This is a genomic window from Ruegeria arenilitoris (genome assembly GCF_013035425.1).
Lineage (GTDB): Bacteria > Pseudomonadota > Alphaproteobacteria > Rhodobacterales > Rhodobacteraceae > Ruegeria > Ruegeria arenilitoris_A.
In genome coordinates, this window is sequence record NZ_WQHX01000006.1 from 57,672 (window position 1) to 173,014 (window position 115,343).

Genomic DNA, 115,343 nt, shown 5'->3' on the forward strand with positions numbered 1-115,343 from the left:
GAAATAGGCGCCCCAGACGCTAAAAGGGCCGAGTTCAACAACTGTTCATCTTGCAGCTCGAGTCCGTCTGGTGGACAGGGTAGCAGAGAAGAGCCTCCTCCACAGATCAATGCGACTACCAGATCGTCTGGAGTCAGGTCAGTGAGATTTTGCATAAGGATTTGGCTGGCCTTTAAACCTGCTTGGTCTGGTACTGGGTGCGATGCCTCCAGAACTTCGATCTGCTGGCACTCCGCGCCATAACCGTAACGGGTAACGACAGCACCCGACAGAGGACCTTGCCACAATGTTTCAAATGCCTGGGCGAGCTGAGCTGCTCCTTTGCCAGCACCAATTACAATTGTGCGCCCTTTGGGCGGCGCCGGCATGTGCGCCCCGAGCGAGGTAAGTGGATCGGCGGCCTGTACTGCTGTCTGGAATAGGGAAATCAGAAAATCAGAGTCTTGCATCGTATCTCTTTATCACACGTGTTTTAGCCATCAGACCCGCTAAGGAATTTGCGGTCTGCGTTCAACATCGGAAACCATTACGACGGTGTCCAAGCGAAAGGAAAAGGCGGTGAATCGACATTCATCCCCGTGTTAGGGTCCATAGCAAGTAATCATACTTTTGCTAACCAAAAATTGTTTTGTCCGACCTCGGAACCCAGCCTGCAAGTCCTTACTGCTGCATCGGGCGCTTTAACCCGGGCTAAGAACACGTCCATGTTGCGACACAACAACGAAAACCTCTGAATGCTCAAAAAGCTTCGCTATGTCGGCCTGCAACTGCCGGGTAAGATCGTCAATTTGTGCCGCCGAGATTTGCCGCTGCGGATCGTAGTACACCATAACCGTAAAGTATCGGCCGAGTTTGGAGATAGATAAATCCACCAACAACCCCCCATCGGTTCTAAGGGATTCTCGTATCGCCCGACGAGCAGAGGCGATATGCTGCGGGCTGGCTGTTACACCAGCCAACTCTCCCAACCCGGCTATGAAGTCGCGGTAATACTGAAGTGTCACAGACAAACACAGTAACAGAACAATAATTGAATCTCCTATGGGGGCAATCGGAGCCAAAACCCAATCTCTAAACGCGTGAATGCCCAAAAGGCCGACTGCCGCTGAACCGGTAATCAACGCATCAAAGGCGGCGGCCTTTTGTTCAAGTTGAAGCACGTCGCTTTGCTTGCCGGACTTGATCCATGCCCTGCGGTGAAACGACCAAAGAATCAAACAGGTCATTCCAACAAGCGCAAAGTAGACTAACATCGGCGCAAAAATTAACTGCCGTTGAGGCTCACCATTCAGGTATCCGACAATGTTTAGAATTGCGCTGGTCATCGCAAAAATAACAAGACCTAAAAGGGACAGGGAACGGAACGTTTTGAAAATCGCCTCGTCACTTGCGTAACCAAACGGTCTGTACTTGTCTGCTTTGCGCTGAGCATTCCGGGTCACACGTTTACCAAGAAAAGCCGCAGTAAACCCAATAAACGAAAAAAGCCCGTCCATGAGCACAGCTTGTGAATTGGAAAGATAGGCTGCGACTATCCCAGCCATCGCCATGAACAGATTTCCCACCATTCCGATTGTAAGCGCACGGCTTTCCAAGAGCTGCGTTTCAGTTCGCGTGGGTCGGCTCATATAAGGAGATCCGTTTCTGAAAAGGGTTCCGGATCGAAAGATATAGAAATCGGGCTAACTTGTCTGGCCCCGACCTGCATAATCTGTTTTTTTGAGGTCCGGGCCAAATAACGTCTTCTTGATGAACGCAAACTTGGAATCGCTATCTTTTCACCTCGCACTGAACCTGTGTAATGGCAATCCCCGAGGATTTTGATTGTTAATCCCTTTTACCGATCGAACGCCCGACACCTTCAGGTTCAGGCAAATCGGCATGCTGTTTTGCATAGGAGGTCAACTTTTGCGCGACCTGTTCCAGCGGAAGCGAAGTCTTGCGGGAATTCAAGTCGATATGCAGCAACAAAGTCTCGACTGTTGCCGCGACTTCGCCGCGTGGCCCATGCAACTTATGAAACAGATGCATTTTCTTGCCGTCGCCATTTAGCACCTGCGTCGTCACCGTCAGTCGGTCGCCAGCGAGCAATTCAGACAGGTAACAGACATGATTTTCAACCGTAAAATAGCTGTTGCCGCCAGCCACGTAATCAGCATCTGCACCTATCATTTCCATGAACCTATCTGTGGCCAACCCTGATGCTTCGACGTAATAAGCCTCATTCATGTGGCCGTTGTAATCAGTCCAACTCTGCGGGATTACACGATCAACGGTAACTGGTAGATCGGTGGCGTCTGGGTCAGGTAAAGTTGCCTCATGTGCGTTCAGCACACCACCTGCTCCGCTGCCAGATTTTTTCAACGCGCGCATCATTCCGATAAGGTTGTCATCGCGCAGCCGCTCCAGTTCGCGGATAGACATGTGGCCGGATTGCGCGTCCGATTGTTCGGCAATCAGATCTACAAGGTCATCCGACAATTCTGGCACATCCATCAGCTTGGTCCATGGCCATTCAAGCGCCGGGCCGAATTGAGCCAGGAAGTGTTTCATACCCGCTTCGCCACCGGCAACGCGATATGTTTCGAATAAGCCCATTTGTGCCCATCGTAGGCCAAAACCCATACGGATTGCTTCGTCCAATTCTTCGGTGGTACAAATCCCGTCTTTGATCAACCAAAGCCCTTCCCGCCAAACTGCTTCGAGCAGTCGATCAGCAATATGGGCGTCGATTTCCTTGCGAACAATCAATGGATACATGCCCAATGACCGCAAAACACCCGCTGCTCGTGCGCAGATGTCGCCGTCCCCTACCAATTCAACCAGTGGCAACAGATAGACCGGGTTAAATGGGTGCGCGACTACTACACGCGATCCGTGTTCGTTCAGTTCGGACGGTTTGAAACCCGAAGTTGATGATCCAATCACTGCTTCAGCAGGCGCAAGCTCATGAATTTGGGCGTGAATTTTATGCTTAAGGTTTAGCCTTTCGGGTACGCTTTCCTGAACCCAAGTGCTCCCTGCCAGTGCATCGGCTAAGGTGTCACAAAAGGTCAGCTTCCCTTCGGGAGGCAATGCTTTGTCATAAAGCGACGGCAACGCTCTGCGAGCGTTGGCCAGAACTTCACCGATCTTGCGTTGAGCCTGTGGATCAGGGTCAAAAACCGAAACATCCCAACCGTTAAGCAAAAATCGGGCGACCCAACCACCACCGATAACGCCACCGCCGACAATTGCTGCCTTTTTCGCCAAGCCGCTCATCGTGTTACCGGTGCGCGCTTTGTCAGGCCAAGTTTTTCCCGCACGTCCTGCGGCCCGACAATTCGGGCTCCCATGCTCTCGATAATTCCCATCGCCCGTTCGACAAGCTGCTCGTTGGTCGCCAAAACTCCCTTTTCTAGAAACAAGTTATCCTCCAATCCAACGCGCACGTTGCCGCCTGCAAGCACTGCCTGCGCCGCATAAGGCATTTGATCACGCCCCAAGGAGAATGCAGACCAAACCCAGTCGTCCGGTACGTTATTGACCATCGCCATAAATGTGTTGAGGTCATTCGGCGCGCCCCAGGGAACGCCCATGCACAGCTGTACGAGGGCCGGACTATCTAGAACGCCTTCCTTCACAAGCTGTTTGGCAAACCAAAGGTGGCCAGTGTCAAAGGCTTCGATCTCAGGTTTGACCCCCAAGTCAGTCATCATCTGGCCCATCGCTCGCAACATGCCGGGTGTGTTGGTCATAACGTAATCAGCTTCGGCAAAGTTCATCGTACCGCAATCCAAAGTGCAAATTTCCGGTAGACATTCAGCGATATGCGCCATGCGCTCGGTGGCGCCGGCCATATCTGTACCGGACTCGTTCACTGGCAATGGAGACTCGGTCGGCCCAAAAACGATGTCCCCGCCCATTCCGGCCGTCAGGTTCAAAACCACGTCAACATCGGCGTCCCGGATACGTTCCGTCACCTCACGGAACATAGCAGGGTCCCGGCTGGGCGTGCCGGTTTCCGGATCACGAACGTGGCAATGCACGATCGCAGCGCCTGCCCTTGCAGCTTCTATGGCCGAGTTAGCAATCTGCTCAGGGCTACGCGGAACATGAGGAGACCTGTCCTGCGTGCTGCCTGAACCCGTGACTGCACAAGTGATAAAAACATCGCGGTTCATTTCCAGAGGCATCTGGTTGCTCCTTGGCATAAGAGTTTTGGCAAAATACGCGGAATTATTCCGCGAGCTGCTGAAGACAAGTTGAAATACGCTACTTTTTTTCTTAGCAAAGTCTCGATACTTTTATCGTCAAAATATTCACATTTCTTGCCATCAATGTCGGAACAGTTTGAATTTCTGCTTTTAGAGGGTTTCTCCAACATGGTGCTGGCAAGCGCGCTAGAGCCGCTGCGTGACGTTCGGCTACGATCAACCACAGCAGACTTGGATTGGGAAGTTACGACCCTGGGTGGCGAAACAATACAAAGCTCATCCAGATTACGGGTGTCGCCTGATAGACCTTTCGACCCAGAAGTGACCAGCGGTACTCTTGTGATTGCCGCCGGGTATCATGTTCGCGAGCACATCACCAGGCAAATGGTCGCGAAACTGAGAAAGGCAGCCCGCAAAGCAAAGCGCGTGATAGCCTTGGACACTGCTGCGTGGTTATTGGCTGAGGCCGGCGTCCTGGACGGACACAATGCGACGATTCACTGGCAGGAACTGGATGCATTTCAGGAGGCGTTTCCCAACGTGAGTGTCTCAAATGCGCGTTTTGTTAAGTCCGGCAATATTTTGACTTGTGGAGGTGCAAGTGCCGCGTTGGATCTTATGCTTGAGCTGATCAAAGAATTGTTCGGACCCGCCGCCGCGTTTGACGCGTACAGCATGTTTTTGTTTGACCCGGCCAGGCGACAAACTGCGACGAACGTTGCAAAGCCATTGAGCGACCGCGGCTCACCCAAGCTGTTGGAAGCACTGAATGTAATCGCTGAAAACGTCGAACAACCACTAACCACATTTGAATTGGCGCGTCAGGTGGCAATTTCAGAACGTAGCCTGAACCGCGTTTTCTCTGTTGAGTTAGGGATGACGCCCGGAAAATACTATAGGCTCTATAGGCTTCAGCATGCACGTTATTTGGTACAGGAAACGCGGTTAAGCGTGGAACAGATAGCGATGCGCTGCGGCTTCTCAGGGGCATCATCTTTGGGTCGGTCTTTTCTGCGCGAGTTTGGCAAGCCAATTGGTGCGTTACGGGTTTAGGATCGCGACGCGTTTCGAATTGCTGACGGCGTCTGTCCAAATTCAGCCCTGAACGCGCGCGTCATCGCGCTTGCGTCGTCATACCCGCAGCGGCTGGCTATTTCCGCTATAGATTGGTCAGTTTCACTCGCTAGTTTTCGTGCCAGATTCAACCTAAGCCGACGATAAAGCGCCTGTGGCGTTGTCTCAAGCGAAGCACGAACTCGGGTTTCAACCTTCTTTTGAGAACATCCAATTGTTTTCGCAATGCTTTGGATAGACATAGGTGACTCGATGTTGTTTTGCATCAATGTCAGAATCCGGTTCACGATCGTATCCCTCGACTGCAGTGGACCGGAATATTGAGATGCTGCATCCTGGTTCATCAAAAGATTGGCAACCTCCATTGAAAGCAAGGCTCCGTGATCCTCGCGGATTAGTGCGGAAGCTAAATCAAAGGCGGCCATGGCCCCCATACAAGTCAGTAGATTTCCGTCTATGACGAACCTTTCCTGAACCGTTTCCACGTTTGGAAATTCTTCTTCAAAACGCGACAACTCATCCCAATGAATAGTCGCGCGGCAATTGTCCAATAATCCGGCGCGCGCCAATAACCAGCTTCCGGTGTCTAACCCTGCAATTTTTCCGTGCCGTCTCGAAGACGCGCGAAGCATTTTAGCGGTTTTTTCTGTGCTAAGGGAAACAAATCCATAGGACGGCATCACCACCAAAACGTCACCGGATTCGTCTTGCAACGCACCATTTGGCGATACCTGTAAGCCGCTGGAACTTTTGACTGGATGGCCATCCGGAGAGAAAAAGTTCCACGTATAAAGCTTTTGTCGAGACAAAGTATTTGCCGCGCGCAAGGGCTCCACCATGTTGGCCAGACAGTGGTTCGAAAAGCCATCAAATAAAAGAAAGTTAAAGATCTGCCCCAAAATTTTTGCCAACTCTGCATGAAAAAATACTAACTATGCATTGCACTGGAATAGGCTCCGAGGTTTCATTCGTCAACTCCGTGCCAAAGGAATCCGCGCAATGAATTTTGGTTTGACCGACGAGCAGGAAATGATCGTCTCCACCGTTCGTAGTTTTGTGGAAAACGAAATTTACCCACATGAAAATTTGGTAGAACGCAACGGGCAAGTACCGCAAGAATTGGGGCAAGAGATAAAGGAGAAGTGCATTGATTTGGGCTTTTACGCCTGCAACTTTCCCGAAGAAGTTGGCGGCGCCGGATTGTCTCATCTTGACTTCACATTGGTCGAGCGCGAACTGGGCCGCGGCTCAATGGCATTGACGCATTTCTTTGGTCGACCTCAAAACATTTTGATGGCCTGTAAGGATAGTCAGCGCGAGCGGTACTTACTGCCTGCCGTCCGTGGAGAAAAGATGGATGCCCTGGCTATGACCGAACCTGATGCCGGTTCAGATGTGCGAGGTATGAAATGCCAGGCCATGCGCGATGGCGGGGATTGGGTCGTAAATGGCTCAAAACACTTTATTTCGGGCGCGGAACACGCCGATTTTTTCATAGTGTTCATCGCCACGGGTGTAGACGAAACTCCCAAAGGTCCAAAAAAGCGGATTACAACTTTTCTGGTGGACCGCGGAATGCCGGGGTTTGAAGTTCGCGAAGGATACAAATCGGTCAGCCACAAGGGTTACAAGAACTACATTCTCTATTTCGACAATTGTCGCCTGCCTGATGCGCAGGTGCTAGGTGAAGTTGATGGAGGGTTCGCAGTCATGAATGAGTGGTTGTACGCCACGCGATTGACAGTTGCCGCCTTTTCAGTCGGACGCGCCCGGCGCTGCTTTGATTACGCGCTGAACTATTCGGCCGAGCGTAAACAGTTTGGTCAATCCATCGGCAAGTTTCAGGGCGTGAGTTTTCAGATCGCCGACATGATTACCGAGATCGACGCCGCCGACTGGTTAACACTGTCTGCCGCGTGGCGCTTGGATGAAAACTTGCCATCCAACCGTGAGATCGCTTCGGCTAAACTTTATGCCTCAGAGATGCTGGCGCGGGTCACTGATACTACGCTGCAGATATTCGGCGGTATGGGTTTGATGGATGATTTTCCAATTGAACGGTTCTGGCGCGACGCTCGGGTGGAACGCATCTGGGACGGCACCAGTGAAATTCAACGCCACATCATTAGTCGTGACCTTTTGCGTCCCCTTGGCGCGTAAGCTGGAATTTTGCGGTAAGAATTATGACGCCAGACCTTTCCCGATTGCTGCAGCCTGAGTCGATCGCTGTTGTTGGCGGCGGGTCGTGGTGCGAGCAAGTTGTCACGCAGTCGAAACGTATGGGTTATCAGGGAAGTATCTGGCCCGTGCATCCCAATGCTGAACAGATTGCTGGCCATGCTGCCTTTTCGTCTTTGGATGAATTGCCCGCTGCACCTGACGCTGCCTTTATCGGCGTTAACCGCCATTTGACCGTCGATCTTATTAAAACCTTGGCCACAATGGATGCGGGAGGCGCTGTATGCTTTGCCTCGGGGTTTTCTGAGGCGTCGGCAGAGGATGAGACAGGGCGCTCTTTGCAGGAGCAGTTGATTCAGGCTGCAGGTGAAATGCCGATCCTGGGACCCAACTGTTATGGGTTCATAAATGCGCTGGATGGAGCCTTGCTTTGGCCCGATCAGCACGGTGCCAGCCCTGTGGACAAAGGCGTGGCGATACTGACCCAAAGTTCGAACATTGCGATCAATTTGACCATGCACAAACGGGCTTTGCCCATCGCCTATATGGTAACTTGCGGAAATATGGCGCAGACCTCGCAGGCGCAAATAGCGACCGCATTGCTTGACGATTCACGGGTTACAGCAATAGGCCTGCATATCGAAGGCTTCAAAGACATCCGCGAGTGGGAGGCACTTGCTTCAAAGGCTTATCAAAAGGGCATTCCCTTGATAGCACTCAAAGTTGGCGCGTCAGAACATGCACAATCTGCGACGGTGTCCCACACTGCGTCACTGGCTGGCAGCGATGCTGGTGCCCAGGCCCTGCTCAATCGGTTGGGGATACCCCGGCTCAGCGCGCTGCCCGATTTTCTGGAAACTCTGAAACTGCTGCATGTCTATGGCCCCTTGCCGGGATTGAACATTGCAGCGATTAGTTGTTCGGGCGGCGAAGCCAGTCTGGTCGCGGACATGGCAATTGGAACTGGGCTGACTTTTCCCCCGCTCTCAGAAGACAAATCAACTCGACTACGCCAAGCTTTGGGGCCAATGGTAGCCTTGAACAACCCTTTGGATTATCACACTTATATCTGGCGTGACGAAGGCGCCATGACCAAAGCGTGGTCTGGCATGACAGGTGAAGACATTGATCTGACCATTGCCATTGTTGATTACCCTACGACCGATCCAACCGATTGGGTTTGTACAATCAAAGCAGCACTGAACACGCGCGCGCAAACTGGCGCCAGATTTGTTGTGGCCGCGACTCTGCCAGAGCTGCTACCGGAAGATATTGCCGAGGAGCTTTTGGCTGGAGGCGTAGTGCCCATGATGGGGCTGCGCGAAACTCTGGCGGCAACCCGTGCCGCCGGGCAGATCAGGCCTCCATCACAGGTTCCCGTTTGCTTGCCCGGTTTGACTACCGCGACCAAAACCCTGACCGAAGCGGAATCCAAGCAAACACTGGCCGCCATTGGCTTGCGGGTTCCGCAAAGCCGAACGGTGACTAACGAAGACGCTATTTCGCTTGCCATTCAAGAATTGGATGCACCGCTTGCAGTAAAAGGTGTTGGCCTTGCGCATAAATCCGAACACTCTGCCGTAAGGTTGAATGTTCAGCCGGAAGACGTGCCAAAGATCGCGCTCGAGATAGGTACGTCTGAGATATTGATCGAGGAGATGATCGATGGAGCTGTTGCTGAGCTCTTGATTGGCGTTATCCGAGATTCAGCTCATGGCTTTGTCCTGACCCTTGGTGCAGGAGGGACACTTACCGAACTGCTACGAGATTCAGTTTCGCTTTTGGTTCCTAGTTCTTCCGAGGAAGTTCGTTCAGCACTTGGACACTTGAGGATTGCGCCTTTGCTTAATGGATATCGCGGCCAGCCAGCGGCTCAATTACAAGGGATTCTTGAAGCTGTCGAGGCAGTTCAATCCTATGTCATAAAAAACGCCGAAACGCTCGGCGAGGTTGAAATTAACCCGCTTCTCTGTACGCCTGAAAAGGCCGTAGCAGCAGATGCCCTTATTCGAAAGGCCTGACCAATGAACCCGATCAAAACCAGACGTGACGGAGCTATCCTCGAAGTTACTCTGGACCGTCCCAAGGCCAACGCTATCGACCTAGCCACCAGTCGGATTATGGGTCAGATTTTTGCCAAATTCAGAGATGATCCCGAGCTTCGCGTGGCAATCCTAACCGCGACCGGCGAAAAGTTTTTTTGCCCTGGCTGGGATCTGAAAGCAGCGGCCGAAGGGGATGCGGTAGACGGCGATTACGGTGTCGGGGGTTTTGGCGGCCTGCAAGAACTGCGTGATTTGAACAAACCGGTTATCGCTGCGGTTAACGGCATCGCATGCGGAGGTGGACTGGAGTTAGCCCTGTCAACAGACATGATCCTTGCCGCTGAACACGCAACCTTTGCCCTGCCGGAAATCCGTTCCGGAACTGTTGCGGACGCAGCCAGCGTCAAACTGCCAAAGCGCATCCCCTACCATATTGCGATGGAACTGTTGCTTACCGGCCGTTGGTTTGACGCAGAAGAAGCTCACCGTTGGGGGTTGGTCAACGAAATCCTGCCTGCAGATCAACTTATGGACCGAGCCTGGGAACTGGCGCGGCTGATTGCTTCAGGGCCACCGCTTGTGTTTGCGGCGATCAAAGAAATTGTGAGAGAATCCGAAGATGCCAAGTTTCAGGACATGATGAACCGTATCACCAAACGGAAACTGACAAGCGTCGATGTTTTATATGCCAGCGAAGACCAATTAGAGGGTGCCAGAGCCTTTGCTGAAAAACGTGAACCGGTTTGGAAAGGAAAATAGACCCACCAGTAGACTTTTGACGACGTTGTTGGCGGCACCCAAATCGGCAGCGCCTATTTTAATGGCCGTTCGTGCTAGGCATCCTTTGCAGCGACGTAACCATGACCGCCCCTGTACTGCGCGTTGGCGAGCGCGATCGCCGGACCCTTTTTGAGATCGTTAAAACGGCCCCTGCAACAGCCGAGGTAATTGAAAAGCCCGTGGTCATGGTCAGTCCAAGTAAACAGGTAAACGGATCGAACAGATTTCAATCCGGCCAGAAACGCGTTTTTCAACGCATTTGCGACTATACGCATTGAAACATCTTCACTTAAGCGCGGTAAAGTTGGGTGAAATAACAATCATATCTGGATTTTAGCGTTAAAAAAATTAAACTCAGGAGAACTAGTTCAACACCACTCCAATCAGTTGCCACACCTGAGCCATGTCGCGCCGCCACTATAATTTCCCCCCGCTTTCCACCTTGTCTGTTTTTGAAGCCGCCGCCCGGCACTTGAGTTTCAAAAACGCAGCAGTTGAACTTCTGGTGACGCCGGGGGCAGTCAGTCACCAGATCAAGGCGTTAGAAGGAGAGTTGAAGACCAACCTGTTCGAGCGGCGGCATCGTGGCGTTGATCTGACTGAAGACGGCAAGGCTTTGTATGAAGCTGTATCAACCTCTTTTGGCCGTATCTCTAAAACTCTTGAAGCAATCCGCAATCGCCGTTCCAGCGAAAAGGTAACAGTCGGGTCCACCACGGCAGTGGCGGCACTGTGGTTATCATCTTCCATCATAAGGTTCTGGCGGGATACTCCTGATCTGAACATTAACCAGATAACTCAAGACCGACCGTTCAAGGATCGGCCAGATATCGATTTTTTTATTCGTTACGGACGCGATTTTGACCCTCAGCTGTCTCACACAGCGCTCTACCGAGACACGCTGGTACCGGTCGGCAGCCCTGAGCTGGCAGATAACCTGAAGGACGCAAACCTTGAAACTTTGGCCCGCCAGCGCCTTATACATCTGGATTCCGAAGATCGGACTTGGACGACTTGGATGGATTGGTTCCGACAACTCGGCTCATCTGAGCAAATACCTGTAGAAACAAGCGTCAACAGCTACTCTGTCGCGCTGCAATTGGCGCGTAAGGGCGTTGGATTGGCGCTGGGTTGGAAGCGTTTGATCGCCCCGATGCTCGAATCCGGTAAACTTGTGCCAATTGGGACAAATAAACTTGATGCGCCGGAACAGTTTTATCTGGTGGGACGACCCGATGAAGATTTATCGGGAAATGCCCGCAAGTTGAAATCCTGGATCATCGAAGAATTCAGAAAGGACAAGATTTAGGTCAGATCAACTCTCGATGAGATTTTCTAATATTGAGAAAACATCTGGTGATCGGTCAATATGATGCAGCGCAATTTTTCCGCAGGAGAGGTCGATGAACAAGCACAGCGTACTTTCTTCGGTATTGTCCGATGTGAATACCGCCAATGGATTGCCGAACGAGCATTATATCGATCCAGTTGTTTTCGCTGAAGAGAAACGTTCTGTTTTGTTTGCTAATTGGTCAGGAATCGGATTTGGCAAAGACGTTCCGGAAGTGGGGGATGCCAGACCGATAGACTTCCTTGGTATGCCTCTTTTGGTTGTGCGTGACCGTGATGGAGAAATTGGGGTTTTCCAGAACACCTGCCGGCATCGCGGTATGATACTGGTTGACGAACCTAAGAAAATCAGCGGCGCAATTCGCTGCCCTTATCATAGTTGGTGTTACGACCTGAAAGGCAAACTGCGCGCTACACCCCACGTCGGCGGTCCGGGCCAGAACAAACACGATGATGTGGACCCAAATGATTTAGGCCTTATCCGTGTTCGATCATATGTTTGGCGGGACGTAATCTTTGTAAACATCGACGGACAGGCGCCAGAGTTTGAACAGGCACACGGCCACCTGATGGCCCGGTGGGCGGAATTTGAGCAACCGATTTTCCATGGCGGTGCGCTCTCCTCCTTCAAATTGGAAGTCAAAACGAACTGGAAGCTCGCAGTGGAGAATTTCTGTGAAAGCTACCACCTGCCATGGGTTCATCCTGGCCTCAATAGTTATTCCCGGTTGGAGGATCATTACAATATCGAGGAACGCGATCTTTACTCTGGTCAAGGGACAATTGTCTATCGTCAGTTAACTGATGATGTCGGTTCCAAGATGCCTGATTTTCAGGGACTTGGTGAAAAATGGGATCAAGGAGCGGAGTATATCGCGGTTTACCCCAACGTCCTGTTAGGTGTTCAACGTGACCACAGCTTTGCTATTGTTCTGGAGCCCGTCGATCAGGAACACACCGTAGAGCATATTGAGCTTTACTACGCAGCTGGCGAACAGGAGACGCCTGAGTTTGATGAGCTGCGTTCGTTGAATGCTCAGCTGTGGAAAACAGTGTTCGAAGAAGACATATTCGTGGTGGAAGGTATGCAGAAAGGTCGCCATGGGACACTGTTTGACGGTGGCCGCTTTTCACCAGTCATGGACGGACCAACACATAACTTTCATCACTGGGTTGCGTCCCAAGTTGAAAAGGGTAGGTCCACCTAACGTTATTTGCAGAAGACATGTTTTGATAGCAAACCGCTCGCTACAGGTAAAATTATGGAAATTGATCTATTGGATCGCGCTTTACTGGAAGCACATGCAAGACGCGACACCACGGAATTGATACGTCTTTACTCGTTGGCGGCCGAGGAGTGTGAGGCAAAGCAGGATATAGGAGCAGCTTGTTTTTTTCTAACACAAGCCTTTGTATTCGCGTTGGAATCTGGCGCTGAGGAAGCCTTTGAATTGAACCAAAAACTAGCAGACCGAGGTCGCGTTCACCGTTTCACTTCATCAATGTGACAGAAAATTTCCCAACCAAAACTTCGCCTTGGCTCTGGGACCAAAGCGAATAACTTATTCATGATTGACCAACAGATTCCTGTCACAGCGCGGGTTGCACCATCAAGGTCTAAGAATTCGCCTAGGTGGCAGGTTCGCGCGCCAATGAATCCATAAGTGTTCCCAAGTTATGTTGAAACATTGCAAGATAACTTGTGGCCGGGCCACCACGTTCAGAAAGCGCATCGGAAAACAGACGTCCGCCAATCGCAATTCCAGTTTCCTCTGAAATCTGCTGCACCAATACAGGGCTGGTGATGTTTTCTACAAACAACGCAGCAGCGCCTTCTGCCTTCAACTGATCGATCAGTGCGGCAAGTTCTTTGGCCGATGGTTCCGCTTCGGTATCGATGCCCACAGGTGCGAGGAAAGTCAGACCGTATGCATCTGCAAGATAGCCGAACGCGTCGTGCGCCGTCACAACCGTTCGACGATTTTCAGGAAGGTTGGCCAATTTCGATTTCGTTTCGGTATCCAACGCCGTTAGCTTAGCGATGTAAGCGTCAGCATTGGCGCCAATCTCATCGGCGTGCTCTGGCAATGCCTTTTGAACAGCTGCCGCAACGTTGGTCACGTAGATTACACCGTTGGAAAGCGAGTTCCACGCGTGAGGGTCGGTTTCACCGTCAACTTTAATCGGAGTTATACCATCTGTGGCGACGTGAACGGCCGCTTCGGTACCAGATTCTGAGATCAGTGTGTCAGACCATGTCTCAAATCCCAAGCCGTTGACAAAGATGATGTCTGCCTCGGCCACGGCGCGAGCGTCAGCAACTGAAGGCTGATAAACATGTGCGTCAGCGTCGGGACCTACGATTGTTGTGACAGTGGCTAGATCGCCCACCACCTGTTCGACCATGTCACCAAGTATAGAGAAACTGGCAACTATCTTAATGTCGTCTTCATCAGCGGGCACCGGCCATGCGACCAATGCGAAGCAAGCCGAGACTACGCCGGCATAAAGGGACTTAGTAAGAGTCATCTTGCTCTCTCTTCTTGTGGAATTTGCGCCAGAGGGACTTCTTTGGAAACTGCCGATTTGCGCATTCGTCTCCCAAAACCGAGTGGACCAAATACGGCTGACACCAAGAAAAAACAGCCTGAAACCAGGACTATTGCCGGGCCTGACGGGGTTTCCGGAAACAAATAGGACAATGTCAGCCCGATCCAGCAACTGGACAGGGCGAAAACAAATCCCAGAACCAGTTGCCCTGTGATTGTGTTGGCCCAATAACGGGCTGCTGTAGCAGGCAGAATCATCAGGCCAACGGCCATTAATGTACCCAGAGTTTTGAATGCTGCCAGCAGGTTCAGGACCAAAAGCAACATGAACCCCTGCTCTGTCAACCAAGGTCGCCGTGTCCTCGCCTCAAAGAAAACAGGATCACATGTGCTTACGATAAGCGGGCGCAAAAGAATGGCGAAGGAAATCAAAGTCACGGTCGCCACTCCGCCGACGAGTATCAAAGATGCATCGTCGATACCCAGAATTGAACCAAAGAGAAAACTTTTTAAAGGAACAGCAGAACCGGCCGCGGACAATATGAAAATTCCGACCGCCAGTGCGATAAGGTAAAGTGAGGCAAGACTAGCGTCGCTGCGTAGTATCGTTCTGCGTGCCAAAAAAGCTGTCAAAATAGCAACGCCAACACCTGCGATTAGACCGCCGATCAGCAATGACATAACTGAAAGGCCAGTTGTCACGAAACCAATTACAATTCCCGGAGTGATTGCATGAGCCATCGCTTCGCCAGCAAGCGACAGGCGCCGCAGTACAAGAAATGCACCAACCGGGGCAACCGATGCGGATAGAATCGTTGTCGCAACAAATGCACGACGCATAAAGGTGAAGCTCCACATCTCAGTCAAAAGATCAAGCATTCGCGGGCTCCACTATCGAAGGCGCACTACGGAACATCCAAGATGCCTGACTTTCCGAGAGATAGCCCTGAGCGACTAAACGGTCAGGCGTAAGTACATCGTTTACTGTGCCGTGTGTTGCCTCTTGCCTACCCAGCAGCAGCGCGTGGCTACAATGGTCCAGCACAGATGAGAGATCGTGAACGACCAATACCACAGCGCGCCCTTCTTCTTGCCATCGACGGATTATCCAAAGCAAATGAGCCTCGGTGCTTTGGTCGACCGCTGCAAATGGTTCGTCCAACAGTATCAGCGGCGCGTCCTGCATGATCACACGCGCGAACAGGGTTCGCTGAAGCTGGCCTCCGGATAGCATGTGCAGAGGTCGATCCGCGATGTCGAGTACACCGACCTCGTCCAGCGCAGTTTCCACCCGAACCCGGGACGCGTTGTTCAACCCTGAGCGAAGGCCAAATCCGCGCCAAGATCCCATTGCCGCAAGATCGCGAACACGCAAGGGAAACCGCCGATCGAATTCCGTCATCTGCGCCAAATAACCGATTTCACGCGGTTTACCCATGGGCCACTTAAGGTTTCCAGACAGTGGTTCCATCAAACCAAGTAGCATTTTGACAAAGGTACTTTTACCCGATCCGTTGGAACCCAGAACAGCCAGCGTCGTGCCAGATTCGATATCCATTGACAGACGGCGAAACAGAGTCAGATCGCGGTAACCGAGCGAAAGATTTCGGAGTTGCAGGACTGTAGACATCAAAGCACCGCGAAAATCGCGGACCAAAGCATGGCCGAAAATAACAACGCGCCTATGATCAAGTTCACAACGCTGAATTCGGTGAGGCAGCGGCTCTTGGCCCCGTCAGATTTAAGTTCTTTCACGCGCCGCATTAGTTATTGAACCATTCTGAAAAGGTAGACCGAAATGCGCCTTTCGCAGAGGACATAGAGAGTAACCGCTCGGTCTCGCGTGTTCTAAAAAGTGGGTTTGAAATGCAAGCACGCTTTTCAGCTGTCGATTGGACAGGTGAAACAAATTCAGCTCTTTGGACGGCATTAACCGCTGTGAACATCTTAGCCCCCCTCTGGGTCACCCCGCCCAGATTGATTCCACTTATGATGGCAGGTCTCCTGACTTACGGGTCATCGCTTTCCCGATCCTTCCCAGGCCAAGCCCAGTGGACGATCTCGGGTTGCTCACCGCCTACAGTTGCGGGGGCAGTCTCGGATTTGGACACTAAAGCGGGCCCGCACCGTGTTCCCTTTTATCCCAAACCGACAAATGCGGTCGGGAACCATCCGGGCGACAGAACACGAATTGGTTTGATTCGCCAAGGCCTAAAGTTTCTTCGAATGGCCACGTTAAAGATTTCGCTCGGTTTACCCCGTAAATCTGTCATTTTTATACTGTGGGCGATCTGAAACTTTTTCCAGATTTTTGCTTTTTTGTGAAAGGTAATGACAAAATGACAGCTAGTGCCTTAACTTTCTTCTAACCCTCCAAATTCGGTATCCGGGTGGTTTTAGTGGAACAATTGACGTTTTCTTTCGAAATGGGGGTGGTATGTGCTCTGCTGGCCTTCACCGTTTTCCTGTTTGTTTCGGAAGTAGTACGAATTGACCTCTCCGCTATATTGGTCCTCGTTCTGATTGGCCTCCTTAGCTATGCGCCCGGGTTGGAGAATCTTGCAAACGTTCCGCACCTTTTTGATGGGTTTGCATCAAACGCCGTGATCTCAATTATCGCAGTCATGATTGTGGGCGCTGGATTAGACAAGACAGGTATTATGAACCGGGTCGCGTCTGTCATATTGAAATACGGCGGCACGTCTGAAAGCCGGGTTCTGCCGATCGTGTCCGGCACTGTAGGGGTCATTTCGTCATTTATGCAGAACGTTGGTGCCGCGGCGTTGTTCCTGCCGGTGGTCAGCCGCATCTCGTCCAGGTCCGGCATCGCTTTGTCCCGCTTGCTAATGCCCATGGGATTCTGCGCAATATTGGGTGGCACCATGACAATGGTGGGTTCTTCGCCGCTTATCCTGTTAAACGACTTGATCCTTACCGCAAATGAAGGATTGCCGGACGATCAGAAAATGCAACCGTTTGGCTTGTTTTCAGTGACGCCGGTCGGTGCCGTACTGATCCTGACGGGAATTTTTTATTTTATGCTGTTGGGCCGCTGGGTTTTACCTGACGATACCGGTTCGGATAATACTGGAACAGGACAAGGCACACAGGAATACTTACAACGTGTGTATGGTCTGAAAGCAGACGTTTTCGAAGTCATCGTTCCAGCAAACAGTCCTTTGGTTGGCCAAATCCTTGCTGACATAAACCACGAAAACCATCTTTACATCATTTCGACTTTTTACCGTGGTAAAACATCTATGGTGCAAGTTCTGACTGCTGAGATAGCCGCGCCTTGCAGGTTAGCGATTATTGGCCGCCGATGGGTAGTTGAAGAATTCGCCCGTAAATTCGGATTGAAAGTCCTTCCAGAGCTGGATGTATTTGTCGAAGAATTTGCACCCACAAATGCAGGTATTGCCGAAGTGGTGATAACGCCTGACAGCAAACTGATCGGGAAGTGTCCTCGCGAACTGTTGTTCAGGAAGACTTATGGCATGTCGCTACTTGCGATACATCGGGGGGAGGAGACGCTTAGCCACGTAGAAACCGATACGCACGAATCCACTCAAATCGGCCTTGAGAAATTTCATGCCGGCGACATGTTGGTTGCCCATACCCGATGGGACAACCTGATGCGAATAACTCGGGATCCGGATTTTGTTGTCGTGACATCCGACTTTCCGCAGGACGAGTTGCGACCGCAGAAGGTTGGTTGGGCTCTTGCTTTCTTTGTCATTTCACTTTCGTTGATATTGTTTACCGACGTTCGTCTATCGCTGTGCCTTTTGACGGGCGCGGCCGGAATGATGCTGACAAAGGTCTTGAGTGTTGACGAAGCCTATCGCGCAGTTGGTTGGAACACGGTTTTCCTGCTCGCCTGCCTGATACCACTTGGGCAGGCGGTTCAAAATACAGGGACTGCCGCTTGGATAGCTCAGCAGATCATGATCTTGTTGGATGGGTGGCCGATATGGTCGCTTCAGGCAGGTGTCGCTATATTAGCCACTGCATTTTCACTTGTGATGTCAAATGTAGGAGCAACAGTATTGCTTGTTCCCTTGGCGGTCTCAATCGCCATGGCTGCAGGTGCTAATCCAGCGCTCTTTGCTTTGACCGTAGCGATTTCAACTTCAAACAGCTTCATTATCCCGACCCACCAGGTTAATGCTCTAATTATGGGACCGGCAGGTTATAAGGTCATGGACTTCGTTCGGTCAGGCGGAGTAATGACGATTTTGTTTCTTGTGGTATCGCTTTTGATGCTCAATCTGCTGTTCTAAGGCTGTCAGCGAGAAAGACAGAACTTTCAAAGTTAATTCAAACCAATCGCGAACGCCTTGGGCTATAGCCGAGATGCGTCATCGGGATTGTCTTGTCTATTTCCTCATCGGCAACGCAAATTAGGCGTCGCATTCGACTGTTGAAATAAGCGAAGTGGCTTCAATCAGGATAAGGGCATGCAGACAGTTCGGCATGATCTTGCTTGTGGCAGCACGCAAATTCCGCCTAAACTCAACGTTAAGATTGAAACGCCCGTTGTTCAAAAATCAACGTGTGGATATATAGCGGGCAAACAGCGGGCAGCCGTCCGGTTTTCGTTACCCGTTTGGCTTTTAACGCATTTACCGATGTACAACTGAGGGCGTCAGCTCGTGAAATCGAAGAACCGAATGTCTGCTCCTTCTCTGAACGAGCTGCGCAAGGCGCGCAATCAGGGGATGGCTTTCCTTTCCCTGGCCTTTTTGTTCAGCGTTTTTGTGAACCTTTTGATGCTGACGGGTCCGTTGTTCATGCTGCAGGTCTATGATCGCGTTCTGGGATCCCGCTCGGTTGAAACCTTGGCGGCTTTGTTCCTGTTGGTCGCTCTGCTTTACGGGTTGATGGCGATGCTGGACTTTGCCCGGGGACGTATCGTGGCACGTTTCGGCGCCCGCTTTCAATCTTCTTTGGATGAAAGGGTTTTCGAGGCGACCATGCGGCGTGCTATATACCCGCAAGCCCGGTCGGCTCCTGCCACTGCGTTGCGTGACTTGGAATCAATCCGCGCTTTGTGCGCATCGCCCGTTTTGCTTGCCGTGATGGACATACCTTGGACGCCGATCTTTATTGCGGCAATTTTTCTGTTTCATCCTTTGCTTGGATGGCTAGCGGTTGGGGGCGGCACACTATTGGTCGTCATCGCCTTACTTAACCAGATGCTGACCCATCGCAAAGTTGCGGAAGCTCAGGCCGCATCGGCCCGCGCGAACTCATTTTCCGAACATGCCCGACAAGCAGCCGAAGTAGTTCGATCGCAAGGAATGCAAGCGGATGTATCCAACCGTTGGTTGAAACAACGAACAGAAGCGTTGTCGCAAACGATTTCGGCAAGTGATTGGACCGGCAGCTTTTCGTCGCTCACCAAATCTCTTCGACTTTTCTTACAATCGGCAATGTTGGCTCTGGGTGCCCTTCTCGTGCTGAGAAATGAAATGACAGCGGGCGCGATGATCGCAGGTACGATCCTATTGGGCCGAGCACTTGCCCCAATCGAAATGGCAGTTGGTCAGTGGTCTATGATTGAAAGGGCCCGGACGGCGTGGACAAACCTGAACAAGTTTCTCGACGCCACCCCACCGGAGCAAAAACGCACAAGATTACCGGTTCCAAAAGCTTTCATGGAAGCCAAATCCCTGACAGTGATCCCTCCAGGAATTTCCACGCCAACGCTACGCAATGCAGCACTTAGATTGGAGCCTGGGACCGCCCTTGGTGTAATCGGCAAAAGCGGATCAGGCAAAACCACACTCGCCAAGGCGCTGCTTGGTCTATGGCCCCCAGCAGCTGGTGAAATTCGTCTGGGCGGTGCGACGTTAGATCAATATGATCCTGACGCGCTTGGACAGCATATTGGTTACCTACCGCAGCAGGTCACTTTGTTTAATGGGACCGTTGCTGAAAACATTGCTCGCATGTCTGAAAACCCGGACCCCGATGCAGTGGTTGCCGCGGCCAAAACGGCTAACGCACACGAGCTGATCCTTGGCTTGGAAAAAGGTTATGATACATTTTTGGAAGGCAATGACAGCCAATTGTCGGGCGGCCAAAAACAAAGGATCGCGCTTGCGCGTGCGCTTTATGGGAACCCTGTTCTGCTAATTCTGGATGAGCCGAACTCGGCGTTGGATGCTGACGGGACAATGGCGCTGAATAACGCAGTGCGTGAGTTCAAAGCTGCCGGAAAATCAGTGATTATCATGACTCACCGCCCGCAGGCCATTTCGGAATGCGATGAGCTTGTCGTGGTGGAAAAAGGGCAGGTCGTCAAAGCGGGCAGCCGAGACGAGGTATTGAACACAATGGTGCAGAACGCCAACGTCATCAAACGGCACCTGAATAAGGTGGGCGAATAATGTCCCAAGCAGTAAAAAAACCAGCGTGGAGCATTACTATTCCCGCGACCGTCGGATTGGCGGCTCTGGTTATTTTGGTCTTGGGCCTGGGACTTTGGAGCGTTCGAACAGAATTGGCGGGCGCAATCATTTCTCAAGGCGTGGTCGAAGTACAAAGCAACAGGCAAGTGGTCGAACATCCCGACGGCGGGGTAGTTGGCGAGATTTTTGTACGCGACGGAGATTCGGTTGCTCGCGGTGATATGCTACTGCGTCTGGACGGCACGTTTCTGGCGTCTGAAATGACAATCGTAGAGTCTCAATTGTTCGAGTTGCTGGCCAGGATGGTCCGTTTGGAAGCTGAACGCGACGGTTCCGATGCCGCCGGGCTGACCGAGAGGATGAAGGAACTGCAGGCCCGGGAAGGCATCTCGCCTGAACTTTTGGCAGGGCAGGAACGCCTTTTCGCCGCGCGCTTGAACACATTAGCGCAACAAACAGAACAACTTGGTAAGCAAAAAATTCAGATCCAAAATGAGATTGAGGGCATTCAATCACAGTTGGTCTCATTACGCACACAGGTGGATCTGATCAAGAGTGAGTTGGAGGACCAAGAAGGGCTTTTGAAGCGCGGATTGACCCAGGCCAGCCGGGTGTCAGCGCTGCAAAGGGAGGAAGCCAGTCTTCTGGGTGAAATCGGACGGCTGGAATCCGCAGTCGCGCGACTTCAGGGAGAAATTTCAAGCACCGAAATCCGGATTGTAGAACTGAAGGCCACACGACGCGAAGAGGCAATTACTCAATTGCGGGATGTGCAAGCTCGGGTTGTTGAATTGGCCGAACGACGTTTGTCCCTGAGTGAGCGCATGTCCCGGCTGGATATTCGTTCACCTGTCGCGGGAACAGTTTATGACAGCCAAGTTTTTGCACTTCAGTCTGTTATCCAGCCGGGGGAACCGATGATGTATGTGGTCCCACAAGATACCCCCCTGTTGGTAGCCGCACGCGTGGATGCCTTGCATGTGGACCAATTGCATCGCGGGCAGGAAGTCGCATTGCGGTTTCCAGCCTTCAACCAGCGGGAAACGCCTGAACTGAATGGACAGGTTATCAATGTTTCGGCGGACACCTATACCGATGAAAGTACTGGTTTTACTTTTTACAGGGCCGAAGTCGTTCCAGACGACGGCCAGTTAGAGCTATTGGCTGGGCAAGAATTGTTGCCTGGCATGCCAGTCGAAGCCATGATAAAAACGGATGAGCGCACACCGCTTTCCTATTTGGTCAAACCGTTGGCAGATTACTTTTACCGGGCGTTTCGCGAGTAAATTGGGACACGCCGGACTTGTTTAAATTACCTCGATATTACCCAACAAAATTGACGTCATTTCTGTTGCGAATTCTCCATCGGTAACGGTCACTTGAGTGCCAGAAACATAACGAACGTTGGTCTCGGAAATCGCTGACAAATCCGTTTCTGCGTCCAAAAAAACCCATCTTGCCGGGTATTCCGTCGGCAGGCCAACAGCGTTCCGCAAAACGATCAACGCATCCATTGAGCTAACGATACCGTCCTGGTTTAGATCGGCGGCGATTAAATTCTCGGGCGTGGCCGGACCGAAGGTTGGATCGAGCCCAACTGCGATCCTCAGAATTTGCAAGGCATCCAGAGAGGATACTTTGTAACTGTCGATGTCGTAGGATTTGACGATCTCCAACTCACCCGAAAAAATACCGTCGGGCATTTCCAGATCAAACTCTCCAAGTGCGTTGGCCTGGCCGACGTGTCACCCTATCTTAGAGTATCGCAGCTCGTTTACGATGGTGGAGCGGCCGTCGGAACGCTAACTGCCGCCCGAGCCAAAATATTGGAGAGCCGCGGTGACCAGCTGCAAACAGCCTCCGCTACCGCACTGACAGCAATTGAGACCTACATTCAGGTTTTAGATCTTCGGAAAATCCGGGAAATATCACAGCGTAATGTAACTGTGCATGAAGAGATCGCACTACAAATAGCCCAACGTGTGTCCGGTGGGCTGGATTCCAACGCCGACGTTCTGACCGCTCAATCGCGCGCGGCGGATGCTCGTACACGCTACGCCGAAGCGAAAGCCAGGGTTGACCGCGCCGAGGCACGTTATCAAGAAGTGTTTGGCTTGGCTCCGCTTGAATTGCCGCCCCCTCTTCCCGCTCCAGATTTGAACCGCGCCGACACTCAGATAGTTATGGACAGCCCCCAGATAAAGCGGGCGGAAGCGGCCTTACTAGCTGCAAAAGCAGAACAATCTGCTGCACTGGCGCGCCGAAGTCCGGAAATTCGCGTTTCAGCCTTTGCAAACCAGGACCGATCCCGGGATGCAAACTTCGGGGTGGACTTCGATGTGAATTACGAGTTTGACAGTACAAAAGACATAGCATTCTTGCACGCAGGTCAGTCGGTAAAGGTCAAGATCACCGCCTATGACTTTTCGCGATACGGTAGTCTCGACGGCGAAATAATTCGTATTGGCGCCGACACGATCACTCGTTCGGAACGTAGTGAGGAAGAGGTATTTGTAGTGGAAATCCGAACTTCCAGCACGATACTTGACGCGGGCGGCGAAGCTGTTGAAATCATCCCGGGAATGATCGCCGAAGTGGATATTCTGTCAGGGCAGAAAACCGTTCTGGATTATCTGATCCAGCCAGTCTTAAAGGTCAAAGAGAGTGCTTTTCGAGAGTGAAAATAACGTACCTGTTTATCAAAGCCACTCCACATCACCCAGAAAGATATACCCAGCCCCATAAATAGTTTTGATGAGGCGAGGATTCTTGGGATCTTCGCCCAGTTTTGTCCGCAGTCGCGAAATTCGCACATCCATCGCTCTGTCAAAACTGTCGCCGACAACGCCGCCCAACGTTTCCTGCATCTGTGCCCGGCTGAGCAAACGTTTCGGGCTTTCAAGGAACAGGCGCAAAACCTCGCCTTCAGCGTGGCTAAATTGCGTTTCGTTCCCAGCATCATCCACGAGAACATAACGATCGAAATGAGCGGCCCACCCGTTGAAACTTGCAACATCTGAACTTTGAAGAGCCGGGCGCGTTGATCGCAAACGAGCGCGGATACGGGCCACCACTTCAGCAGGATCAAATGGTTTGGTGATATAGTCGTCCGCCCCAAGCTCAAGCCCGGTCACGCGGTCCTGCACCTGCGCCCGACCCGAAATGATTATAACCGCTGCGCCGCGTTCCAACGCAAGGCGATGCACCAGTGCCAGACCGTCTGTGTCGGGTAAAGACAAATCCACCAAGCAGACGTCCGGAGTCACTCGGTTCAACGACGCTTCAAATTCGCGAGCCCGGGCAAAACTCTGAGTACGAAACCCGGCTTCTTCCAGAGTATTAGTTAAGATGCGACGTATCTCAGGCTCGTCGTCCAAAATGGTCACCAAAGGTAGGGACATCAAGCAGCCTCGGTTTGAATAAGCGCGGAAAGCTGCGCCCGCGTGAACGGTTTGCGCAAAACAGGTGCCAAAGCAAGTGCCTGCCGATGCAAAGGGTCGGAATAAGGCAACGACGTCATTAGAATGCAATGCAACCCAGGTTCTAACGAGTCAATCAAGTCCAGACCAGTCCCGGTGCCTTCCAGCCTAATATCGGATAGAACCAAAACGATGTCATCAATGTCTGAAACCAATGCCTTCGCTTCTTCTGCGGATGTTGCTTCGATAACTGCAAACCCAAGATCCACAAGTATTTCGCGGAATTGACTACGCAGCTCATCATTGTCCTCAACCAGCAAAACCAACCCCTCTTGGACGGACGGGGCTGGCCTATAGGGCAGTCGCAAAACGACGGACGCCCCAGAAGGTGTGTTGCGCAAGTTCAAGTCGCCGCCCGCCAGCTTGACCGTGTCATACACCATCGGCAATCCCAAACCGGAGCCTTCCGCGCCTTTGGTGGTGTAGAAAGGGTTCAGCGCCTTTTCCAATGCCTCAGGAGAAAACCCTGTTCCCGTGTCCGACACGGTGATTTCCACCCATATGGTTCCAATTGTATGAGCGCTGACAGTTATTTGGCCCGACGTACCACAAGCGTCACGGGCATTCAAAACAAGGTTCAGCAACGCGTCTTGAACCATGCCGGAATCCATCAAAATCATCTCATCAGGAAGAGTGTTTACAACTGACAACCCTACCCCCCGTGGCAGCGAAGGCGACGCCAATACACGCAGATCTTCAAGCAATCCGCAAAAGTCTGTGGCTTTGGGGTGGGGCGTACGGTTGCCCGTCATATCCGCAATCCGGTTCAGCAACTGACCACCCCGTCGGGCCGTGGTCTGCGTTGCTGCCACAAGTTCACGAGCTTCAGCGGGAAGATCCATTTTGTCCAACCGGGACTGCATACCAAGAATGATTGTCAAAAGGTTGGAAAAGTCGTGTGCTAGTCCGCTGGTCATCTGGGCAGCCATTGCACGACGGCGGGACTGTTGCAGGGCGACGCGCGCCTGAGTTTCTTCGGTGATATCCACGGACATCACATAAACCCCACCTTCACCATCCGGAGTAAACGACACACGCAAACGACGCGCATCCTGGTCTTCGGTAAACTCGAAAACCGAAGTTTTTCCTTCGTATGCACGCTGCAAATGGGGCTCGACCCGCTGAAACGCTGTCGTCCCCAAAGCTTGGGATATATGCAGTCCAAGTATCTCAGACGGGCGGCCCGGCATGACCGAACTGAGGCGACGGTTCGAATAATCGTATCGGCCGTCAGCGTCCAAATGCGCAATGTGAGCAGGCATCATTTCTGTCGTCAAACGCGTACGCGCCTCAATCTCTGTTAGTTGGCGCTTAGCCTCTTCCAGGGCGGTTATTGTGGCCGCCAATTTACGGTTGGTGGCGGATAATTCCTCTGCCCGACCAAGTAGTTGTTCTGATAACTCCTCTGATCTAGCCCGCAAGAGATCTTCGGCCTGTTTGGTTCGCGTAATATCCGTATAAACCGCCACCCAACCACCCGTTGGTAGTGGAGCGCCTTCGACTGAAATTACCTGACCATTTGGCCGGGTTCTCTCCATATAATGCGGCTCGAAAGCCAGGGCTTGTTCGACCCTCTGTCTGACCACCTCGTCGACTTTCTCCACATTTCCATATTCGCCGCGACTTGCTAGAAAATGTATTGTGTCGTGAAAACTCGCACCGGGTTGCACCAGATCAATGGGTAGGTCGAACATTTCCTGAAAACGAGCGTTGCACAGAACTAGTCTCAGCGAGCTGTCATAGATAGACAATGCCTGCCCGATCAAATTCAGGCCTGCTGTAGTCATAGCCTTGATGCGTTGTTCGACAATGTTCAATGCTGTTCTCCCCGCATACCTGCCTAGCATCACTGTAGGCGCTGTCAAAGAGGGTCGCTGGTTTCGAGTGCCTAATAAGGCTGAAGTGAGCAATTTCAGAAGGATGGGACATGGCGCACCGCAGCAAACGGCTACAGCGGGCTAAACTGTATCGCTGAGGCAATTTTTTAACATGAAATCTGGGCCTGGTTGCATAAACCCATTGCAGCCTTAGTGCTTTTCCCATCACATAAGTCCATGACAAAGCCAACGGTTACCTCCGATCGGAACGCCGAGGGCGTCTGCATCCGAATTGCGGGCGATCTGAGGACACAATCGCTTGACCAGATCGAAGGCGCATTCAAGTCCATTAGTCCTGATGGAAAGGATGTAATTGTCGACCTGTCAGGTGTTCAATCTATGGACACAGGCGGCGCTTGGCTGGTGGCCGATTTGGAACGACGCATAGATACCAGCGGAGCAACAGTTCACCTTGAGGGCCTACAAGAAGCTCACGCCTCGCTGATCGAAACGGTGTCGAAGAACATTCCTGAGGCGGTAGGCGAACAGGCCCCGCCCAGGGGATTAGTTGAAACGGTCGCACGAGTCGGCGAACGCACGGCTGGAGCTTGGAAGGATTCGGTTTCGATTGTCGGATTCCTTGGTCTAACCCTGCATCGCCTTGTAAGGACGCTGATCATGCCATGGCGTCTGCGTCGGGCGGCGCTGGTTTCGCAGATGGAGCAAACCGGTTTCAAGGCTCTTCCCATCGTCTCTCTGATGGGATTTCTGATCGGTGTTGTTCTGGCCTTTCAGGGCGCAACTCAGTTGAAACAGTTCGGCGCTGAAATTTTCGTCGTTGAACTGATCTCTATCTCTATCCTCCGTGAGTTGGGGATATTACTGACGGCCATCATTGTTGCAGGACGGTCAGGTTCTGCTTTTACCGCATCTATTGGGTCAATGAAGGTACAAGAAGAGATTGACGCCATGCGGACATTGGGTTTGGACCCCATTGAGGTACTGGTAATTCCACGTGTACTTGCGTTGTTGATTATGCTTCCAATTCTTGGATTCGTCGCCGACATAGCGGGTTTGGTTGGCGGCGCTTTGATGAGTTGGATCGACTTGGGTGTTAGCCCAGGCATGTTCCTGACACGTTTGAAGGAAAACACCGATGTTTGGCAACTTGCTATCGGATTGATCAAGGCACCTTTTTTTGCGCTTGTGATCGGAGTCATAGCATGTTGGCAAGCCATGCAGGTCAAAGGTTCATCTGAAAGCGTGGGACAACGCACAACGGCTTCGGTCGTTCAGTCCATCTTTATGGTTATTGCAATTGATGCGTTGTTTTCAATTTTTTTCTCGGAACTGGGGATCTGACATGGACGGTGCGACCTTGCAGCAAGACTCCCAGACTGGCGCGCAGCGAGAGGCAGTGATCAAAGTACGCAACCTAACCAACCGCTTTGGCCCACAGGTTGTGCATGAAAACTTGAACTTGGATGTATGGCGGGGTGAGGTTCTGGGTGTCGTTGGTGGCTCGGGCACGGGGAAGTCGGTTCTATTGCGTACCATTGTGGGACTCAATCGACCTGCTGCGGGAAGCATTGAAGTATTAGGGGTCGACGTCCTGGATGGACCAGAGGATGAGCGCAAGCGGATCGAGAAAAGCTGGGGCGTGGCCTTTCAGGATGGCGCGTTGTTTTCGTCGCTAACGGTTTTACAGAATGTGATGGCGCCTTTACGCGAACATACCGGCATTAGCGAAAGTTTGATGCAGGCTCTTGGCGGGTTGAAAATCAGCCTTGTTGGGCTGCCACAGTTAAGCTGCAGCAAGTTTCCATCAGAATTGTCGGGGGGGATGCGCAAGCGGGCGGCGCTGGCGCGCGCATTGTCTCTGGACCCGGAGATCGTATTTCTAGATGAACCTACCGCCGGATTGGACCCAATAGGTGCCGCCGCATATGATGATCTGATCAGGGAGTTGCAGCAGGCGTTGGGCTTGACCGTTTTTATGGTAACACATGACCTCGACAGTCTTTACGCCATTTGTGACCGTATCGCCGTGCTTGCGGAAAAACGCGTGTTGGTTGAAGGTCCGATAGAAGAAATGACCAAGGTAGACCATCCTTGGGTCCAGGAATATTTCACCGGTCCCCGGGCGCGTGCGGCGCAACAGAAGGGGCAGGACAGGTAGAGGCAATGGAAACCCGGGCAAATTATATTCTAATCGGCACATTTACACTGGCAGGAATTCTTGGTGCATTCGGCTTTTTCCTGTGGCTTGCCAAGTTCGAGGTCACGCGGCAATACGCCTATTATGACGTGCTGTTCGATAATGTATCTGGGTTGTCGGCAGCTGGAGGCGTCAATTATAATGGATTGCCGGTTGGACAAGTCATATCCTTGAAGCTGGACGAGGACGATCCGTCCAAGGTGCGTGTGCGCCTGGAAGTCGATGCTGACATCCCCGTTACCAAGGAAACTATTGCGCAACTGCAATCCTTGGGGGTGACAGGTGTTGCATATGTTGAGTTGTCGGGCGGTTCAGTAAATGCTGAACGCCTTCCGCAAAACAGCGTGATACCCAGCGAACGAAGCCCGATTCAATCATTGCTGGAAGGGGCGCCCCAAGTTCTTAACAAAGCACTTACATTGCTTGAGGACCTGAACAAAGTGGTTGATGATGAAAACCGCAAGGCCGTTTCGGATATCCTTGGAAACTTGGCCAATGCATCGGGCAAATTGGACAAAACTTTGGCCGATTTTGAATCCCTTTCCAGCGACCTTGGAAACGCTGCGAGCGATATCGGAGAATTCACGAAAAAGCTCGACCCTTTAGTTGCCACAGCGGAATCGACCTTAAAGACCGGCACAGAAACGCTCACCAGTATCAAAGAGGCTTCGGACTCTGCAAAAACAGCGCTGGATACAGCGAACACTACGATCGCCAACGCCGATCAGGTGATCCAACAGGATGTTCGACCTTTCATCGAAAAAGGGTCACAACTCGCCCACAGGTTGTCGGCCTTGTCTGATGAAGGCAGCTATGCGCTTGGTGTGTTCACGGAGACGGTTAACAACGCCAATTCCACACTTGAATCGATAAACTCGGCGATGGACAGCGCTGAGGACACGTTATCTTCCGCTGAAAAGGCTTTCGATTCAGCTAACCAGGTATTGGATACCGATATTGCACCTGTTGCCGCTGACGTCAGCAACGCAGCAAAGCAGGTTGCTGACACTGTTTCAAATGTCACTGCCAAGATCGATCAGATTTCAGATGACGTTTTAAGTGCATCTAAATCTGCTTCCGAATTGTTGGGAACCGTGGACGGCATTGTGCAAGACAATCGTAGGCAAGTTTCCGATTTTCTACGAGTCGGACTGCCGCAATTCGTCCGATTTGTCGAAGAGTCGCAACGTCTGGTCGTCAGCCTCGACCGATTGGTCGACAGGGTTGAACGCGACCCGGCCCGTTTTCTGTTAGGCACGCAAGCATCGGAGTTTCGCCAATGATCCGGCCATTTTTTATGATAGCCATCTTGGCCTTTCTGTCGGGGTGTGCGGGTCTGGGCACTCTGCGTCAAGCTTCAAAGCCAAACGATCTGTATTTGCTAACACCTAAAAGCACTTTCTCATCAACGCTGCCGCGTGTGCAAAAACAGATTGTCGTACAGGAACCCACTGCGACTGCCGCTGTTAATACAGATCAGATTGCGGTTCAGCCCACCCCATTGCAGGTTCAATATCTTCCTCGCGCCAGATGGGCGGATCGAGCCCCGATCATCGTTCAGTCCTTGCTAATTGAAAGTTTCGAGAACACAAACAAGGTGGCTGCAGTTGGGCGATCCACAGTTGGTCTGCGACCAGACTATGTTATTGCACCTGACCTAAGGGAATTTCAGGGGCACGTTCTCAGCGAGACCGCAAACGGCCAAACCGTTCAGATCAAAGTTCGGATCAATATCAAAATCATCGACGAATATGACGACAAAATAATCGCCTCTTCATCTTTCGAGGAAAACGTCCTGGCCAAATCTGATCAAACTTCGGATTTGATTGTCGCCTACGACGAAGCGTTAGGCGACACCATGCGTGACGCGGTAGAATGGAGCATTCGTAGAATCCACAATCACAGTGTCAACAATCCTAGAAATTTACCCAATTAGGGCGCCAAATTGTTTAAGAAACTAAAAGTGCGCTGCCGTCGCAGCGTTCCAATCCGACGCGAAACTCGGCGGTAATTTCTTGTCCAATAGTGCTCCGTCATCAAGAAATTCGTACATTTCCGCATAAGACTGTTCGCCTTCATCAGCCATTCGGCGACGAATGTCAGAAGGTCCAAGTTCGGAAACCGTCGCCTTACCCATTGCACCCATTATCTCGCGAAAGCTCTCAAGCGTTGCGTCATGATAACGATGCACGCGCTGGCGCTTCTGCGGAACGTTGACCGCCCGCCCCCGCACCGGATCCTGCGTGGCTACTCCGGACGGGCAGCGATTTGTGTTAAAGTGCAGTGCCTGAATGCAGCCAATCGCAAACATCATGGTCCGCGCGGCGTTGCACATGTCCGCCCCAAGTGCGCATTTCTCAACCATGTCAAAGCCGGTAGCCACTTTACCGGAACAAATCACGCGGATTTTGTCCCGCACACCTATCCCGCGCAGGCAATTATTCACGAAAATCAACGCCTCATTCAGCGGAACGCCCAGCCGGTTGGTAAACTCTACTGGAGCAGCGCCAGTACCGCCTTCAGCCCCATCAACGGTGATGAAATCAGGAAGAATACCTGTTTCCAGTATGGCTTTGCAGATTGCCATAAATTCCGATTTTTTACCGATACACAGCTTGAAACCAACTGGTTTGCCACCTGACATTTCCCGCAGATGCTGCACGAATTCCATCAACCCAGTCGGTCCTTTAAAGGCTGAATGGATAGGCGGCGAGATCACATCCTGATGGACAGGGACGCCGCGAATATTGGCTATTTCTTCGTCAACTTTGGCGGCGGGCAAAACACCCCCATGCGAAGGTTTAGCACCTTGAGAAAATTTAATTTCTATAGCTTTTACAACTTCTTTCTGCGCTTTTTCTGCAAACTTGTCCTTATCGAAATCACCATCAGCCGTCCGACAGCCGAAATAGCCAGTTCCAATTTGCCAAATGATATCACCACCTTCGGCGAGATGATGAGGTGACAATCCGCCTTCGCCAGTATTGTGCGCGAACCCACCGTCCTTGGCCCCACCATTGAGGGCGCGGATCGCATTAGCGCTGAGCGCGCCAAAGCTCATGGCGGACACGTTCAACCGAGATGCGCTATATGGTTTGTCGCATTGTGGGCCTCCCAAGGTTACCCTCTCTTCGCTTTCAGCGACATGTTTAGGAGCCAATGAGTGATCAGCACGATGATACCCGACAGTCATAATGTCGTATTGGGTGCCGAATGCCTGGGTATCGACCTGCCCTTTGGCGCGGGAGTAGACCAAACTACGAATGATCCTGTTGAATGGCCGCCCGCTTTCATTCGTTTCAACGAAATACTGCCGGATTTCAGGGCTTACAAACTCTAACATGTAACGGAAATGACCGAGAACCGGATAATTATTCAGCACATTGTGCTTAGTAGTCAGCATATCATAAAGGCCAATCACCGCGTACGGGATCAGAATAATTAGCAGCCAATATGCTGGTGGCCAGAAATACCCCACCAATACTGTCAAGGGCAGTACGATATAAGTTAGTACGTAGTAAATCTTGCGGACAATCATTCCTGGTCTCCTTCGCTTTCGCCTGTCCGGGCGAGGCCTGGAAATATCGGATTTACGGATCCAATAGTTGTACCCAAACGTGGAACAGATTGCCTTTTAATTGCAAGTCCTTGTCCATCGCGTAAGCCAATCTTGACGAAACGTGAACCGCACCAGCTTGACCTATGCTAGTTGATCCGAACAGACCCAGCCTGTATGTCGTAAAAAACCAGGCCAGGGCAGGATCAGTCACAGTGGCAAATTCAGCACCTGCCAGTGGGAATCGCGCCATAATGTACGGAGCCGTTTTTGTCGGTGGGGCGGCTGGTTCTTTGTTGCGAGAGTTATTTGCTCTTGAGATCCCCGGTGCGCCGTATTTAACGTCGACATTCGGCATCAACATCGTCGCCTGTTTCGTCTTAGGTTGGTTGTATTCCATCCGAAACAAGGTCCACGCTCACGTTTTGCACTTAGGCGCCGTCGGGTTCTGTGGGGGGCTGTCAACTTTTTCTTCGTTTGTTGCCGAGTTGGAGCGGCTGGCTGAAAACGCAGGAGGAATCGTGGTATTTGCCATTGCAGCGGAGATTTCCGTTGGATTGTTCGCAGCCATTTTGGGCGAAGCCGCCGGTCGTCGGTTTCACAGTACGAGGGTCCGCGAATGACCGAGTTTTACCTGCATGCCATGTTCTGTCTTGGTGGCGGATTGGGCGCGGTTCTTCGCCATTGGCTGGCACAACGGGTCACCCACGACCTACCTTTTTCAACGCTTATCGTAAATGTTATTGGCAGCCTGATATTGGGACTTTGGATTGGTTATCTGGGCGGTTCAAATGAGATGGGAGAAGAGGAAAAGCGCCTTGTATTCGGCTTCTGCGGTGGGTTCACGACGTTCTCCAGCTTTGCGTACCAGTCGCTGGAACTTCACCGCAATCGTACAATAACGCTGGCTGCGGGCAACATCCTGCTGAGCCTCGGACTCTGCTGGTTCGCGTTGTGGTTGGGTTTGGTTCTGACCGTCTAATGCGCCACCTGTGGTGCTGAAGCCCCGGGTTTCGGCGCACGACAGAAAAATAGTAATGGAATTGTCGCCAAAGCCAGGAAACCAAGATTGTTGAACACGGTAAGATACGAAATCATTTCGGCCTGACGGGAAATCTCTTGTCCTAGAATTGCAGCACCTTCTGCACTATCAGGTGTTAAACCAAGAGGTTGAAGATATGCTTGTGCGGCTGGATTGTAAGGTGTGACATTTTGGTTAAGCGTAGCTGTATTTGTTTGCAGCCCTCGAACCACCCAAGTTCCAACCAGTGAAATTCCAACAGATGAGCCCAACTGGCGTGTTACGTTGAACAAACCCGAGGCTTCGTCCTGACGACGTTTGGTGATGCTTTCGAAGGCAAGAATTGACATCGGTACAAATACCAATCCCATTCCAAGGCCGCTTACCGCGCCCGGCCAAGCCAACTGCCAAAATCCCGCATTCAGATTGAGAGTTCCAACCATGAAATTGCCTATTGCGGTCAGTAACAACCCAATACCGGCTAATACCCTTGGGTCAAACCGGGTAACCAAAGCCGAACCCGTCACTACCATTGATATCCCTGCTGCGACGCCGCGTGGAATAAACAAATGGCCAGATTCTATCACTGGATAGTTCAGCAGCGTTTGTACAAATGTTGGAATAATCGCGATGCCGCCGAACAATGACACGGCAAATCCAGCAATAATAAGGTTGCACAAGGCAAAGTTTCGATCCGCAAACAGCCGAAGATCAACGATTGGATGCTTTGTCGTGAGAGAGTGGTACACAAACCCAATCGCTCCGAGAACCGAAGCAATCAGCGCAACCTGTATCACCCTTGACGACAGCCAATCTTTTGTCTCGCCTTGATCCAGAATGAATTGCAGGCAGCCAATACCAACCGCCAACAGAGCAAGCCCTGTCCAATCGATGACAACTTCTTCGGTTTCGTCCTGTGGAAGTTCGCCCGTCAGCAATAGCAATGCCATTGCTGCAACCGGCAAGTTGACAAAAAACACCATTCGCCAAGAAAAATACTCGGTGAGAATTGCGCCTATCGTGGGACCCAGAACAGGAGCAACCACAACCCCAAGCCCGAAAACGGCCATAGCCTGCCCTCGTCTGTCTCTGGGAAACGCGTCAAACAGAATTGATTGAGAAAGAGGGATCAGAAAGGCACCGAACATACCTTGAGCCAGCCGAAAGGCGACGATCGTTTCCAAGCTCCACGACAATCCACACATCGCAGACATCGTCGCAAAACCAGTCACCGAAGTAAGTATCAACCGCCTTCGCCCGACACGTCGGGCTACGAACCCTGTCAAGGGCATAATCACCACAGCGGAAACGATATAACTGGTTAATATCCAAGTTGCTTGATCAGTTGTAGCGCCAAAAGCGGCTTGAATGTGCGGCAACGCTACATTGACTATGGTGCTGTCCAGCACCTCGAGAATTGCGCTTAGCACAACGGCGACCACTATCACCGGATTGACGTGGCTAACCGCCGCCACGTTCATTATTCGGACGTCGCCACTGTGGTGTCGACGACTACCTTGCTGCTTCCACCCACTCGTAACGGCGCGTCCGTCGGATCAAGTTGAATTCGAACCGGGAAACGGCGCGTTACCTTAACCCAATTTCCGCTGGAATTTTCTGACGGCAATAGTGAAAACGTATCTCCGGACCCACGCCCGATGGATGCGACCGTTCCGGTCAGAGTCGTTCCCGGCAACATGTCGATTTCTACCACCACGGGTTGTCCGGGTCGAATGCGGGGCAAAGCGGTTTCCTTGAAGTTCGCATCAATCCACCAACCCGCCGCCTCAACGATGGAAAACTGCGGGGCGTTTGCTGATACGGATGATCCTGGTCTCAAGGTCAGGTTGGCGATCCAACCGTCGGCCGCAGCGACAACATTGGTCCAAGTAATATTGGATTTTGCGATTTTGAACTGCGCCCTTGCAGATAATATTTCGTCCTGCTTGGCTGCTAAACCGCTTTGCAAGGCTAATAGACTTGATTGACTTGCAGTAAGCTGTGCGGCCGCCGACGCGAAGTCCGATGTTGTCTGATCCAAAGTCGCCTGTGCCAAGTCACCATTTGAAAACAGGGCTTTGGCGCGCTCCAGATTGTTTTGTGCCGTATCATAAGCTGACAGTGCGCTATCAACCGAAGCTTGCGCTGCAGCAATCTGCGTAGAATAAGATTGTGCCTGTTGAACCGCAGCGTCCAGATTGCTCCTGGCTTGATCAAAAGAAGCACTGAATTGGGTGTCGTCTATGGTGAACAGCAGGTCGCCACTTTTGACGAATTGGTTTTCTTCCACCAGAACTTCGGCTACCTGCCCAGTCAATTGCGGTGCAACAGAAATAATGTTTGCACCGACATATGCATCTTTGGTCGAAGGATACCGTTCTTCGTGCCGCCAAAACAGTAGTAGGGCGATTGTAATCACCCCCAAAATTGCGACGACGGCAACTGCCTTGAGTGTTCGCATGGCATTTCTCCCTTCGTCAACGATGCGCGTTGGGCGTTACATCGGGTGAATGTGCATCCGAATGGCAAGGTTCCCAAGTATCCAAACGGTGCCCAAAATGATAATTAACAGTACCAGAGTCGAAAACAGGATCAGATCCAGATCCTCCCTGCTGCTACGGCGACGGTCAATATGCAGAAAGTATACCAATTGCACGATCAGCTGTGCCAGGCCCAGCAATCCAATTGCAAGATAAACGTCGCGCGTTTCAATCCCGAATAGATGGGCAATTGAAAACACAATCAGGGTCAGCAACAGCGACCCGCCATATCCGATAACATAGCGGCGACGTTCGCGCCGATGCATTTCGGTACGTCTATCCATATGAAAGGCCTCCGAAATACACGATGGTAATGATACCGATCCATATCAGGTCGAGAAAATGCCAGAACAAAGCCAGTCGCACGACGCGAGACATCAGTAGGTCGGTCAAACCCATGATGCGCAACTGAATTCCAAGGACAATCAGCCAAAGACATCCCGCCGCAACATGTAGTCCGTGCAACGGAACCAACCCATAGTAGGCTGAAAGAAAACCACTACGCTGGGGAACCCCTCCCTTATCGGCCATTGCCATGAAATCGCGGATTTCCAACACCAGAAAGGTAAGACCAAGAATAAGGGTAACCCCAAACCAAAACACAATACGCACGCGGGGTAAGTTGTATTTCAACGCCAGCATCGCCAACCCAACAGTCAAACTGCTGGTCAACAAGATTATCGTTTGGGCGAAGATGCTTTTAAGGTCAAACAAATCGTGCGGACCCGGCCCCCCCGCTTGCGCATCGATCATTGTGATGTAGATGGCAAACATTAGTCCAAAATAGACCAGATCGCTCATAAGAAAGACCCAGAAGCCAAACGTAACGACTTCGGCGAACTTGTCGGCGCTGGCGTGATCCTGCCCGAGGTTTATTCCGGGGTAACTTTGTGGTGGGGCGCGTCTCATACCGCCGCCTCCATATCCGGCCGTGCAAGACCCTTGTTTTCTGATACTACCTCGTGGTCACGATCAACAGCGACAGTGCTATGGACTAGCCCAAGCCACGCTTCGTGATCCTTGCGCACCTCTTCTGCGGGGATGGTGATTTCGTTGTTCGTGTCAAAACTCCAAACAATTAGCGCCAGGATCATCAAGATCGTCGTAAAGATAACCAGCCACCAGATCCACCAAACCAAAGCGAACATCCAGATTCCGCTGAGCACGCAAAGTATGAAACCAATCCCGGTATTGCGAGGCACATCGATGTCCTCATAGGCATCCGGAGTTGGGTAAGCCACGCCGCGGCGTTTAGCTGCAGCAAAGTCATCCCTATCCCCGACTTGCGGGATTACCGCGAAATTATAGGGTGGGGGCGGCGACGGGATCGACCATTCCAACGTCCGCCCATCCCACGGATCACCGACAGGTACCCGGGATTTATCACGGTCCCGGATGCTGACCCAAAGTTGGATCAGGACCGAAAATAGACCGCAGGTAATGATAAGCGCGCCTATGATGGCTACGACCATAAAGGGTTGAAACGAAGGATCGCTGTAACTGAATGACCGGCGCGGCATTCCCATCAGACCTACGAAATATAAAGGCATGAAAGTCAGCAAGAACCCGACCGTCCAGCACAAAACTGAAACGCGGCCCCAAAACTCGTTCAACCGGAAACCAAAAGCTTTTGGGAACCAGTAATTATATGCAGCCAACATTCCGAACAACACGCCCGGCAACAGCACGTTATGGAAATGTGCGACAAGGAACAGAGTGTTATGAACCTGGTAGTCGACGGTTGGATTAGCCAAAATGACCCCGCTCAGCCCACCTATTACAAACAGCATCAGAAATGAAAGGCTGTACAACATCGGCACCGAAAACCGGATTCTTCCACGATAAAGAGTCGCCATCCAATCGTAGACTTTCACCCCGGTTGGGATCGCGATCAGCATCGTGGCAATGCCAAACACAGCATTGATCAAGGCGCTTTGTCCCATTGTGAAAAAGTGGTGCAGCCAGACGGTAAAAGACAGCACAGCTATACACATCGTCGCGATAACCAGCGAGTTGTAACCATAAAGTCGCTTGGCTGAAAAAGTCGCAAATATCTCGGAATAAACTCCGTAAGCCGGCAAGACTAGCAGATAGACTTCGGGATGACCAAACAGCCAAAAAAGGTTGGCATAGTTCATCATGTTGCCGCCCAGATCATTGGTGAAGAAATGAAAATCAAGATAACGATCGGCCGCCAACAAAAGTGCCGCCACACCCAAGGGAGGCATGGCAAAGATAATAAGGATTGAGCTGCTGATAATCGTCCAGCAGTACATTGGCAGACGCATGAACTTCATGCCGGGCGCCCGCAGTTTGTAAATAGTTACAGCAAAATTTATTCCTGTAAGTGTTGTGCCTACACCGGACACAACAATCGCCCAAATCCAATAGTCCGGACCGACGCCAGGATTGAAAGCCGCCCCGGTAAAAGGTGGATACGCGGTCCAACCACCAGTAGAAAACTCTCCCACCACCAAGGACACCATAAGCATCATTCCTGCGGAAACAGTAAGGCCCAGCCCAATCTGATTCATCCGAGGGAAAGCAACGTCGCGAGCGCCAATCATCAGGGGGATCAGAAAATTCGCGACACCAAAGACAAAGGGCACCGCTACAAAGAAAATCATGATTGTCCCATGTGTACTGAACAATTCAGCGAAGTGTTCAGCTTCCAAAAACCCGTCCCCTGGCCCGGCAGCTTGCTGGGCGCGCATGGCAACACCTTCCAGTACTCCGCGGGCAAGCATTACAATCGCAAAGACAATGTACATTATGCCAATTTTTTTGTGATCGACGCTTGTCAGCCAGTCTCGCCAAAGAGGTCCCCAAAGTCGAAAACAGGTCAAAAGCCCGACCACAACGATGACTCCGATTACGACGATGGCAGCTGCCGCGTTCGCGACGATTTCATTTGCGCTGGGGTTTTCAATCAAACCGGATACCGGAAAGGCATCCCAGCTTAGGCGGCCAAAAAAGCCTGAACCAGTGGAAGTCATTGGCTGATCTCCTCCCCGAACGCAGTGGTCCCGGGTTGCTGGTTCAACTGCAGGGGCTTCCCGCTGTGGTAGCGGCCCAAAATCGTGTGAAACAAATCATCGTCTTCTAAACTGAAATAGAGTGCATTGTCGGGCATGTCTGAATTGCCCAAATCAGCTTGTACCTCGTCTCGGTCCGTTCGCTTTGCAAGCGTCAGATAGGTGGGCGCGTCAAGCAAGATACCCTTGCTCCTCACAGTGTTGACCCAAGCATTGAAGTCTTCCTGTTGCATCGCCACAGTAGCGAATTTCTGCTTGGTAAAGCCGCGCCCATTATATTGTGTGTTCTCTCCCTGCATTGTCTGGGGTGAATCCGCGACGAGGTGCAACTGAGTTGTCATTCCCGGCATCGCGTAGATTTGACCTGCTAGCGCCGGGATCATAAACGACTGCATCACCGTATCGGTCGTCAGACTCAAAGCTATTTGCTTTTTGACCGGAATCCCAAACTCGCCAACACTGGCGATGCCCAAATCGGGATAGATGAACAACCATTTCCAATCCAACCCAACGACCTGCACACGCAGGGCCGGTTCTTCACCAAAGGGTGACGCGTATGGGTCCAGCCTGTGCGTCGCTTTCCAAAGATAATAAGACAGAATGGCCACTATCAGAACAGGTACACCCCACATCATGAATTCCAGTCCGGCCGAAAAATCCCAATCGGGTCGGTAGGTAGAGGTGCTGTTCTTGCGACGTCGGTACTTAATCACAATTAACGGGACAAGAACCAGAACTGGAACAACCGCTATCATTATTAGTGCCGTTGCACGCAGCAAATGGGTCTTTTGTACTGCCGCAATAGGCCCTTGCGGCTTCATGAAACTATCGCTTGCGCCGGCTATTTGAACCGATGCTAGGAATGCTGCAGCGGCAACCAGTATCAGCGCCATTGCAATGGGCATTTTGGATATCCGCAAGCCTGCCTGCCCCTCTGAGTTCTCGATTTCGGTCAACTATCGACAGAGTTGGCAGAATTCTCAAGGATTTTTCAAATCTTACCATATCAGTTGACATAGGGGCTCGCACCAGAGACACCGGAAGCATGCGTTTATTTGCGATTATCATCGGTCTGATCTTTAGCGCTACGACGGCTTACCCACAGGATCGAACCGCGGTGGAAAGGCAATTCCAGACTTGGTTGCAAAATACAATTGGTCCTGTAGCTAGGGAAAATGGGATTTCCGAAAGAACGCTGAACCAAGCCTTCGCAGGCATTACATTGAACTGGAAACTGCCTGATCTGATTCCTCCCGGGAGTCAGGCAACAACACCCAAAACCCAGAAACAGGCGGAATTCGGTTCGCCGGGGCGGTACTTTAACGCAAACTCGGTTAAGGGTGCAGCTTCGGTCGGGAGAAAGATGGCTCAACGTCATGCTGCCACTTTAGCTAGGGTTGAAAGGCAAACCGGCGTGCCTGAACGTATCATATTGGCGATTTGGGGACGAGAGAGTGGATATGGGCAAGTTCCAATTCGCCATGATGCGTTTCAAGTTCTGGCAACGAAGGCATTCATGAGCACTCGCGCGGAATATTTCACAGGTGAACTGATCGCCGCGCTTAAAATAGCAGAGGATAGGCACACCCCCGCGCACGGGTTGAAAAGCAGCTGGGCTGGGGCATTGGGGCAGCCGCAGTTCATGCCCTCAAGTTTTCTCAAGTATGCAGCGGACGGAACGGGAGATGGCCGCGCTGACATCTGGAACTCACCCGAGGATACAATAGCCTCAATCGCGAATTATCTGATGCAACACGGCTGGGTGTCCGGACGGGACTGGGGTTTTGAAGTATTGGTGCCCGAGAACGTAACATGTGCGCTTGAAGGTCCCGATCAAGGTCGCCCAATCCGCGATTGGGTAGCCGATGGGGTAAAAAGGGTATCAGGTCGCCCGTTTCCTGCCCACGAATTGATTGCCGAAGGATATCTTATGATGCCAGCCGGCAGGAATGGACCTGCCTTCTTAGTTACCCCGAACTTTTATGTTTTGAAGGACTACAACACCAGCGATCTTTACGCTCTTTTCGTGGGCCATGTAGGTGACCGGATAGAATTTGGCGTAGGCGATTTCAGCGGTGATTGGGGTAATGTTGGTGGGCTTTACAGATCCGACATTGCAGCTATGCAAAGAGCATTGGAAGACATGGGGCATGATGTCGGTGGCGTGGATGGTCTACCTGGATACAAAACCCGACGATCGATCGGGCGGTGGCAACAGGCCACTGGCCAGGAACCCACGTGTTTTCCAAAAATCGAAATGAAAGCCCACTTAATTCCCTAATATCGGGCCCATAAACCTGAATGGAGTTTCGAAGAAACCCGGAGGTTACAGAAATACTGGAACCGGTAGCCTGCATCTTTCGCAATTGCCATGGAGCATTAGTTCGATGAAACGATTGTTGCTCACGTCTGATCAAGTTCTTCCAAGGCTGCAGTTCGGATTTTGGCGCAACATCTGCCTTTGACTCGCATAGCGGGCGATGGCAGGTTCTAAACTGTTGATGCCTGAAATGGCGAGTGAGATTGATTGATACGGCTGGGCGTCTTATGAGTGGGCGCCGGCCATTTTGCAAAATGCCGGATTACGTTCGAGTTTGAGAGGTCACATGGCACGCAAAGTCACCAAGGCGATATTCCCAGTGGCGGGATTGGGTACGCGTTTTTTGCCGGCAACAAAATCTGTGCCAAAAGAGATTATGACGTTGGTCGACAGGCCGCTGGTCCAATACGCAATCGATGAAGCCCGCGCTGCTGGGATCAAAGAGTTTATCTTTGTGACGTCCCGCGGAAAATCTGCGCTTGAGGATTACTTCGACCACAACTTGGTCCTTGAACAGGAACTAAAGGCCAAGGGAAAAAGCGAACTGCTGGAAACCCTGAACGCGACGAATATGGAAAGCGGAGCCATCGCTTACATCCGTCAACACAAAGCCCTGGGATTGGGTCACGCTGTTTGGTGCGCCCGACGCTTGATTGGTGACGAACCCTTTGCAGTCATGTTGCCAGATGATGTCATCGCAGCGAGCAAACCTTGCCTACAGCAGATGATAGAAGCTTATGAGGAAACCGGTGGCAACATGGTCGCCGCCATGGAAGTTCCAAACGAAAGAACAAGCTCTTACGGGATTCTGGACGTGGGCGACAATGTCGGCACCGTAGTACGGGCCAGAGATATGATTGAAAAACCAGACCCGAAAGTTGCTCCATCGAACCTTGCTGTTATTGGTCGTTATGTGCTGGGCCCGTCTGTCCTGTACAATTTAAATAAAAAGAAGCAAGGCAGCGGTGGTGAAATACAACTGACTGATGCAATTGCGGAAGATATCAGTAACGGCGTTCCCGTATTTGGATACAAATTTGATGGTCAACGCTTTGACTGCGGCTCCAAGTCGGGTTTTCTACAGGCAACCGTTGCGTTCGCCCTAGCGCGTGAAGAGTTGCGCGACGATCTGCATCAATATCTGCAAGATGTCATCGCCTCGGACAAAGCCGCTCAATAGCGCAAATTTCTTCAGTTGTTTGTCGGCAATAGCGATACTTCTAGGGATTGTTGATCAAAGGGAATGGATACTATGAGTAACGTCTACCCGGTTATCCTGTGTGGAGGGTCGGGCACGCGCCTTTGGCCATTGTCTCGCAAGAGTTATCCCAAACAATTCGTTCCATTGATTGGCGAGACGAGCCTACTACAACAATGCGCTGAACGGCTGAAAGGCCCAAACCACGAGCCCTACTCTAACCCTTTGATTTTAACCAATGAAGTCTTCCGGTTCATTGTTCCTGAACAATTGGCTGAAGTTGGCGTTGATCCTGGTCCGGTTTTGATAGAACCCAATGGTCGCAACACGGCTCCGGCCGTGCTAGCTGCAGCTTTGTATCTTGCCGCTGAAAATCCAGAAGCAATCATGTTGGTTGCGCCTTCAGATCACGTTCTACCAGACACATCAGCATTTCATAATGCCGTTGAAGAAGGATTACGTGCCGTTTCAGAACGTCAGGAACTAGTTACGTTCGGTATCACTCCAGATCGACCAGAGACAGGTTATGGTTACCTGAAACTCAGCCATGCTCCTGACAAATCTGGCGCGGCAGTTCCATTGGAACGGTTTATTGAAAAACCGGATGCCGAAAACGCCAAGTCCATGGTGGCTGATGGTACCTATTTGTGGAATTCCGGCATCTTTCTGTTCGCGGTCAGGGACATTCTTGCAGCCTATGAAGAGCACGCACAGAATCTAATTAACCCAGTTCGGCAGGCGGTCGAAGATGCCCGGACCGATCTGGGTTTCTTACGTTTGGACCAAAAGGCTTGGGACACGATTGAGAACATCTCAATAGACTACGCGGTAATGGAAAAGTCCAATAATCTCAGCGTGGTACCCTATACGGCAGGTTGGTCCGACGTGGGTAGTTGGTCGGCGGTTCAGGAATTGGGCAAGCCGGATGCGGATGGCGTTGCGACCATGGGCGAAGTCACCACGATTGACTGCCGCAATGTTTTGGTTCGTTCAGAATCAGACGCTCAAGAGGTGGTCGCTCTGGGACTAGAGAACATGATAACCGTAGCTATGCCAGACGCCGTGTTGGTTGCCAGTATGGATCGGGCACAAGATGTCAAACTGGCCGTTGAAGCCCTTAAGGCAAAAGGTGCAAAACAAGCCGAAGCTTTGCCAGTGGATCATCGGCCATGGGGCTGGTTCGAAAGCCTGGTGATTGGCGACCGTTTTCAGGTCAAACGCATTCATGTTCACCCTGGCGCCGCATTGAGCCTTCAGTCACACCACCACCGTTCAGAGCACTGGATTGTGGTGGAGGGAACTGCCGAAGTAACGATCGGCGAGAACATACAGCTCGTTTCGGAAAATCAATCGGTATACATCCCGCTTGGGGCCAAGCACCGAATGAAAAACCCAGGCAAGGTGCCAATGGTGCTGATCGAAGTGCAGACAGGCAGTTACTTGGGTGAAGACGACATTATTCGATACGAAGACGTATATGCTCGTAGCTGATACCGTCGAAACTAGTACCCAAAAATTCGAATCAATTTGTTAGAGGCAATTTTCTCTATTGGAAACAATGGGCAATTTATCAAGTTTTTGTCTTCATTTCTGCACTTAAGACGTAAACGAAATCTTCCCAAGGCGTTCGGCCAAATCAGACCAGATTCACGCGATGTCAGGCAAATTGGCACAGATCAATGTCTGGCCATAGCCACAGGAGGACGCCGCGTGCCGCAGAACACACCTAGATTGAACCTACCATTCCTACAACCTTCCCAGGCGCAGAAACATGTCACGCACAACGAAGCCCTGCGCAAGCTCGATCTAACCGTGCAACTTTCCCTTACGTCTCTGAACTCCATCACGCCGCCTGCTGTTCCAAATCAGGGTGACATCCACGCGCTTGGGGCAACACCAACGGGCGATTGGACGGGACATGCCGGAAAGCTTGCTGCGTGGATCGATACAGCCTGGCATTTCGTAGCACCCGAAACCGGATGGCTCGCATGGGATCTTTCGTCGGGCAGTCTCAAGGTCTGGGATGGATCCCTTTGGATTGACCCGCCTATCTCCACGGACAACTTGCCCGGAGTTGGTGTCGGAACGGACCATGACAGTACAAATAAACTGTCAGTGCGCGGAGCAGCCACATTACTCAGCCACGAAGGCCATGGTCACCAATTGAAAATCAACAAGGCGAACGCGGGCGAGACCGCCTCCTTGTTGTTTCAGTCCAACTGGACAGGTCATGCCGAAATGGGCTTGTCAGGAAGCACAGGATTTTCAGTCAAGGTATCTGCAGATGGTGACACTTGGAATGAGGCCTTGCGGTTCGACCCCGCAACAGGGCTGGCTAGCGGGTCAGCAGTTCAAGCCAGCGCCAACGACACCACAGCCGGACGCCTGATGCGGGCGGACTACGGATTCGGACCAGGAAATCTGTTGGGAACAGTTTCAGAACTTGCTGGTGCGCCGACAGGCGCAGTGATCGAACGCGGCGGTAATGCAAGCGGCGATTACGTTCGTTTCGCCGACGGCACACAAATCTGCTCGGGGAGTTTAAGTGCCGTTACTTGCCAGACGCCAGAAGGCTCCCTTTTTGCAAGCCAGACATCCAACTGGACATTTCCCATGGCCTTCGCGGCTGATTCTACTCCAGCGGTCAGCGGTAATGGAGGAGTATCCGGAAGATTCCTTGGATGCGATGCACCATCAACGACACAGGTAGTTATCAAAGTATTGTCCACCATCGCAGATGCCACTGAGGCAGCCCCGACAGTTCTTGCCCTAGGCCGGTGGTATTAATCTTGTCGCAAAACCGGATCACTCCCGGCGGCTGATAAATCAGCGGTCCAGACCCTGTAACGTCCTTGACCAGTTACCTCGCGGATAAGGTCTCGTTGCACAAACAAATCCAGGTTTCTTTGGATTGTAGCTCGGGACGCCTTTGTCAGCTCTGCGGCAAGTGGGGCTGACACCATCGGCCATGCCCTCAACGCGTCGACTAAAACTGGCGGGGTTCGGCCGCTCAGGTCGCGCGTCAAGTCACGCGCGCGATCCTCCCAAACAGCTACGCGTTCAAGATGCAACAACGCGGCCAACACTGCTTGTCCTGCGCCTTGTATCCAGGCTGCCAGCCTCTCGTGTGGCTGACCGGATCCGCGCAGCGCAGAGGGCCCAGACAAGGCCAGCGGCATGAACGTGGCACCACCCCGCCCCATCGTCGCACTGTGACGGGCTGCGATGACAGCCGCTTCGGTATCTTGACCGACTCTTTCGGACAATGCGCGCCAAGCGTGAAAGGAAATCGCAGCCTGCGTAACCGGATGCAAACTGAATGCGTCATGCATTACATCTGCGAGATCGGCAACCGCCTCGGGGGTGTCTTCGACACCTTGTGCCTGCCGGTCCAGAAAGGAAGTCAGACCGGACCTCCAGCCACCTTCGGAGGGACCTGCACCCTGAGCAAGGCGACGCACCGCCCATCCAGCGCGAAACAGGGCTTGCGAGTCGTCAGCCGTAGCTCCGATGCGTAAACCACACCATAAAGCCAATCGGTCTACACCAATACGATCCCCGGTCCACCAACCAAGATCCGAAACGTCCATCAACGCTAATCGGTGCACCCAGCCTTTAGGTCCGTTCCGCAACCTTTCGTCCAATGCTCCGAACGTCACCGCCAGTTCTGCCAGTTCCGACGATAGCTCCGCCTGTGCAGTACGCCAGTCGCGTGGGTCGAACAGCATTTGGCGATCAACCCGAGGCCCAGGCGGAAGGAAGTTATCCTGTCCCTGATTTTCGGGAGGTGGAATAAACCATAGGTCATCCTCGTCGGCCTCATCTGTATCATAGATACTGCGCGGACCTTCATCCGCTTTGTCCTCATCAGTATCTGGATAGGTAGGTATTGGCTTCATACCCTCTATTCTTCGGACATTTTCGAACGTTAACAAGGGATTTTCTAGTTTGAAGCTGGCAGTCACTTAAATCACTTTTAGCCTGCCAAACCTGATATTACCTTTAAATGAAAGCGTAATACGGGTCGCGCACGAGTTGCATGGTTGGACGAACATTCTAATTCTGCTCGATTAAATTAGAGCCGATCAGTGCGACGATCTGCAATCAGGGCCACCAGTTGTTTTTTAGTGCGTCCTATATGTTGCGCCAAAAGTCCGCATGCCGCGTCGACCTGACCCGCTTTCGCCAGCTCCAGCAGTTCGCGGTGTTCCTTTCGGGCCCGTTTGCGCTTTTTCATTACGCTCAAATGCATTCGGATATATCTGTCGGATAGCAATGACACCTTATGCAGCAGGTCATTTGTCAAGCTGCGCCCGGCTGCCGCGTAAAGCGAGGCGTGAAACCGTTGATTCAGCATTCCCCACTGGCTTACGTCGTTAACGTCATATGACAACTCCATTTGATCCAGAATGCCCTGGCATTTTTGGAGTTGTGCCGCAGTCATCGCCGGAATGGCACGACGAAAGAGATCAACTTCGATAAGCGCTCGTAAATCGAAGATCTCGGAAATTTCGTCAAGCGAATGCTCCGTAACCGTGGCACCGCGATTGTTTTCCAACTGCACCAGACCTTCGGCATCCAACTGCTTCAACGCTTCCCTTACCGGCATACGCGAGACATCATATTCATCAGCTAGCGCTTCTTGCCGAATCGTTTCTCCTTCCACTAGCTCGCCTCTCAAAATCCTCTCTCGCAGATCACTCGCGATTACGTCTGGAAGGCTTTGCCGATGGATTGCGCGTTTTGCCGACATCCTACGCGCCCCATGTGTCACTTAGGCGATATCCGTCCGGCCAAGGATCGTCGGGGTCCAGCATGTGCTGGTGAATTCCCGTGATCCATCCTCGGCCCGAGATTTCCGGGGTGATCGCAACCCGCCCGCTCAGATCGATCTTGTCGATAATTCGGCACCGGAACTCACTGTCTATGACAGAACGCGCGTAATAATGATCTGTTAGTTGCATCTGCCCCTTCGCCAGAAAAACGGCCATCCGGGCCGAAGCTCCGGTGCCGCACGGTGATCTGTCTAATTTTCCGGGCTTGATTGCGACTGTATTTCGGCTGGTCAGCACGTTGCCCTCGCGCTTGAGCGCTCCGGCAATCTGGCAGAACGAAATATGGTTCCAGTCTCTGGTCGGGTGGTTGAAACCCAGTTGTTCGTTGGCCGCGTCGGTTATCCTCGCGCCTGTTCGTGCCAGTTCTTTTCCCTCGTCTGGAGTTAACTCAAAATCCAGATCCGCAGCGTTGACGATAACAAAACTGTCGCCTCCAAACGCAGTGTCTACTCGCAACGTTCCAATACCAGCCACTTCAATCCGCGCGTCCAGTTGGTCAACAAAGCTGGGAACGTTCTGAACATAGATACGCTCTGCCTTACCGTTTCGGCACTCTGCCCTTACGCGCACCAATCCACCCGGAGCCTCGAGCGTCAGATGTGTCTCTGGTTCTTGCATTGGGAAAAGCCCGCCGTCCAACAACACGGTCGAGACACAAATCGAGTTTGATCCGGACATAGGCGGCGTATCTTCCGGTTCCATAATAATGAATGCCGCATCGGCCTCAGGATTCTTGGCAGGGACCAGAAGGTTGACGTGGCGAAAGACGCCTCCGCGCGGTTCGTTAAGTAAGAAATTTCTCAGCGTCTGGTCATTTGCTAAAAAGCCCCGCTGGTCCCAAACTGTGTCCCCAGGAGGGGGGACCACTCCGCCCACTATTACATCTCCTACCTCGCCTTCAGCATGGGCAGAAATCACATGAATGGTTTTGCTGCTTCGCACGGCGCGTCCTTCTGAAAACGGATGATCGGCATTAAATCTCTATCCCGGAACGGAAGGGATCATTCGCATCAAACATCAAATTCGCCTCAGACATGATGAATGCCTGACCTTTAATCCTGGGTATGATACCTCCGTTTGGCCCGAGCTTGTACGACAGGTGATAAGTGCTGCCGATAACGCTTTCCTGAATGATCTCCTCGCCTTCTGCCAATTCACCTTCTGCCGCAAGACAAGCCAAACAAGCGGAACAGCCAGTGCCACAGGGTGATCGGTCATAGTTGTTGTCTGGGCAAAGAACAAAATTGCGGCCGCTCACCCCCTTGCGAGGGGACTGTTCTTGTAGGATTACATGATCCACCGGTTCCGAGTTCGCACCTTTTAAGCCGCTGGCCATCGCGGCTTTGCGAATAGCGATTGTCAGCTTTGTCATCGCGGCAATATTGCTGGTTTCCACTGGTATCGGGCTGGGATCAACAATGAAGAACCAATTCCCGCCATACGCCACATCCCCAACAACGCACCCATGACCGGGCACATCCAAATTCACAGCTCGTCGCACTCTGCGGCTTTCGATGTTGGTCACGCTAACTGTGTTCTCGTCGTGCAATTCGACAGTTACCACCCCAGCAGGAGTTTCTATTCGATGTATTCCGGTATCAATTCGACCCAAATGCGCTAGCGTCACAGCCAACCCGATTGTGCCATGACCACACATGCCCAATACAGCGTCGACATCGAAATAGATGACACCAGTCACGCATGAACGGTCGACTGGTTCCACCAGCATCGCGCCGACCATCGCCGGTTGGCCGCGCGGCTCCAACAAGATCGAACGATAAAGTTCCTTGTAATCTGCAGCCAACCGTAACGCTCGCTCCGCTAAAGTACCAGAACCCAGATCTGGTGCACCCGTGAGGATAACTCTCGTAGGTTCACCTCCTGTGTGGCTGTCAATCACATGCATTCGGCAATGACCCCACCCTGTTTTGACCAATCTGCAAACCATTTGCGAAACAAGTCATATTGCTGTTCGCAATAATTCTTCTGCGCATCGGTCAGAGAGTCAGAGGCGTTGAAATGGAGACGGTATTCCTGTTCGCCATTCAGAACAAGCAAGTGTTTGTAGTAAAGAACAAGGTCCGGACCCTCGTCAAAGCTGGACAACACCTGAATTGCCTCGGTTAATTCCTGCGCTCGCTGACGTGCCTCGGCATGACCGTTCGCCGCTTTTTCGGACAAAGCACCCAAAAGCAGCGTTTCGGCAGGCAAAGCATTACCTATACCCGTAATAGAACCAGTTGCTCCGCAATTGACATAACCATGATAGACTTCGGTATCCACACCGACCATTAGGGTAACCTGATTATCCTTGCTGGTGATGTTTTCCGCTGCATAGCGCAGATCTTCGCCGCCTCCGAACTCCTTGAACCCGATCAGATTTGAATGTTCGGCGCGTAGTTCAAAAAACAGATCTGCACGCGTAGCAAAACCATAATACGGGCTATTGTAGATGATCGCAGGTACGTCCGGCGCAGCGGACAAAATTTCCCTAAAATGGTTCTTCTGAGCCGCAGCCGAGCTGCCACGCGATAGAACCCGCGGGATCACCATCAAACCCACTGCACCGCATTTCTGCGCATGAGAGGCAAGGGCCACTGCGGATTTCGTATTGATTGCACCAGTACCAACAACCACTGGCAGCCCCGCATCGGTCAATCGCTCGACGCCTTCCATTCGCTGTGCATCGGTCAGCAGCGGCCAGTCACCCATCGAACCGCAATAAACCACGGCGGACATACCTGCCGCAACTAACTCACTCCCTTTTCGAACAAGCGCATCGAAATCCGGAACGCGACCTTCTGTGCAAGGGGTCATGAGAGCCGGCATAGTGCCGGTAAAAACGTTTGAAACCATAGTTTATTCCTCGGTGAGTCAATGTCCGGCAAACCAGAATTCAGCGTATTGAATTTCATTATCGGATATTGGATACAATATCCATAGTTTCCGCAAGTCAGAAGATTGTGCCCGATTGTCAATCGGGCACACTGTCAAGTAACCAGAGCTTTCTGACTACCGCAACCGAAGACCATTTTCCGGATCAAATAGCATCGCGCGCTCGGGTTTGACCGATATACCTATCCGTTCACCCTGCGCGCTACGCTCATCTTCACGTTCTTCTACGATCAGTTTATCACCGTTCGGCGTCAATAGGTAAGAGTAAGACACGCCGCCCAACGCTTCGGTCAGGTCCACCGTGCAACTGTCACTTGCTCGGTCGATTTGAATGTGCTCCGGGCGAATCCCAAGGGTCACGCGGCTTGCATTCGTAGGCACGCTGCTTGTGACCGGTATCGCATCCGTCAACGCGGGATGGCGGACCATGCCATCCACAACATCACACTCCAAAAAATTCATTGCAGGAGAACCGATGAAGCCTGCGACAAACTTGTTGTCTGGGTCTCTATACAGATCCATAGGCGCGCCGACCTGTTCAATTCGTCCGTCGCGCAAGACGACGATCTTGTCAGCCATCGTCATCGCCTCGACCTGATCGTGTGTCACGTAAATCATCGTTGCGCCGATTTCGTTGTGTAAACGAGCGATTTCAACTCGCATTTCCACCCGAAGCTCGGCGTCCAGGTTCGACAGAGGTTCGTCAAACAAAAATACTTCCGGACCACGGACGATTGCACGGCCAATCGCAACTCGCTGCCGCTGGCCGCCGGAAAGCGCCTTGGGCTTTCGCTTAAGATATTGGTCCAGTTTCAGGATGTTCGACGCCTCCTGAACTTTCTGATCAATTTCCGATTTAGCAACGCCGTTCATTCGCAATCCGAAGCCCATGTTCTCTGCGACGCTCATATGCGGGTAAAGCGCATAGGTCTGGAACACCATCGCCACACCGCGCTTGGCAGGGTCCATATGGGTTACATCACGGGCGCCAATGTGAATTTCACCCTCTGAGGTTTCTTCGAGTCCAGCGATCATTCGTAGTAGTGTAGATTTGCCACAACCCGAGGGACCCACAAAAACACAAAATTCACCGTCCTCGATTTGTAAGTCGATACCGTGAATGACCTGGGTCTGGCCGTACCGTTTGATTGCGCGGTTCAGAGTTACACCTGTCATGTCGCTTGCATCCTGTCGTTGCTTACCTTTGCGCGGGTCTCGGGGAACCGCCATGCCTGAGCCTCGGCCCCTATCTGCTCTGCCACTCGGCGAACTCGGGGGACCCAGGCCTCTAATTGATTGAAATCCATACGTTCGGTCGACCCTGTGACCGAAATTGCACCAAGCATCCGGCTACCGGACGTCAAAACCGGACAAGCCACACAAATGATGCCAGGCTCATGCTCTTCGTCGTCTATTGCGTAGCCGCGTTGACGGATCAGGTCGAGGTCAGCCCGCAGCGCGGCCTCGGATGTCAGGGTTTTATCAGTAAAACGATGGTAGCTTTGCTGCGAAACAGCCTCATTCAGAGAGTCTTCATCCAGAAAGGCCATCATCGCCTTACCAACACCCGTGCAATATGCTGGCCCGACTTTGCCCGCCTGCGAATACATTTCAATGGGCTGGGCGGCGTTCCGCTTGTCGACGTACAGCACCTGGCTTGAGTCGAGCTGAGCCAGATGCACTGTTTCACCGGTGTCCTTACTAAGAGCATCCAAAAAAGGTCGTGCAATTGGCGCCAGAGAACTCTGCGTCCATGCCGCATGTGCCAATCGGACCAAACGCATACCCGGAGCGTAGGTTTGTCTTTCAGGGTCGTAGGACAACATGCCCTGATTGGTCAGAACCTGCAGAAATCTGTAAAGCGTCGCCTTGGGAAAATTGCTGCGGTCCAATAGCTCCGCAAACCGAACAGGTCGCTCAAAAGCAGCCACCTGATCCAGCACGTCACATGCCTTACCTATGGTTCCGTCACCAGCCACAGCTGTCTTATCTCCTCCCATTCCCTCGGGCCAAAGGCACGAGGGTCTTGACAAGACTAACCGAGTTGATGTGTAGTTTTCAATATATAAAACCAAGTTTCACTATTTGGAACTAAATGGAAGCTAAGGGAGGAAACCATGCATTCCATGTTCAAGCGTACTGCCGCCGCATTGGCGGCCAGTGTCGCACTTGCTGCGCCAGTTGCTGCTGAGTTGACCGGTGAGTTGCGAATCTTCCTCGACACGTCAAACCCGGCGCCGCGTGCGACCATGGAGGCGATGATCGAGCGGTTTGCAGAGCAACATCCCGGTCTGGAAATCGAAACAACGGTTATCGACCGTGAGGCGTACAAAACGCAGATCAGGAACTTTCTAACAGCTGACACACCGGACGTAGCCACATGGTATGCGGCAAACCGTATGAAACCATATGTCGAAGCCGGCCTGTTCGAAGATGTTTCTGACCTGTGGGCCGAGCCAGAAATCGCAGAAAACCTGGCTTCGACCAAAGGTGCGATGACCATAGACGGAAAGCAATGGGGCGTTCCCTACACTTACTATCAGTGGGGCGTTTACTATCGCAAAGACATCTTTGATGAACTTGGCCTAAGCGAACCTACCACCTGGGAAGAAGAGCTGGCCAACTGCCAGAAGATCGTGGATTCGGGTCGTGCATGCTACACAATCGGGACCAAATTCCTTTGGACCGCTGGTGGCTGGTTTGACTACCTGAACATGAGAACTAACGGCTACGATTTCCACAACCAGCTTGCGAATGGTGAGATTAGCTGGGAGGACGACCGGGTCAAGCAGACCTTCGCCAACTGGAAGCAACTGATCGACATGGGTGCGTTCATCGACAATCACCAGACCTACAGCTGGCAGGAAGCATTGCCGTTCATGGTCAACGGTGAAGCCGCAGCTTATCTGATGGGTAACTTCGCTGTCGCTCCGCTGCGTGAAGCAGGCCTGACGGATGATCAGCTGGACTTCTACCAGTTCGTTTCCATCAACCCCGATGTAGAACTTGCAGAAGATGCGCCTACGGATACATTCCACATCCCCGCGAACGCCTCGAATAAGGAAGCAGCGCGTGAATTCCTGCGTTTCGTTGTATCGGCAGATGAGCAGACCGAGATCAACAACGGCTCAAATCTCGGCCAGTTGCCGGTAAACGCCCAATCTTCGGTGGACGATGACAAGTTCCTTCAGCAAGGCTTTGCAATGTTGTCATCCAACAGCCCAGGCGGTGTCGCCCAGTTCTGGGACCGCGACGCACCAGCTGAAATGGCAAAAGTATCCATGGAAGGTTTCCAAGAGTTCATGGTCAAGCCAGATAATGCGGACCGCGTGTTGGCAAAACTGGAACGTGCGCGTCAGCGTATCTACGATAACTAATCTGGTCAGGCCGGGCACAGACCGGCCTGCTCCAAGACCTGCGTAAGGCAGGTGCTTACCTGCCTTACTAATTTGACCAAACTCCGAGTTTATCATGTCCCTCGTAGACGTCCCCGAACAAGAAAGCTGGTTTCACAGAAACCAACAGCGTATTGCGCCCTGGCTGTTTCTGGCGCCGGGCCTGCTGTTCTTTATGGTTTATGTAATCATACCTGTTTTTCAGTCTTTCAACTTGTCGCTCTATGAATGGGACGGGTTGGGTGCAGCAGAATACGTGGGCATTCGCAACTACGAGGATCTATATTGGGAATGGGTCGACCGGGATGCGTTCTACATCTCGCTTAAAAACAATTTGATTTGGTTGATATTATACCTTTTGGCGATTCCTGCCGGCTTGTTCATTGCGCTGTTCCTGAACCAGACCGTCTGGGGTATTCGCCTTTATAAATCGCTTTTTTTCTTTCCTTTTGTCATCTCTCAGGTGGTCGTAGGCCTTGTATTTACTTGGTTTTACGATCCTACTTTCGGCTTATTGAATGAATTCCTGAGTTTCTTTGGCATGGGCCCACTCAATATTCTTGGGGACGAGAGGTTCGTAACCTACGGCATCATCTTTGCCGGTCTTTGGCCGCAGACAGCATATTGCATGATCCTTTACCTCACTGGCCTGAATGCGGTCGACCCTGAGCAAATCGAAGCCGGGCGTCTGGACGGTGCCAAGGGAGGTAAGATGCTCTGGCACATCATCCTACCTCAACTGCGTCCAGCGACTTTCATTGCCTTTGTTGTGACAATCATCGGCGCCCTGCGTTCGTTTGACCTGATTTCGATCATGACTCAGGGGGGGCCGTTCGGATCGTCACGGGTGTTAGCTTACTACATGTTCGAAGTGGCACTTTCCGAATACGGTTTCCGGATGGGATATGGCGCTGCCATCGCAGTAATTTTGTTCCTGATAATGCTGTGCTTTATCGCCTATTTCCTTTGGTCAATGTACCGAGAAGAGAGGGGGCACTAAGATGTTTCCTAAACCCATCGAAAAACAACCCCGAGCGGCGCAGATCACCTATCAGGCAATGCTTCCGCTGGCTCTTCTATTGTGGCTTGGACCACTTTTGGCGGTTGCGCTGTTCTCGGTCAAACCAGCAGCGGATTTCACCAACGCCAATTATTGGGGTCTTCCTTCCAGTTTTGAGGGCGCGTTTAATTATGGGCAGGTCTTCTTTAACTCGGATATGCCCCGCTATCTGCTGAACTCTTTCCTGATAACGATACCTACCGTCATTGGAGCCGTCGCGCTAAGCTGCATGACCGGATTCGCTTTGGGCATCTACAAGTTCAAGTCGAACCTTTGGATCTTCTTCATGTTCGTAGCGGGCAACTTTGTACCATTTCAGATTCTGATGGTTCCAGTTCGCGATCTGACTCTGCAATTGGGGCTATATAACACCAAAACAGGCTTGGTTTTGTTCCACATTGCTTTCCAGACCGGGTTCTGCACGTTGTTCATGCGCAACTTTATCCGCGCCCTGCCCTTTGAGTTGATCGAGGCTGCGCGGGTTGAGGGGATAAGCGAATGGCGCATCTTCTGGTACGTAGTGTTACCGCTTATGAAGCCAGCCATAGCCGCGCTCAGCGTGTTGATATTCACTTTCATCTGGAATGACTATTTCTGGGCAGTTGTACTGACACAGGGCGCTGAAAGCCAGCCAGTGACCGCGGGTATTACCAGTTTCAATGCTCAATTCAGGGCTGCTTATCAGTTGATGAGCGCCGGTTCCATCGTGGCGGCGCTACCTCCGGTGGCCATGTTCTTCCTGATGCAGAAACATTTTATCGCGGGTCTGACCCTTGGAGCCGTCAAGTAATGATAAGAACTTGGTCGCTTCATGACGACCGACAATCTTTGGTGCTCGCCGCACATCGCGAGCACCTACCGGAGGTCGTCTATTTCGGACCCCGTTTGCCAGAAGCGGAAAGTTCCGAAACTCTATTCAAGGCGTACGGGTTGGATGTTACTGGCGGAATGCTGGATGCCAACCCAGAATTATCAATTTGCCCCGAAGCCACGCGCAGCTTCCCCGGGCAGCCTGGGCTAATCATCCGGGATGGCGACGGTACGCCGTTGCTTCCCAAGTTCTGTTATGAATGCGAAGAGGTAACGGAACGGGACATTGTACTGACTTATCGAGATGAAACTGATCGCTTGACCTATCAGGCGCGCTTTTCGATCGACCCCAAAACGCATATCATTGAAGCGCAGGCAATACTTGAAGCAGATCGCCCCGTTCTTCTCCACTGGCTTAGCGCACCGGTATTTCCGGCTCCACAACTGTCCGATGAAATGCTCGATTTTGCCGGAAGATGGTGCGGCGAATTCCAAATGAATAGCACCGCATGGTCGCCCGGTATCAGATATCGTGAGAACCGTACTGGACGAACAGGGCACGAACATTTCCCCGGTTTGATAATTCCTGTGCGGGGCGCAACCAATGCGCAAGGTCAAGCGTATGGTTTTCATTTTGGTTGGTCCGGCGGTCACCGAATGGTTGCTGAGGAACTGCCAGACGGTCGACGCCAGATTCAGTTCGGGCAAGCTGCCCGGATGGAACGCGAGGCAATGACGAGGTTTGAAACCGCACCGCTTTATGCGGTGTTCTCGAATGACGGGATCAATGGCTGTGCCGTGGCATTTCAGCGCCACGTACGGGACCGAGTTGTAAGCTTTCCAAAACCAGAAAACCCCCGTCCAGTTCATTACAACTGCTGGGAGGCCGTTTACTTCAATCATAACCTGCCAGAGCTGAAGGATATTGCTGAACGCGCCGCGGATCTTGGGGCCGAACGGTTTGTGTTGGACGATGGCTGGTTTGGTCAGCGCGATGATGACACCTCTTCCCTGAGCGACTGGGAAGTCGACCCTCGTAAGTATCCAGAGGGTTTGGATCCGCTGATCACACATGTCCATGAACTGGGCATGACGTTTGGTATTTGGTTTGAACCCGAAATGATCAACCCTGACAGTTCGATCCACCGGGCCCATCCGGAATGGGCGTTGGGAGGCGAAGATCAGATCCTGGGACGTCAGCAAAAGGCATTGAATATGGCCTTGCCCGAAGTTCGTCAGTTTCTTTACGAACGGATGGCAGCGATTCTCTCTGCGCACGACATTGACTACATCAAATGGGATCACAACCGCGTTTTGCCGATGCCCGACGCCGCACAAACGCGCGGGTCATACGCTTTGATCGACCGATTGCGGACAGATTTCCCGAATGTTGAGATAGAAAGTTGCGCTTCGGGCGGCGGGCGTATTGATTTTGGGATACTCAAGCGCACTCAGCGTGTGTGGCTGAGCGATAGTAACGACGCATTGGAACGCCTGCGTATACAGCACAATGCGGCAATCTTTTTGCCGATGGCGGTTACCGGCAGCCATGTTGGGCCGCGCGTTTGCCACACTTCGGGAAGGGTTCTTGACATCCGTTTTCGTGCCTGGATTGCTGCACAGCGGCACATGGGTTTTGAGATGGATCCGCGCGAACTGACCAATGAAGAAGCTCAGGTCCTGCGTGAAGTAACAATGTGGTGGAAGGCCAACCGCGACTGGCTATATCACGCCGATATTTTGCGGTTGGACACTCCTGATCCGGCTGTCATTGCTGAACAACAACAGGCGAACGATGGCTCTCGTTTTGTGGTTTTTGCCGGAAAGGCAGATACTTCGGCCCAGATCGCACCTCGACCGTTACGCCTGACCCGATTGGAACCAGACGCACTTTATCAAGTTGGGTTGCGACGCACTGCCGAGGCACCTCCGACGTTGTCGCGCGGCAACCCGGTACTAAAGCAACAACCGGTCACGCTGAGCGGACAATATCTAATGAACTATGGGCTAACGTTGCCGTGGAGTTTTCCACAAAGCATCTGGGTCATCGAAGGTAAAAAGCTATGAGAATGAAAACAACCAGAACGCGAGCCTCTATCTTTCGGTCACCACATACGCCCGCCATCAAAAGGAGAGAGCTATAAATGGAACAACCTGCGACTTTCCACGACCTCGAGGGCGCATCTGTCTACATCACCGGCGGCGGATCCGGTGTCGGAGCAGCCCTGACTGATGGGTTCCTAGCGCAAGGCGCCAACGTTGCGTTTATTGGACGTTCCGATGCCAGTGCGTTCGTTGAAGAAATGCGCGATAAGCATGGCCGGACACCTTTGTTTCTACAGGGAGACATGACCGATACAGAGCTGCTGCGTGCTACAATGGTTAAGGCTGCCGAGGCGCATGGCCCAATCAATGTGCTGATCAACAATGCTGCCAACGACCAACGTCACACGCTCGAGGAAACTACACCTGAGTTCTGGGACTGGATGATCGAAGTCAATCTCAAGGCCTATTTTTTTGCCTGTCAGGAAGCCGCACGCCAAATGCGGGACAAAGGTGGAGCAATCGTCAATTTCAGTTCAATAAGCTATATGATGGGAAATGCGGGTTATCCAATTTACGCGACGTCGAATGCTGGCATAACTGGTTTAACGCGATCCCTTGCCAGGGAACTTGGGCCGCAACGCATCCGTGTTAATGCACTGGCTCCTGGCTGGGTATTGACGCAAAAACAGATGGACAAATGGGCCACGCCCGAAGGTTTGGCAGCCCATTTGGAACGGCAGTGTTTGAAAGAATACCTGACGCCTGAAGACATGATTGCACCAACGCTGTTTCTTGCTTCAAACGCAAGCCGAGCCATGACCGGACAGTGCATGGCGGTCGACGGCGGCGTTGTAGTATCAGGATAAGTCGATGAAAACAGAATGGATTGCCGTCGATTGGGGAACTTCCCACTTGCGCGCCTGGGCGATGCAGGGCGAGACCGTTTTGGATCATGTGCAATCTGAATGCGGTATGGCGCGGGTCGAAAAGGGGCGTTTCGAGGCCGCATTGTTAAGCATCACCGACAGCTGGTTGGGCTCAACGCCCACCGATGTTGTTGCCTGTGGAATGGTAGGTGCGCGACAAGGGTGGGTCGAGGCCCCTTATTCTGCAGTTCCCTCTGCTCCGATACCAAATATGCCAATTCGGGTGCCTGACACCGATCCACGGGTCAGAGCATTTGTTGTTCCGGGGCTGAAACAGAACTCCCCTCCGGATGTTATGCGTGGTGAGGAAACCCAGATTGCCGGTTTCCTGGGAAAGCATCCCAACTGGGACGGAGTGGTCTGCCTGCCAGGCACCCATACGAAATGGGCACAAGTCAGTGCGGGTGAAGTCATCAGTTTCCGCACATTTATGACAGGAGAAATTTTCGACCTGTTATGCAGCCAATCAGTCTTGAAACACTCGACCAGCGACGGATGGGATGATGCCGCTTTCTCAGATGCTGTGGAAGATGGGTTGTCAAAGCCAGAACAGCTAGCCGCGCGTCTGTTCAGTTTGCGGGCAGCTGATTTGTTGCATGGGCAGGATACGGGAACCGCCAGGGCAAGATTATCAGGACAACTGATCGGAGCCGAGCTTGCCGCAACCCGCCCCTATTGGCTGGGCCAGCAATTGGCAATCATTGGGTCGGATGCACTGATTGATATTTATGCCAAAGCACTGCAACAGCAAGGTGCCGCAGTTGAAACCGCCAACGCCACAATGGTCACGCTTGCCGGTTTAAGCTTGGCCCGCAATTTAACGAGGCAAACCGTATGAGCCGACCAATAATTGCAATTCTGCGTGGCCTCACTCCGTCAGAGTCCGAAGCCGCGGGCCGCGCCCTGATCGAGGCTGGCATCGACCGGATCGAAGTTCCATTGAACTCGCCTGACCCGTTGAGCAGCATTGGTATTTTGTCCCGCAATTTTGGGGACCAAGCCTTGATTGGAGCCGGGACCGTTTTGACCAGCGATCAGGTCGATGCCGTGGCCAAAGCAGGTGGCAAACTGATAGTTTCGCCCAACTGTGATACCGACGTTATCGGGCGCGCCGTCGAGTTAAACCTCCAAAGCTGGCCGGGAATTTTTACACCGACCGAGGCTTTTGCCGCGCTACAAGCGGGGGCAACCGGCTTAAAGCTGTTCCCGGGTACAATGGCCGGACCTGGGGGGTTAGCCGCCATCCGCGCCGTGTTACCTGCCGACACTCAAGTTTTTGCCGTTGGCGGCGCAGGCCCAGAAAATTTTGGTGAATGGATAAAGGCTAGCGCTGACGGATTCGGCATTGGCTCGGCCCTATACAAGCCAGGTATGTCGCCCAAAGAGATCGGCGAACGTGCCCGACAGATCGTTTCAGCATATGACGAGGCAATTTAGTGAGCCGCGTCTACGACGATCGACCCTGCGAGCTGGGCGAAGGACCTCTTTGGCATCCAGAACGGCAACAGCTATTCTGGTTCGATATCGCGACCAAACGGATGTTAAGCCGAGAAGGAGCGAACCCAAAATGCTGGAAATTTGACGAGTACGTTTCTGCCGCAGGCTGGGTGGATCGGAATACACTGCTGATAGCATCGGAAACCGGCCTTTGGCGATTTGGTTTAGAAAATGGTCAAAAAAGTCAAATCGTTGAAATTGAGACAGACAATCCGACAACCCGCTCCAATGATGGGCGAGCAGATCCATGGGGCGGGTTCTGGATTGGAACTATGGGCAAACAAGCTGAGCCGAGCGCAGGAGCGATATATCGATTTTGGCACGGCGAACTGCGTCAATTAGTTTCGGACGTGACAATTTCCAATGCGATCTGTTTTGCGCCAGACCGTTCGTGCGCTTATTTCTGCGATACGTTCACCAAACAGGTTATGAGGTGGACGCTTGACCCAGAAACAGGATGGCCCGTGGGCGACAGCCACCTTTTTCTGGACCTTCGGGATGACGGTCTGAACCCTGACGGTGCCGTCGTTGACGCGAACGGAAACATCTGGATCGCTCAGTGGGGTGCGGGTCGCGTCGCCGCGTACGATGTTAATGGACTCTTTATTCGGGCGGTATCAGTTGATGCGCAGCATCCCTCGTGCCCCGGATTTGGCGGTCCTGACCTGACGACACTGTTCTGCACGACAGCCCGTGAAGGGCTGAGTACGGATGCCATCAAAATACAACCTTCCAACGGGATGACCTTCTTGAAACAAGACGTCGCCCGGGGTCAAGCGGAACACAGAGTTATCATATGAAACCGGAACTTGGCGTTTGCTATTATCCCGAACATTGGCCCGAGGAGATGTGGGTCAAAGATGCAGCAAAGATGGTGCAGTCTGGCCTGACATGGGTTCGCATGGGCGAATTTGGTTGGAGCCGGATGGAACCTGCGCCGGGCGACCTGCAATTCGGATGGCTGGATCGAGCGGTCGAGACATTGGGAAAGGCCGGTCTCAAGGTTGTCATGGGTACACCGACAGCGACACCGCCGCGCTGGATGCTGGATAAACACCCCGACATGCTAGCCGTCGATGCGCAGGGAAACCCCCGCAAATTTGGATCGCGCCGCCATTACTGTTTCAGCCACCACGGTTATATCGAAGAGTGTGCGCGGATAGCTGGTATAATGGGCGAGCGTTATGGCCAGAACCCACATGTTGCTGCATGGCAGATCGACAATGAATACGGCTGTCACGACACAACAATCAGCTATAGCGCCGCCGCGTTAAACGCATTCCGCCGTTGGTTGGCAGACCATTATGGAACAATAGAAGCACTGAATTTTGCGTGGGGGAACGTATTTTGGTCAATGGAATACAGCAGTTTTGAGCAGATCGAACTGCCCAACTTAACAGTGACCGAACCTAACCCGGCCCATGCGTTGGCTTTCAAGCGTTTCAGTTCGGATCAGGTGGCGGCGTTTAACAAAGCGCAGTGTGATGTTCTGCGGAAATTCACAAAAGCGCCGCTGCTCCACAACTACATGGGACGCGTTTTGGATTTCGATCATTACAAAGTCGGCGAAGACTTGGACATTGCCACTTGGGATAGTTATCCCATTGGATTTCTTTCAGACCGCTTGGAAGCCCACAGCGAGCATAAAACAGTGTACCTGCAACAAGGCGACCCAGATATGCAGGCATTCCATCACGACCTTTATCGCTCTGTGGGGCGCGGGCGCTGGTGGGTCATGGAACAACAGCCCGGACCTGTAAACTGGGCACCATATAATCCGGCGCCATTGCCCGGTATGGTTAGACTTTGGTCTTTGGAGGCGGTCGCCCATGGAGCGGAAGTCGTAAGCTATTTCCGCTGGCGCCAGGCGCCCATGGCACAGGAGCAGATGCATGCAGGGCTACTGACTCCTTATAACCGTGCAGCCCCGGCTCTGAGTGAGGTGCGCCAAACTGCAGACGAACTGGCCGAGCTGGGTGAGGTTGAACAGAAACAGGCACAGGTTGCAATCGTGTTAGACTATGCATCGAATTGGGCTTGGGAGACACAACCACAGGGCGGTGGGTTCGATTATTTCCAGCTTGTCTTCTCCGCATATCGTTCTTTACGAAAGGCGGGTTTATCGGTGGATTTTATACCACCGGATATTACTCCCCATGGCGCGTATAATTTGATCCTAGCGCCCGGGTTGGCCACACTGAATGACGAATTAGTCAAGCGTTTAACCAGTGTGTGCAATCTTGGCATTTTGGGACCCCGCACAGGAGCCATTACCAAGGATTTCCAGATTCCTGATCGCGGTCGGCCAGGTGTCGATTGTTTGGACTGCCAAGTGGAATTGGTCGAGACCCTGCCCCCCAACATTTCCCGTGCCGTTCAGGGCGGTGGAGCAATGCAACATTGGGTGGAACGTCTGTCCGGATCGGCCCGGGATTTACTTTGCTTTGAGGACGGCACTTCCGCTTTAAAAGAAGGCGGTGGCCTTTGGTATTTGGCCGGCAATCCGGATGACGCGTTGTGGGACCGCGTCATCAATCTGGCCGCCCAAAATTCAGGCCTGACCCTGCACCAAATGCCGGAAGGGTTAAGGCGACGGGAAACGTCAGACACAGTTTTCTTGACGAATTACAACGCGCACCCCGTCGAATGGCATGGACAAATCATTAACGGTTGCGATGTCGCGATCATTAAGCCAGAATCTCATGATCCTGCCTGAAAAGCGACGCGAACATCAAAAAATTTGATAACGCTAACATAAGCTGTTAGGGGCGGGTTTGCTGGTCTCGTTCACGAACAGGTTTCATGCATGAACTACACTCGTTCCGATTTCCCGGAGTCTTTCCTATTTGGTCTCTCGGCAAGCGAGCCTGGCGCTGAAACGCAGACCAAAGGATTTGACAGCTTCCGGTTCCCGATCCACTGGCACGAGGTGCTGCCCAGGGGACGTGGGCAACCTGATGGTGTCGGCGTCGCCCGTGTTGAAAGACTGGTCGAAACGGTTCTAGAGCGAGGGATGCGACCTTGCGCGGTTCTCGACGCCACTCTGGTCCCATCGGAATTGGCTGATCTTGGCGGTTGGCGCAATCGCGATACTGCGGATTGGTACGCCGATTTCAGCGAACTCGTAACGACAAAAATTGGGGACCGCCTGTTCAGCACGGTTTCGAAAGTATCCGCGGAAATAGCGACAAAGCAAGATAGCAGGTCGTTGGCCCGAACCTTGCATCATCGATTGTTGGCCAATGGCCGCGCCAATCGAGCTATGCGAAGCCTGGGCATGAGCAATTTGGGCGTCGAAATTGACTTACAAGAGCCCGGGCATGCCACGCTTCTCTCAGCCATTTTTAGTGGTAGCTACCCACAAGACTTCCGCGCCTCTCTTAGTGCACATCTTCCAACGGGATGGGAGCAGGATTTTTCCACCATCGCAACCCCCGTTGATTGGCTTGGAACCACGGTGCATGAACCCCGTGATCTGAAATCGCTTACGCCCTTGATTGCAGCGGAAACCCTAGACACAGCAATTTATGTTTCGGTTCTAGCGGAAAGTGAATCAGATCTTGTGAATCACGTTGACGCTATTCTCAGTTCAAGCGCATCGATGCCCATATCAGGGCTTTTCGTCCAAGCGGAAAATCAAGAAGTCCTTGAAGCGTTGCAAGCTGCATTAACATCAACGGAGCTTCCTGCGCCATGGGTAAAACCCACGGGCACTGTTCACGACCATTGGAACCTCATCGCGGACGTCGGCGGCACCAATACCCGCCTGGGCATTTCCATCAACGGAACCTTGACCGAGTTGCACAAATATCCGACCGGCACATTAGAGGACTTGCGCGAGGCACTAGTTGGTGTGCGAGAAAAGGTGGGGACAGCCCCCCACGCAGTAGTGGCAGCAGGCGCCGGGCCAGTTCATAATGGAACCATTCATTTGACCAACGCAAACCTAATGTTGTCCGAGGTCGAGCTTGCCCGCGCCACTGGCGCGGAAAGAACCTTTGTAATTAATGACTTCACCGCAGCCGCGTGGTCAGTCGCGGATATCAGCGACGCAGACGTCGCGGTTTTACAAGGCGCAAATACTCCTCCTGCCGGGACCCGCTTGGTTGTGGGTCCCGGCACCGGTTTGGGTGTAGGAGCTTTGCTGTATTCAGAGGGACGTTATCATACCGTGTCCGGGGAAGGCGGCCATATGGGATTGTCACCGCGCCATCGAGGCGAAGTTGACGTTTTCGATGCGGCCAGACATATCGCTCCGGATTGTTTTTTTGACAACAGCCTCGCGCTGGAGGCCGAAATGTTCCTGAGTGGGACCGGTTTGCCTATTCTGTATCAGGCGGTGGGCGTGGTCGAAGGTCAGGTCAACAGTCAGGTTAAAAGTGCCAAGGATATTCTGCAAACCGCACAGGACGGAACCGACGCTTGCGCGGTTAAGGCTGCGCGCATTTTCACGGAACATCTTGGGGCGATAATGGGTGATCTCGCTGTGGCTCTGATCCCGGTCGGGGGCGTTTTTCTGGTTGGCGGTGTCGCTGAAAAAAACCGCTGGCTGTTTGGTCAGGATTTTCTGGATGCATTCAATGCAGGCGGACGATTCAAAAAAATTCGACGTAGCATGAACCTTTACATTTCCGAGCAAAAAGAGTTTGGCATTGTTGGCGCTAACAACTTCTGCAAAAATGCGTTGGTGCAAAACTAGGGCCTCGTTCGGCCGATTTTGAGAAAGGGATTCCGAAATGATCTTGTGCTGCGGAGAAGCCCTGATTGACATGATCGCCGAACCCACGTTGTCGGGACAGCAGGGCTTTGTGCCCCATTCTGGAGGGGCGGTTTACAACACAGCAATTGCGTTGGGAAGGTTGGGAGCCAGAGTGGGCATGCTCACCGGTCTGTCGTCAGATATGTTCGGGCAACAGCTAACGGCTGGCCTACAAATCAGTCATGTCGACACCACTCATGTTATTAAATCGAACAGACCCACGACTTTGGCCTTTGTTCAGCTTAAGGACGGGCACGCCACATACAACTTTGTTGACGAAAATACAGCAGGAAGGATGCTGACCGCTGCCGAAATGCCTGTTCAGCTACAAGGTGTTTCTGCACTGTATTTGGGGGGGATAAGCCTTGCTTGCGAGCCGTGCGCTGACGCGTATGCGCAGCTTTTGTTTCGGCATGGCGCTGATCGGGCGGTCATGCTGGACCCAAACATTAGGCCAGACTTTATCAAGGACCAAACCAAATATCGGACCCGGCTTAACAAAATGATCGCGCAAGCTGATATCGTCAAAGTTTCAGACGAAGACCTGGACTGGATTATCCCTGGCCCCGAGACCCTTTCTGAAAAGATCCCATTGTTAACGCAGGCTGGCCCGAAATTGGTTATATTGACCCATGGTAGTGCTGGTGCGACAGGATATACGGCGGATGGAAGCAAGGTGACAGTCCCAGTCCAGAAAGTGCAAGTTGTAGACACTGTCGGGGCCGGAGATACGTTTAACGCTGGAGTGCTGGCTGAACTGGATCAAGCTGGGTGCCTGACAAAACCCGGTTTGCGTTCTTTATCCAACGACGGCCTTAGGAACGCTCTGGAAAAAGGGGCAAAAGTTGCCGCGATCACTGTCTCGCGTGCCGGGGCGAACCCGCCGTGGGCCCATGAGCTTTGACAAAAAGAGACCGCTATGAAACGATCCGAGATCAACCGTATTAAGGCCGAGGCCCAGGACTTCATCAACTCATTCGGTGCTGTTTTGCCACCATTTGCAGACTGGACCCCGGAACAGATGCGCAGCGAAAAAGCGGAAGGTATTCGCGCGCGAGGATTGGGTTGGGATATTACGGACTATGGACGGGGTCGTTTTGATGAACTGGGCCTGTTTCTGTTCACATTGCGAAACGGCGACGTCAATGATCTGAACCAAGGTCGCGGCATGCTATACGCTGAGAAACTTTTGATATCACGCGACAAACAACTGTCTCCTATGCATCGACATATCGTCAAAGCCGAGGACATCATCAACCGTGGCGGCGGTGATTTGGTGATGGAAATCTACGCCTCGAACCCCGAAGGAGGTATCGACAGAGAAAACGCTATCGTAGTGCCAAGTGATGGTTGCCCAGTCACCATTCAGCCCGGAGAATTGATGCGGTTAAAACCAGGACAAAGCGTTACACTCATGCCCGGCATCTGGCACGCCTTTTGGGCGGAACAAGGCGATTGTCTGATAGGAGAAGTTTCGACGGTCAACGATGATCGTACAGACAACGTTTTCGAAGATCCTATCCCCCGTTTCGCGACAATTGAGGAAGACACAGCTCCTGATTTCTTGCTGGTTTCTGATTATACGTGACTGACGAACTTTGGTTCATCCCTGCTCGGGCAGCCTGGCTAGTGCCCTAAATACGGTGAGAGTTGTACGCATTTAGCCTATTGATCTAACATTTAGCATCGACGTTTGAACGAAAACTGATTGTGCGCTGACATTGGGAACAAACACGCCTGCAACTCATACTGATCGCCCCCTCGCCGCGGCGGCATACATGATTTGTGCCATGGCCATCATTGGCGTGATCGACAATTTTATTGCTCCTTTGTCGCAACATATAGGTCTTTGGCAGTTTCACCTTATTCGTACCCTGTTTGCGCTTCCTCTTGTTGCAATGTTCTCGCTTTTGGGGTTAGGCACGTTGTTTCCCAACCGATTTTGGGCGGTGGCATTGCGTAGCCTGCTTGTTGCGATATCGATGCTGTTCTATTTTTCGGCGTTGGCAATGATGCCGATTGCACAGGCCTTGGCAGGGTTGTTTACTTCTCCGATCTTCATTCTTTTGATCACGTCCGGAATTATGAAACGCCGAATAGGTCCTTGGCGCGTTCTAGCCGTAGGCTTCGGGTTCATCGGGATTATCCTTGTGCTTCAACCCAATCCCGCAGATTTCGATTGGAGCATTTTCGTTCCAATTTGCGCGGGCTTTTTCTATGCACTTGGAGCTATTTCAACCCGTAGTCTTTGCAGCGGTGAAAGCACCGTCGCGTTGTTGGCAGGAATGTTGATTACTCTGGGTATTTTGGGGGCGATTGGCAGCATCACATTGGTGATTTTTCCAGTGTGGCAACCGGGTGACGAGGTGCAGTTTTTTTCCCGCCCCTGGGAATGGTCCATGCAGAAGGCCCTCCCACTACTATTGTTACAAGCCGTTGGATCCATTTGTGGGGTTTTTATGATCATCAAGTCCTATCAACTTGGCGAACCGTCTTATGTTTCGGTTTTCGAGTATTCGGTGATGATTTTTGGTCCAGTCTATGCATGGTTTGCATTTGGACAACCTGTCCAAGGCTGGCAAATTCTGGGTATCGCGTTTATCGCACTTGCTGGCATCATAATCGCTGTTCGGTCACGCTGATCAACGCTTGCTGGAAAACTACGTAGCGCGGATAGAGTTAGGCCGCGAGATTCTGGGCCTGAAACATGCAACAAAGCTGGTTGAAAGCTACGGCAAACGACAAACAACAAATATATTGAGTACACATACCATTCGATTCTATTTCACGGCAGCATGCCCGAGTTAGTAAGGCGATATTTCCAGCCTCTTACTTTGTGGCACCACTTCACAGACGCGCCCAAGACTGTTTTTCCTTCCCAGAACACAGTTAACTTTTGCTCAATGAGTTCGGCGGCGAATACGAAATACTTCGACTTCCTCAGCGAGACCTTTAAGCGATTGGAGCCCCAGTGTTTCCACCCGCACAGGCGCGTAACCTTGAACATTTGACGTGATCAATATCTGCTCGTCCAAGGTCTTGCACAAACTCTGAACTCTGCTGGCCACGTTTACGGCCGACCCGACAACCGTAAAGTCAAGTCGATCCGGGCTGCCGATGTTGCCGAAAGTAACTTCTCCGAGGTCTATTCCGATCACAAACTCGATCTGTTCCCGCTTTTCCTCAGATGCGTTACTGTTGTAAATATCGAGGTTCGCTATGGCTTGGGTCGCGGCTTCGACCGCGGAATTGCAGGCATTTTCAGCGCCTGGTGTCGCCTCGAAAATCGCCAGAACACCGTCACCCATGAATTTTAGCACGTCTCCGCCATTAGCTCGAATTGGGTTCACCACCATATCAAAATAGTCGCCCATAATATCGAGTAGCTTAGCCGCTGGCCAGACATCCGACTTTGCAGTGAACCCTCTTAGGTCTGCAAAAAGGATCGCAGCAGAAACGGTAATATGCTCACCACGTTTTATGTTTCCGTTGTCAATTTCCCGCGCCGGCGCATCGCCCATATACGTACGCAAAAGGCTTCTTTGGGATTCCCTCATTGCGATGGGTTCCAACGCCGAAGACAATGCGTGCCGTGTGGCTTCGAGTGTGCGAATATTGTTTTGTGAAAAACCATCCGCATGTTCGGTGCAAAAGCTTGATCCCTGAACCGATCCGTCACCATATTCGAGAGGCATCGCCAGAAAATCAGTCGCGCCACCCTCTTTCAATTCCCGATAGACTTCGTGCATTTTCGACAGATCGACATCCACAAGCCTTTTGCGCAGACACGATCTGGTTTTGACCACATACTCAAATGGACTGCCGTGCCAAGCTCCTGAGTGGCGGATAGTGATCGGAACAGTATATTTCTGGGTCCCTTTTGGCGTCCATATGATCCCCCAAGCGCTTATGAGCGGATTGGAGTAGTTCTGCCCAATCCGCACACGCGAAAGCGGGACGCCCAGTTCCCTCAAGGCCGAGCAATAGTGTGAAACGACAAGTGTTTCATCGCCCAGAATCCGACCTACGGAATTCAACCAATTGATCAGTTCTTCTACCGTTTGCATCTAAGATTGATCCAAATTCCGATTGTTCGTCCAACTTAGTTCAAAGGGCCATGAACCACCCCATTGAACCTGACCGACAGAAACGATTTCGACCTAACTCTTCACCATTTTACCAAAAACTGCAGGTCAGTGAGCAAGAAGCCGTATTCGGACTGACTTTATATCTAGCGCCGCCTCAAGCCATGAACCAATTCAGCCATGACATTTACTTAATTGATCGAAGTTCAACCTTAGGCTTCGACTAACCCGCTTTGGGCCGATTACGGTTCTTGACGTATTCCTTGTGATAAGGAATGGCGCTCAGACTCGTATCGTGTGCACCTACCAAATTCTTGACAAGTGCATTGGTCAATCGAACCCGCGGCGAGACCGCCGACACCAAATGAAACAACCTCCTGTCATTGAATGGGTTCACTATGAAGTCACCAATATAGGCCAAAGGCGCTGCCCCGACCGGGAGCCACAGTTCCAAGTGTGCAATATCATAAAGCCGTGGCAGCGCCTTTTCAGGAAGTTTGTCCATCCAATTCTGGTAACGATCGAGTTGCCGCTCGTATTCAACTGTTTCGTCCTTGGTGCGATCAGCACGTTGCCATTGACCAAGCAGTGCCCCGACACCTGTCATGGCGTTTGTTGGTTTTCCTATAACATGGCGCCACTTGTTGGCTCGGGTCATTTCTATTCCTGTTCCGCGCAAGACGACTTGAACACGTGGCGACGCCGCGACAAAGCGTACCCAGTCTGCTCGTAGCGCAGAACACCACCCTGTGCGCAACCGAGTCCTTTCAAGTTCAACCATGATTTCCTTCTTGGTCATAACTTTCTGTACGCGGGATGCTCGTCGTGAAAGCACAAGGAATGGCACACTTAAATGCTCGGCAAGAATTTGACCCACCTCTGCATCAATCTTGGTCGCCCAATTCAAGTGATAACAATAAAAGCTTTTGATCTTGTTCAGGACCGGTATCGCGCTGCCAAGAATTATTCGCGAATCCCGTCCAGCCGTTATCGGCAAGGCACACTCATAAGCTGAAATGAGCGCTGCGACGTTTCGGGACATTCGAGCAGACATTTGGGCAAACAGAATGTCCTGGTCGGTCTCGAGCTCGGCAAAAGGGGTGTCGTCGCGGGGCCAGAACCTATGTTGCGAAAAGTTCGAAAGATCGAGGTAGTGATTGGGCATTAACCGGGTTACACGCTGGTCGCTTGTATCCCCGAAAAGCAGAAACTGCTTTCGCGTTGCGACCTTTTCGATATCCACATTTTCGGCAGGATCAAGTTCATCATCCACTGCAAGAGCCACGCTTGAGGCAAGGGCGTTGTTTTCTTTGTTAAATACAACCGAAAGATTTCCAGACGGATCGCCATATAAGCGCATGCCGCCGAAATGTTTGACCACGACAAAAAACCTGCCTGCCAGATCCTCAACCCATCGTTCTCTTTCAGATTCCGAATCCTGATCGAGAATGACTTCTTTCCCAAGGCACTGTCCCTCTGGCGAGATCGCGATCCCAAGCACTAAACCAATCGGTTCGCCGGACGAGCTAATAATTCGACTGATTGGCAACGCCGGACAATGCTCGATCACCCAACCGTTCAACTGCGAGCTGCTCCACGCAGAACTGAGCGACGTTTTCGATTGTGACATTCTAAATTGGAACTTGAAGACTTGGCCAAAGTCCCAACTTTCAGCCTCGCAACGACGTTCGGCCAGAGTATCTTTGGTTATCACCGCCATATTTTTAATGTTTGCATGAAAAATTCACGCCTGCATATACGAAACGTTCAAGTGAATTTCAGACCAGAAAGTCTAAGGTGAAACCTTAGGGACATCGAGCTCTTTGTAAAACGCAATTAACCGGCACCAGCCCTACTGCATTTTGTTTCTGGGCTGATCTTATATGACATTTCAAGGATCGTCCGGTAAAACTTGCTCCGCTATTTTGGCCACTTCTTCAATATGTTCCCAACTGGCCCGAGCAGCAGCATCCGGATTACCGTCTGCAATTGCGTTCAGGATTTTCTCCATTTCGGGGATGGATTTCGCGAACCGGTTCGGAGAAGAAATCGTCATCGCGCGCAGCTGTGTGATACGTGCATTGACCGATTGCACCATCTCCCAAGCAAATTCCTTTCCTGCACTAATGAATATGGTCCGATAAAACTCGGTAGTGACAGCAAGAACTTCTTGCGGCACGTTGCTATTCGATGCCTCTTTTAACTGCTTCAGCAGTTCTTGCAGTACATCAAGGTTGTCGTCAGTGATTTTTTCCGCACATGCCCTCACGGCCAGTTCTTCTAACGAACCGCGAACCTCGTAAATCTGACGAGCTTTCTCACGGTCGATCTTGGCCACGATAGGCCCAACGCGAGGTAAAACTTCGACCAGGCCTTCGGTTTCCAATTTGCGTATCACCTCGCGAACAATGGATCGGCTGACACCAAGTTCCTCGGTGAGAGCCCTTTCTATGAGTCGGTCTCCAGGTTTGAAATACCTAGTGAAAATAGCAGTTCGCATGTTTTCATAAGCTAGCTCCCTCAAAGTTTTAGGAGCCTGAGTGATACGCAGACCTGCCGTGGCGGGTGAGCGATCCCTTTCTGGCTGTGGCGTGTTTTCCATGAACAACCCGGAGTTTTCCGCTTTTGCTCTGGTTTAACCAATCCAGCCTGATTAGCAAGATCGAATACGACGATAGGATGGTATACCAGCATACCACCTGTTGACAGTTATCCCCGTTTCATGTCAGCTAATGCAGTGTGAAATCGATTGAAATCTTCGAAACATGTCACTTGAATTGCAAAAACTGGTCAAATTTTCTGAGACCACTTTTATCGAAGGCGGCAAAACGGCTGGTTTCCCTCTGCAACTGCATACTGCAGCGGCCATTGTTAAAAACCCTTGGTTCGGGCGCGGTTTTGTCGAAGACTTGAAACCCGAAATTCAAGAGATTGCACCGGCACTCGGTAAGTTGTTGACAGACGAGGTACTCGCACTGACCGGAGGTGGAGAGGCCGTCGAGGCTTATGGCAAAGCGGCTATGGTGGGTACACATGGTGAAGTGGAACACGCGTCAGCCCTGATCCATACGCTACGGTTCGGAAACTTTTTCCGCAATGCGGTAGGTGCAAAAAGCTATCTCAGCTTTACTAACGTCCGATCAGGCCCCGGTGGTACACTGGTAATACCCTTAATGGACAAACACGATGCGGGTCGGCGCTCACATTATCTGACCACCCAATTTGCAGTACCTGATGCGCCTGCGCATGACGAAATAATTGTTGCGTTGGCCGCATCTATTGGGGGACGGCCACACCACAGAATCGGTGATCGTTACCAAGACCTTAAAGATCTGGGCGACAACACAACAACATTGGATGGTTGAAGTGTTGGCCTCGAAAAAAACTGTCCAACGCATCGGCGGTACATCTTACGAAGTCCGAGGCGAAGGCGACTGGGTGGTTCTGGTCCACGGTGTCGGCATGCAGCTGCGCGCCTGGGACCCTCAAGTAACTGCGTTTTCCGACAAATATCGGGTACTGTCGTATGATCTGCTTGGCCATGGTAACTCCGACTTACCGCCCGAAGAGGCAACGTTAGAGGACTTCATTGACCAACTTGATCACCTGATCACTCGACTGGATGCGCGCGGCATTCAACTTGTTGGACATTCACTAGGATCATTAATTGCCTTGGGATATTCACTGAGACGCCCGGAACGTGTCCAAAGCGTAGCAGCGTTAAACGGTGTATTTTGTCGTTCGGAAGAGGAAAAAAAAGCGGTTCAAAACCGCTCTGTTTCGTTGAGCCAAGGAAATGGAGAGGACCTTATTGTTCCAACACTAAACCGTTGGTTTGGCGAAAACCCCTGCCCTGCCCGCGCTCGGTGCGCCGAGCAACTTGCTATATGGCTACGCGAGGCCGACAAGATCGGCTATGCACGAACTTATAAGGTGTTTGCCAACTCGGATCGGGCACATGAAGGCAAGTTGCAGAGACTTACGGTCCCGGCGTTATTCGCAACCGGCGAACTTGATCCAAATTCCACTCCGGCAATGTCCGCGGCAATGGCCAAGGCGGCACCACTAGGCACATACGTCAGCTTGGATGGCGAGCGCCATGTTATGACGTTTGACGCACCCGACAGGGTCAATAACGTGCTTCGAGAATTTTGGAAGGATCAACAGATGCCTCAGTTCGATCCACGCGAGTTTCGTCGAGCCCTTGGCACATTCGTAACTGGGGTCACGGTCGTCACAACGGAATCTGAAACCGGAGAGAAACGCGGTTTCACAGCCAACAGCTTTACCTCGGTCTCTCTTGATCCACCCTTGGTATTAGTCTGCCTCAGCAAAACTTCTTCTAGCCTCGAAATTTTCGAACAGGCGACATCCTATGTTATCAACGTTTTGACTGAGGATCAGAAGCACATCTCAAACCAGTTTGCTTCTAAAGTGCCGGACAAGTTTTTAGGAATCGAAACCCGCCGGGAAACAACCGCCAGTCCAGTGATCGCGGATACAGCTGCGTGGTTCGATTGTGTACCACACAACGTGGTGGACGCAGGCGACCACATTGTCCTGATCGGTAAAGTACAGGCGTTTGGAGGCAATCAAGGAAATCCGCTGGTTTACCATAAAGGCGGCTATATCACTTTTGGCTTGGCACAAGAGGCAATCACGGCATCCGAAAACACCCAACATGCAAGCACTGTTGGCATCCTGCTTGAGCAAGATGAGCATCTTTACTTTGAGACGAGTGCCGATGGCGGTCTTATGTTGCCGACGGCGCCTCGTCTTGGTGGTTCCAGCGGGTTGCAAGCCAAGCTCAAAATGCGCGGCCTTGAAGTATTAGTAGGTTTTGTTTTTGCCGTTTTCGAGGACAACACAACCGATCAAACGGCAATCTACTACCGCGGTTCTGCCGCTGGCAAACTAAATGACGGCAACGGCAGATGGATTCCAATCGATTCCATAGATCAAGGCAAGATAAGTGACATGGCTGTACGCAGTATGGTGAAACGCTTTATCGCGGAACACCGACAGGACGCGTTCGGCGTTTATTTTGGCGACTCTAACGTGGGTAGAGTAGGCGCGCTTCAACGATCAATGCAAAGCGGGGGATAAGCATATGAAGTTTTCGCTGTTCGTGCACATGGAGCGCAATGATCCAGCCAAGCCGCACTCGGAGCTGCTAGACGAACTAGTCGAACTGGTAGAAATTGCAGAAGCCGGTGGGTTTGAAATCGCTTGGGTTGGTGAGCATCACGGCATGGAATTCACCATCGCACCCAACCCATTTATCTACATCACTCATTTGGCGCAAAAAACAACAACCATTCGTCTCGGCACCGGCACTGTCGTCGCGCCATTTTGGCATCCTCTTAAACTCGCAGGTGAGGCTGGGTTGACCGATATTATCACCGATGGGCGGCTGGAACTAGGTATCGCGCGCGGGGCTTACCAGTTTGAGTTTGACCGCTTATGTGATGGAATGCCAGGTCCCGAAGGCGGCGCTCATCTTCGTGAGATTATCCCGGCAATCAAAGGCCTTTGGTCAAAGAATTATACCCATAAAGGTGAAATATGGAACTTCCCCGAAACCACACCTAGCCCTCTGCCATTGCAACAACCGCACCCACCTATTTGGGTTGCCGCTCGGGATATATCCAGCCACGAATTTGCCGTGGAAAACGACTGCAATGTAATGATCACGCCGCTTTGGAAAGGCGACGAAGAAGTCGATGACTTGATGCGAAAGTACAACGAAGCTTTGGCGAAGAATCCGGGAAAACCCCGGCGCGAAGTAATGTTGTGCAAACACACCCACATGGTCAAAAATGAGCGAGAGGCGCAGGACGCAGCAAAACAATTTAACAAGTATTTCAACTACTTTGGCGCTTGGTTCATGAATAAGCGACCTATTCAAGACGGGTTCATCGAACCACTTAGCGAGGAAGAGCTGGCCGCCAACCCAATGTACGCCCCGGACGTGATGCGCCGCGATTTGCTGATCGGCACGCCCGAAGAAGTGATTACGAGACTAAGACTCTACGAATCCTGGGGGGTAGATCAGTTCAGTTATTGGATCGACAATGGCTATCCGCACGAAGAGAAAAAGAAATCTCTCATAAGGTTTATCGAACACATCGTTCCAGTGATGTCTGGTGACCCCGCTCGAAAGGCCAGCTGAATGGGAGACTTTCCGGTTTTTCGAAACTACATTGACGGCTCTTTTGTCGAAGGTAGTTCCACTTTTGAAAGCATAAACCCGTCAACAGGTGAAACATGGGCCATCATGCCTGCAGCTGGTGCCGCAGACACAGCCCGCGCGGTCGAGGCGGCTAACCGCGCCTTTCTGTCGCGTGAATGGGCTGGCTTGACACCCACTGCGCGAGGAAAGCTGCTGTACCGACTAGCGGATTTATTGGCAGAAAATGCGCAGGACTTAGCCGAGATTGAAACCATCGACACGGGTAAAATCATCCGGGAAACGAAGGGTCAGGTCGGCTATACCGCCGACTATGTGCGTTACTTTGCGGGCCTTGCGGACAAGATCGAAGGCAGCCATTTACCAATCGACAAGGAAGAACTTGAAGTCTATTTACGCCGCGAACCAATCGGGGTCGTCGCCGCGATTGTTCCGTGGAACTCACAGTTATTTTTGGCAGCCGTCAAATTCGGCCCTGCTCTGGCGGCAGGATGCACCATTGTGCTGAAAGCGTCAGAGGATGCACCGGGGCCGTTGCTGAAATTTGCAGAACTTGTAGACGAAGCGGGTTTTCCACCTGGAGTTTTCAACGTGATAACGGGTTTTGGCGAAGAATGCGGACAAGTGCTGACATCGCATCCTGACGTTGCACGCATTGCTTTTACAGGCGGCCCTGGTACCGCAAGGCAAATCGTTCAAAACTCGGCAGAAAACCTTGCATACACCACGCTAGAGCTTGGCGGGAAATCGCCTGTCATAGTTTTCGACGATGTAAACTTGGATTCCATGATCAATGGTGTTGTGGCAGGAATTTTTGGCGCCGCCGGGCAAAGCTGCGTTGCCGGGTCGCGTCTTTTAGTTCAGCGTCGAGTGAAGGACGAATTAATTGGCCGACTCAAAGCCAAGGCTGAGGATATCCTGATCGGTGACCCATCGGATCCGGCTACGGAATACGGTCCTTTGGCGACCAAGGCACAAATCGACAAAGTTGAACGTGTCGTCGAGAGCAGTATCGCTGCGGGCGCGATACTGATAACTGGTGGAGCACGCCCTGAAGGGTATCAGGGAAAACAATACTACCTGCCAACTATACTGGACTGTTCAAATGTGAAGGATGCGGACTCGGTTACCGAGGAATTGTTTGGTCCGGTACTTAGCGTTCTTACCTTCGATACCGAAGATGAAGCCATCGCAATGGCCAATTCAACCAATTTCGGATTGGCAGGAGGCGTCTTTACAAACAACTTAGCCCGGGCTCACCGCATGATCCGCGCAGTACGAAGTGGCATTATTTGGGTTAACACTTACCGCGTCGTTTCGCCGATTGCACCCTTCGGCGGGTTCGGGGAAAGCGGTCTGGGTCGCGAGGGGGGAATGGAGAGCGTTCTGGATTATACACGCGCTAAAACTGTCTGGATAAATACCTCTGACGCACCCATCCCCGATCCATTTAAGATGAGATGAACGACCCGCGGAAGTGGTCCCTGTTATTTAGAGTTGCTTCTTCAACCTTGCTTGTGGTCTTTCAAGGCAATAACTGAGCGAGACGCCAGCAGTTTCCTTAGGCTTCAAAGGTGAAGATCACAAATGGCCAAATTTCTGAATCTTGCAATGCAGCCTTCGGTCATGCGACGCGCAGGTCGCATAGCCTTAATAATTGGCAGCGTATTTTTCTTGATCAACTATGCAGATAAATTGATCGCAGGCACGATTACGCGTCCGGAAATAATAAAGGCAATGGTCAGCTACTGCGTGCCCTACTGCGTTTCAACTTATTCGTCGGTTATGGCGGTCATCGAAAGCGAGTCGGCATAACATTTGCTACAATTGTGAACCCCGAACCATCCTCAACTGACTCAACGCAATCTCCTAGGGCATACATTGAAGAAGGTAATATGCGCGATGACACGTCAAAGCGTTCGTCAGCACATAGCAAATTCAATCTTAACTTTTGTGACCTGCAACCATCGAATTGCAATTCGATGGCTGGGTTTTTACCATGTTTAATGGTCGCTTGATTATTGCTCTCCTAAATCAACCGCCAATTTCGAGACGGGTCTAGTACCCTCAACCAGCCCAATATCCGAGAGGAACGCTTCGAACCGTTCATAGCGACCTTCGTCCAGGGCCTCAGGACGTAGAGCAAACCTTGGCAACGTGTCGATCCAAGCCTTTGCGTTCAAATCGTCATTCAACTCTGCAGCGTAGTTTTTGAAGACGCTCCAACTTTCGATCGGGTTGTTGACAATGAACTGAGTGGCCAGTTGGGTAGCACCCAAAAACCGACGAACCAAATCTGAGTCCATTCGATCAGCGTTCGCCACATAAATCAATTCATCGTAGGTCGGCACTCCCTCTTCCTCTACGTAAAAACACCTCCCTTCGACGCCTTCTATTTTCATCTGATTTAGTTCAAAGTTCCGGTAGGCTCCGATTACGGCATCGACCTGACCGGACATAACCGACGACCCCAGCGAGAAATTTACATTCACAAGTTCGATCTCATCCAGGCTGACGCCATTTCGCTTCAATATGGTTGTCAACAATGCTTCTTCGAAACCAGAAACCGAAAATCCTATTTTGCCGCCCTTTAGGTCTGAAACTTGCTTTACTGGTCCGTCCTTCAAAACCAGTAGACAGTTTAGAGGAGTGGCTATCAGAGTACCTACTCGGACCAGAGGCAAACCTTCTGCCACCTGCAGGTGATGATTAGGTTGATAACTGACCGCTAAATCTGCTTTCCCTGCAGCAACCAACTTGGCGGGCGCTGATGGATCTGCCGGAGGAATGATTTCAATATCCAACCCTGCATTGGAAAAATACCCAAGTTCCTGAGCGACAATGATGGGTCCGTGGTCAGGATTTACAAACCAGTCAAGTAGAATGGTCATCTTGTCAGTTGCCCACACAGGTGTCGGCAGGACGAGGGCCGCGCACATTATCAGATGTTTCACAATTGGTTTCCTTGTTCACAAAAGCTAACAAAGTAGCTCATCAGGACATTTCGGAGATCTGCCGACGTTCTTTACCCTGACAAAACACAGGCCAGACAACTTAGAATTGCCGGTGTTTTCAAATTTATCATTTGCAGCAAATCTTATGGACAACACGCCCAGAATCTCTTCGACTTATGTCAGAACGAGCGAGGGAAACCAGCGGTGGGGTCCACCTTGAAACTGTTTCCTACGCCGGTTCTAACCGGTTCAGGTTCAATGGGTTCGCGTAAGCGTCTCAGCCAAAATTTGGCACCCCAACAGTAAGCCGGGAAATAGTGAAGTTGGCCGCGACATGTCAATCAGTTTTCATTCGGGATGATCCCCAAAGGTCGTGTTTTGCGTTTGCCCACACACAATGATGGTTACTGATTGAGATGATCATTACCGATACAATCGGCGTTGCAAAGCCGATTTTCCAGCCACCAATTGGTTAGAATTCGGACCACTCCGTTCCGTTAAGCCAAATAACGACGTATCGCTGCACGGCTACCGTTTTTAACAATCTCGTCTAACCAAACTTTGAACTCAGCCGCAAAGCGTTCGTCGTGACCAATTTCGCCGTAAAGGTTGGCTTTTCCAATCCACGCCTGCGCTCCCTCATGCGCTGCGAGGGCGGCACCTTTCAATTCGTTCCAGATCGGATCGTTCGGGGAAATCTCGGTCCCATCTTCCCGAAGGCCAGTGCACATCCGGCACCAAAGCGCTTGTGACAATGCCAAGCCAGAGATAGGCGTCCCAGCGTTTAGAGCATCACGCAGCGACGGCAGCAAAAACCCCGGATGCCGGGAAGACCCGTCAAAAGCTACTCTGCGGGTTGTGTCGTGGATCGCAGTATTGGAGAACCGCCTCTTTACCAAAGCAAGATAGTCGACTGGGCTAGCCCCTGGAACAGCCTGAACAAGAGGCACAATTTCTTCAACCTGAACCTTCTGGAAGAACTCCGAGATATCTGGATCCTGCATGCAGGATGAAATTGTCGGTGCACTCAGGATCTCTCCCACATTTGCAAGAAGCTGATGACCGCCGTTTAATATACGCAGTTTCATCACCTCATAGGCGTGAACGTTTTTCGTTATTGTTACGCCAACATTTTCAAACGGGGGTCGATCTCCACAGAAATTGTCTTCAATCACCCATTGCCGAAAGTTCTCATGCGTTACAGGTGCGAGATCATTGATGCCTAGTTCCATAGCTTGTTCGACCACCTGATCCGTTGTGGCAGGCACAATGCAATCCACCATCGAATTTGGAAAAGCTCCGTATCGATCAATCCAATCAGCCAATCCCGGGTCAGATAGCCCTGCCAACCCAACAACGCAGTTTCGCAGGATCGCGCCATTGCTTTGCAGGTTGTCGCAACTAAGAACCGTGAAGGGTTTCAGCCCGGCCGACCTGCGTCGTGCAAGTGCCGCCACAATTGCGCCGAATGCCGTGCCTGGATGGTCGGGATTTTGAGCATCACGGAGTATTTCTTCGTGATGAATATCGAATTCTGAAGAATTCGCGTCGAGGTAGTACCCGCCTTCGGTCACAGTAAGTGACACAATGCGGATGGCCGGTTCGGCCATTTGCCGGATCAGCGACAAATTGTCAGGCTCGATCGGAAGATAGCCGATCATTGGGCCGATGACTTCGGCAGATGTACCGGATGGGTCCAATTCAATCAGTGTCGTGAGACAGTCTTGCGCCAATAACTTCTCACGCATTGCTGCGTCATAGGCTCGAACCCCTGCCCCTATGATCGCCCAATCCTTTGCCTCGCCTTGCTGCATTAGTTGGTGGATATACCAAGCCTGATGCGCACGGTGGAAATTCCCAAGGCCGATATGAACGATGCCAGGCTTCAAATCCTCGCGCCGATACTTCGGTGTTTTGACGTGCGCGGGCAAATCATCTAATCGGTCGCGCCGCAATTTTACCGGTGCATTCGCCTTTGCTGTTGGGTTCATCAGCTCATCCAATTTCCACCGTCGACATTGTAGGTTTGAGCCACGATGTACTCAGCTTCATCAGATGCCAGGAAAACGGCCATCCCCGTCAGATCCTCCGCACGCCCCATGCGGCCATAGGGTACTGCTGATGCGACTTCGCGCCTTTTTTGCCCGCGTTCTTTACCCTCATATTTCGCGAAAAAGGCATCAACACCATCCCAGTGTTCGCCGTCGACAACCCCTGGCGCGATGGCGTTCACGTTGATCCCATGCGGTATTAGATTCAATCCCGCTGACTGCGTCAGCGAAATCACAGCCGCTTTGCTGGCACAATACACTGCCACCAATGGTTCACCACGACGTCCGGCTTGCGAAGCCATGTTGATGATCCTGCCCTTGGTTCCATTTTCGATCATGTGCCGGGCAACGGCCTGAAGCGTGAACAGAGTTCCGGCGACATTGATTTCAAATACCCTATTGTAATCCTGTCTTTCGATTTCAGTGATCGGAGCGGCTGAAAAAATCGCAGCATTGTTAATTAAGATTTCAATTGGGCCAAAATGCGAAGAAACCTCAGAAATTGCGTTATCGATACTGCTTTGTTCGCGGACGTCCATTTCTACAGCCATTGCTGAAGACCCTATTTCTGACGCAGATTCCTGCGCACGTGCGACGTCGACATCTGCCAATGCTACACGCGCACCTTCTGAGGCGTAGGCCTCGGCGAAGGCTAGTCCAATACCGCGGGCAGCACCTGTTATGAGTGCCGTTTTACCAGCCAACCGGTTCATTCGATTCGCAAGCCTTTCGCGTCGAAACGATGAATCACATCCGCACGCGGCGTCAGCTGGATACGGTCACCATGTCGGAAACCGACCTCACCATCAGCTCTCACAGTGATAGTTTCCGCCAAGCCTGTTTCGTGAATATGAAAGAAAGTATCGGACCCAAGATGTTCGGAAACGCCTACTACGCCATTCCAAGTTCCTTCATTTTCGGAAACAGCGATGTGTTCAGGTCGTACGCCGATGGTATGCGCACCATGTTTTTCGGCCTCTTCGCCTTCGATGAAGTTCATCCGGGGCGAGCCAATAAAACCCGCTACGAAAAGGTTACGCGGCGTACGGTAAAGTTCCAAAGGGCTGCCGACTTGTTCGATTACACCTGCCTGAAGCACAACAATCTTGTCAGCCATGGTCATTGCTTCGACCTGATCGTGGGTGACATATATCATGGTCGTCGCAAGACGTTCGTGAAGCTCGCTGATTTCCAGCCTCATACCAACGCGTAAAGCCGCGTCGAGGTTCGACAAGGGTTCATCAAAAAGGAACGCTGCGGGTTCCCGGACAATTGCTCGGCCAATTGCGACCCTCTGGCGCTGACCGCCAGACAATTGCCCGGGTCGGCGATCCAGATAGTCGGTCAGGTTCAGAACACTTGCAGCTCCTTCGACGCGACGGTCGATCTCAGCCTGATCCAGCTTTGCCATACGCAACGGAAACGCAATGTTCTTGCGCACGGTCATATGCGGATAAAGCGCATAGGACTGGAACACCATCGCCAACCCTCGTTTCGCGGGCGGTACGTCCGTAGCATCCGATCCATCAATCTCGATCGAGCCGGAGGTGATGTCTTCCAACCCTGCGATCAAGCGTAACAAGGTGGACTTGCCGCAACCCGAAGGGCCAACAAAAACTGTGAACTCGCCATCTTCGATTGTCAGATCCAGAGGGGGAATGACCTCGACGTCGCCGAAGCTTTTCGTCACGGACTTGAGTTGAATGCGTCCCATTTGTCTCGTTCCTTATTTCACAGCGCCGAAGGTCAAGCCGCGGACAAGTTGTTTCTGACTGAACCAGCCAAGGATTAGAATTGGTGCAATCGCCATGGTCGATGCCGCGCTAAGTTTCGCAAAGAACAGACCTTCTGGGCTGGAATAGCTGGCGATGAACGCGGTCAACGGGGCCGCGTCCACGGCGGTAAGGTTCAGGGTCCAAAACGCCTCGTTCCAAGCCAGAATGAAGTTCAGCAATACAGTTGATGCTATGCCAGGTACCGCCATAGGCGTCAGTATGTGAAGGATCTCTTCCTTCAGTGTCGCCCCATCCATCCGCGCGGCCTCCAGAATCTCTCCGGGGATTTCGCGAAAGTAGGTGTAAAGCATCCAAACGATGATAGGCAGGTTAATGAGCATCAACACAACAACCAGACCGCCGCGCGTGTCCAAAAGACCCAACCGAATAAACAGAAGGTAAATCGGGTAAAGCACGCCAACCGCTGGTAACATTTTCGTCGAAAGCATCCACAGCAGAATGTCTTTGGTGCGTTTGGATGGCACAAAGGCCATTGCCCATGCGGCGGGCACTGCGACAATAACACCCAAAAGGGTCGACCCACCCGCAATTATTACCGAGTTCCAAAGGAAACGCATGTAATCTGAACGCTCCTGCACGATGGCATAGTTTTCCAAGGTCCAGTTAAAGTTAAGAAACAGTGGCGGGCTTGCGATTGCCTGTGCCTCAGTCTTGAAACTGGTCAGGATCGTCCAAAGGATCGGGAAAAATATCAGCAGACCAACTGCCCAAGCTAGGGCGGTGTTAAACGATTTGCGACGTGTCGTGACTGCGCGGGCCATGATTTTCTCTCCTCACGCGTCCAGGTTCTTGCCGACGATGCGCATCAGGAAGATGGCTACGATATTGGCAAGGATGATGGCGTAAACACCGCCGGCTGAACCGAGACCCACATTTTGACTTTCCAGCACACGTTGGAAAATCAGGTAGGTCAGCGTCCGAGTTCCGAAAGCACCACCTGTGGTTACGAAAATCTCGGCAAATATCGACAACAGGAATATTGTCTGTATCAAGATCACAATAGTGATCGCGCGGCTCAGGTGCGGCAAGATGATATGATAAAATCGCTTCAGCGGCGGGGCTCCGTCCATCTCGGCAGCCTCAAGCTGTTCGCTGTCCAAAGACTGTATTGCGGTTAGAAGGATCAGAGTCGCAAAGGGTAACCATTGCCAAGAAACGATCATGACTATCGAAGTCATCGAAGCTTCGGACAGCCAAGAGATCGGCTCTGCTCCAAAGAACCGCCATAGATGGGCAAGCAGGCCGTTTACCGGATCCATAAACATGTTCTTCCAAACAAGCGCAGACACGGTTGGCATTACAAAGAACGGGGCGATGACCAGAATGCGAACAACACCCTGCCCCCACATCGGTTGATCCAGCAGCATAGCCATCAAAACGCCGAGTACGACAGTGATCACAAGAACACCGCCGACGATTACCAAAGTGGCTTGTACTGCAGGCCAGAATGCGCTGGACGAGACAAAACGAATATAGTTGTCAAATCCGACCCATCCTAAATCACCGCCGCGCAGCGGCAGGTATTTCTTGAAGGAAAAATACAGCGTCATCGTCAGGGGCACGAGCATCCAGCCAAGCAGCAGGACCACTGCGGGTGCCATCATCAGGCGTGCAACGGATCGGGAATGTTGAGTAGCCATGACGCAAAACCTCTCTGTTCAAGCCAATTGCAGCCTGCGAGAAAAATTCAGTTTGTGAAAGAAGGCCGCGGGGGGCAGTCCCCTGCCCACCCGCTTCGGGAGTGTGCCTTAGTAACCTGCGGCTTCCATCTCTTCAGCTGTAAAGGCCTGCGCTTTAGCAAGAGCTTCATCTACCGTTTGCTGGCCCGCATAGACCGCCGAGAACTCCTGACTCACCTGTGTGGCGATGCCTGCAAATTCTGGGATCGCCACGAACTGGATGCCAGTGTACGGCGTCGGCTGCGCGCAGCAATTCTGCGGGTCAGCGGCAAGGATTGACTTTAGCGTCATCTGCGCAAAGGGAATATCCTTGTAATTGTCGTTTTCATACAAAGATGTCCGAGCGCCCGGAGGTACGTTGGCCCAGCCTTCGTTCTCGGCCACTAACTCGATGTAATCCTTCGACGTTGCCCATTCTATGAATTGCTTGGCTGCATCCTCTTGCTGAGTACCCGCCGGGATGGCAAGCGCCCACGCCCACAACCAGTTGGCACGTTTGTCGACGCCTTCAGAATTTGGAGCCAGCGCAAAGCCAACTTTGTCCGCTACAGTCGAATCATTCGGGTTAGTCACGAAAGACGCCGCAACGGTCGCGTCGATCCACATACCGCACTTGCCCTGCTGAAACAGCGATAGGTTTTCATTGAAACCGTTGGTTGCATAACCCGCCGGTCCGGATTCACCCATCATGTCCACGAAGAACGTAAGTGCCTCTTTCCATTCGGGCTGATCAAACTGGGGCTTCCAGTTCTCGTCAAACCAGCGTGCTCCGAAAGAGTTCCCGGTTACAGTGATAAAAGCACCACCTTCGCCCCAACCAGCCTTGCCGCGAAGGCAGATACCGTTGATATCATTGTCCCGGTCTGTCATTGCGGCCGCTGCTTCGCGGATGAATTGCCATGTCGGCGCTTCAGGCATTTCCAGACCGGCTTTTTCCATCAGGTCGGTGCGGTACATGATCATTGAGCTTTCACCATAAAAAGGTGCTGCATAGAGCGTACCTTCGTGGCTCAGACCACCTGCCATTGCTGGCAGAAGATCCCCAACATCATATTCTGCGGACATGCCATCCAAGGGAACGAGCCAATCGTTTGCGCCCCAAATCGGTGTCTCGTACATACCGATTGTCATGATGTCGAACTGACCGCCTTTGGTCGTGATGTCAGTGGTCACGCGCTGACGCAGCACGTTTTCTTCTAGTGTTACCCACTCTACATCGATGCCGGTCGCTTCGGTGAATTTGTCAGTATAGCCCTGCATCCTAATCATATCGCCGTTGTTCACAGTTGCGATTGTTATGGATTGTGCATGGGCTGCTGCCGTTGCGACGAAAGTCAACGCAGTCGCCGCACGAAGTGCGTTCTTAAGATACATCCCTGTCCTCCCTGAGCTTGGATGTTGTAGGAAAAGGGTAGATCAGAAATTGTCGCGGCGTCAATAAAAACTTTACGCGCGTCAATTTTTAGTCAGGCAGATTCCCTTAAAATGAGTCGGGCCGGAAACAAAGTTTCCGTTCGTTTGTCGAATTTCCCACCGTTTTCAACAAGTTCAAAAAGCGTTTCGACACTGCGCGCGGCGACATTGTCGTAGTCATGCGCAGCGGTCGTTAAAGACGGGCACGTGAATTTGGAAAAGGGGTGGTCGTCATTTGACGCCACGCGTAATGCGCAATCTGCTTTGCGTCCGACCCGAATCCCCCGTTCGTAACACGCAGCAAGAAACCCAATTGCAAGACGGTCATTACTGCACAAAACAGAGTCAGTCCTAAGAGCGCCTTCCTCCAGAGCTTTCATCGCACCCTGGCGGCCAATCTCTTCGAAACCCCAACCCTCTCCGTCGATTTTTATAATGTGAGGCTCGAACCCAAGTCTCTGCATGACTTCGATATAGGCATTGCGCCGTTTGTTCGCATTCGGGTTCGCGGGGGTCCGCATTTCAAAAAACGACGGCGGTTCGCCGGTCCGAGTCATGTACTCTACGGTCTGGGAAACGAAACTATAGTTATCCGAACCAATGAAAGCAGCACCCAATCCTTCTAGATTACTATCAAACAAAACTGTTGGCACGGTGCCGCTAAAATTTTCGATTTTGGAACGATCCGATGCTCGCCCCAGTGGTGCCAACAAAACGCCAGCAGGTTTCAACGACCTCAAACTGTCCAGTATCTCGCCTTCCAACTCTGGCTCACCATGCGAACTGAACAAAGTTGGGCGGTACCCTGCAGCAATGCAGCTCTGCTCAAGATACCGGGCAATTTCCGCAAAGAAGGGATCAGCCAGATAGGGAACAACAATGCCAATGTTCTTCGTTAATTTACGGTTTTGGTTAACGGCGAAGATATTCGGACGATAATCGAACCTTTCCAATGCTTCTTCGATACGAGCCCGAGTCGTGCTACGCACGCTTTCAGGATCGTGAAAATACTTGGATACAGTTGGACGAGAGATACCACTGACAGCGGCGAACTCTTCCATATTCTTTATTTTTGTCATGCCCATCTACCTAGGGTGAACACCACCGCGAATTTAACACGTCTTTACGTATTCTTTGCGCGCGACAAAAAATGTCAATAGCGGGTAATTGACTGATTAGTTATTAAAAAATTCTGTTTGATTTCAATTAAATCAAAGAACTTGCAATCAAATAATTTCCGCCAGCGCGATGGGAAACTCATCCTGGGTACGCGAGGGGACTTGAATGAGTCAAAGAAAAAATCGCCAAACGAACGTCAATTTAGCGGTTAGCTTTGGACGATTTAAAAGGGGCAGGGTCGTTCGGCAGTGTGCTTACGTTTGACTGATACACCGCTTAAACAAGGGCGTCTTTCGTCGGCTACGTCAAGCTGGTAACCAGCTTAAAAAAGCCTTCCCGGATTGTGATCCGAAAAGGCAATTCATTTGCCTGAGGGTTAGGCTAACCCCGTTTATCAAATGTCGAGAGTATTCTCTTTCTCCCAACGAGAAAAATGCGACACAAACGAGTTCCATTCTTGATGTTTCATTTTCAGAAACGCCGCCGAAAACTCTTCGCCCATCATCGCCTTCAGACCTTTATCCCTATCATACGCCCGCAGCGCGTCCAGCATGTTCAGCGGTAGCTTCGGCGCTCCGCGAACCTTATGGCCCTCTGCGTACATATCGATGTCGTATCGTTTACCTGGATCTGCCTTGGACCTGATGCCAGACAAACCGGCGGCAATAATTACGGCCTGGAGCAAGTACGGGTTAGTTGCACCGTCTGGCAGTCGAAGTTCGAACCGACCAGGACCCGGTACGCGAACCATGTGGGTACGGTTGTTGCCGGTCCATGTTACTGTGTTCGGCGCCCACGTTGCGCCCGACATTGTGCGTGGCGCATTGATACGCTTGTAGCTGTTGACCGTTGGATTAGTGATCGCCGCCAGCGCACTGGCGTGTTTCATGATGCCACCCAAAAAATGCTTGCCCTGCTCGGCTAGTCCCAACTCTCCGGTTGGACCGTCGCCTTCACCCGCAAACACATTCGTTTTTGCAGCCGCTCCGGGCGCGTCCCAAACTGAGATGTGCGCATGGCAACCATTACCTGTCAAACCTTCAACAGGCTTGGGCATGAAAGTAGCGCGGAACCCGTGTTTCTCAGCCACCGATTTTGCCATGAATTTAAAGAATGAATGCTTATCCGCCGTACGAAGGACGTCGTCATATTCCCAGTTCATCTCAAACTGGCCATTGGCGTCTTCGTGATCATTCTGGTAGGGGCCCCAGCCCAGTTCCAGCATATAATCGCAAATCTCGCGTACCACGTCATAGCGGCGCATCACGGCCTGTTGGTCGTAACAAGGCTTTTCCGCAGTGTCGAATGGGTCGCTTATTTGTTCACCGTCAGGAGTGAGCAGGAAGAACTCGGCTTCGATACCAGTCTTAACATGAAGCCCTTCGCCAGCAGCTTCATTAATCAATCGGCGGAGGACATTGCGCGGCGCTTGTGCCACGTCTTCACCTTCCATTACGCAATTGGCAGCGACCCAGGCGACCTCGGGCTTCCACGGAAGTTGGATGACCGATGACGGATCTGGCACTGCCAACATATCTGGGTGTGCGGGCGTCATGTCGAGCCACGTAGCAAAGCCTGCGAAACCGGCGCCTTCTTCCTGCATGTCTGCTATAGCTTGTGCCGGAACCAGCTTTGCGCGCTGCCCACCGAACAAGTCAGTGAACGAGATCATGAAATATTTGACGCCTTTTTCTTTGGCGAAAGCAGCCAGATCTATCGTCATGGGCGGCCTTCCTTTCCCTGTTGATATCGTTTGTAAAAAAACGCGGCCCATTTGGGCCACGCTTTGAAGAGGTTTTGTTTTAGAAACCCGCCTTGCCCGGGTACCAATCTGTTCCCGCCAACGGAACGCGTGCCATCGCCGCTGCCTCCATTGTAAGGGCACACAGATCTTCAGGCTCCAGATTGTGCAGGTGATTGTGCCCGCATGCGCGCGCGATTGTTTGCGCCTCAAGAGTCATGACCTTGAGGTAATTACGCAACCTTCGCCCGGCCTCGACCGGATCCAAGCGCTTGGCCAATTCTAGGTCCTGCGTAGTGATACCCGCAGGATCCAAACCCTCGTGCCAATCGTCATATGCGCCGGTGGTCGTACCCAATTTTTGATATTCGGCTTCCCACTTCGGGTCATTGTCACCCAAAGCGATCAACGCTGCAGTACCGATAGCCACCGCATCTGCTCCCAATGCCAACGCCTTGGCCACATCTGCACCGGTGCGGATACCACCAGAAATCACTAACTGCACTTCACGGTGAACGCCTAAGTCCTGCAACGCCTGCACTGCAGGGCGAATGCAAGATAGTGTTGGCAAACCCACATGTTCAATGAACACATCCTGGGTTGCGGCAGTACCACCCTGCATTCCGTCCATTACAACGACGTCTGCTCCGGCCTTAACTGCCAAAGCGGTGTCGTAGTAGGGCCGCGTGGCACCAACCTTGACATAGATTGGTATCTGCCAATCTGTAATTTCACGTAACTCAAGGATCTTGATTTCCAGATCGTCAGGCCCTGTCCAGTCGGGATGACGGCAAGCGGAGCGCTGATCAATTCCTTTGGGCAACGTTCTCATTTCAGCAACACGATCCGAAATCTTCTGACCCAGCAGCATGCCACCACCGCCGGGTTTGGCACCCTGCCCCACCACGACTTCGATTGCGTCAGCCTTGCGCAGGTCATTTGGGTTCATGCCGTAGCGTGACGGCAAGTATTGATAAACCAATTTGCTGGAATGGCCACGCTCCTCGGGCGTCATGCCGCCATCACCGGTGGTTGTTGACGTGCCTGCCGCAGAAGCGCCCCGACCTAACGCCTCTTTGGCCGGTCCGGACAATGCGCCAAAACTCATACCAGCTATGGTAATCGGTATGTCCAATTGTATCGGCTTTTTGGCAAAACGTGTACCCAGCGTCACCGAGGTTTCACAACGCTCACGGTAGCCTTCCAAAGGGTATCGGCTGACAGAGGCCCCTAGAAACAGCAAATCATCAAAATGAGGTACTCTGCGTTTGGCGCCGCCACCGCGAATGTCATAAATGCCAGTCGCCGCGGCACGCCGGATTTCGGCATTAATTTCGTTGGTGAATGTCGCCGACTGGATCGGCAGGGTGCGTGGGATGGTGGTGTCCATGTCTTTCATACCCTTGTTGGTCAGTAGGCCGCTGCGTTGTCGACGTCAAAATTATAGAGCTTACGAGCAGAGCCGTAACGCTTGAACTCTTCAGGTTTGGCGTCTGCACCTGCGCGCTCCAGCAAGTCCTTCAGAATTTCGATATGCTCTGGCCGCATCTCTTTCTCTACGCAATCTGCGCCTAAACTTTTGACTGAACCGCGCACAAAAAGACGAGCTTCATACAGCGAGTCTCCCAACGCGTCGCCCGCATCTCCGCAAACAACCAGATTGCCTGCCTGAGCCATAAAGGCGGACATATGGCCAATGTTGCCGTGCACCACGATATCGATACCTTTCATCGAAATACCGCAACGGGACGAAGCATTACCCTTGATCACCAACAGCCCGCCATGACCAGTTGCACCGGCATACTGGCTGGCGTCGCCCTCGATAACAACAGTGCCGGACATCATATTTTCGGCCACACCGGGGCCTACCGATCCTTCGACCTTGATTGTCGCCTGCTGGTTCATTCCGGCGCAGTAATAACCAGTCGAACCTTTGACCGTCACTTCAATTGGCGCATCCAAACCTACAGCAATCGCATGGCTTCCTTTGGGATTGACAACCTGCCAACTGGTCTGGTTTGTCGCGTCACGTTGCGCCTGAAGTGTCGAGTTCAACCCACGCAAACCCTTTTCCGAAATATCATAGGTCTGCATATCAGTGACTCCAGAAATAGACGGTTGCGGGCTCAGGCTCCCAAACGCGGGCTTCTTCTATGCCCGGCAGATTGACCAAGGCGCGGTATTCACTGCCAAAGGCAACGTATTGATCTGTTTCCGCCATGACTGCCGGTTTGCAGGCAATTGGGTCACGTACTACACCGAACCCGTCCTTTGTACCCACTACAAAGGTAAAGAACCCGTCCAAATCCTCTAAGCTGCTTTCAAGCGCCTCGCCCAGAGTTGCTCCATTCTGCATCTTCCAGGTCAAATACGCGGCACCCACTTCGGTGTCGTTCATCGACTCCACCCGAACACCTTCGCGTTTCAGCTTACGGCGCAGCGAGTTGTGGTTGGACAGTGAACCATTATGAACCAGACATTGGTCGGCACCTGTATTAAATGGATGTGCGCCTTCAGTCGTCACCGCAGATTCCGTGGCCATCCGGGTATGACCAATACCGTGCGTACCACTCATTGACGACAGATCAAAACGTGCCGCCACATCTTTGGGCAGGCCAACTTCTTTGTAAATTTCGATGACGTCGCCGTCGCTCATCACCCGCATGCCAGGACGCAACTCGCGAATTGCCTGTCGCGCCTGATCTACTTTGGTTGCGTCAAGGCTCAAAACCGCGTGCGTATCATTGGGGCGCATCGTCACCTCGGCGTCGATGACCCGGCCCAAATCACAATCCAAATCGGCAAAATCCGTGTCTGGGTTGTCGGACTGAACTGTCAGTTTAGCCTTATCTTCTGTACCGCCATAGATAGCTATTCCAGCACTGTCCGGCCCCCGATCTGTCATAGTGATCAACATATCCGTCAACATCGAGCCAAGCTGCGGCTCTAATGTTTTGTCCTTAAGAAAAAGGCCGACGATTCCACACATTAGTGAACATCTCCTGTTACGATTTGCGGCGGACGCTAACATCAGGTTATCACGAAGGCAACAAGGGGAAAATTATTTTCATGTTAGGAAATTTTTTGAGCTTGATGTTCCCCCTTATTCAAGTAGGCACATGTTTCCCCTCTCAGAATCCGACCCGACCATGCCTCCGTCACTTTGTCTGTGGGTACGAGATGATCGACAAGTAACGCGCGGGAAGTGAACGAAGCACCTCGGGTCCATGAGGGGAATCTGCGTCAAAAAACAGAGTGTCTCCGGGTCTTAACAAATAGATGGCATCGCCATGCCGATAGTCAATTTCGCCCTCGAGCATGTAAAGCAGTTCAATCCCGTCGTGTTGAAAGGTCGGGAAAGTATCAGACTCTTCGGTCAGCGTGATCAAGTACGGTTCAACCACGACACCGCTTGCATTTGGACCAAGATGCCCCAACAAATTGTACTGATGCCCTGCCCGCGTTCCGGCCCTTTCGGTTTCGACGCCTTGACCCGCTTTGGTATGCACAGCGTTCCGCGTTTCTTCGTAGCGACGGAAAAACGACGTAATCGGTGTGCTTAGTGCGTTGGCCAGTAGTTGCAGAGTTGTCAGAGACGGCGACGTATAACCATTTTCGATTTTTGACAGCATGCTGATCGACAGGCCAGTCAAACCGGACAATTCGGCAAAAGTCACCCCCTGTTGCACCCTCAGAGCTTTGATCTCTCGCCCAATGGCGGTTTCCAGGTTCTTTTCACCGCTGTCTTTTACTTTGTGGGGGTCCTGTGACAGAACTCCCATTTTTTTGCCTTTGCCGGCCTTGGCCATAGAAGCCCTCCAATACCCAACCCTTATGGCCGAGCATTCACAGAGTGAAAATTTGTTTCCTGTCAGGGGTCGTCCTGCTAAACACCCCTTACCCGAATTCCGCTGATTGAAAAAGCAACGATCTGAAAGCAGAGGCTAGCATGCACCAGATTTCAGCACCTTTGTCAGAACTTGGCATCGATCAGAACAGCCAGATTACGCTGGGATTTCTTGTGTTTGAAGGATTCCCGATGGCCTGCCTCACCTCGGTCATTGAACCGTTGCGGGCCGCCAATGAAATTGCGGGAAGAGATGTATTCAGATGGCAGGTCATTTCAGAGACAGGCGAATCGACATCATCCAGCGCGCAAATTCCGTTTCAGGCGGACTTAGCATTGTGCGATGTCCAGCGGTTAGACATGTTGTTTTTGCTGTCTGAACCGGATGGGAAGTTCGCAAACCCCCATGCATCAAATGGCAGACTGCGGTTTCTGGCAAGACACGGAACCTGCGTCAGCGCCGTAAGCGGCGGCATCTTCCCACTTGCGCGCTCAGGTCTGTTAGATCGGCAGACTTGCTCTGTGCATTGGTGCTACAGAACTGCGTTCGAGGCGGAGTTTCCTGAACTCGAGACAACTGATGACGTCATTGTTTTGGGCAAAAACTGTTGTACCGCTTCCGGCGCTGCAGCGGCTTTTGATCTGTCTTTGCATCTGGTCGAGTTAGCCTTTGGCGAGGCAGCAATGACTGAAGTCGCCTGTTGGTTCCAGCACCCGTCAATCCGCAGCCCAGGGGTCCGGCAAAAAACGCCGGCATTTCAAACGGACGACGTAGCCGACCATATGCCTGACATGGTTTCAAAAGCTATTCAGTTGTTCTCTGATAACCTCGAGTTTCCGCTAACTACACGCGAGGTAGCCCGTCGTGTAGGAGTTTCAGCGCGCCATCTGGAACGCAGTTTCCGGCAGGCCACAGGACAGAGCCCCGGTGGTTACTACCGGCTAGTACGTCTACGTGCCGCAAGACAGCTTGTTATCTATACCCAGGACCCGCTTACCTCGATCGCGCACGCCGTGGGCTATACGAACCCGACCTCAATGTCGCGCAACTATGTTGAACACTTTGGTTCCTCGCCACGGCAAGACCGACAAGATCACAACCGGTTCCGGGTCAGACGAGACACACATTTAAATTGAGCAACAATTAGACCGGACAAACAGCCTGAGCAACTTCGACCAATGCATGATGCAAAGATCCTGCAGATGACCGTGGACCCAGTACCGAATACTCGAAACCTGCTTTGCGGCACCAAAGATAGCAGCCAATGTGATGGATGGTCGTTCGGGTTGCTGTGTCGGAATTCATTGCCCGGACGTCCACGTTACACAATCTTTCGAAAAGGTCGTCAGCCGCTGAACCTGTGATATCGAAGCGGCACCACGCGTCAGTCTGTTCAACAACCGATGCCGTTTCACCCGCGACAGGCTTGAGTTCCTGGGCAATCAATTCGTGACCAGTGTGATCCGCTTCAATCATCCAGCTGCTTGGGGCAATCCATATCGCACCATAAGTTTCACCAACCACAGACTTACCCGGCCCCGGCAAATCGCACCCGATAAAGGCACTTACTTGTGCAGTGCAAGCCGTTTCATGCCCAAGGCGCGCTGTCAACGTAGCCAAGGCCCGCGCAGGGTTTTCGGTGATCGACAACCCGGTAAAGTTATCGGTTTTGGGCTCTGTACGTCCAAGTGGCGTGATGGCTTTCAGTTTATGCACGCTGACGTCCTCCGTCCGGGTCGACAAAATGAGCACTTACAACTTCAACCTTGACCTCAGTACCTTCGAGCGGATTGGCCAACCGCAAAACTTCGCCCGTACGCTCTGCCCCATCTTTCAAATACCCGATGCCGATCGAGCTTTGCAGAACCGGGGAAAAAGCCGCCGATGTGACATATCCCTGATCGTGTGCTGCATCTACTGGGCCGTCTGCCTTCATAAGATGCCCCCCCGCAACCACTTGCTGACCAGGGTCGACGGGTTTGAACCCAACCAAACGCAGTGCATCGGGTTGATTCAATCCTTCTCGCTCGCTCATGATATTGCCGATGCAATCTTTCTTTTTGCTGACCATTCGGCCCATTCCAAGATTTAATGCAGTAGTGGTTCCATTCAGCTCATTTCCGGCTGCGTGCCCTTTTTCGATCCTCATGACGCCAAGAGCTTCGGTGCCATATGGAACAACATCAAATTCCTCTCCGGCCTCCATTAACGCGCGTATCATCGCGTCACCGTAACGTGTAGGCACCGCGATCTCATAAGCCAACTCGCCCGAAAACGAGATTCGGAACAGCCTCGCACGGCAGCCTTCGCAAATGGTGATTTCGGCGCAGGACATAAACGGGAATGCTTCATTCGAAAGATCGAAACAGGCATCGACAATTTTTTCCAGAAGCTTGCGGGAATTCGGGCCAGCGACCGCATATTGCGCCCAAGCCTCGGTCGTGGAGATCAACTGCACATCCAGATCAGGCCATAGGCATTGCCGCGCAAACTCCATCCGGCGATAGACTAGAACCGCATTCGCCGTGGTTGTCGTTACAACAAAGTGATCCTCGGCCAATCGTGCGGCTGTTCCATCGTCATATGCAATGCCATCCTCGCGCAGCATCAGGCCATAGCGAACTTTGCCAACAGCCAGTTTGGCGAAACCGTTGGCATAGATCTTGTTTAGGAACTCCGCGGCATCCGCTCCCTGCACATCAATCTTTCCCAGGGTGGTCACGTCGCAAACACCAACAGAAGCTCTGGTCTGCAACACCTCTCGATCTACTGACTGCCTCCAATGAGTCTCACCCTCTTTCGGAAACCATTGTGCGCGCAGCCAATCACCGACCTCAGTGAACACCGCGCCTTGCTCAATTGCCCACTTGTGACTGGGGGTCTCGCGCACAGGATGGAAATGCTTGCCAACTGCTCGGCCCGCCAACGCGCCCATAGCCATAGGTGTGTAGGGAGGGCGGAAGATGGTCGTACCTGTCTCTGGAATTGATTTTCCTGTCAACTCTGCCATCACTGCCAGACCGGCCATGTTGCTGGTCTTTCCTTGGTCGGTCGCCATGCCCAGAGTGGTGTAACGCTTCAAGTGTTCAACCGAGACGTAATTCTCCTGATGTGCCAGTTTCACGTCCTTGACAGTTACGTCGTTTTGCAGGTCGATCCAAGCTCGACCTTTTCCTTCGGAAACGTGCCAAAAAGGCCGCAGTTTCACAGGAGAGTCTTCTGCCTCGGGCAATTCCGGTACTCCTGCCGGGATGTCCAGATCGGACAGTGCGGCAATCGCTCCCTCGGCGCCGGTTCGCAACGCGCCATAAGTAGACATTGCACCCGCGGCTGCACCTGCCACTGTCATACCAACAGGAAGATTATCGCCCGGAACAAATGCTGCAAGATCTTCGTCCCATTTCGGTCGCCCGCGTTGATGACACGTCAGGTGCACATTTGGGTTCCAGCCTCCGGACACAGCCAGCCCGCCGCAAATGATCTCTCGTGTAAAGCCTTTGTCCGTACGGATCGTAACCGAGTTCAGACCAAGCCTTCCTTTGCTACCAATTACTTGCGCACCAGCAAATAGTTCCGTTCCGTCCACACTTGGCGCATCTGCCCGAGTGTCGATGACAGCGGTAACATGCACACCTTTGGCGATTAGGTCGGCAGCTGTACGATGGCCATCATCGTTATTGGTGAAGACAGCGACCTGTTCATGAGCGCGCACGGCCCAACGATTAGCATAGGCGCGCATCGCACCAGCCAACATAATCCCGGGTCGGTCATTGTTGGAAAAAGCAATCGGTCGCTCTGTTGCTCCGGCGCAGAGCAGCGCACGCTTCGAATAGATGCGCCACATGATCTGTCGAGGCTGCCCACTGGCGGGTGTTGGTAGGTGATCTGCAATACGCTCAACAGCCCCGTAAATACCGTGGTCAAATGCTCCGATAACCGTGGTTCGCGGCAGTACTCGAACGTTGTCCATCGCCGATAGCTCTGCCAACGCATGCGCGGCCCAGTCCGACGCGGCAACGCCGCCAACTTCAATCGATTCTGCGTTCAACCGTCCGCCGAGTACGAAATCCTCGTCGGCCAGAATAACCCGCGCACCGGCACGACCTGCTGTAAGCGCCGCCATCAAGCCCGCAGGCCCGGCCCCAATCACCAGTAAATCGCAGTGCAGAAAACCTTTGTCATAAACATCCGGATCATCTTCACCTGTAATGCTCCCAAGACCGGCAGCATTTCGAATAATAGGCTCATACAACTTTTCCCAGAAAGCTTTGGGCCACATAAAGGTCTTGTAATAGAACCCCGCAGTCAGAAAGTTGCTGAACAAGTCGTTTATCGATAACACGTCGCGTTCCAGCGAGGGCCAGCGGTTCTGCGAATTGGCGGCTAGACCATCATACAACTCGGCCACGGTCGCTCTTGTGTTCGGCTCTTGCCTACCACTGCTGCGCAGCTCAACCAGCGCGTTGGGTTCTTCCGAACCAGACGTCAATACCCCTCTCGGGCGGTGATACTTAAATGACCGACCCATAAGCCGCACGCCATTGGCCAGCAGAGCAGAGGCGAGTGTATCGCCCGGATGCCCTTGAAAGCGTTTACCGTCGAACTTGAAACTCAGGCTTTGGTCGTGATCAATAAGACCGCCGTTCAGTCGGTTTATTTGTTTGTTCATCGTCCGCGCCCCCGTGCCCGGGCTACGTCACGGGCCAGTTCAACCGAAGTAATTTCATGCGTCAGCGTGTTGCGCGTTACTACCAACCACGACCGGTCGCCCTGTTCGTGATACCAAAGCTCGCGATGCTCGCCAGCCGGATTATCGCGCAAATAGAGATAGTCGTGAAATGCCTCCGCTGCGTTTTCTGCTTGCCAATCCGGACGGTCGATTAAGGTGGCATCGCCTAGGTAAACAAACTCCTGCGCGTCCCGGGGGCCAAGAAGCGGGTGATCAATTATCATTAGCGGCCTCCTTTCAGTGCAGGTTGGGCTGAGCGCCCACACCTTTTTCATCGATCATTCGACCAGAACGAAATCGATCCAATCGGAAGGCGGTTGCCACCTCATGCGGACGATCGGTGGACAGCAGATGAGCAAAACACCAGCCCGAGGCCGGCGTTGCCTTGAAGCCGCCGTAGCACCAACCACCGTTGAAATAGAGGCCCTCGACTTGCGTCCGGTCTATAAAGGGGGATCCGTCCATCGACATGTCCATCACCCCGCCCCATCCACGCAGCAGCCGCACCCGGCCAAGCGCCGGGATCAGAGCGACACCGCTTTCGATTACATCCTCGACCACTGGCAGATTTCCCCGCTGGGCATAGGTGTTGTACATGTCGATATCGCCGCCAAATACCAATCCTCCTTTGTCCGACTGGCTACAGTAGAAGTGGCCAGCGCCAAAAGTGATGACACCAGGAATCATGGGTTTCAGTCCCTCCGAAACAAACGCCTGCAACACATGGCTTTCAATCGGCAGTCGCATTCCGGCTTTCTCCATCACCCGACTGGATGACCCTGCCACGGCAACACCGACCTTTTTCGCACCGATATATCCGCGGGAAGTTTCAACACCCAAAATCTTCCCATTCTCTATGCGAAACCCTGTCACCTCACAGTTTTGGATGATGTCGACGCCGCGTTGGTCCGCTCCACGTGCGTAACCCCAAGCGACAGCATCGTGACGTACAGTGCCCCCGCGTCGGTGCAGCAGACCACCTTTAATCGGAAAACGGGCATTGCTGAAGTTTAGGAAAGGGTACAACGCTCTTACCCCGGCTGTATCAAGCAACTCTGCATCGGATCCATTTAGGATCATTGCGTTGCCTCGCCTCCTTGCCGCGTCACGTTGTGCATCTGTATGAACGAGGTTGAGGATTCCACGCTGGCTGACCATAGCGTTGAAATTGAAGTCCTGTTCCAATCCCTCCCACAATTTCAGCGAGAATTCATAGAAAGGCTCATTCCCATCAAGAAGATAGTTTGACCGTATGATGGTTGTATTTCGACCCACATTGCCGCCGCCGATCCAACCTTTTTCAAGAACTGCTATACGCGCATGACCAAATTCCTTGGCCAAATAATAAGCAGTCGCCAGGCCATGCCCACCGCCGCCCACAACGACAATATCATACTCGTTTTTGGGTTCGGGATCCCGCCATGCGGGGGTCCAGCCCTTGTGGCCTGTCAAGGCCTCCTTAATGACTCGAAATCCAGAATACCGCATTCCTGCCTCGCCAATGTTTCAAACATCATTGAACATTGTAATTGCCATCGCCCAGCAATTTTGCGGTGTTCACTTGAAGTTTTGCGTCATCCAAAGAGACGCTGCCGTTTTAGCCTTTGAAGATTCCGCGAGCGCGATTGAACGACTGCCGCACGCGGAAGGGCATCCGGCAAACTGAAATCACGCCCGAATAATGTTCACTAAGCCAGGACCAACGATGTTCTGCACGAGCGAGTTTCAACTACGAAGTGGTTGAAGCCGCGCAACCACCGCAGAGCTTGACAGAATTTCAACAATCAGATCACGTCTGACCACCAGATATTCGGAGGCAAAATGCGCATTATCAAAAACCCACACCGAGCGGGTAATAAACTGGCGCCATCTGCTCCATATCCCTCTACCGACGCCACGCGTGTTGCAGACCTTCTTTCATTGTGTCCAGCTGCCAAAGAAACGCCACTGGTCGACGCCTTGGATCTGGCTCAGGTCGCGCATCTTTGGGTCAAGGACGAAAGAGCCCGTATGAACCTTGGTTCATTCAAGGCATTGGGTGCCGCATATGTAATTGCACGCCACGCCGCCGAAAAATCAGACGAACCGGGGTTCGATACGTTGACCGGATCTACTTACGTCACTGCCAGCGCAGGGAACCACGGAATGAGCGTAGCGGCAGGTGCCAGAATATTCGGTGCCAAAGCAGTTGTTTTCATCGCCGAAACCGTTCCCGAAAGCTTTGCTGAGCGGTTACGTGAACAGGGTGCATCTGTTGTTCGAAGTGGTGCTGATTACGCTGCCAGTATGGAGGCGGCAAATAATGCGGCCTGCGAAAATGGCTGGACGTTACTTTCGGACAGCTCGTGGGAAGGTTACTTTGAAATACCATACACTCTGATGGAAGGGTATCTACAAATGGCGGCAGAGGCCGTCGCGCAATGTCCTGAGACGCCTACGCACATAATATTGCAGGCCGGTGTGGGCGGATTGGCTGGCGCAGTGGCGGCTTACTCACGCACCGTCTGGGGAGATGCCCCAAAGATAGTCGTTGTCGAGCCCGAAGCAGCACCTGCGCTGCAATCCAGTATTGCTGCGGGTATGTGCGTTTTTGCTGACGGACCAGACAGCATCATGGGACGGCTTGACTGCAAGGAACCTTCGCTGATCGCCTTAAATGGGTTAGCCCGTGACGCGGACTTGTTTTTGACCCTGTCAGATGACGAGGTGTCCGAACAACTTAGCGCGCTTGCTGCGCTAGGGCTGGAAACCACAGCTTCCGGCGGTGCCGGTGTAGCTGCGGTTATGAATGATGCGGCTCGGCATTCCATGGAGATCGAAGATCGTTCTCGTGTTTTGTGCTTTTTGTCTGAGGTCGCTGAATGAGGGGGTTTGAACCGAGCGAATTCCAGACACGTGTGATGCGAGCTCAAGACTTGATGCAGAGAGCTGGCTTATCTGCTTTGTTACTGACTACCGAGACTGACGTAAGGTACTTTACCGGTTTTCTGACGCGGTTTTGGGAAAGTCCGACGCGTCCCTGGTATCTTGTCTTACCTGCATCCGGAAAACCCGTAGCTGTGATCCCGTCTATCGGAGCCGCGCTTATGGGCCAGACGTGGTTGGACGATATCAGAACCTGGAGCGCGCCAGACTTGCAGGATGACGGCGTCTCACTATTAGCTGACGCATTGCAGGAACTGACACCCGCTGACGCCGACATCGGGATGCCGGATGGGCACGAGACCCACGCCCGTATGCCAATGGCAGATATACAGAGTTTGAAAGAAGCGCTTGGTACTCGCCACATCACGGGTGATATGGGCATTTTGCGCAAATTACGAATGGTCAAATCCGTCGCCGAGATCGAAAAGATTGAAACCGCGTGCAGCATCGCGGGCCGTGCTTTTGCTCGGGTGCCCGAGATCGCGAAACCCGGGGTGCCGCTGGACGCAATCTTCAGAAAGTTTCAAATTCTCTGCCTGGAGGAAGGAGCTGACTGGGTACCTTATCTTGCCGGAGGCGCAGAACATGGCGGTTATACCGATGTCATCTCACCAGCACACCCGACACCGCTGGAGCCCGGAGATGTTTTGATGCTGGACACCGGTTTGGTCTTGGATGGCTATTTTTCAGATTTCGACCGCAACTGGTCGATAGGAGCCGCGCATCCTGATGTTAAATCTGCCTATTCTAGGCTGATAGAAGCTTCGGACGCCGCGTTCGAGATTGCGAGACCCGGAGCAACAGCCGCAAATTTGTTCAGTGTAATGAACGACGTGCTGACCAATCAATCTGAAGGCACGGATGCGGGGCGACTGGGGCATGGGTTGGGTATGTCGCTGACCGAGTGGCCATCACTCATCCCTACGGATCATACCGTGCTGAAAGCGGGAATGGTTCTGACACTCGAGCCTGGCATCACTGTCGGAGGAAAAATTCTGGTGCATGAGGAAAACATTGTTATTACCGATAATGGTCCTCGCTTTATCAGCCCGAGAGTTGGACCAGATTTGATCGAGCTATGACACGAATACCCTACACACTCGACCAGGATAATCCGGCAGCTTCGCCGATAGGGCTGATTCTATTGCAAACGGACGAAACACTGGAGCCCGAGTTTAGCCAGTACTTCTCGGACCGGGCTTTCCCAATCCACGTTACCCGCATTCCAAGTGGTGTCGAAGTAACCAAAGACAGTCTGGCTGAAATGGAAACAGCTCTGCCTGCGGCGGCCCGCTTGTTGCCTAGTGCTCGACCATATCGTGTTATTGGATATGGGTGCACTTCGGCCAGCTCGGTCATCGGATCAGATCGGGTTGCGCAGTTGGTGAAACAGACTTGCGACACGGCTGAGGTCACAAACCCGCTGCTGGCGGCAACGGCTTGTGCAAAGGAATTGGGCGTTTCGAAATTTGCTTTGCTTTCGCCGTATATTGAAGAAGTCAACATACCGTTGCGTAAGGCATTTTCCGAAAACGGAATATCAACGGATATCTTCGGTACGTTTGGCGAAGCCGAAGAAGCCAAGGTTGCGCGCATTTCCGAACAATCGATCATTGAAGCAGCATGCCGCCTGGGCTCTGACCCGTCTGTCGATGCAATTTTCCTGAGTTGCACCAACCTTCGAACTTATGCGGCAATTCCGCAGATTCGTAAAAAAACCGGTAAACCCGTGCTGTCCAGCAACCAAAGCTTAGCCTGGCATATGCAACGCCTAAATAGTATCAATTGATATAGTAAATAGAAGTCAAACAACGTGATTTTTGCATTCTATGTTGCAAACCAAGTATTGTTTGGTCTTAACTGCTTCTCATTGATCAATGAGGTCCGACACTCTCGGATAATCATTTGACGAAACAGGGGGTCTTGTGGCCGAAACAACGAACGACGCCGCGTTTGTCGAATTTCAACGCGTTCAGAAGTCTTATGACGGCGAAAATCTCGTCGTTAAAGATCTTAATCTAGCAATGCCAAAAGGTGAGTTTCTCACGATGCTCGGCCCTTCCGGATCTGGCAAGACGACCTGCCTTATGATGCTGGCTGGCTTCGAGACAGCCACACATGGGGAAATCCTGCTCGACGGGCGACCGATCAACAACATTCCGCCGCACAAGCGGGGTATTGGCATGGTGTTCCAGAACTATGCCCTATTTCCGCACATGACCGTGGCCGAAAACCTTTCTTTTCCGCTTGAGGTTCGCAAATTGAGCAAATCCGACCGCGAAGCGAAAGTTAGCCGTGCGCTGGATATGGTGCAGATGGGAGCGTTCGGCGGTCGTCGTCCTGCCCAGCTTTCCGGAGGACAACAACAGCGCATTGCGCTAGCCCGAGCATTGGTGTTCGAACCCGAACTGGTGCTCATGGATGAGCCCCTTGGTGCGTTGGACAAACAGCTGCGAGAGCATATGCAGTTCGAAATCACTCGTCTGGCACACGAACTGGGCATTACCACGGTTTATGTGACGCATGACCAGACCGAAGCGCTCACTATGTCTGACCGCGTCGCAGTTTTTGACGACGGCCGAATTCAACAGTTGGCGCCGCCCGATCAACTGTACGAAGAGCCAGAGAACAGTTTCGTGGCGCAATTCATTGGCGAGAACAACACTCTCGAAGGTGTAGTGAAATCCATCCAAGGCGACACGTGTCTGGTTCAGTTGGATGACGGATCGGAGATTGATGCTGTGCCGATCAATGTTCACGAAGCTGGTGAACGCACCAAAGTGTCCATTCGTCCGGAGCGCGTTGAATTCAACAAGGATCGTCTACATGCCGATGCACACACTCTGAAGGCAACGGTGAGAGAATTCATCTATATGGGTGATGTCTTCCGTTTTCGTATGTCCGTGGCTGGCAATGACGAATTCATAGTCAAAACCCGCAATGCACCTGATGCTGTCCGGCTGAAACCCGGGCAAGAAATCGAAATCGGGTGGTTGCCCCAGGATTGTCGTGCGCTCGACGCATAGACCAAGTCACGCAAAGCAGACGTGGCTGTACTGAGGGACCGGCTGGTGAAAACCCGTGCATCGGCCGATCAAACAAATAAACGGGAAGTACTGGGAGTAACAAATGAAACCAACTAAATCACTGCTTACTGCGGCTGCATTGGCGACTGCGGCCAGCGGCGTGTCAGCACAGGAAATGACAATTGTTTCTTGGGGCGGCGCCTATTCCAAGTCGCAACTCAAGGCCTATCACGAGCCCTATTCGGAAAAGACCGGTGTCACTATCCTGAACGACGACAGTTCGGCCGAAGCGGTTGCCAAACTGCGCGCAATGAACGAAGCAGGCAACATAACCTGGGACGTAGTTGACGTTGTGGCTGCGGATGCGATCCGCCTGTGCGACGAAGGATTGGCGCTGGAAATCGATCCAGACACGCAACTGGCGCCGGCACCTGATGGCACGCCCGCATCCGAGGACTTTGGCGACCTGTTGGTAAGCGAGTGCTTTATTCCACAGATCGTTTATTCGACAACCTTTGGATATCGCACAGATCTTGTTGGTGACACCCCGCCATCAGATATCTGCGCTGTGTTCGACCTTGAGACCTACCCAGGTAAGCGCTCGCTCGAAAAACGTCCGATCAATAACATGGAATGGGCTTTGCTGTGCGACGGAGTGGCAAAAGACGACGTGTATGATGTGCTGGCAACACCCGAAGGGCAGGATCAAGCGCTGGCTAAACTGGACACCATTAAAGACAGTGTAGTGTGGTGGTCCGCGGGTGCGGACACCCCTCAACTTCTGGCTGATGGCGAAGTTGTCATGGGTTCGACCTATAACGGACGTTTGTTCAGCGTAATCGAAGAGCAAAAGCAGCCCGTGGCAATGTTGTGGGACGCGCAGGTATTCGATCTGGACGGCTGGATCATTCCAGCTGGCTTGAGCGAAGAGCGCCAGCAGCGCGCACTGGACTACATCATGTTCGCGACAGACACTCAGCGTCTTGCAGATCAGGCCAAGTATATTTCTTACGGCCCGGCCCGTGCTTCTTCAGCACCGCTGGTTGGTCAGCATGCGGAATTGGGCATCGACATGGCGCCACACATGCCGACCGATCCGGAGAACGCCAAGAACACGTTCCTTTATAACTACGAGTTCTGGGCCGACTACCGTGACGACATCGATGCCAAATTCCAGGCTTGGTTGGCACAATAATACAGGCACCTAGCCTAAATTAAGTCAGAGGGCGGTTCGTCGCCCTCTGACAAGAAAAATCCAAGGGGCAAAGATGACTGACGCAAGCGATAACGCCGGACCTATGCTGGCCGCGGACGGAACACCGCTCAAGCAATCGTTGGCTCGTTCCCTACGGCGCCAAAAATTACGAGCGCTGCTTCTAGTTGCCCCTCTTCTATTGTTTGTTCTGTTTTCATTTATTGTGCCGATCGCCTCGATGTTATTCCGTTCAGTCGAAAACAGCATCGTTTCAGACACCCTGCCTTTAACGGTCGAAGCCCTTGGAAACTGGGACGAAACAGGCGGCGAATTACCCGGCGAAGAAGTTTATGATGCCTTCGTTCGCGACATGGTCGTCGCGATCGAAAACAAAGAACACACGCGGCTGGGATCGCGCCTGAACTACGAAGAAACCGGAATGTCTTCGATGTTTCGCAGGTCTGGACGTGGTTTGCGTAAGCTAGATCCGGAAACCGACGGACCGTTCAAGGAACAGCTGATCGAAATCCACGAAGGTTGGGGAGATCCACAGACCTGGCGGGTAATCAAGACGCATTCGCCGCAGGTGACCAATGGATACTTCTTGAACGCAGTGGATATGCGCCGCACTCCTGAAGGCGCTCAGCCGCAGCCCGAAGACAAACAGATTCTGATAAAACTGTTTGGGCGGACGCTGTTCATGTCGCTAGTAATTACTGGCGCGTGTATTCTGTTGGCCTATCCGGTGAGTTACCTGCTGGCGACGTTGCCAATGCGTGTGTCCAACCTGCTGATGATACTTGTTCTTTTACCTTTCTGGACCTCGCTTCTTGTGCGAACCTCGGCCTGGAAAGTCATGTTGCAACAACAAGGTGTCATCAACGAAACACTGGTATGGCTCGGACTTGTCGCCGACGATGCGAGACTGGTCATCATAAACAACCAGATCGGTACTATCGTTGCTATGACGCATATCCTGCTGCCGTTCATGATCCTTCCGATGTACTCGGTGATGCAAACAATACCCGAGTCTTATACCCGCGCGGCGAAATCCATGGGCGCAACCAATTGGACCACGTTTTGGCGCATCTATTTCCCACAATCCATTCCAGGTATTGGAGCCGGTTCTATACTCGTCTTTATCTTGGCAATTGGGTACTACATCACCCCGGAAATCGTCGGCGGTACAAAGGGTGTCTTTATTTCGAACCGGATCGCCTATCACATCTCCTCTTCGCTGAACTGGGGATTGGCGGCGGCCTTGGGCACGATCCTCCTTGCCGTCGTTCTGCTACTCTACTGGGTCTACGACAAAATCGTGGGCATCGATAACGTGAAGCTGGGATAAACGACATGGCCGCTTTGACACCGATATCCCGCAAACCTTTGTCGATGGTTCTTCCCAGCGTTGCTTTGGCTGGCGCATTCGCCGGTATGTTCGTTGGTGCCGGCAATGGCTCGATCATTCTGGGAATTCTGGCAGGCGCTGCACTGATAGCAGCTTTGGCATGGTTCTACATCACCGTCCTCAAGAATGAAAAAATGGCGCGGTGGATCAACATCATCGGGTTTGGCGCGGGCGGGTTCGCAATTGCCGGCCCATTGGGTGGCGTGCTGGGCTTGCTAGGGGGATGGTTCTTTGCTTGGTTCATATATTGGCTTTACGAAGGGCGATATCGTCGTAAACTTTTGCCCTATCTGACAGCGAAACAGGTCTTTTACCACTATCTGTTCCGGGTGATCTGCGGGGCGATCTTCGTATTCCTGATCACGCCGATTCTTGTGGTTTTACCCCTTTCCTTCAACGCGCAAGACTTCTTTACATTTACCCCAGAAATGCTGCGTTTGGATCCTGAAGGGTACTCGCTCAAACACTATCGGGATTTCTTTACCAACAATGAATGGCAACGCAGTTTCAAGAACTCGCTGATCATCGCGCCGATTGCGACAATTATTTCAGTTACATTGGGTACATTGGCAGCCATTGGCCTTAGCCAGTCACACGTGCCGGGGCGGCGGGCAATCATGGGTATTCTGATCTCGCCAATGATTGTACCACTGATCATCTCTGCGACTGGTATGTTCTTCTTCTATAGCGATATTGGCCGGTTCCTTGAGGGCACGCTTGGTATGAACAAGAACTTTGTCGGTTACTTGAAAGTGATCCTGGCACATGCGGTTCTTGGGATTCCGTTTGTCATCATCACGGTCACCGCGACGTTGGTCGGTTTTGATCGGTCCCTAACCCGAGCTGCGGCGAACATGGGAGCTGGCCCTGTTCGTACTTTCTTTAAGATTCAGATGCCCCTGATATTGCCGGGCGTTATCTCGGGCGGCCTATTTGCCTTTATCACTTCATTTGACGAAGTCGTCGTTGTTCTGTTCGTCGGCTCGGCTAGCCAGAAAACACTTCCTTGGCAGATGTTCACCGGATTACGCGAACAGATCAGCCCGACGATTCTGGCGGTGGCGACGATCCTTGTTGTTCTTTCAATTGCACTGCTTACCACAGTGGAATTGTTGCGACGTCGATCAGAGCGGCTAAGGGGACTTTCCCCTGCTTGACGGGCCAAATTTTGTGATCTAACGATTTTTCTGTTCAACCTGACCGCGATGGCGTCGCGGATCAAGCGGGTTGATCGGCTCTCGGCACCCGAGACCGCTTGTCCTGAACGCCGGGACATGTGGCCGGGGATTGCATACCCGGCAAATGAGAGAGGCCAAATATGTCCGACACTTCAAATCGCCCAGAGTTTTTCACTTGCCATAATGGCGACAAAGCCCCACTACCGTTCAGCAAACAAGAATATGCACGCCGCCTCGCGAAGCTACGAGCGATCATGGCCGAACGGGACATCCCAGTGGTTTTGCTGACTTCGATGCAAAACATCGCTTACTACTCGGGCTTCCTCTATTGTGCGTTCGGCCGCCCTTATGGATGTGTTGTTACGCAAGACAGTTGCACGACAGTTTCGGCCAACATCGACGCTGGCCAGCCATGGCGACGCTCTGTCGAAGACAACGTAATCTACACCGATTGGAAACGGGATAATTATTGGCGCGCTGTGGCCAATTTGATTGGCAATGCAAAACGCGTTGGAATTGAAAGCGACCACATGACTCTTGCCGCCAGAGATACGGCGCTGCAAATGCTCGGTGATCCAGAGCTGATCAATGTTGCACCTGACACAATGGCCGCTCGAATGGTCAAGTCAGCCGAAGAGATCGAGCTGATTAAGGGCGGAGCACGAACGGCGGACATTGGCGGTGCAGCCGTACAGGCGGCGATACGCGAAGGGGCGACCGAGATCGAAGTTGCAATGGCCGGTCGTGACGCCATGGAATTTGAGATCGCCCGCGCTTACCCTCACGCCGAATACCGTGACACTTGGGTTTGGTTTCAATCAGGATTGAACACAGATGGAGCACATAACCCGGTCACCAAACGTTCCTTGCAAAAGGGTGATATCCTGTCTTTGAACACCTTTCCGATGATTTCGGGATATTACACCGCGCTTGAACGAACTCTTTTCCTGGGGGAACCCGATCCAGATAGCCTGCGGTTGTGGCAAGCCAACGTCGCCGCGCACGAATTGGGCCTTAGCCTTATCAAGCCTGGCGCCACATGTTCAGGTATTACTGCAGAGATCAACCGTTTCTTCGCCGATCAAGGATTGCTCAAGTACAGGTCTTTCGGCTACGGCCACTCTTTCGGTGTTCTCAGCCACTACTACGGTCGAGAGGCGGGATTGGAACTACGCGAAGATATAGACACCGTACTAGAGCCAGGCATGGTCGTCTCAATCGAACCGATGCTATGGATTCCCGAAGGACAGCCCGGCGCAGGCGGCTATCGGGAACACGATATTCTGGTCGTAGGTGAGAGTGGAGCTGAGAACATCACCGGGTTCCCTTATGGCCCAAAGCATAACATTATTGACGCATAAAATTACCTGCCGGGGCACATTGCCCCGGCAGTTCATCACCGCTCGGGTTCCAGATGTATTTTTTCCAAATTTTTTAGCACACAGTTTCAATCAAATAAGTGACTAAAGTTGACGTCTGTGGACGCATTATGTTCCCGGCCTCAGTCTCACACCATGGCCGACTATCCACGTTGTGCACGTTCGTGAAAAATAAAGCCCAAGAAGTTCAGTAATAACTGAGCTGCCAATATCTGGGTGCTTTCAGTTGGATCGTAGGCTGGCGCCACTTCCACTAGGTCGATCCCAACAACATCACCACGCCCTGCCAGACCCTGCAAAATCTCGAGCACATCGTAATACAGGAATCCACCATGGCTAGGCGTGCCTGTGCCCGCAGCAATTGAAGGACAGAAAGCATCAATGTCGATGGTAACATAATAGCGCACACCAGAAGGGATACGTTCCAAAACGGCCTTAGTTCCCAGCTCACGAACTTGACGGACGGACAAGATATCCGATCCCCGTGAGCGTGCGTCCTGATACCCCTCTTTCGCGGTTGAAGAGACGTTCCTGATACCTAATTGAGTCATTCCTGACACATAGTCTTTTTCGATCGCACGCCGCATCGGATTGCCGTGGCCATTCGTGACTCCGTGACGTTCGTCGACAAAGTCCAGGTGCGCATCAATTTGAACAATATGGATCGGACCATTTTCCGCGCAATCATCCGCGAATGCGGATATGCACGGAATATTGATCGAGTGGTCACCGCCAATGACCAATGGCAAAGCACCTGCTTCCAAAATTTTGCGCACGCCAAAGGCAATGTTGTTATGGCTTTCATCAGTTTTGGTGTGAATGATGTCCGCATCTCCTAAGTCGACAATGCGCACCGAGCTATCCAAATAAGTCAGATCATCTTCATGGTCATACGCGCCGGCATGACCGAAGCTGAACAGGGTTGATGCCTCGCGAACCGCGCGGGGGCCAAACCGGGCCCCTGCCCGCCACTGTGTCCCAAAATCAAAAGGTGCACCTAAAACGCAAACGTCAGCCTCAATCTGATCCCAATCTTGGACATAGACGGATTTCGCAAATGTCGAAATACCAACAAACGGTAAGTTCAACCTGCCCGATGCATATCCATGGTTTTGCATGTCAGCCCTTTCGCCTGATTAGTCTTTCCGCAGTGATTTCAACACATGCAGACCCAAAATGTGAATGGCTATATGCTCAGATCGCTCTTTGCGACTATGATTGTGGTCTCAGCGAAGTCCCCAAAACGTGAATCTGGAATCCTGCTCTATCACCACGTAGCGGTTCATCGCTTCAGTAAAACGCTGATCTTTTTCGAGAAATTCAATGAAGTTGAACGGTTGAAATACAAAGGGTGGAGTGTTGTCGAACACCAGAAAATTTGGGGAATTTCCGACAAAATCATCAACAATTTCGGTGCGGGTTCTACTCTGGATTTTATTCAACTTGGCGCAGCGCTCAGAGTTCGCTTCGCAGTTTTCCACACGCAACCCGTTCGCTGCACCCGGTACGAGCCACAACGCGGGATAGCGACTTGTCCAAACTGCATCAGATTCTAACACCAACGGAAAAGACGGAGCCAGCGAAGAAGAGAACACCATTATCCGTGGATCGGGCGTTTCTGCCCTCAATATCGACAAAAAACTCTCTGTTAAATCGTTGCGATAAAACCCTTTTTGGAACGCGAGCGACACACAGGCGACCAGACCCAAAGCTGACACAGAGGCAAGTAGCCAATTGAGCCGAGCTTGCAAAATCAACCACGTAAACCCGACAATGGCAAAGGCGTGGATCGGAACAGCCTGATACCCAAAGCCGGTCCACTGAACAAAGTATATTACGCATCCAGCTAAAACTGCCGCAAAAGGCAGTGCCGCCATACGACCCCGACCGTAAAGCACAGCCAAAACTGAGGCCGCCAGAAATAGCAGTGGAATGGCAGGCACAACAAGGCGAATTACCGTTGCATCGTTAAATCGATAGGCCCCGTAAACAGATGTCGCAATTGGCAGAATTTTGGTGAAATACTCGGGATGCAATTTTGCGGCCGCTACCAGATATACCCCCCCAATTGCGAACAATGTGACGTTTGACGCTGAAACCACGGGCTTTAGTGATCGCTTCAGAAACATCTCAGTTATCGTGAGCGCGATCGGGATCAAAACAAAGTGTGGCTTGATGCAAATACCAATTGCGGCAAAAGCAGCGCGGCCGACACTCTCTTTGCCAGTTCCTGCTCCCTGCATCACTATGTACCCAAAAAGATAAGGCATAGTGAAAATAACCATGAGATGTTCACGTTGGCCGCTTGAAGAAACAGCTGGGACAGCCATAGCAACCGCTGCAGCGATCAACATCAGGAACTGCCGACCCCAGTCCAACTCAGAGTACTGTTGCAATAGGTTCCATACCCAAACAAGGCTAAATGCCATCAAGATCGACAACGTCAAATACTGCGCGTTTGTCTCGGACATGCTCAACCATTCAGCCAGAAAAACAACCGGAACCGTCAGATAAAAGTTAAGCGGTGGGTTAACCTCGACGATATCGACATACAGCTGAGCACCAGAAAGCCAGTTTCGTGTGGCTACCAAATACCAAGCTGTATCGTGATTGATGGGGCGGTCCTTGTACACGGCAAAGTAAAGACCCGCGAACGCGATTGCGAACAGGACGCCGATCCAGTCCTTGTAAACCACTTTGGATTGGTCACCTGCAAACACCCAATATTTCGATATAAGAAAAGTTACACTCGGCACAACGACGGCAACGATCGCCATAGCAACAACAAAACTGGCATCCATCACTTCACAAATTACATAGGTGATACCGCTACTTAGTAGCAAACCCAAAACAGCTAGTAGCCCAAAACGAACCATTTGCTGTTGATGGCTTCCCGTTGCCTTAAATGTCATCTCTGCATGGCCAAAATAGGAAACAGAAACCGCGGCCAGAAATCCCGCGAAATTTGACGCTTGGACATCCAAATCTAACAAATTGCGCACCAACATGGCGACCAAAACATGCAAAATCGTGGCGAACAAACCGACGCCGGCAAATCTCGTAAGCTGGGTCAGCATTATCCGGCCTGTTTTCGTTTGAGAATGGCGCAAACTGATAAACCAATAGGCGCATGAAAGCGCCCAACAAAATGCCTCTCAGTCGAGAAAACTCTATATAGTATTTTGTTTACCCAATCAGACGGCATTGCGTCATCAGCTGTTTCTTTATGGAACAAAGCTTTAAAACGGCGTAGGCCAACAGCGATCGGAAACAGCAGGCTATTGAAGTAAAAAGAATACTCAACTTCTAACCCAGCTCTCTCAGAAACCTCTTTCAGCGAATTTTTGGTATAGCGGCGGAAGTGATGGTGCATCTCATCGTGACTTGACCACATCCAAGGCAAGGCGGGAACCGTAACAAAGAGCCGTGCGTCACCTGCTAAATAGCCCGATAGGCCTTCAAGCGTGGCCCTGTCATCTTCAATGTGTTCCAGCACGTCGAACAACGCGATTAGGTCATATTTTTTATCTTGGTTCGGGATATCATTTGGCAGCGCTCCGTATGCTATTTCCAGACAGCTCTTTTCCGCTGCAATAGCGCGTGCCTCTGCGTCGTATTCGAATGCATCGAGTTCGCCCAAGCCCATCAACATTTCAAGGTTGCCGCCCGTTCCACATCCCGCTTCTAGAATGCGCGCGTTTTCCGGCAATGAGATCAAACGATCGATGGTCGCCCGTATCACATCTCGACGTCCGGCAAACCACCAATGAACGTCTTCGTTTCGGCTCATTCGGTCATAAGTTCCGCGTTCCACGTCACTTCTCCGATTTCAGGCCATGTGCTGATCGAACGATGTAAATTGGACGATCCCGGACTTCGTTGAAAATCCGGCCTACATATTCACCAATAATACCTACCGCCAACAGATTTAATCCGCCGAACAAGAGGATCAAAATTACCGTCGAAGCATAACCCGGAGTATCTGCCCCTAAAAACAGAGTGTAGAAAAGAATAAAGGCTGCGTAGCCAAACGAAGCGAGTGACAAAATCGTACCTACATAGCTCCAGACCCGAAGAGGAACCGTAGAGCTCGTGAAAATCCCGTCCAACGCAAAGTTCCATAGTTTCCAGTAAGACCAGCTTGATCTTCCCGCGATACGTTCTGGGCGCTGAAATGTCACTTCTGCAGTGTCGAACCCGACCCAACTAAAGATGGATTTGTTGAATCGTGATTTTTCACCGATTTCCCGAACAACATCCACGACCTGACGGTCGAGCAATCTGTAGTCGCCTACATTGGCTGGAATCGGTCTTTCGGCCAGAGAATTGAAAACTTTGTAAAAGGCGGCAGCCGACCTCTGTTTGATCCAGCTGTCTTTCGACCGGTCCACTCGTCGAGCATTCACTATCTGTGCACCTTCGCGCCATTTCGTTATCATTTCGGGGATTACTTCCGGCGCATCCTGAAGATCCACATCCATCGGAATTACGGCGTCCCCAACTGCGTGCTCCAACCCTGCGCACAACGCTGAATCCTTGCCAAAATTACGTGAAAGGTTAAGCAAAGCGATGTGCGCGTCATTTTTCATCAGGCTTCGAATTGCAAATTCACTAGCATCCTGGCTACCGTCATTTACAAAAACTATTTGATAGTCTGTCGCCGGCGCCATCGGATCCAGAACCTCGTGAATGCGTTCCACGAATTTTCCTATGGAATCCTGTTCATTAAAAACAGGGACAACCAGCGACACCAATTTTGGGGTCTGGAAATCCCTTTTGTTCTTTTGCGCGCTCCGAGCCGAAAAACTTCCGGTCATAACATACGAACCCCAACTAGCCGATTCAGCGAAGCAAATTCAGTCAAACGTTAACTGTTTCCTTCTTCTAAACAATTCATGTGGCCGGAATTAGGCGGTAACTCGTCTAATTTGTGAGAGGCGAATAAACGCGTTGGACGTTCCTGGGAACAGTACACCGTCTGTTTCAGCAGAAGCCCGACGTTTCGTCTGAGTACAAGCAAATAGGCTCACTCGGGCTTTTTCTTCGAGTGCCGTTGCATCTTCAGGTTTTACAAAAACATCTTAGACCTGCTGCCCAGATCGAGAGTTCATATGGTTGTCGAAGAACTCAGGAGATTTTTAGCGTCATCTTTTGATGGGCTGCATCTAAAAGAGCGGGCAACAGTAGTGATGGGCCAGCCCATTCGCTTCTTTCGAACAGGCTGGCTGTTTATCTTACAAGCAATCGGACAAGGTTTTAGCCATGTTACGAATGACTTGCGGGTACAAGTCGGCTCCGGGTTCAAGCTCCGCCCCCAACGGATCAATGACACCGGTACTAGCTTCAGTTCCGTCAAGCACCGTTTCGACAAGGTCCGGATTGAACTGCGGTTCCGCCAGAACGCAGGTGATACCTTCTTCCTTAATGCGCGCTTGAATCTCTGCAATACGAGCCGGACTCGGGTCAGAAGCGTCTCCAATGGAAATCGCACCCGAAGCTGGCAAACCAAACTCGTCTTCAAAATACTGATAGGCATCGTGGAACACGATAAAGCTACCACCTTGAACAGGCTGAAGCATTCCCGCCACTTCGACAGTCAACGCCTCCATTTCCTCGCGCGCTGATGCCGCGTTCGCGAAGTAAGCGCCAGCGTTATCCGGGTCAGCTGCCGATAGTTGTGCCGCGATCACGTTTAGCCAATTCCCGGCGTTTGCCGGAGATAGCCAGGCATGAGGATCATGCGCGCCATGGTGGTGATCGTCGTGGTCCTCATGCTCAGCATGCTCGTCGTGATCATGTTCATCTTCATGACCATGATCTTTACCCTCAGCATGATCATCACCATCTTCATGTTTCTCGGCATGCTCGTCGTGATCATGGTCGCCATGTTTTTTTTCTTTGGCGTGGTCGTCGTGCGCATGCTCATCGCCGTGGTCATCGTGGTCGACATGTTCTTCATCGGCATGAGCATCATGCCCGTGGTCATGTGCTTCGAACAACGCCCCCTCGCGGAAGTCCAATAAAACGGTGCCGTCAGTTTCCAGTAAAGACGTTACCGTTGCGCCTTCGGCAAGGGTTCCAATGGCACCTTCCATCCACGGGGTCAGATCTTCACCGATCCAGAAGACTATGTCCGCCTCTTGCAACGCGGCTGCCTCTGATGGGCGCAGATTGTATTCGTGTGGTGACGCACCCGGTTGCACAATCAGGTCTGGTGTGCCAACCCCTTGCATCACGCGCGCAACTAAAGAATGCACTGGCGTGATGTCCACCGCCACGTTGGGAACCTCCGCAATAGCCGTTCCACCCATCACTGCAGCGGTTATTGAAACGGGAAGGAGCTTTCTGGACATATGACCCTCTATGTGATTTTATAACGTTACGAGTGGCATATATGATATGGAATAACATGACAAGTGAGACACGCCCCATGCAAGCCGATGACGGCGGCCTTGTTGGATTTCATAAACATGACCACAAGAGCTGTGTTGAAACCGGACTTAAAAACGCCGAGGCGCGATGCAGCGCCGAAGGTTTGCGGCTGACACCCGTCAGGCGTAAAGTGTTGGAGATGCTGCTGCAAGAACACAGAGCGCTTGGCGCCTACGCAATTCTTGATCGCTTGCGCGAAGAAGGGTTTGGGTCGCAGCCGCCTGTTGCATATCGGGCGCTCGACTTTTTGGTGGAAAATGGATTTGTGCATAAGATTGAAAGGTTAAACGCCTTCGTCGCTTGCGCACATCCGGGCGCTTCGCATTCTCCAGCCTTCATGATCTGCAGAAAGTGCGAAGCCGTCGCTGAAACGCACTCGGCCACAGCAAAAGGTGTGCTTGGTGCCGCAGCAAAGGCAGCGGGCTTTGAGATTGAACGTACGGTCGTAGAAGCCGAAGGAATATGCCCTGACTGTACCGAAAAGGCCCAGTAATGGCTCTCGTAACTGTGGAAGATTTAAGCGTCCAATATGGTGAAAATACTGTTTTGCACCATGTGGATATGACCATCGAGTCTGGAGAGATCGTAACTATAGTCGGGCCAAATGGGTCAGGCAAAACAAGTCTTTTGCGGGCCATCATTGGCGCCACCCCGCTTTCGGCTGGACGCGTCACTCTCAACCCCGGGCTAAAGATAGGTTATGTCCCCCAAAAACTGCATATTGATCCGACATTGCCTATCACCGTCGAACGTTTTATGCGCCTTACTAACCGGGTGCCGCGTCAGGATTGTGTGAAAGCACTGGAATCGGCTGGCGTACCGGATTTGTTGAACAACCAGATGTCGCGATTGTCCGGTGGACAGTTCCAACGAGTCCTGCTTGCACGCGCCCTTATTGATCGACCGGATATTCTGCTTTTGGATGAAGCAACTCAGGGTCTTGATCAGCGTGGCTCTGCCGCTTTTTACCAGCAGATCGAGGCAGTCCGAAAGGAAACGGGTTGTGCGGTTTTGATGATTAGCCACGAACTGCATGTCGTAATGAGTGCCTCGGACAGGGTCATTTGTTTGAATGGTCATGTTTGCTGCGAGGGCTCTCCGGCCGTCGTCGCTTCGGCACCGGAATACAGAGCATTGTTTGGCACCGGAACGGGTGGTGCTTTGGCCTTATATCGTCACGAACATGACCACCATCATGATCACAGTAAGAGTTCTCAGGAAGCCGCAGAATAATGCTTGATGATTTTATGACCAGGGCGACGCTTGCTGGTGTCGGAGTGGCGCTAGCTGCCGCGCCTCTTGGGTGTTTTGTTGTCTGGCGCCGGATGGCATATTTCGGCGACGCAACAGCACACGCTGCAATTCTGGGTGTCGCGTTGTCGCTTACGCTTCAGATGTCGATATTTGCAGGCGCCCTTGCGGTCGCTCTTATCATGGCTTTGACAGTTACTGTCCTAAGTGGCCGCGGCTATGCGATGGATACGCTTTTGGGGGTCTTGGCCCATTCGGCCCTGGCATTTGGTCTGGTAGCCGTATCTTTCTTATCGGGGGTGCGCATCGACTTGATGGCATATCTCTTTGGCGACATTTTGGCAGTTTCGCGCACCGACCTGTTGATAATTTGGGGAGGAGCGGCGCTTGTCGTTGCCTTAATTACCTGGCGATGGTCGGAGCTTTTGACTGCTACACTGAACGAGGAACTAGCCTATGCCAGCGGCTTTGACCCAAAACGCGAGCAGCTAATTCTGACGTTGTCTCTGGCAGTAACCGTAGCGGTTGCGATTAAGGTTGTGGGCGTGTTGCTGATCGCTGCAATGTTAATCATCCCTGCAGCCGCAGCACGGAGCCTAGCCCGATCCCCCGAGGCCATGGCCGTTGTCGCAGCGGTTATCGGAGGGGCCTCGGCTGTGATTGGATTGAGATCGGCCTATGTCTTTGACACACCTGCCGGCCCTTCTATCGTTTGCGTTGCTGCGATTGTATTTGCGTGCGTCAACCTATTGGGATGGCAAACCCGAGATAAAATTTAAACCTCGACTTGAGAAACTGGGCGTCATTGGCATAACAGCGGTTTTGCCGCACCTGGGACTGCAGTTATTTCACCGGTGGTCACCAAGGCGGAGAATAATCATTGTGAACCAAGTGTCCATTTTCCAAAATTCGTGGGACTTCAGGTTTTACGAGCAATAATATACCGACT

103 protein-coding genes and 2 riboswitches (2 of these 105 cut by a window edge) are annotated in these 115,343 nt (G+C 52.1%); of the genes, 51 read left to right on the plus strand and 52 right to left on the minus strand.

Annotation, left to right across the window (positions count from 1 at the left end; genetic code table 11):
• From GOV45_RS16395 to GOV45_RS16410, 4 genes are all read right to left on the minus strand, one after another.
• Positions 1–449: the beginning of a glycerate kinase type-2 family protein gene (locus GOV45_RS16395; protein ID WP_170479788.1), read on the minus strand. The gene continues 808 nt to the left of window position 1, outside the view; only the first 449 of its 1,257 coding nucleotides appear in the window; its start codon is at positions 447–449; the stop codon falls past the left edge of the window.
• A 231-nt stretch (positions 450–680) separates the two neighbouring features.
• A complete protein-coding gene (locus GOV45_RS16400; RefSeq protein WP_170479790.1) occupies positions 681–1,628 on the minus strand; it encodes a cation transporter in 948 nt (315 codons plus the stop codon).
• A 199-nt stretch (positions 1,629–1,827) separates the two neighbouring features.
• Positions 1,828–3,261, minus strand: coding sequence for a carnitine 3-dehydrogenase (locus GOV45_RS16405; RefSeq protein WP_170479791.1), 1,434 nt, complete (start codon positions 3,259–3,261; stop codon positions 1,828–1,830).
• A complete protein-coding gene (locus GOV45_RS16410; RefSeq protein WP_170479793.1) occupies positions 3,258–4,175 on the minus strand; it encodes a 3-keto-5-aminohexanoate cleavage protein in 918 nt (305 codons plus the stop codon). The genes GOV45_RS16405 and GOV45_RS16410 overlap by 4 nt, the downstream gene beginning before the upstream one ends.
• Before the next feature lie 144 nt (positions 4,176–4,319).
• Between GOV45_RS16410 and GOV45_RS16415 the strand changes: the two genes are divergently transcribed.
• Positions 4,320–5,249, plus strand: a complete 930-nt coding sequence (locus GOV45_RS16415; RefSeq protein WP_170479795.1) for a GlxA family transcriptional regulator — start codon at positions 4,320–4,322, stop codon at positions 5,247–5,249.
• On the opposite strand, the gene GOV45_RS16420 is transcribed toward GOV45_RS16415, so the two are convergent.
• On the minus strand, positions 5,246–6,109 hold the full coding sequence (locus GOV45_RS16420; RefSeq protein ID WP_170479797.1) for a GlxA family transcriptional regulator: 864 nt from the start codon (positions 6,107–6,109) through the stop codon (positions 5,246–5,248). The genes GOV45_RS16415 and GOV45_RS16420 overlap by 4 nt on opposite strands.
• A 160-nt stretch (positions 6,110–6,269) precedes the next feature.
• On the opposite strand from GOV45_RS16420, the gene GOV45_RS16425 reads away from it, so the two are divergent.
• The 3 genes from GOV45_RS16425 to GOV45_RS16435 are packed head-to-tail and all read left to right on the plus strand — an operon-like array spanning position 6,270 to position 10,252.
• The gene (locus GOV45_RS16425) at positions 6,270–7,430 is read left to right on the plus strand and encodes an acyl-CoA dehydrogenase family protein (protein ID WP_170479798.1); all 1,161 of its coding nucleotides are present in this window, start codon (positions 6,270–6,272) and stop codon (positions 7,428–7,430) included.
• Between the two features lie 23 nt (positions 7,431–7,453).
• Positions 7,454–9,469, plus strand: a complete 2,016-nt coding sequence (locus GOV45_RS16430) for an acetate--CoA ligase family protein (RefSeq protein WP_170479800.1) — start codon at positions 7,454–7,456, stop codon at positions 9,467–9,469.
• Between the two features lie 3 nt (positions 9,470–9,472).
• The gene (locus tag GOV45_RS16435) at positions 9,473–10,252 is read left to right on the plus strand and encodes a carnitinyl-CoA dehydratase (protein ID WP_170479801.1); all 780 of its coding nucleotides are present in this window, start codon (positions 9,473–9,475) and stop codon (positions 10,250–10,252) included.
• 74 nt (positions 10,253–10,326) lie between these two features.
• Here GOV45_RS16435 and GOV45_RS16440 read toward each other — a convergent pair whose 3' ends face one another.
• Positions 10,327–10,548 (minus strand): hypothetical protein, encoded by a 222-nt coding sequence (locus GOV45_RS16440; RefSeq protein ID WP_170479803.1) that lies wholly within the window; start codon positions 10,546–10,548, stop codon positions 10,327–10,329.
• Between the two features lie 128 nt (positions 10,549–10,676).
• Between GOV45_RS16440 and GOV45_RS16445 the strand changes: the two genes are divergently transcribed.
• From GOV45_RS16445 to GOV45_RS16455, 3 genes are all read left to right on the plus strand, one after another.
• Positions 10,677–11,582, plus strand: a complete 906-nt coding sequence (locus GOV45_RS16445) for a LysR substrate-binding domain-containing protein (RefSeq protein ID WP_170479805.1) — start codon at positions 10,677–10,679, stop codon at positions 11,580–11,582.
• A gap of 94 nt (positions 11,583–11,676) precedes the next feature.
• The gene (locus tag GOV45_RS16450) at positions 11,677–12,831 is read left to right on the plus strand and encodes an aromatic ring-hydroxylating oxygenase subunit alpha (protein WP_170479806.1); all 1,155 of its coding nucleotides are present in this window, start codon (positions 11,677–11,679) and stop codon (positions 12,829–12,831) included.
• Between the two features lie 54 nt (positions 12,832–12,885).
• Entirely contained in the window at positions 12,886–13,131 is a 246-nt protein-coding gene (locus GOV45_RS16455; protein WP_170479808.1) for a hypothetical protein, read from the plus strand.
• Between the two features lie 121 nt (positions 13,132–13,252).
• Here GOV45_RS16455 and GOV45_RS16460 read toward each other — a convergent pair whose 3' ends face one another.
• From GOV45_RS16460 to GOV45_RS16470, 3 genes are read right to left on the minus strand one after another with little or no spacing between them, the layout of a single operon-like run.
• The gene (locus GOV45_RS16460) at positions 13,253–14,152 is read right to left on the minus strand and encodes a metal ABC transporter solute-binding protein, Zn/Mn family (RefSeq protein WP_170479810.1); all 900 of its coding nucleotides are present in this window, start codon (positions 14,150–14,152) and stop codon (positions 13,253–13,255) included.
• Complete coding sequence (locus GOV45_RS16465) at positions 14,149–15,051, minus strand: metal ABC transporter permease (RefSeq protein WP_217362458.1); 903 nt, start codon at positions 15,049–15,051, stop codon at positions 14,149–14,151. Before GOV45_RS16465 ends, GOV45_RS16460 begins: the two co-directional genes overlap by 4 nt.
• The gene (locus GOV45_RS16470) at positions 15,044–15,802 is read right to left on the minus strand and encodes a metal ABC transporter ATP-binding protein (RefSeq protein WP_170479811.1); all 759 of its coding nucleotides are present in this window, start codon (positions 15,800–15,802) and stop codon (positions 15,044–15,046) included. Before GOV45_RS16470 ends, GOV45_RS16465 begins: the two co-directional genes overlap by 8 nt.
• 347 nt (positions 15,803–16,149) lie before the next feature.
• A riboswitch (cobalamin riboswitch) is annotated at positions 16,150–16,359 on the minus strand.
• A gap of 239 nt (positions 16,360–16,598) precedes the next feature.
• On the opposite strand from GOV45_RS16470, the gene GOV45_RS16475 reads away from it, so the two are divergent.
• From GOV45_RS16475 to GOV45_RS16485, 3 genes are all read left to right on the plus strand, one after another.
• Positions 16,599–18,455 (plus strand): SLC13 family permease, encoded by a 1,857-nt coding sequence (locus GOV45_RS16475; protein ID WP_170480131.1) that lies wholly within the window; start codon positions 16,599–16,601, stop codon positions 18,453–18,455.
• Between the two features lie 390 nt (positions 18,456–18,845).
• Positions 18,846–20,567, plus strand: coding sequence for a type I secretion system permease/ATPase (locus GOV45_RS16480; protein WP_170479812.1), 1,722 nt, complete (start codon positions 18,846–18,848; stop codon positions 20,565–20,567).
• A complete protein-coding gene (locus GOV45_RS16485; protein WP_170479813.1) occupies positions 20,567–21,874 on the plus strand; it encodes an HlyD family type I secretion periplasmic adaptor subunit in 1,308 nt (435 codons plus the stop codon). The genes GOV45_RS16480 and GOV45_RS16485 overlap by 1 nt, the downstream gene beginning before the upstream one ends.
• 21 nt (positions 21,875–21,895) lie before the next feature.
• Here the strand turns inward: GOV45_RS16485 and GOV45_RS16490 are convergent, their stop codons facing one another.
• On the minus strand, positions 21,896–22,291 hold the full coding sequence (locus tag GOV45_RS16490; protein WP_170479814.1) for a dockerin type I domain-containing protein: 396 nt from the start codon (positions 22,289–22,291) through the stop codon (positions 21,896–21,898).
• Positions 22,292–22,330: 39 nt separating this feature from the next.
• Here GOV45_RS16490 and GOV45_RS16495 point away from each other — a divergent pair, with 39 nt between their 5' ends.
• Positions 22,331–23,269, plus strand: a complete 939-nt coding sequence (locus GOV45_RS16495) for a TolC family protein (protein ID WP_170479815.1) — start codon at positions 22,331–22,333, stop codon at positions 23,267–23,269.
• Positions 23,270–23,287: 18 nt separating this feature from the next.
• Here GOV45_RS16495 and GOV45_RS16500 read toward each other — a convergent pair whose 3' ends face one another.
• Both GOV45_RS16500 and GOV45_RS16505 read right to left on the minus strand, forming a co-directional pair.
• On the minus strand, positions 23,288–23,989 hold the full coding sequence (locus tag GOV45_RS16500; protein ID WP_170479816.1) for a response regulator transcription factor: 702 nt from the start codon (positions 23,987–23,989) through the stop codon (positions 23,288–23,290).
• On the minus strand, positions 23,989–25,884 hold the full coding sequence (locus tag GOV45_RS16505; RefSeq protein ID WP_437436529.1) for a PAS-domain containing protein: 1,896 nt from the start codon (positions 25,882–25,884) through the stop codon (positions 23,989–23,991). Before GOV45_RS16505 ends, GOV45_RS16500 begins: the two co-directional genes overlap by 1 nt.
• Positions 25,885–26,121: 237 nt before the next feature.
• On the opposite strand from GOV45_RS16505, the gene GOV45_RS16510 reads away from it, so the two are divergent.
• Genes GOV45_RS16510 through GOV45_RS16525 form a run of 4 tightly spaced genes read left to right on the plus strand, consistent with a single transcriptional unit; the run spans position 26,122 to position 30,038 of the window.
• Entirely contained in the window at positions 26,122–27,246 is a 1,125-nt protein-coding gene (locus GOV45_RS16510; RefSeq protein ID WP_170479818.1) for an MlaE family lipid ABC transporter permease subunit, read from the plus strand.
• Between the two features lies 1 nt (position 27,247).
• Positions 27,248–28,063 carry an ABC transporter ATP-binding protein gene (locus GOV45_RS16515; protein WP_170479821.1) on the plus strand — a complete coding sequence of 272 codons (816 nt, stop codon included), beginning with the start codon at positions 27,248–27,250 and terminating at the stop codon, positions 28,061–28,063.
• A gap of 5 nt (positions 28,064–28,068) precedes the next feature.
• Positions 28,069–29,385, plus strand: coding sequence for an MlaD family protein (locus GOV45_RS16520; protein WP_170479823.1), 1,317 nt, complete (start codon positions 28,069–28,071; stop codon positions 29,383–29,385).
• Entirely contained in the window at positions 29,382–30,038 is a 657-nt protein-coding gene (locus tag GOV45_RS16525; RefSeq protein ID WP_254442526.1) for an ABC-type transport auxiliary lipoprotein family protein, read from the plus strand. Before GOV45_RS16520 ends, GOV45_RS16525 begins: the two co-directional genes overlap by 4 nt.
• A 21-nt stretch (positions 30,039–30,059) precedes the next feature.
• On the opposite strand, the gene GOV45_RS16530 is transcribed toward GOV45_RS16525, so the two are convergent.
• Positions 30,060–31,640, minus strand: coding sequence for an FMN-binding glutamate synthase family protein (locus GOV45_RS16530; protein ID WP_170479825.1), 1,581 nt, complete (start codon positions 31,638–31,640; stop codon positions 30,060–30,062).
• A 164-nt stretch (positions 31,641–31,804) separates the two neighbouring features.
• On the opposite strand from GOV45_RS16530, the gene GOV45_RS16535 reads away from it, so the two are divergent.
• Together GOV45_RS16535 and crcB are read left to right on the plus strand one after the other, a co-directional pair.
• Positions 31,805–32,281, plus strand: a complete 477-nt coding sequence (locus GOV45_RS16535; RefSeq protein ID WP_254448025.1) for a fluoride efflux transporter FluC — start codon at positions 31,805–31,807, stop codon at positions 32,279–32,281.
• Complete coding sequence (gene crcB / locus GOV45_RS16540; protein WP_170479827.1) at positions 32,278–32,640, plus strand: fluoride efflux transporter CrcB; 363 nt, start codon at positions 32,278–32,280, stop codon at positions 32,638–32,640. Before GOV45_RS16535 ends, crcB begins: the two co-directional genes overlap by 4 nt.
• On the opposite strand, the gene GOV45_RS16545 is transcribed toward crcB, so the two are convergent.
• The 6 genes from GOV45_RS16545 to GOV45_RS16570 are packed head-to-tail and all read right to left on the minus strand — an operon-like array spanning position 32,637 to position 39,210.
• A complete protein-coding gene (locus GOV45_RS16545; RefSeq protein ID WP_170479829.1) occupies positions 32,637–34,160 on the minus strand; it encodes a DHA2 family efflux MFS transporter permease subunit in 1,524 nt (507 codons plus the stop codon). The two genes, crcB and GOV45_RS16545, sit on opposite strands and share 4 nt — an antisense overlap.
• Entirely contained in the window at positions 34,160–35,140 is a 981-nt protein-coding gene (locus tag GOV45_RS16550) for an HlyD family secretion protein (protein WP_170479831.1), read from the minus strand. Before GOV45_RS16550 ends, GOV45_RS16545 begins: the two co-directional genes overlap by 1 nt.
• 36 nt (positions 35,141–35,176) lie before the next feature.
• On the minus strand, positions 35,177–35,503 hold the full coding sequence (locus GOV45_RS16555; RefSeq protein WP_170479833.1) for a cytochrome o ubiquinol oxidase subunit IV: 327 nt from the start codon (positions 35,501–35,503) through the stop codon (positions 35,177–35,179).
• A complete protein-coding gene (locus GOV45_RS16560; protein ID WP_170479835.1) occupies positions 35,496–36,128 on the minus strand; it encodes a cytochrome c oxidase subunit 3 in 633 nt (210 codons plus the stop codon). The genes GOV45_RS16555 and GOV45_RS16560 overlap by 8 nt, the downstream gene beginning before the upstream one ends.
• On the minus strand, positions 36,125–38,215 hold the full coding sequence (locus GOV45_RS16565) for a cbb3-type cytochrome c oxidase subunit I (protein ID WP_170479837.1): 2,091 nt from the start codon (positions 38,213–38,215) through the stop codon (positions 36,125–36,127). The genes GOV45_RS16560 and GOV45_RS16565 overlap by 4 nt, the downstream gene beginning before the upstream one ends.
• On the minus strand, positions 38,212–39,210 hold the full coding sequence (locus GOV45_RS16570; RefSeq protein ID WP_254448026.1) for a cytochrome ubiquinol oxidase subunit II: 999 nt from the start codon (positions 39,208–39,210) through the stop codon (positions 38,212–38,214). Before GOV45_RS16570 ends, GOV45_RS16565 begins: the two co-directional genes overlap by 4 nt.
• A gap of 89 nt (positions 39,211–39,299) precedes the next feature.
• Between GOV45_RS16570 and GOV45_RS16575 the strand changes: the two genes are divergently transcribed.
• The 4 genes from GOV45_RS16575 (at position 39,300) to GOV45_RS16590 (ending at position 44,559) form a co-directional block, all read left to right on the plus strand.
• Entirely contained in the window at positions 39,300–40,535 is a 1,236-nt protein-coding gene (locus GOV45_RS16575) for a lytic murein transglycosylase (protein WP_170479839.1), read from the plus strand.
• Between the two features lie 325 nt (positions 40,536–40,860).
• Complete coding sequence (gene galU / locus GOV45_RS16580) at positions 40,861–41,754, plus strand: UTP--glucose-1-phosphate uridylyltransferase GalU (protein ID WP_170479841.1); 894 nt, start codon at positions 40,861–40,863, stop codon at positions 41,752–41,754.
• A gap of 72 nt (positions 41,755–41,826) precedes the next feature.
• A complete protein-coding gene (locus GOV45_RS16585; RefSeq protein ID WP_170479843.1) occupies positions 41,827–43,263 on the plus strand; it encodes a mannose-1-phosphate guanylyltransferase/mannose-6-phosphate isomerase in 1,437 nt (478 codons plus the stop codon).
• Positions 43,264–43,482: 219 nt separating this feature from the next.
• A complete protein-coding gene (locus GOV45_RS16590) occupies positions 43,483–44,559 on the plus strand; it encodes a DUF2793 domain-containing protein (RefSeq protein ID WP_170479845.1) in 1,077 nt (358 codons plus the stop codon).
• Here GOV45_RS16590 and GOV45_RS16595 read toward each other — a convergent pair.
• From GOV45_RS16595 to GOV45_RS16625, 7 genes are all read right to left on the minus strand, one after another.
• Positions 44,556–45,671 carry a helix-turn-helix domain-containing protein gene (locus GOV45_RS16595; protein ID WP_170479847.1) on the minus strand — a complete coding sequence of 372 codons (1,116 nt, stop codon included), beginning with the start codon at positions 45,669–45,671 and terminating at the stop codon, positions 44,556–44,558. The two genes, GOV45_RS16590 and GOV45_RS16595, sit on opposite strands and share 4 nt — an antisense overlap.
• Before the next feature lie 176 nt (positions 45,672–45,847).
• Positions 45,848–46,525: a GntR family transcriptional regulator gene (locus GOV45_RS16600; protein WP_170479849.1), complete on the minus strand. Its 678-nt coding sequence runs from the start codon at positions 46,523–46,525 to the stop codon at positions 45,848–45,850.
• A 1-nt stretch (position 46,526) separates the two neighbouring features.
• Positions 46,527–47,549 (minus strand): trans-3-hydroxy-L-proline dehydratase, encoded by a 1,023-nt coding sequence (locus GOV45_RS16605; RefSeq protein WP_170479851.1) that lies wholly within the window; start codon positions 47,547–47,549, stop codon positions 46,527–46,529.
• Positions 47,550–47,580: 31 nt separating this feature from the next.
• A complete protein-coding gene (locus tag GOV45_RS16610; RefSeq protein WP_170479853.1) occupies positions 47,581–48,513 on the minus strand; it encodes a proline racemase family protein in 933 nt (310 codons plus the stop codon).
• The gene (locus tag GOV45_RS16615; protein WP_170479855.1) at positions 48,504–49,463 is read right to left on the minus strand and encodes a dihydrodipicolinate synthase family protein; all 960 of its coding nucleotides are present in this window, start codon (positions 49,461–49,463) and stop codon (positions 48,504–48,506) included. The genes GOV45_RS16610 and GOV45_RS16615 overlap by 10 nt, the downstream gene beginning before the upstream one ends.
• Positions 49,464–49,619: 156 nt before the next feature.
• Positions 49,620–50,678: an ABC transporter ATP-binding protein gene (locus tag GOV45_RS16620; RefSeq protein WP_170480138.1), complete on the minus strand. Its 1,059-nt coding sequence runs from the start codon at positions 50,676–50,678 to the stop codon at positions 49,620–49,622.
• On the minus strand, positions 50,675–51,481 hold the full coding sequence (locus tag GOV45_RS16625) for an IclR family transcriptional regulator (protein WP_170480139.1): 807 nt from the start codon (positions 51,479–51,481) through the stop codon (positions 50,675–50,677). The genes GOV45_RS16620 and GOV45_RS16625 overlap by 4 nt, the downstream gene beginning before the upstream one ends.
• A 138-nt stretch (positions 51,482–51,619) precedes the next feature.
• Here GOV45_RS16625 and GOV45_RS16630 point away from each other — a divergent pair, with 138 nt between their 5' ends.
• From GOV45_RS16630 to GOV45_RS16690, 13 genes are all read left to right on the plus strand, one after another.
• The gene (locus GOV45_RS16630; RefSeq protein ID WP_170479858.1) at positions 51,620–52,879 is read left to right on the plus strand and encodes an ABC transporter substrate-binding protein; all 1,260 of its coding nucleotides are present in this window, start codon (positions 51,620–51,622) and stop codon (positions 52,877–52,879) included.
• A gap of 94 nt (positions 52,880–52,973) precedes the next feature.
• Positions 52,974–53,897, plus strand: coding sequence for a carbohydrate ABC transporter permease (locus tag GOV45_RS16635; RefSeq protein ID WP_170479860.1), 924 nt, complete (start codon positions 52,974–52,976; stop codon positions 53,895–53,897).
• Between the two features lies 1 nt (position 53,898).
• Entirely contained in the window at positions 53,899–54,747 is an 849-nt protein-coding gene (locus GOV45_RS16640) for a carbohydrate ABC transporter permease (RefSeq protein ID WP_170479861.1), read from the plus strand.
• Positions 54,747–56,834 (plus strand): alpha-galactosidase, encoded by a 2,088-nt coding sequence (locus GOV45_RS16645; RefSeq protein ID WP_170479863.1) that lies wholly within the window; start codon positions 54,747–54,749, stop codon positions 56,832–56,834. Before GOV45_RS16640 ends, GOV45_RS16645 begins: the two co-directional genes overlap by 1 nt.
• Before the next feature lie 77 nt (positions 56,835–56,911).
• Entirely contained in the window at positions 56,912–57,679 is a 768-nt protein-coding gene (locus GOV45_RS16650; RefSeq protein ID WP_170479865.1) for an SDR family NAD(P)-dependent oxidoreductase, read from the plus strand.
• Positions 57,680–57,683: 4 nt separating this feature from the next.
• Entirely contained in the window at positions 57,684–58,577 is an 894-nt protein-coding gene (locus tag GOV45_RS16655; protein WP_170479867.1) for a 2-dehydro-3-deoxygalactonokinase, read from the plus strand.
• Positions 58,574–59,176, plus strand: coding sequence for a 2-dehydro-3-deoxy-6-phosphogalactonate aldolase (locus tag GOV45_RS16660; protein WP_170479869.1), 603 nt, complete (start codon positions 58,574–58,576; stop codon positions 59,174–59,176). The genes GOV45_RS16655 and GOV45_RS16660 overlap by 4 nt, the downstream gene beginning before the upstream one ends.
• Positions 59,176–60,036, plus strand: a complete 861-nt coding sequence (locus GOV45_RS16665) for an SMP-30/gluconolactonase/LRE family protein (RefSeq protein ID WP_170479871.1) — start codon at positions 59,176–59,178, stop codon at positions 60,034–60,036. The genes GOV45_RS16660 and GOV45_RS16665 overlap by 1 nt, the downstream gene beginning before the upstream one ends.
• Positions 60,033–61,952 carry a beta-galactosidase gene (locus GOV45_RS16670; protein WP_170479874.1) on the plus strand — a complete coding sequence of 640 codons (1,920 nt, stop codon included), beginning with the start codon at positions 60,033–60,035 and terminating at the stop codon, positions 61,950–61,952. The genes GOV45_RS16665 and GOV45_RS16670 overlap by 4 nt, the downstream gene beginning before the upstream one ends.
• Positions 61,953–62,042: 90 nt before the next feature.
• A complete protein-coding gene (locus GOV45_RS16675) occupies positions 62,043–63,935 on the plus strand; it encodes a family 1 glycosylhydrolase (protein ID WP_170479876.1) in 1,893 nt (630 codons plus the stop codon).
• 37 nt (positions 63,936–63,972) lie between these two features.
• Positions 63,973–64,899 (plus strand): carbohydrate kinase family protein, encoded by a 927-nt coding sequence (locus GOV45_RS16680; RefSeq protein ID WP_170479878.1) that lies wholly within the window; start codon positions 63,973–63,975, stop codon positions 64,897–64,899.
• A 15-nt stretch (positions 64,900–64,914) separates the two neighbouring features.
• Complete coding sequence (locus GOV45_RS16685) at positions 64,915–65,583, plus strand: D-lyxose/D-mannose family sugar isomerase (RefSeq protein WP_170479881.1); 669 nt, start codon at positions 64,915–64,917, stop codon at positions 65,581–65,583.
• Positions 65,584–65,716: 133 nt separating this feature from the next.
• Positions 65,717–66,637: a DMT family transporter gene (locus GOV45_RS16690; protein ID WP_254448027.1), complete on the plus strand. Its 921-nt coding sequence runs from the start codon at positions 65,717–65,719 to the stop codon at positions 66,635–66,637.
• 258 nt (positions 66,638–66,895) lie between these two features.
• Here GOV45_RS16690 and GOV45_RS16695 read toward each other — a convergent pair whose 3' ends face one another.
• From GOV45_RS16695 to GOV45_RS16705, 3 genes are all read right to left on the minus strand, one after another.
• Positions 66,896–68,062, minus strand: a complete 1,167-nt coding sequence (locus tag GOV45_RS16695) for an adenylate/guanylate cyclase domain-containing protein (RefSeq protein WP_170479883.1) — start codon at positions 68,060–68,062, stop codon at positions 66,896–66,898.
• Positions 68,063–68,303: 241 nt separating this feature from the next.
• Complete coding sequence (locus tag GOV45_RS16700) at positions 68,304–69,710, minus strand: hypothetical protein (protein WP_170479884.1); 1,407 nt, start codon at positions 69,708–69,710, stop codon at positions 68,304–68,306.
• Between the two features lie 261 nt (positions 69,711–69,971).
• Positions 69,972–70,682, minus strand: a complete 711-nt coding sequence (locus tag GOV45_RS16705) for a GntR family transcriptional regulator (RefSeq protein WP_170479886.1) — start codon at positions 70,680–70,682, stop codon at positions 69,972–69,974.
• A 163-nt stretch (positions 70,683–70,845) separates the two neighbouring features.
• Here GOV45_RS16705 and GOV45_RS16710 point away from each other — a divergent pair, with 163 nt between their 5' ends.
• From GOV45_RS16710 to nrtS, 5 genes are all read left to right on the plus strand, one after another.
• Entirely contained in the window at positions 70,846–71,445 is a 600-nt protein-coding gene (locus GOV45_RS16710; RefSeq protein ID WP_170479888.1) for an amino acid synthesis family protein, read from the plus strand.
• Positions 71,438–73,186, plus strand: a complete 1,749-nt coding sequence (locus GOV45_RS16715) for an alpha/beta fold hydrolase (protein ID WP_170479890.1) — start codon at positions 71,438–71,440, stop codon at positions 73,184–73,186. Before GOV45_RS16710 ends, GOV45_RS16715 begins: the two co-directional genes overlap by 8 nt.
• A gap of 4 nt (positions 73,187–73,190) precedes the next feature.
• The gene (locus GOV45_RS16720) at positions 73,191–74,252 is read left to right on the plus strand and encodes an LLM class flavin-dependent oxidoreductase (protein ID WP_170479892.1); all 1,062 of its coding nucleotides are present in this window, start codon (positions 73,191–73,193) and stop codon (positions 74,250–74,252) included.
• Entirely contained in the window at positions 74,253–75,734 is a 1,482-nt protein-coding gene (locus GOV45_RS16725) for an aldehyde dehydrogenase (protein ID WP_170479894.1), read from the plus strand.
• A 123-nt stretch (positions 75,735–75,857) separates the two neighbouring features.
• Positions 75,858–76,085, plus strand: a complete 228-nt coding sequence (nrtS, locus tag GOV45_RS16730; protein WP_170479896.1) for a nitrate/nitrite transporter NrtS — start codon at positions 75,858–75,860, stop codon at positions 76,083–76,085.
• A 203-nt stretch (positions 76,086–76,288) separates the two neighbouring features.
• On the opposite strand, the gene GOV45_RS16735 is transcribed toward nrtS, so the two are convergent.
• The 13 genes from GOV45_RS16735 to GOV45_RS16795 form a co-directional block, all read right to left on the minus strand.
• Positions 76,289–77,224 (minus strand): ABC transporter substrate-binding protein, encoded by a 936-nt coding sequence (locus GOV45_RS16735; RefSeq protein ID WP_170479897.1) that lies wholly within the window; start codon positions 77,222–77,224, stop codon positions 76,289–76,291.
• 209 nt (positions 77,225–77,433) lie between these two features.
• A riboswitch (TPP riboswitch) is annotated at positions 77,434–77,533 on the minus strand.
• A 188-nt stretch (positions 77,534–77,721) separates the two neighbouring features.
• On the minus strand, positions 77,722–79,215 hold the full coding sequence (locus GOV45_RS16740; protein WP_170479899.1) for a mannitol dehydrogenase family protein: 1,494 nt from the start codon (positions 79,213–79,215) through the stop codon (positions 77,722–77,724).
• The gene (locus GOV45_RS16745; RefSeq protein ID WP_170479901.1) at positions 79,215–79,988 is read right to left on the minus strand and encodes an L-iditol 2-dehydrogenase; all 774 of its coding nucleotides are present in this window, start codon (positions 79,986–79,988) and stop codon (positions 79,215–79,217) included. Before GOV45_RS16745 ends, GOV45_RS16740 begins: the two co-directional genes overlap by 1 nt.
• Positions 79,985–80,989 carry an ABC transporter ATP-binding protein gene (locus GOV45_RS16750; protein WP_170479903.1) on the minus strand — a complete coding sequence of 335 codons (1,005 nt, stop codon included), beginning with the start codon at positions 80,987–80,989 and terminating at the stop codon, positions 79,985–79,987. Before GOV45_RS16750 ends, GOV45_RS16745 begins: the two co-directional genes overlap by 4 nt.
• 12 nt (positions 80,990–81,001) lie before the next feature.
• Positions 81,002–81,832, minus strand: a complete 831-nt coding sequence (locus GOV45_RS16755) for a carbohydrate ABC transporter permease (RefSeq protein ID WP_170479905.1) — start codon at positions 81,830–81,832, stop codon at positions 81,002–81,004.
• Between the two features lie 12 nt (positions 81,833–81,844).
• Positions 81,845–82,711, minus strand: a complete 867-nt coding sequence (locus GOV45_RS16760) for a carbohydrate ABC transporter permease (RefSeq protein ID WP_170479907.1) — start codon at positions 82,709–82,711, stop codon at positions 81,845–81,847.
• Positions 82,712–82,819: 108 nt separating this feature from the next.
• Complete coding sequence (locus tag GOV45_RS16765) at positions 82,820–84,124, minus strand: ABC transporter substrate-binding protein (RefSeq protein WP_170479909.1); 1,305 nt, start codon at positions 84,122–84,124, stop codon at positions 82,820–82,822.
• A 92-nt stretch (positions 84,125–84,216) separates the two neighbouring features.
• A complete protein-coding gene (locus GOV45_RS16770) occupies positions 84,217–85,242 on the minus strand; it encodes a LacI family DNA-binding transcriptional regulator (protein WP_437436530.1) in 1,026 nt (341 codons plus the stop codon).
• A 434-nt stretch (positions 85,243–85,676) separates the two neighbouring features.
• On the minus strand, positions 85,677–87,005 hold the full coding sequence (glnT, locus tag GOV45_RS16775) for a type III glutamate--ammonia ligase (RefSeq protein WP_170479911.1): 1,329 nt from the start codon (positions 87,003–87,005) through the stop codon (positions 85,677–85,679).
• Between the two features lie 79 nt (positions 87,006–87,084).
• Complete coding sequence (locus GOV45_RS16780; RefSeq protein ID WP_170479912.1) at positions 87,085–88,413, minus strand: FMN-binding glutamate synthase family protein; 1,329 nt, start codon at positions 88,411–88,413, stop codon at positions 87,085–87,087.
• 20 nt (positions 88,414–88,433) lie between these two features.
• Positions 88,434–89,117 (minus strand): GXGXG domain-containing protein, encoded by a 684-nt coding sequence (locus tag GOV45_RS16785; protein ID WP_170479913.1) that lies wholly within the window; start codon positions 89,115–89,117, stop codon positions 88,434–88,436.
• 1 nt (position 89,118) lies between these two features.
• The gene (locus tag GOV45_RS16790) at positions 89,119–90,012 is read right to left on the minus strand and encodes a class II glutamine amidotransferase (RefSeq protein WP_170479914.1); all 894 of its coding nucleotides are present in this window, start codon (positions 90,010–90,012) and stop codon (positions 89,119–89,121) included.
• A gap of 169 nt (positions 90,013–90,181) precedes the next feature.
• A complete protein-coding gene (locus GOV45_RS16795; protein ID WP_170479915.1) occupies positions 90,182–90,832 on the minus strand; it encodes a helix-turn-helix domain-containing protein in 651 nt (216 codons plus the stop codon).
• Between the two features lie 140 nt (positions 90,833–90,972).
• Between GOV45_RS16795 and GOV45_RS16800 the strand changes: the two genes are divergently transcribed.
• Positions 90,973–92,007 carry a GlxA family transcriptional regulator gene (locus GOV45_RS16800; protein WP_254448028.1) on the plus strand — a complete coding sequence of 345 codons (1,035 nt, stop codon included), beginning with the start codon at positions 90,973–90,975 and terminating at the stop codon, positions 92,005–92,007.
• 7 nt (positions 92,008–92,014) lie between these two features.
• Here GOV45_RS16800 and GOV45_RS16805 read toward each other — a convergent pair whose 3' ends face one another.
• Genes GOV45_RS16805 through GOV45_RS16820 form a run of 4 tightly spaced genes read right to left on the minus strand, consistent with a single transcriptional unit; the run spans position 92,015 to position 97,088 of the window.
• The gene (locus GOV45_RS16805) at positions 92,015–92,587 is read right to left on the minus strand and encodes a sarcosine oxidase subunit gamma (RefSeq protein ID WP_170479917.1); all 573 of its coding nucleotides are present in this window, start codon (positions 92,585–92,587) and stop codon (positions 92,015–92,017) included.
• Complete coding sequence (locus tag GOV45_RS16810; protein ID WP_170479919.1) at positions 92,580–95,540, minus strand: sarcosine oxidase subunit alpha family protein; 2,961 nt, start codon at positions 95,538–95,540, stop codon at positions 92,580–92,582. The genes GOV45_RS16805 and GOV45_RS16810 overlap by 8 nt, the downstream gene beginning before the upstream one ends.
• Positions 95,537–95,824 carry a sarcosine oxidase subunit delta gene (locus tag GOV45_RS16815; protein ID WP_170479921.1) on the minus strand — a complete coding sequence of 96 codons (288 nt, stop codon included), beginning with the start codon at positions 95,822–95,824 and terminating at the stop codon, positions 95,537–95,539. The genes GOV45_RS16810 and GOV45_RS16815 overlap by 4 nt, the downstream gene beginning before the upstream one ends.
• Positions 95,825–95,837: 13 nt before the next feature.
• Positions 95,838–97,088, minus strand: a complete 1,251-nt coding sequence (locus GOV45_RS16820) for a sarcosine oxidase subunit beta family protein (RefSeq protein WP_170479923.1) — start codon at positions 97,086–97,088, stop codon at positions 95,838–95,840.
• A 333-nt stretch (positions 97,089–97,421) separates the two neighbouring features.
• Between GOV45_RS16820 and GOV45_RS16825 the strand changes: the two genes are divergently transcribed.
• From GOV45_RS16825 to GOV45_RS16860, 8 genes are all read left to right on the plus strand, one after another.
• The gene (locus tag GOV45_RS16825; RefSeq protein WP_170479925.1) at positions 97,422–98,465 is read left to right on the plus strand and encodes a pyridoxal-phosphate dependent enzyme; all 1,044 of its coding nucleotides are present in this window, start codon (positions 97,422–97,424) and stop codon (positions 98,463–98,465) included.
• On the plus strand, positions 98,462–99,607 hold the full coding sequence (locus tag GOV45_RS16830; RefSeq protein WP_170479927.1) for a M24 family metallopeptidase: 1,146 nt from the start codon (positions 98,462–98,464) through the stop codon (positions 99,605–99,607). The genes GOV45_RS16825 and GOV45_RS16830 overlap by 4 nt, the downstream gene beginning before the upstream one ends.
• The gene (locus GOV45_RS16835) at positions 99,604–100,314 is read left to right on the plus strand and encodes a maleate cis-trans isomerase family protein (RefSeq protein WP_170479929.1); all 711 of its coding nucleotides are present in this window, start codon (positions 99,604–99,606) and stop codon (positions 100,312–100,314) included. The genes GOV45_RS16830 and GOV45_RS16835 overlap by 4 nt, the downstream gene beginning before the upstream one ends.
• Before the next feature lie 136 nt (positions 100,315–100,450).
• Entirely contained in the window at positions 100,451–101,551 is a 1,101-nt protein-coding gene (locus GOV45_RS16840; protein ID WP_170479931.1) for an ABC transporter ATP-binding protein, read from the plus strand.
• A gap of 103 nt (positions 101,552–101,654) precedes the next feature.
• Complete coding sequence (locus GOV45_RS16845; protein ID WP_170479932.1) at positions 101,655–102,746, plus strand: extracellular solute-binding protein; 1,092 nt, start codon at positions 101,655–101,657, stop codon at positions 102,744–102,746.
• A 73-nt stretch (positions 102,747–102,819) separates the two neighbouring features.
• On the plus strand, positions 102,820–104,094 hold the full coding sequence (locus tag GOV45_RS16850; protein ID WP_170479934.1) for an ABC transporter permease: 1,275 nt from the start codon (positions 102,820–102,822) through the stop codon (positions 104,092–104,094).
• A gap of 5 nt (positions 104,095–104,099) precedes the next feature.
• Positions 104,100–105,311 carry an ABC transporter permease gene (locus GOV45_RS16855; RefSeq protein ID WP_170479936.1) on the plus strand — a complete coding sequence of 404 codons (1,212 nt, stop codon included), beginning with the start codon at positions 104,100–104,102 and terminating at the stop codon, positions 105,309–105,311.
• Positions 105,312–105,472: 161 nt separating this feature from the next.
• Positions 105,473–106,693 carry an aminopeptidase P family protein gene (locus tag GOV45_RS16860; RefSeq protein ID WP_170479938.1) on the plus strand — a complete coding sequence of 407 codons (1,221 nt, stop codon included), beginning with the start codon at positions 105,473–105,475 and terminating at the stop codon, positions 106,691–106,693.
• Positions 106,694–106,854: 161 nt separating this feature from the next.
• On the opposite strand, the gene speB is transcribed toward GOV45_RS16860, so the two are convergent.
• From speB to GOV45_RS16885, 5 genes are all read right to left on the minus strand, one after another.
• The gene (gene speB, locus GOV45_RS16865; protein WP_170479939.1) at positions 106,855–107,829 is read right to left on the minus strand and encodes an agmatinase; all 975 of its coding nucleotides are present in this window, start codon (positions 107,827–107,829) and stop codon (positions 106,855–106,857) included.
• A gap of 108 nt (positions 107,830–107,937) precedes the next feature.
• Positions 107,938–109,788 (minus strand): GtrA family protein, encoded by a 1,851-nt coding sequence (locus tag GOV45_RS16870; protein ID WP_170479941.1) that lies wholly within the window; start codon positions 109,786–109,788, stop codon positions 107,938–107,940.
• Entirely contained in the window at positions 109,788–110,525 is a 738-nt protein-coding gene (locus GOV45_RS16875; protein WP_217362459.1) for a class I SAM-dependent methyltransferase, read from the minus strand. Before GOV45_RS16875 ends, GOV45_RS16870 begins: the two co-directional genes overlap by 1 nt.
• A 1-nt stretch (position 110,526) precedes the next feature.
• Entirely contained in the window at positions 110,527–111,528 is a 1,002-nt protein-coding gene (locus tag GOV45_RS16880; protein WP_170479943.1) for a glycosyltransferase family 2 protein, read from the minus strand.
• 417 nt (positions 111,529–111,945) lie between these two features.
• The gene (locus tag GOV45_RS16885) at positions 111,946–113,064 is read right to left on the minus strand and encodes a zinc ABC transporter substrate-binding protein (RefSeq protein WP_170479945.1); all 1,119 of its coding nucleotides are present in this window, start codon (positions 113,062–113,064) and stop codon (positions 111,946–111,948) included.
• 56 nt (positions 113,065–113,120) lie between these two features.
• Here GOV45_RS16885 and GOV45_RS16890 point away from each other — a divergent pair, with 56 nt between their 5' ends.
• Genes GOV45_RS16890 through GOV45_RS16900 form a run of 3 tightly spaced genes read left to right on the plus strand, consistent with a single transcriptional unit; the run spans position 113,121 to position 115,173 of the window.
• Complete coding sequence (locus tag GOV45_RS16890) at positions 113,121–113,636, plus strand: Fur family transcriptional regulator (protein WP_170479947.1); 516 nt, start codon at positions 113,121–113,123, stop codon at positions 113,634–113,636.
• Positions 113,636–114,376, plus strand: a complete 741-nt coding sequence (locus GOV45_RS16895) for a metal ABC transporter ATP-binding protein (protein WP_170479949.1) — start codon at positions 113,636–113,638, stop codon at positions 114,374–114,376. Before GOV45_RS16890 ends, GOV45_RS16895 begins: the two co-directional genes overlap by 1 nt.
• Complete coding sequence (locus GOV45_RS16900) at positions 114,376–115,173, plus strand: iron chelate uptake ABC transporter family permease subunit (protein ID WP_170479950.1); 798 nt, start codon at positions 114,376–114,378, stop codon at positions 115,171–115,173. Before GOV45_RS16895 ends, GOV45_RS16900 begins: the two co-directional genes overlap by 1 nt.
• 140 nt (positions 115,174–115,313) lie before the next feature.
• Here GOV45_RS16900 and GOV45_RS16905 read toward each other — a convergent pair whose 3' ends face one another.
• Positions 115,314–115,343, minus strand: the 3' end of a protein-coding gene (locus tag GOV45_RS16905) for a class I SAM-dependent methyltransferase (protein ID WP_170479951.1). Its footprint extends 618 nt past the window's final position; only the last 30 of its 648 coding nucleotides appear in the window; the start codon falls outside the window, past its right edge; the stop codon is at positions 115,314–115,316.

Excerpts from the sequence above, each read along its gene's own strand:
- GOV45_RS16855 (WP_170479936.1), top strand. The coding sequence starts at position 104,100 with ATGGCCGCTTTGACACCGATATCCCGCAAACCTTTGTCGATGGTTCTT.
- GOV45_RS16675 (WP_170479876.1), top strand. The coding sequence starts at position 62,043 with ATGAACTACACTCGTTCCGATTTCCCGGAGTCTTTCCTATTTGGTCTC.
- glnT (WP_170479911.1), bottom strand. The coding sequence starts at position 87,005 with ATGACGATAGATCTGGCTGCTTTCGCCAAAGAAAAAGGCGTCAAATAT.
- GOV45_RS16700 (WP_170479884.1), bottom strand. The coding sequence starts at position 69,710 with ATGTCACAATCGAAAACGTCGCTCAGTTCTGCGTGGAGCAGCTCGCAG.
- GOV45_RS16825 (WP_170479925.1), top strand. The coding sequence starts at position 97,422 with ATGCGCATTATCAAAAACCCACACCGAGCGGGTAATAAACTGGCGCCA.
- GOV45_RS16405 (WP_170479791.1), bottom strand. The coding sequence starts at position 3,261 with ATGAGCGGCTTGGCGAAAAAGGCAGCAATTGTCGGCGGTGGCGTTATC.
- GOV45_RS16615 (WP_170479855.1), bottom strand. The coding sequence starts at position 49,463 with ATGGTTTCAAACGTTTTTACCGGCACTATGCCGGCTCTCATGACCCCT.
- GOV45_RS16815 (WP_170479921.1), bottom strand. The coding sequence starts at position 95,824 with ATGATAATTGATCACCCGCTTCTTGGCCCCCGGGACGCGCAGGAGTTT.
- GOV45_RS16440 (WP_170479803.1), bottom strand. The coding sequence starts at position 10,548 with ATGCGTATAGTCGCAAATGCGTTGAAAAACGCGTTTCTGGCCGGATTG.
- GOV45_RS16880 (WP_170479943.1), bottom strand. The coding sequence starts at position 111,528 with ATGACCGGAAGTTTTTCGGCTCGGAGCGCGCAAAAGAACAAAAGGGAT.
- GOV45_RS16525 (WP_254442526.1), top strand. The coding sequence starts at position 29,382 with ATGATCCGGCCATTTTTTATGATAGCCATCTTGGCCTTTCTGTCGGGG.
- GOV45_RS16535 (WP_254448025.1), top strand. The coding sequence starts at position 31,805 with ATGCTAGTTGATCCGAACAGACCCAGCCTGTATGTCGTAAAAAACCAG.
- GOV45_RS16575 (WP_170479839.1), top strand. The coding sequence starts at position 39,300 with ATGCGTTTATTTGCGATTATCATCGGTCTGATCTTTAGCGCTACGACG.
- GOV45_RS16680 (WP_170479878.1), top strand. The coding sequence starts at position 63,973 with ATGATCTTGTGCTGCGGAGAAGCCCTGATTGACATGATCGCCGAACCC.
- GOV45_RS16790 (WP_170479914.1), bottom strand. The coding sequence starts at position 90,012 with ATGTGTGGAATCGTCGGCCTTTTTCTTAAGGACAAAACATTAGAGCCG.
- GOV45_RS16870 (WP_170479941.1), bottom strand. The coding sequence starts at position 109,788 with ATGCTGACCCAGCTTACGAGATTTGCCGGCGTCGGTTTGTTCGCCACG.
- GOV45_RS16530 (WP_170479825.1), bottom strand. The coding sequence starts at position 31,640 with ATGATTGTCCGCAAGATTTACTACGTACTAACTTATATCGTACTGCCC.
- GOV45_RS16830 (WP_170479927.1), top strand. The coding sequence starts at position 98,462 with ATGAGGGGGTTTGAACCGAGCGAATTCCAGACACGTGTGATGCGAGCT.
- GOV45_RS16885 (WP_170479945.1), bottom strand. The coding sequence starts at position 113,064 with ATGTCCAGAAAGCTCCTTCCCGTTTCAATAACCGCTGCAGTGATGGGT.
- GOV45_RS16545 (WP_170479829.1), bottom strand. The coding sequence starts at position 34,160 with ATGAACGTGGCGGCGGTTAGCCACGTCAATCCGGTGATAGTGGTCGCC.
- GOV45_RS16635 (WP_170479860.1), top strand. The coding sequence starts at position 52,974 with ATGTCCCTCGTAGACGTCCCCGAACAAGAAAGCTGGTTTCACAGAAAC.
- GOV45_RS16685 (WP_170479881.1), top strand. The coding sequence starts at position 64,915 with ATGAAACGATCCGAGATCAACCGTATTAAGGCCGAGGCCCAGGACTTC.
- GOV45_RS16845 (WP_170479932.1), top strand. The coding sequence starts at position 101,655 with ATGAAACCAACTAAATCACTGCTTACTGCGGCTGCATTGGCGACTGCG.
- GOV45_RS16485 (WP_170479813.1), top strand. The coding sequence starts at position 20,567 with ATGTCCCAAGCAGTAAAAAAACCAGCGTGGAGCATTACTATTCCCGCG.
- GOV45_RS16810 (WP_170479919.1), bottom strand. The coding sequence starts at position 95,540 with ATGAACAAACAAATAAACCGACTGAACGGCGGTCTTATTGATCACGAC.
- GOV45_RS16445 (WP_170479805.1), top strand. The coding sequence starts at position 10,677 with ATGTCGCGCCGCCACTATAATTTCCCCCCGCTTTCCACCTTGTCTGTT.
- GOV45_RS16460 (WP_170479810.1), bottom strand. The coding sequence starts at position 14,152 with ATGACTCTTACTAAGTCCCTTTATGCCGGCGTAGTCTCGGCTTGCTTC.
- GOV45_RS16900 (WP_170479950.1), top strand. The coding sequence starts at position 114,376 with ATGCTTGATGATTTTATGACCAGGGCGACGCTTGCTGGTGTCGGAGTG.
- GOV45_RS16740 (WP_170479899.1), bottom strand. The coding sequence starts at position 79,215 with ATGAACCCAACAGCAAAGGCGAATGCACCGGTAAAATTGCGGCGCGAC.
- GOV45_RS16500 (WP_170479816.1), bottom strand. The coding sequence starts at position 23,989 with ATGTCCCTACCTTTGGTGACCATTTTGGACGACGAGCCTGAGATACGT.
- GOV45_RS16770 (WP_437436530.1), bottom strand. The coding sequence starts at position 85,242 with ATGACAAAAATAAAGAATATGGAAGAGTTCGCCGCTGTCAGTGGTATC.
- GOV45_RS16400 (WP_170479790.1), bottom strand. The coding sequence starts at position 1,628 with ATGAGCCGACCCACGCGAACTGAAACGCAGCTCTTGGAAAGCCGTGCG.
- GOV45_RS16425 (WP_170479798.1), top strand. The coding sequence starts at position 6,270 with ATGAATTTTGGTTTGACCGACGAGCAGGAAATGATCGTCTCCACCGTT.
- GOV45_RS16585 (WP_170479843.1), top strand. The coding sequence starts at position 41,827 with ATGAGTAACGTCTACCCGGTTATCCTGTGTGGAGGGTCGGGCACGCGC.
- GOV45_RS16755 (WP_170479905.1), bottom strand. The coding sequence starts at position 81,832 with ATGGCCCGCGCAGTCACGACACGTCGCAAATCGTTTAACACCGCCCTA.
- GOV45_RS16780 (WP_170479912.1), bottom strand. The coding sequence starts at position 88,413 with ATGGACACCACCATCCCACGCACCCTGCCGATCCAGTCGGCGACATTC.
- GOV45_RS16620 (WP_170480138.1), bottom strand. The coding sequence starts at position 50,678 with ATGACAGGTGTAACTCTGAACCGCGCAATCAAACGGTACGGCCAGACC.
- GOV45_RS16435 (WP_170479801.1), top strand. The coding sequence starts at position 9,473 with ATGAACCCGATCAAAACCAGACGTGACGGAGCTATCCTCGAAGTTACT.
- GOV45_RS16760 (WP_170479907.1), bottom strand. The coding sequence starts at position 82,711 with ATGGCTACTCAACATTCCCGATCCGTTGCACGCCTGATGATGGCACCC.
- nrtS (WP_170479896.1), top strand. The coding sequence starts at position 75,858 with ATGGCCAAATTTCTGAATCTTGCAATGCAGCCTTCGGTCATGCGACGC.
- GOV45_RS16660 (WP_170479869.1), top strand. The coding sequence starts at position 58,574 with ATGAGCCGACCAATAATTGCAATTCTGCGTGGCCTCACTCCGTCAGAG.
- crcB (WP_170479827.1), top strand. The coding sequence starts at position 32,278 with ATGACCGAGTTTTACCTGCATGCCATGTTCTGTCTTGGTGGCGGATTG.
- GOV45_RS16475 (WP_170480131.1), top strand. The coding sequence starts at position 16,599 with ATGGGGGTGGTATGTGCTCTGCTGGCCTTCACCGTTTTCCTGTTTGTT.
- GOV45_RS16520 (WP_170479823.1), top strand. The coding sequence starts at position 28,069 with ATGGAAACCCGGGCAAATTATATTCTAATCGGCACATTTACACTGGCA.
- galU (WP_170479841.1), top strand. The coding sequence starts at position 40,861 with ATGGCACGCAAAGTCACCAAGGCGATATTCCCAGTGGCGGGATTGGGT.
- GOV45_RS16455 (WP_170479808.1), top strand. The coding sequence starts at position 12,886 with ATGGAAATTGATCTATTGGATCGCGCTTTACTGGAAGCACATGCAAGA.
- GOV45_RS16720 (WP_170479892.1), top strand. The coding sequence starts at position 73,191 with ATGAAGTTTTCGCTGTTCGTGCACATGGAGCGCAATGATCCAGCCAAG.
- GOV45_RS16510 (WP_170479818.1), top strand. The coding sequence starts at position 26,122 with ATGACAAAGCCAACGGTTACCTCCGATCGGAACGCCGAGGGCGTCTGC.
- GOV45_RS16655 (WP_170479867.1), top strand. The coding sequence starts at position 57,684 with ATGAAAACAGAATGGATTGCCGTCGATTGGGGAACTTCCCACTTGCGC.
- GOV45_RS16800 (WP_254448028.1), top strand. The coding sequence starts at position 90,973 with ATGCACCAGATTTCAGCACCTTTGTCAGAACTTGGCATCGATCAGAAC.
- GOV45_RS16705 (WP_170479886.1), bottom strand. The coding sequence starts at position 70,682 with ATGGAAAACACGCCACAGCCAGAAAGGGATCGCTCACCCGCCACGGCA.
- GOV45_RS16470 (WP_170479811.1), bottom strand. The coding sequence starts at position 15,802 with ATGTCTACAGTCCTGCAACTCCGAAATCTTTCGCTCGGTTACCGCGAT.
- GOV45_RS16645 (WP_170479863.1), top strand. The coding sequence starts at position 54,747 with ATGATAAGAACTTGGTCGCTTCATGACGACCGACAATCTTTGGTGCTC.
- speB (WP_170479939.1), bottom strand. The coding sequence starts at position 107,829 with ATGCAAAACCATGGATATGCATCGGGCAGGTTGAACTTACCGTTTGTT.
- GOV45_RS16430 (WP_170479800.1), top strand. The coding sequence starts at position 7,454 with ATGACGCCAGACCTTTCCCGATTGCTGCAGCCTGAGTCGATCGCTGTT.
- GOV45_RS16670 (WP_170479874.1), top strand. The coding sequence starts at position 60,033 with ATGAAACCGGAACTTGGCGTTTGCTATTATCCCGAACATTGGCCCGAG.
- GOV45_RS16410 (WP_170479793.1), bottom strand. The coding sequence starts at position 4,175 with ATGCCTCTGGAAATGAACCGCGATGTTTTTATCACTTGTGCAGTCACG.
- GOV45_RS16820 (WP_170479923.1), bottom strand. The coding sequence starts at position 97,088 with ATGCGGTATTCTGGATTTCGAGTCATTAAGGAGGCCTTGACAGGCCAC.
- GOV45_RS16695 (WP_170479883.1), bottom strand. The coding sequence starts at position 68,062 with ATGCAAACGGTAGAAGAACTGATCAATTGGTTGAATTCCGTAGGTCGG.
- GOV45_RS16465 (WP_217362458.1), bottom strand. The coding sequence starts at position 15,051 with ATGCTTGATCTTTTGACTGAGATGTGGAGCTTCACCTTTATGCGTCGT.
- GOV45_RS16890 (WP_170479947.1), top strand. The coding sequence starts at position 113,121 with ATGACAAGTGAGACACGCCCCATGCAAGCCGATGACGGCGGCCTTGTT.
- GOV45_RS16420 (WP_170479797.1), bottom strand. The coding sequence starts at position 6,109 with ATGGTGGAGCCCTTGCGCGCGGCAAATACTTTGTCTCGACAAAAGCTT.
- GOV45_RS16765 (WP_170479909.1), bottom strand. The coding sequence starts at position 84,124 with ATGTATCTTAAGAACGCACTTCGTGCGGCGACTGCGTTGACTTTCGTC.
- GOV45_RS16630 (WP_170479858.1), top strand. The coding sequence starts at position 51,620 with ATGCATTCCATGTTCAAGCGTACTGCCGCCGCATTGGCGGCCAGTGTC.
- GOV45_RS16650 (WP_170479865.1), top strand. The coding sequence starts at position 56,912 with ATGGAACAACCTGCGACTTTCCACGACCTCGAGGGCGCATCTGTCTAC.
- GOV45_RS16795 (WP_170479915.1), bottom strand. The coding sequence starts at position 90,832 with ATGGCCAAGGCCGGCAAAGGCAAAAAAATGGGAGTTCTGTCACAGGAC.
- GOV45_RS16745 (WP_170479901.1), bottom strand. The coding sequence starts at position 79,988 with ATGAACCGGTTGGCTGGTAAAACGGCACTCATAACAGGTGCTGCCCGC.
- GOV45_RS16785 (WP_170479913.1), bottom strand. The coding sequence starts at position 89,117 with ATGCAGACCTATGATATTTCGGAAAAGGGTTTGCGTGGGTTGAACTCG.
- GOV45_RS16850 (WP_170479934.1), top strand. The coding sequence starts at position 102,820 with ATGACTGACGCAAGCGATAACGCCGGACCTATGCTGGCCGCGGACGGA.
- GOV45_RS16565 (WP_170479837.1), bottom strand. The coding sequence starts at position 38,215 with ATGACTTCCACTGGTTCAGGCTTTTTTGGCCGCCTAAGCTGGGATGCC.
- GOV45_RS16725 (WP_170479894.1), top strand. The coding sequence starts at position 74,253 with ATGGGAGACTTTCCGGTTTTTCGAAACTACATTGACGGCTCTTTTGTC.
- GOV45_RS16490 (WP_170479814.1), bottom strand. The coding sequence starts at position 22,291 with ATGCCCGACGGTATTTTTTCGGGTGAGTTGGAGATCGTCAAATCCTAC.
- GOV45_RS16835 (WP_170479929.1), top strand. The coding sequence starts at position 99,604 with ATGACACGAATACCCTACACACTCGACCAGGATAATCCGGCAGCTTCG.
- GOV45_RS16555 (WP_170479833.1), bottom strand. The coding sequence starts at position 35,503 with ATGGATAGACGTACCGAAATGCATCGGCGCGAACGTCGCCGCTATGTT.
- GOV45_RS16710 (WP_170479888.1), top strand. The coding sequence starts at position 70,846 with ATGTCACTTGAATTGCAAAAACTGGTCAAATTTTCTGAGACCACTTTT.
- GOV45_RS16515 (WP_170479821.1), top strand. The coding sequence starts at position 27,248 with ATGGACGGTGCGACCTTGCAGCAAGACTCCCAGACTGGCGCGCAGCGA.
- GOV45_RS16860 (WP_170479938.1), top strand. The coding sequence starts at position 105,473 with ATGTCCGACACTTCAAATCGCCCAGAGTTTTTCACTTGCCATAATGGC.
- GOV45_RS16480 (WP_170479812.1), top strand. The coding sequence starts at position 18,846 with ATGTCTGCTCCTTCTCTGAACGAGCTGCGCAAGGCGCGCAATCAGGGG.
- GOV45_RS16560 (WP_170479835.1), bottom strand. The coding sequence starts at position 36,128 with ATGAGACGCGCCCCACCACAAAGTTACCCCGGAATAAACCTCGGGCAG.
- GOV45_RS16595 (WP_170479847.1), bottom strand. The coding sequence starts at position 45,671 with ATGAAGCCAATACCTACCTATCCAGATACTGATGAGGACAAAGCGGAT.
- GOV45_RS16600 (WP_170479849.1), bottom strand. The coding sequence starts at position 46,525 with ATGTCGGCAAAACGCGCAATCCATCGGCAAAGCCTTCCAGACGTAATC.
- GOV45_RS16895 (WP_170479949.1), top strand. The coding sequence starts at position 113,636 with ATGGCTCTCGTAACTGTGGAAGATTTAAGCGTCCAATATGGTGAAAAT.
- GOV45_RS16450 (WP_170479806.1), top strand. The coding sequence starts at position 11,677 with ATGAACAAGCACAGCGTACTTTCTTCGGTATTGTCCGATGTGAATACC.
- GOV45_RS16640 (WP_170479861.1), top strand. The coding sequence starts at position 53,899 with ATGTTTCCTAAACCCATCGAAAAACAACCCCGAGCGGCGCAGATCACC.
- GOV45_RS16750 (WP_170479903.1), bottom strand. The coding sequence starts at position 80,989 with ATGGGACGCATTCAACTCAAGTCCGTGACGAAAAGCTTCGGCGACGTC.
- GOV45_RS16715 (WP_170479890.1), top strand. The coding sequence starts at position 71,438 with ATGGTTGAAGTGTTGGCCTCGAAAAAAACTGTCCAACGCATCGGCGGT.
- GOV45_RS16415 (WP_170479795.1), top strand. The coding sequence starts at position 4,320 with ATGTCGGAACAGTTTGAATTTCTGCTTTTAGAGGGTTTCTCCAACATG.
- GOV45_RS16610 (WP_170479853.1), bottom strand. The coding sequence starts at position 48,513 with ATGCATGTGATTGACAGCCACACAGGAGGTGAACCTACGAGAGTTATC.
- GOV45_RS16550 (WP_170479831.1), bottom strand. The coding sequence starts at position 35,140 with ATGCGAACACTCAAGGCAGTTGCCGTCGTCGCAATTTTGGGGGTGATT.